General features: G+C 61.0%; 94 protein-coding genes and 1 tRNA gene (2 of these 95 cut by a window edge). 55 read left to right on the forward strand and 40 right to left on the reverse strand.

Going from position 1 to position 115,343, the window contains the following annotated elements:
* The 13 genes from QRN61_RS00260 to QRN61_RS00320 all read left to right on the forward strand — a co-directional run.
* Window positions 1-2,726, forward strand: the 3' portion of a protein-coding gene (locus tag QRN61_RS00260; RefSeq protein ID WP_103368686.1) for a bifunctional diguanylate cyclase/phosphodiesterase. It extends 1,021 nt beyond the left edge of the window; only the last 2,726 of its 3,747 coding nucleotides appear in the window; its start codon lies beyond the left edge, outside the window; the stop codon is at window positions 2,724-2,726.
* A 15-nt stretch (window positions 2,727-2,741) separates the two neighbouring features.
* Window positions 2,742-2,818 (forward strand) — tRNA-Ile (locus tag QRN61_RS00265).
* Window positions 2,819-3,020: 202 nt separating this feature from the next.
* The gene (locus QRN61_RS00270; RefSeq protein WP_285372968.1) at window positions 3,021-3,593 is read left to right on the forward strand and encodes a PBECR2 nuclease fold domain-containing protein; all 573 of its coding nucleotides are present in this window, start codon (window positions 3,021-3,023) and stop codon (window positions 3,591-3,593) included.
* Between the two features lie 288 nt (window positions 3,594-3,881).
* Window positions 3,882-4,343: an Lrp/AsnC family transcriptional regulator gene (locus QRN61_RS00275; protein ID WP_027610706.1), complete on the forward strand. Its 462-nt coding sequence runs from the start codon at window positions 3,882-3,884 to the stop codon at window positions 4,341-4,343.
* A gap of 207 nt (window positions 4,344-4,550) precedes the next feature.
* On the forward strand, window positions 4,551-6,233 hold the full coding sequence (locus QRN61_RS00280; RefSeq protein WP_285372969.1) for a flavin monoamine oxidase family protein: 1,683 nt from the start codon (window positions 4,551-4,553) through the stop codon (window positions 6,231-6,233).
* A 12-nt stretch (window positions 6,234-6,245) separates the two neighbouring features.
* A complete protein-coding gene (locus tag QRN61_RS00285; protein WP_285372970.1) occupies window positions 6,246-7,040 on the forward strand; it encodes a carbon-nitrogen hydrolase family protein in 795 nt (264 codons plus the stop codon).
* A gap of 48 nt (window positions 7,041-7,088) precedes the next feature.
* A complete protein-coding gene (gene pqqF / locus QRN61_RS00290) occupies window positions 7,089-9,506 on the forward strand; it encodes a pyrroloquinoline quinone biosynthesis protein PqqF (RefSeq protein ID WP_285372971.1) in 2,418 nt (805 codons plus the stop codon).
* Window positions 9,507-9,664: 158 nt separating this feature from the next.
* Window positions 9,665-9,739, forward strand: coding sequence for a pyrroloquinoline quinone precursor peptide PqqA (pqqA, locus tag QRN61_RS00295; RefSeq protein WP_003422658.1), 75 nt, complete (start codon window positions 9,665-9,667; stop codon window positions 9,737-9,739).
* 81 nt (window positions 9,740-9,820) lie between these two features.
* Window positions 9,821-10,732 carry a pyrroloquinoline quinone biosynthesis protein PqqB gene (gene pqqB, locus QRN61_RS00300; RefSeq protein ID WP_285372972.1) on the forward strand — a complete coding sequence of 304 codons (912 nt, stop codon included), beginning with the start codon at window positions 9,821-9,823 and terminating at the stop codon, window positions 10,730-10,732.
* Between the two features lie 142 nt (window positions 10,733-10,874).
* A complete protein-coding gene (gene pqqC / locus QRN61_RS00305; protein WP_027610701.1) occupies window positions 10,875-11,627 on the forward strand; it encodes a pyrroloquinoline-quinone synthase PqqC in 753 nt (250 codons plus the stop codon).
* On the forward strand, window positions 11,624-11,899 hold the full coding sequence (gene pqqD / locus QRN61_RS00310; RefSeq protein ID WP_003228880.1) for a pyrroloquinoline quinone biosynthesis peptide chaperone PqqD: 276 nt from the start codon (window positions 11,624-11,626) through the stop codon (window positions 11,897-11,899). Before pqqC ends, pqqD begins: the two co-directional genes overlap by 4 nt.
* Window positions 11,871-13,043, forward strand: a complete 1,173-nt coding sequence (gene pqqE / locus QRN61_RS00315; protein WP_097089108.1) for a pyrroloquinoline quinone biosynthesis protein PqqE — start codon at window positions 11,871-11,873, stop codon at window positions 13,041-13,043. The genes pqqD and pqqE overlap by 29 nt, the downstream gene beginning before the upstream one ends.
* Window positions 13,009-14,820, forward strand: a complete 1,812-nt coding sequence (locus tag QRN61_RS00320; RefSeq protein ID WP_285372973.1) for a S9 family peptidase — start codon at window positions 13,009-13,011, stop codon at window positions 14,818-14,820. The genes pqqE and QRN61_RS00320 overlap by 35 nt, the downstream gene beginning before the upstream one ends.
* A 133-nt stretch (window positions 14,821-14,953) precedes the next feature.
* Here QRN61_RS00320 and QRN61_RS00325 read toward each other — a convergent pair whose 3' ends face one another.
* Window positions 14,954-15,112, reverse strand: coding sequence for a YqaE/Pmp3 family membrane protein (locus QRN61_RS00325; RefSeq protein ID WP_003228885.1), 159 nt, complete (start codon window positions 15,110-15,112; stop codon window positions 14,954-14,956).
* Between the two features lie 196 nt (window positions 15,113-15,308).
* Window positions 15,309-16,592, reverse strand: coding sequence for an aspartate aminotransferase family protein (locus tag QRN61_RS00330; protein ID WP_285372974.1), 1,284 nt, complete (start codon window positions 16,590-16,592; stop codon window positions 15,309-15,311).
* Window positions 16,593-16,761: 169 nt separating this feature from the next.
* On the opposite strand from QRN61_RS00330, the gene QRN61_RS00335 reads away from it, so the two are divergent.
* On the forward strand, window positions 16,762-17,691 hold the full coding sequence (locus QRN61_RS00335) for a LysR family transcriptional regulator (RefSeq protein WP_027610697.1): 930 nt from the start codon (window positions 16,762-16,764) through the stop codon (window positions 17,689-17,691).
* Window positions 17,692-17,918: 227 nt separating this feature from the next.
* Here QRN61_RS00335 and QRN61_RS00340 read toward each other — a convergent pair whose 3' ends face one another.
* From QRN61_RS00340 to bioB, 9 genes are all read right to left on the reverse strand, one after another.
* Window positions 17,919-19,697: an acyl-CoA dehydrogenase C-terminal domain-containing protein gene (locus QRN61_RS00340; protein WP_027610696.1), complete on the reverse strand. Its 1,779-nt coding sequence runs from the start codon at window positions 19,695-19,697 to the stop codon at window positions 17,919-17,921.
* A 189-nt stretch (window positions 19,698-19,886) separates the two neighbouring features.
* Window positions 19,887-21,176 carry a GGDEF domain-containing protein gene (locus tag QRN61_RS00345; protein ID WP_202370965.1) on the reverse strand — a complete coding sequence of 430 codons (1,290 nt, stop codon included), beginning with the start codon at window positions 21,174-21,176 and terminating at the stop codon, window positions 19,887-19,889.
* A 193-nt stretch (window positions 21,177-21,369) separates the two neighbouring features.
* Window positions 21,370-23,175 (reverse strand): phenylacyl-CoA dehydrogenase, encoded by a 1,806-nt coding sequence (locus tag QRN61_RS00350; RefSeq protein ID WP_027610694.1) that lies wholly within the window; start codon window positions 23,173-23,175, stop codon window positions 21,370-21,372.
* Window positions 23,176-23,451: 276 nt separating this feature from the next.
* The gene (locus tag QRN61_RS00355) at window positions 23,452-23,748 is read right to left on the reverse strand and encodes a hypothetical protein (RefSeq protein WP_003228898.1); all 297 of its coding nucleotides are present in this window, start codon (window positions 23,746-23,748) and stop codon (window positions 23,452-23,454) included.
* A gap of 108 nt (window positions 23,749-23,856) precedes the next feature.
* Window positions 23,857-24,537, reverse strand: a complete 681-nt coding sequence (gene bioD / locus QRN61_RS00360) for a dethiobiotin synthase (protein ID WP_007966523.1) — start codon at window positions 24,535-24,537, stop codon at window positions 23,857-23,859.
* Entirely contained in the window at window positions 24,534-25,346 is an 813-nt protein-coding gene (gene bioC / locus QRN61_RS00365) for a malonyl-ACP O-methyltransferase BioC (RefSeq protein ID WP_285372975.1), read from the reverse strand. Before bioC ends, bioD begins: the two co-directional genes overlap by 4 nt.
* Window positions 25,339-26,070 (reverse strand): alpha/beta fold hydrolase, encoded by a 732-nt coding sequence (locus tag QRN61_RS00370; RefSeq protein WP_285372976.1) that lies wholly within the window; start codon window positions 26,068-26,070, stop codon window positions 25,339-25,341. Before QRN61_RS00370 ends, bioC begins: the two co-directional genes overlap by 8 nt.
* Window positions 26,063-27,241 carry an 8-amino-7-oxononanoate synthase gene (bioF, locus tag QRN61_RS00375; RefSeq protein ID WP_285372977.1) on the reverse strand — a complete coding sequence of 393 codons (1,179 nt, stop codon included), beginning with the start codon at window positions 27,239-27,241 and terminating at the stop codon, window positions 26,063-26,065. Before bioF ends, QRN61_RS00370 begins: the two co-directional genes overlap by 8 nt.
* Before the next feature lie 160 nt (window positions 27,242-27,401).
* Window positions 27,402-28,457, reverse strand: coding sequence for a biotin synthase BioB (gene bioB / locus QRN61_RS00380; protein WP_086793534.1), 1,056 nt, complete (start codon window positions 28,455-28,457; stop codon window positions 27,402-27,404).
* 91 nt (window positions 28,458-28,548) lie between these two features.
* Here bioB and QRN61_RS00385 point away from each other — a divergent pair, with 91 nt between their 5' ends.
* The 5 genes from QRN61_RS00385 (at window position 28,549) to rarD (ending at window position 34,429) form a co-directional block, all read left to right on the forward strand.
* Window positions 28,549-29,283 carry a ComFC family protein gene (locus QRN61_RS00385; protein ID WP_096796677.1) on the forward strand — a complete coding sequence of 245 codons (735 nt, stop codon included), beginning with the start codon at window positions 28,549-28,551 and terminating at the stop codon, window positions 29,281-29,283.
* Window positions 29,284-29,470: 187 nt separating this feature from the next.
* Window positions 29,471-30,235, forward strand: a complete 765-nt coding sequence (locus tag QRN61_RS00390) for a TOBE domain-containing protein (RefSeq protein WP_096796678.1) — start codon at window positions 29,471-29,473, stop codon at window positions 30,233-30,235.
* A gap of 70 nt (window positions 30,236-30,305) precedes the next feature.
* Complete coding sequence (locus QRN61_RS00395) at window positions 30,306-32,207, forward strand: PhoX family protein (RefSeq protein WP_097089093.1); 1,902 nt, start codon at window positions 30,306-30,308, stop codon at window positions 32,205-32,207.
* A gap of 166 nt (window positions 32,208-32,373) precedes the next feature.
* On the forward strand, window positions 32,374-33,348 hold the full coding sequence (locus tag QRN61_RS00400) for a serine/threonine protein kinase (protein ID WP_183785535.1): 975 nt from the start codon (window positions 32,374-32,376) through the stop codon (window positions 33,346-33,348).
* 193 nt (window positions 33,349-33,541) lie between these two features.
* Entirely contained in the window at window positions 33,542-34,429 is an 888-nt protein-coding gene (rarD, locus tag QRN61_RS00405) for an EamA family transporter RarD (RefSeq protein WP_095137447.1), read from the forward strand.
* 223 nt (window positions 34,430-34,652) lie between these two features.
* Here rarD and QRN61_RS00410 read toward each other — a convergent pair whose 3' ends face one another.
* Complete coding sequence (locus QRN61_RS00410) at window positions 34,653-35,171, reverse strand: glycine cleavage system transcriptional repressor (protein ID WP_285372978.1); 519 nt, start codon at window positions 35,169-35,171, stop codon at window positions 34,653-34,655.
* Between the two features lie 635 nt (window positions 35,172-35,806).
* On the opposite strand from QRN61_RS00410, the gene QRN61_RS00415 reads away from it, so the two are divergent.
* A complete protein-coding gene (locus tag QRN61_RS00415; protein ID WP_285372979.1) occupies window positions 35,807-37,984 on the forward strand; it encodes a malate synthase G in 2,178 nt (725 codons plus the stop codon).
* 198 nt (window positions 37,985-38,182) lie between these two features.
* Here QRN61_RS00415 and QRN61_RS00420 read toward each other — a convergent pair whose 3' ends face one another.
* Complete coding sequence (locus QRN61_RS00420) at window positions 38,183-38,629, reverse strand: response regulator (RefSeq protein WP_096797572.1); 447 nt, start codon at window positions 38,627-38,629, stop codon at window positions 38,183-38,185.
* Window positions 38,630-38,888: 259 nt separating this feature from the next.
* Between QRN61_RS00420 and QRN61_RS00425 the strand changes: the two genes are divergently transcribed.
* The 8 genes from QRN61_RS00425 to QRN61_RS00460 all read left to right on the forward strand — a co-directional run bounded on the left by QRN61_RS00425 (window position 38,889) and on the right by QRN61_RS00460 (window position 48,127).
* Window positions 38,889-40,823, forward strand: a complete 1,935-nt coding sequence (locus tag QRN61_RS00425; protein ID WP_342453807.1) for a putative nucleotidyltransferase substrate binding domain-containing protein — start codon at window positions 38,889-38,891, stop codon at window positions 40,821-40,823.
* A complete protein-coding gene (locus tag QRN61_RS00430) occupies window positions 40,820-41,527 on the forward strand; it encodes a 3'-5' exonuclease (protein ID WP_097089088.1) in 708 nt (235 codons plus the stop codon). Before QRN61_RS00425 ends, QRN61_RS00430 begins: the two co-directional genes overlap by 4 nt.
* 207 nt (window positions 41,528-41,734) lie before the next feature.
* The gene (locus QRN61_RS00435; protein ID WP_083369393.1) at window positions 41,735-42,253 is read left to right on the forward strand and encodes an RNA polymerase sigma factor; all 519 of its coding nucleotides are present in this window, start codon (window positions 41,735-41,737) and stop codon (window positions 42,251-42,253) included.
* Window positions 42,250-43,221, forward strand: a complete 972-nt coding sequence (locus tag QRN61_RS00440; RefSeq protein WP_027610677.1) for a FecR domain-containing protein — start codon at window positions 42,250-42,252, stop codon at window positions 43,219-43,221. The genes QRN61_RS00435 and QRN61_RS00440 overlap by 4 nt, the downstream gene beginning before the upstream one ends.
* Window positions 43,222-43,490: 269 nt before the next feature.
* Window positions 43,491-45,929, forward strand: a complete 2,439-nt coding sequence (locus tag QRN61_RS00445; RefSeq protein ID WP_285372980.1) for a TonB-dependent siderophore receptor — start codon at window positions 43,491-43,493, stop codon at window positions 45,927-45,929.
* Between the two features lie 74 nt (window positions 45,930-46,003).
* Window positions 46,004-47,128 carry a PepSY-associated TM helix domain-containing protein gene (locus QRN61_RS00450; RefSeq protein WP_150370194.1) on the forward strand — a complete coding sequence of 375 codons (1,125 nt, stop codon included), beginning with the start codon at window positions 46,004-46,006 and terminating at the stop codon, window positions 47,126-47,128.
* Complete coding sequence (locus tag QRN61_RS00455; protein ID WP_027610674.1) at window positions 47,125-47,304, forward strand: hypothetical protein; 180 nt, start codon at window positions 47,125-47,127, stop codon at window positions 47,302-47,304. Before QRN61_RS00450 ends, QRN61_RS00455 begins: the two co-directional genes overlap by 4 nt.
* A 193-nt stretch (window positions 47,305-47,497) precedes the next feature.
* A complete protein-coding gene (locus QRN61_RS00460; protein WP_285372981.1) occupies window positions 47,498-48,127 on the forward strand; it encodes a glutathione S-transferase in 630 nt (209 codons plus the stop codon).
* Between the two features lie 172 nt (window positions 48,128-48,299).
* Here the strand turns inward: QRN61_RS00460 and creD are convergent, their stop codons facing one another.
* The 4 genes from creD to rloA2 all read right to left on the reverse strand — a co-directional run bounded on the left by creD (window position 48,300) and on the right by rloA2 (window position 52,545).
* Window positions 48,300-49,670, reverse strand: a complete 1,371-nt coding sequence (gene creD / locus QRN61_RS00465; protein ID WP_285372982.1) for a cell envelope integrity protein CreD — start codon at window positions 49,668-49,670, stop codon at window positions 48,300-48,302.
* Between the two features lie 204 nt (window positions 49,671-49,874).
* A complete protein-coding gene (gene creC, locus QRN61_RS00470; RefSeq protein WP_285372983.1) occupies window positions 49,875-51,293 on the reverse strand; it encodes a two-component system sensor histidine kinase CreC in 1,419 nt (472 codons plus the stop codon).
* A complete protein-coding gene (gene creB, locus QRN61_RS00475; protein ID WP_027610670.1) occupies window positions 51,293-51,973 on the reverse strand; it encodes a two-component system response regulator CreB in 681 nt (226 codons plus the stop codon). The genes creC and creB overlap by 1 nt, the downstream gene beginning before the upstream one ends.
* Window positions 51,974-52,041: 68 nt before the next feature.
* Complete coding sequence (gene rloA2 / locus QRN61_RS00480) at window positions 52,042-52,545, reverse strand: retropepsin-like aspartic peptidase RloA2 (protein ID WP_007962587.1); 504 nt, start codon at window positions 52,543-52,545, stop codon at window positions 52,042-52,044.
* A 310-nt stretch (window positions 52,546-52,855) separates the two neighbouring features.
* Here rloA2 and yihG point away from each other — a divergent pair, with 310 nt between their 5' ends.
* Window positions 52,856-53,743 carry a 1-acylglycerol-3-phosphate O-acyltransferase, YihG family gene (yihG, locus tag QRN61_RS00485; RefSeq protein ID WP_285372984.1) on the forward strand — a complete coding sequence of 296 codons (888 nt, stop codon included), beginning with the start codon at window positions 52,856-52,858 and terminating at the stop codon, window positions 53,741-53,743.
* A gap of 1 nt (window position 53,744) precedes the next feature.
* Here yihG and QRN61_RS00490 read toward each other — a convergent pair whose 3' ends face one another.
* Entirely contained in the window at window positions 53,745-54,302 is a 558-nt protein-coding gene (locus QRN61_RS00490) for a DUF2780 domain-containing protein (RefSeq protein WP_285372985.1), read from the reverse strand.
* Window positions 54,303-54,450: 148 nt separating this feature from the next.
* On the opposite strand from QRN61_RS00490, the gene QRN61_RS00495 reads away from it, so the two are divergent.
* Window positions 54,451-55,086, forward strand: a complete 636-nt coding sequence (locus tag QRN61_RS00495) for an RNA polymerase sigma factor (protein ID WP_285372986.1) — start codon at window positions 54,451-54,453, stop codon at window positions 55,084-55,086.
* Complete coding sequence (locus tag QRN61_RS00500) at window positions 55,083-55,757, forward strand: anti-sigma factor (protein WP_285372987.1); 675 nt, start codon at window positions 55,083-55,085, stop codon at window positions 55,755-55,757. Before QRN61_RS00495 ends, QRN61_RS00500 begins: the two co-directional genes overlap by 4 nt.
* A 216-nt stretch (window positions 55,758-55,973) precedes the next feature.
* Here the strand turns inward: QRN61_RS00500 and fdhA are convergent, their stop codons facing one another.
* The 8 genes from fdhA to QRN61_RS00540 all read right to left on the reverse strand — a co-directional run bounded on the left by fdhA (window position 55,974) and on the right by QRN61_RS00540 (window position 66,110).
* Window positions 55,974-57,173 carry a formaldehyde dehydrogenase, glutathione-independent gene (gene fdhA / locus QRN61_RS00505; RefSeq protein ID WP_183785509.1) on the reverse strand — a complete coding sequence of 400 codons (1,200 nt, stop codon included), beginning with the start codon at window positions 57,171-57,173 and terminating at the stop codon, window positions 55,974-55,976.
* A 200-nt stretch (window positions 57,174-57,373) separates the two neighbouring features.
* Entirely contained in the window at window positions 57,374-58,231 is an 858-nt protein-coding gene (gene purU, locus QRN61_RS00510; RefSeq protein ID WP_003228959.1) for a formyltetrahydrofolate deformylase, read from the reverse strand.
* 221 nt (window positions 58,232-58,452) lie between these two features.
* Window positions 58,453-59,085, reverse strand: coding sequence for a sarcosine oxidase subunit gamma (locus QRN61_RS00515; protein ID WP_008086919.1), 633 nt, complete (start codon window positions 59,083-59,085; stop codon window positions 58,453-58,455).
* A gap of 159 nt (window positions 59,086-59,244) precedes the next feature.
* Window positions 59,245-62,262, reverse strand: coding sequence for a sarcosine oxidase subunit alpha (locus QRN61_RS00520; RefSeq protein ID WP_285372988.1), 3,018 nt, complete (start codon window positions 62,260-62,262; stop codon window positions 59,245-59,247).
* Window positions 62,259-62,588 (reverse strand): sarcosine oxidase subunit delta, encoded by a 330-nt coding sequence (locus QRN61_RS00525; protein WP_003228964.1) that lies wholly within the window; start codon window positions 62,586-62,588, stop codon window positions 62,259-62,261. The genes QRN61_RS00520 and QRN61_RS00525 overlap by 4 nt, the downstream gene beginning before the upstream one ends.
* 14 nt (window positions 62,589-62,602) lie before the next feature.
* On the reverse strand, window positions 62,603-63,853 hold the full coding sequence (locus tag QRN61_RS00530) for a sarcosine oxidase subunit beta (RefSeq protein ID WP_285373085.1): 1,251 nt from the start codon (window positions 63,851-63,853) through the stop codon (window positions 62,603-62,605).
* 20 nt (window positions 63,854-63,873) lie between these two features.
* Entirely contained in the window at window positions 63,874-65,127 is a 1,254-nt protein-coding gene (gene glyA / locus QRN61_RS00535; protein WP_007962601.1) for a serine hydroxymethyltransferase, read from the reverse strand.
* 272 nt (window positions 65,128-65,399) lie between these two features.
* On the reverse strand, window positions 65,400-66,110 hold the full coding sequence (locus QRN61_RS00540; protein ID WP_285372989.1) for a TraX family protein: 711 nt from the start codon (window positions 66,108-66,110) through the stop codon (window positions 65,400-65,402).
* 126 nt (window positions 66,111-66,236) lie between these two features.
* On the opposite strand from QRN61_RS00540, the gene QRN61_RS00545 reads away from it, so the two are divergent.
* Both QRN61_RS00545 and QRN61_RS00550 read left to right on the forward strand, forming a co-directional pair.
* Window positions 66,237-67,277, forward strand: a complete 1,041-nt coding sequence (locus QRN61_RS00545) for a threonine aldolase family protein (RefSeq protein ID WP_016772826.1) — start codon at window positions 66,237-66,239, stop codon at window positions 67,275-67,277.
* A gap of 208 nt (window positions 67,278-67,485) precedes the next feature.
* Complete coding sequence (locus tag QRN61_RS00550; RefSeq protein WP_285372990.1) at window positions 67,486-68,310, forward strand: SDR family oxidoreductase; 825 nt, start codon at window positions 67,486-67,488, stop codon at window positions 68,308-68,310.
* 121 nt (window positions 68,311-68,431) lie between these two features.
* Here the strand turns inward: QRN61_RS00550 and gbcB are convergent, their stop codons facing one another.
* Window positions 68,432-69,532: a glycine betaine monooxygenase reductase subunit gene (gbcB, locus tag QRN61_RS00560; RefSeq protein ID WP_095187122.1), complete on the reverse strand. Its 1,101-nt coding sequence runs from the start codon at window positions 69,530-69,532 to the stop codon at window positions 68,432-68,434.
* 281 nt (window positions 69,533-69,813) lie between these two features.
* Here gbcB and gbca point away from each other — a divergent pair, with 281 nt between their 5' ends.
* Window positions 69,814-71,109, forward strand: a complete 1,296-nt coding sequence (gene gbca / locus QRN61_RS00565; protein ID WP_285372991.1) for a glycine betaine monooxygenase oxygenase subunit — start codon at window positions 69,814-69,816, stop codon at window positions 71,107-71,109.
* A 96-nt stretch (window positions 71,110-71,205) separates the two neighbouring features.
* Here gbca and QRN61_RS00570 read toward each other — a convergent pair whose 3' ends face one another.
* The 9 genes from QRN61_RS00570 to QRN61_RS00610 all read right to left on the reverse strand — a co-directional run bounded on the left by QRN61_RS00570 (window position 71,206) and on the right by QRN61_RS00610 (window position 86,978).
* Window positions 71,206-72,450: a metallophosphoesterase family protein gene (locus tag QRN61_RS00570; RefSeq protein ID WP_285372992.1), complete on the reverse strand. Its 1,245-nt coding sequence runs from the start codon at window positions 72,448-72,450 to the stop codon at window positions 71,206-71,208.
* A 25-nt stretch (window positions 72,451-72,475) separates the two neighbouring features.
* On the reverse strand, window positions 72,476-74,344 hold the full coding sequence (locus QRN61_RS00575; RefSeq protein WP_285372994.1) for a c-type cytochrome: 1,869 nt from the start codon (window positions 74,342-74,344) through the stop codon (window positions 72,476-72,478).
* Window positions 74,345-74,542: 198 nt separating this feature from the next.
* Complete coding sequence (locus tag QRN61_RS00580) at window positions 74,543-77,995, reverse strand: GMC family oxidoreductase N-terminal domain-containing protein (RefSeq protein WP_285372995.1); 3,453 nt, start codon at window positions 77,993-77,995, stop codon at window positions 74,543-74,545.
* 1,072 nt (window positions 77,996-79,067) lie between these two features.
* Window positions 79,068-79,838 carry an electron transfer flavoprotein subunit beta gene (etfB, locus tag QRN61_RS00585; RefSeq protein ID WP_096795707.1) on the reverse strand — a complete coding sequence of 257 codons (771 nt, stop codon included), beginning with the start codon at window positions 79,836-79,838 and terminating at the stop codon, window positions 79,068-79,070.
* Window positions 79,839-79,848: 10 nt separating this feature from the next.
* The gene (etfA, locus tag QRN61_RS00590; protein WP_095137469.1) at window positions 79,849-81,069 is read right to left on the reverse strand and encodes an electron transfer flavoprotein subunit alpha; all 1,221 of its coding nucleotides are present in this window, start codon (window positions 81,067-81,069) and stop codon (window positions 79,849-79,851) included.
* Window positions 81,069-83,018: a dimethylglycine demethylation protein DgcB gene (gene dgcB / locus QRN61_RS00595; RefSeq protein WP_247839839.1), complete on the reverse strand. Its 1,950-nt coding sequence runs from the start codon at window positions 83,016-83,018 to the stop codon at window positions 81,069-81,071. Before dgcB ends, etfA begins: the two co-directional genes overlap by 1 nt.
* A gap of 161 nt (window positions 83,019-83,179) precedes the next feature.
* Window positions 83,180-85,240: a dimethylglycine demethylation protein DgcA gene (dgcA, locus tag QRN61_RS00600; RefSeq protein ID WP_285372996.1), complete on the reverse strand. Its 2,061-nt coding sequence runs from the start codon at window positions 85,238-85,240 to the stop codon at window positions 83,180-83,182.
* A gap of 15 nt (window positions 85,241-85,255) precedes the next feature.
* Window positions 85,256-85,786, reverse strand: coding sequence for a DUF5943 domain-containing protein (locus QRN61_RS00605; RefSeq protein WP_003228980.1), 531 nt, complete (start codon window positions 85,784-85,786; stop codon window positions 85,256-85,258).
* Window positions 85,787-86,000: 214 nt separating this feature from the next.
* Window positions 86,001-86,978: a dipeptidase gene (locus tag QRN61_RS00610; RefSeq protein ID WP_285372997.1), complete on the reverse strand. Its 978-nt coding sequence runs from the start codon at window positions 86,976-86,978 to the stop codon at window positions 86,001-86,003.
* A gap of 234 nt (window positions 86,979-87,212) precedes the next feature.
* Between QRN61_RS00610 and QRN61_RS00615 the strand changes: the two genes are divergently transcribed.
* From QRN61_RS00615 to QRN61_RS00630, 4 genes are all read left to right on the forward strand, one after another.
* On the forward strand, window positions 87,213-87,614 hold the full coding sequence (locus QRN61_RS00615) for a lysozyme inhibitor LprI family protein (RefSeq protein WP_097089169.1): 402 nt from the start codon (window positions 87,213-87,215) through the stop codon (window positions 87,612-87,614).
* A gap of 212 nt (window positions 87,615-87,826) precedes the next feature.
* Entirely contained in the window at window positions 87,827-88,081 is a 255-nt protein-coding gene (locus QRN61_RS00620) for a type II toxin-antitoxin system RelE family toxin (protein ID WP_096795711.1), read from the forward strand.
* Window positions 88,065-88,388, forward strand: coding sequence for a helix-turn-helix domain-containing protein (locus QRN61_RS00625; protein ID WP_096795712.1), 324 nt, complete (start codon window positions 88,065-88,067; stop codon window positions 88,386-88,388). Before QRN61_RS00620 ends, QRN61_RS00625 begins: the two co-directional genes overlap by 17 nt.
* A gap of 28 nt (window positions 88,389-88,416) precedes the next feature.
* A complete protein-coding gene (locus QRN61_RS00630; RefSeq protein WP_064589572.1) occupies window positions 88,417-88,833 on the forward strand; it encodes a DUF3010 family protein in 417 nt (138 codons plus the stop codon).
* 139 nt (window positions 88,834-88,972) lie between these two features.
* Here the strand turns inward: QRN61_RS00630 and QRN61_RS00635 are convergent, their stop codons facing one another.
* Window positions 88,973-89,917 (reverse strand): GlxA family transcriptional regulator, encoded by a 945-nt coding sequence (locus QRN61_RS00635; RefSeq protein WP_025108540.1) that lies wholly within the window; start codon window positions 89,915-89,917, stop codon window positions 88,973-88,975.
* 192 nt (window positions 89,918-90,109) lie between these two features.
* Here QRN61_RS00635 and QRN61_RS00640 point away from each other — a divergent pair, with 192 nt between their 5' ends.
* From QRN61_RS00640 to QRN61_RS00665, 6 genes are all read left to right on the forward strand, one after another.
* Window positions 90,110-91,054 carry a choline ABC transporter substrate-binding protein gene (locus tag QRN61_RS00640; RefSeq protein ID WP_247267328.1) on the forward strand — a complete coding sequence of 315 codons (945 nt, stop codon included), beginning with the start codon at window positions 90,110-90,112 and terminating at the stop codon, window positions 91,052-91,054.
* A gap of 76 nt (window positions 91,055-91,130) precedes the next feature.
* The gene (gene cdhC, locus QRN61_RS00645) at window positions 91,131-92,018 is read left to right on the forward strand and encodes a 3-dehydrocarnitine:acetyl-CoA trimethylamine transferase CdhC (protein ID WP_086793588.1); all 888 of its coding nucleotides are present in this window, start codon (window positions 91,131-91,133) and stop codon (window positions 92,016-92,018) included.
* 140 nt (window positions 92,019-92,158) lie between these two features.
* A complete protein-coding gene (locus QRN61_RS00650; RefSeq protein ID WP_096795714.1) occupies window positions 92,159-93,124 on the forward strand; it encodes an L-carnitine dehydrogenase in 966 nt (321 codons plus the stop codon).
* Between the two features lie 127 nt (window positions 93,125-93,251).
* Entirely contained in the window at window positions 93,252-93,728 is a 477-nt protein-coding gene (locus QRN61_RS00655; RefSeq protein WP_097089043.1) for a thioesterase family protein, read from the forward strand.
* A 23-nt stretch (window positions 93,729-93,751) separates the two neighbouring features.
* On the forward strand, window positions 93,752-94,915 hold the full coding sequence (locus QRN61_RS00660) for a gamma-butyrobetaine dioxygenase (protein WP_285373000.1): 1,164 nt from the start codon (window positions 93,752-93,754) through the stop codon (window positions 94,913-94,915).
* A gap of 369 nt (window positions 94,916-95,284) precedes the next feature.
* On the forward strand, window positions 95,285-95,548 hold the full coding sequence (locus tag QRN61_RS00665) for a hypothetical protein (RefSeq protein WP_007962640.1): 264 nt from the start codon (window positions 95,285-95,287) through the stop codon (window positions 95,546-95,548).
* Between the two features lie 87 nt (window positions 95,549-95,635).
* Here the strand turns inward: QRN61_RS00665 and gbdR are convergent, their stop codons facing one another.
* The gene (gbdR, locus tag QRN61_RS00670) at window positions 95,636-96,739 is read right to left on the reverse strand and encodes a choline metabolism transcriptional regulator GbdR (protein ID WP_007949927.1); all 1,104 of its coding nucleotides are present in this window, start codon (window positions 96,737-96,739) and stop codon (window positions 95,636-95,638) included.
* A 515-nt stretch (window positions 96,740-97,254) separates the two neighbouring features.
* Window positions 97,255-98,631, reverse strand: coding sequence for an L-serine ammonia-lyase (locus QRN61_RS00675; protein WP_115985992.1), 1,377 nt, complete (start codon window positions 98,629-98,631; stop codon window positions 97,255-97,257).
* A gap of 436 nt (window positions 98,632-99,067) precedes the next feature.
* Between QRN61_RS00675 and QRN61_RS00680 the strand changes: the two genes are divergently transcribed.
* The 3 genes from QRN61_RS00680 (at window position 99,068) to choV (ending at window position 102,102) form a co-directional block, all read left to right on the forward strand.
* The gene (locus tag QRN61_RS00680) at window positions 99,068-100,015 is read left to right on the forward strand and encodes a choline ABC transporter substrate-binding protein (RefSeq protein WP_027610641.1); all 948 of its coding nucleotides are present in this window, start codon (window positions 99,068-99,070) and stop codon (window positions 100,013-100,015) included.
* A gap of 66 nt (window positions 100,016-100,081) precedes the next feature.
* Entirely contained in the window at window positions 100,082-100,927 is an 846-nt protein-coding gene (gene choW / locus QRN61_RS00685) for a choline ABC transporter permease subunit (RefSeq protein WP_007962645.1), read from the forward strand.
* Entirely contained in the window at window positions 100,924-102,102 is a 1,179-nt protein-coding gene (gene choV, locus QRN61_RS00690) for a choline ABC transporter ATP-binding protein (RefSeq protein ID WP_007962646.1), read from the forward strand. Before choW ends, choV begins: the two co-directional genes overlap by 4 nt.
* A gap of 254 nt (window positions 102,103-102,356) precedes the next feature.
* On the opposite strand, the gene betT is transcribed toward choV, so the two are convergent.
* Window positions 102,357-104,354, reverse strand: a complete 1,998-nt coding sequence (gene betT, locus QRN61_RS00695; RefSeq protein WP_285373001.1) for a choline BCCT transporter BetT — start codon at window positions 104,352-104,354, stop codon at window positions 102,357-102,359.
* Window positions 104,355-104,782: 428 nt separating this feature from the next.
* On the opposite strand from betT, the gene betI reads away from it, so the two are divergent.
* The 8 genes from betI to QRN61_RS00735 all read left to right on the forward strand — a co-directional run.
* Window positions 104,783-105,403: a transcriptional regulator BetI gene (betI, locus tag QRN61_RS00700; protein ID WP_041063389.1), complete on the forward strand. Its 621-nt coding sequence runs from the start codon at window positions 104,783-104,785 to the stop codon at window positions 105,401-105,403.
* Window positions 105,404-105,465: 62 nt separating this feature from the next.
* Window positions 105,466-106,938 carry a betaine-aldehyde dehydrogenase gene (gene betB, locus QRN61_RS00705; RefSeq protein WP_285373002.1) on the forward strand — a complete coding sequence of 491 codons (1,473 nt, stop codon included), beginning with the start codon at window positions 105,466-105,468 and terminating at the stop codon, window positions 106,936-106,938.
* Between the two features lie 209 nt (window positions 106,939-107,147).
* Window positions 107,148-108,851 carry a choline dehydrogenase gene (betA, locus tag QRN61_RS00710; protein ID WP_027610638.1) on the forward strand — a complete coding sequence of 568 codons (1,704 nt, stop codon included), beginning with the start codon at window positions 107,148-107,150 and terminating at the stop codon, window positions 108,849-108,851.
* Window positions 108,852-109,108: 257 nt separating this feature from the next.
* Window positions 109,109-110,551, forward strand: a complete 1,443-nt coding sequence (locus QRN61_RS00715) for a TldD/PmbA family protein (RefSeq protein WP_285373003.1) — start codon at window positions 109,109-109,111, stop codon at window positions 110,549-110,551.
* Window positions 110,551-111,888, forward strand: a complete 1,338-nt coding sequence (locus QRN61_RS00720) for a TldD/PmbA family protein (protein WP_285373004.1) — start codon at window positions 110,551-110,553, stop codon at window positions 111,886-111,888. The genes QRN61_RS00715 and QRN61_RS00720 overlap by 1 nt, the downstream gene beginning before the upstream one ends.
* 96 nt (window positions 111,889-111,984) lie before the next feature.
* Complete coding sequence (gene mdtD, locus QRN61_RS00725; protein WP_285373086.1) at window positions 111,985-113,487, forward strand: multidrug transporter subunit MdtD; 1,503 nt, start codon at window positions 111,985-111,987, stop codon at window positions 113,485-113,487.
* Window positions 113,488-113,768: 281 nt separating this feature from the next.
* A complete protein-coding gene (dbpA, locus tag QRN61_RS00730) occupies window positions 113,769-115,154 on the forward strand; it encodes an ATP-dependent RNA helicase DbpA (protein WP_285373005.1) in 1,386 nt (461 codons plus the stop codon).
* Between the two features lie 146 nt (window positions 115,155-115,300).
* Window positions 115,301-115,343 carry the beginning of a BaiN/RdsA family NAD(P)/FAD-dependent oxidoreductase gene (locus QRN61_RS00735; protein WP_115988727.1) on the forward strand. It continues 1,136 nt past the right edge of the window, so the window shows 43 of its 1,179 coding nt (coding positions 1-43); its start codon is at window positions 115,301-115,303; its stop codon lies off the right edge, out of view.

Below are 115,343 nucleotides of genomic sequence, written 5' to 3' on the forward strand. Positions count from 1 at the left end.
ATGCCGAAGATCTGCTCGGTTATCCACAGGCGCACTGGCTGATTCCGGGCTTCTGGCGCAACATCATTCACCCCGCCGACCTGACCCGCGCCCAGGCCATTTGCGATGAGGCGGTACGCGACGGACGCGATCACACCCTCGACTATCGGGTGATCACCGCTGACGGGCGCTGCCTGTGGGTGCGTGACATTGTCAGTCTGATTGAACATGGCCACGAGCCTGTGATGCGCGGGCTGATGATCGACATCAGCGAAACCAAGCGCACTGAGGAGGCGCTGCGGCTTTCGGAGCAGAAGTTCGCGTCGGTGTTCCAGCAATGCCCGGATATCCTCGTGATCGCGCGGTTGTCCGACGGCTGTCTGCTGGAGGTCAACGAAGCCTTTGAAGAGCAGATTGGCCTGAAGGCGGAAGACGTGGTCGGCCAGACCGCCACTGAACTGAATATCTGGGGCATCCCCGGGGTCGGGCCCGGGCTGTTACAGCGCTTGCAGGCCGGCAGCATCCGCAACCTGGAGATGCCCTTTCGCCGCAACAATGGCCAGGTGTTCACCGGTCTGATCTCCGCCGAGCCCTTCGACCTCGACACCACTCCGGCGCTGGTGGTGGTCGTGCGCGACATCACCCAGCTCAAGGAAACCCAGCAGCAACTGCAAACCTCCGAAGAGAAGTTCGCCAAAGCCTTTCACGCCTCGCCGGACGGCTTGCTGCTGTCGCGTCAGAGCGATGGCTTGCTGCTGGAGGTCAACGAGGGCTTCAGCCGCATCACCGGGTTCAACAGCGCGATGTCGGTGGATCGCTCGGCGCTGGACCTGGGGATCTGGGTCAATCTCAACGAACGCAAGCAGATGCTCGACCTGCTGCACCGCGACGGCTTCGTACGCGATTTCACCTGCCATATCCGCCGCAGCGACGGGCAGATCCGACTGTGCGAAGTGTCCAGCCGTCCGCTACCGATCGGCGAAGAAGATTGCATGTTGACCATCGCCCGGGACATCACCGAGCGCCATTTGATGCAGGAAAAACTGCAGCAGGCGGCCACCGTATTCGAGAGCACCGCCGAAGGCGTGTTGATCACCGACACCCAGCAGCACATCAGCGCGGTGAACCGTGCGTTCACCGAAATCACCGGCTACAGCGAAAGCGAAGCCCTCGGCCACACCCCGCGTCTGCTCGCCTCGGGGCTGCACGACAGTGCGTTTTATGCGGCAATGTGGCACCAGTTGACTGCTGAGGGACACTGGCAGGGCGAGATTTCCAACCGGCGCAAGAACGGCGAGTTGTATCCGAGCTGGCTGACCATCAGCGCCGTACGCAACCGCGACAAGTTCATCACCCACTTCGTCGCGGTGTTCGCCGATATCTCCAGCCTCAAACACGCACAAGCCAAGCTCGATTATCAGGCGCACCACGACCCGCTCACCGGCCTGCCGAATCGCACCCTGTTCGAAAGTCGCCTGCTCACCGCGCTGAACAGTCAGCAGGAAAACGGTGGTCAGGGCGCGGTGCTGTTCCTCGATCTCGACCGCTTCAAACACATCAACGACAGCCTCGGCCACCCGGTTGGCGATCTGCTGCTCAAAGGCATTGCCGTGCGTTTGAAAGAACAACTGCGTGATATCGACACCGTCGCACGACTGGGCGGTGATGAATTCATCATTCTGCTGCCGGGTCTGCAACAAGCCAGCGATGCCGACAACATCGCATTCAAACTGCTCAACTGCTTTGGCGCACCGTTTCAGGCCGGTGAGCACGAGTTCTTCATCAGCGCCAGCATCGGCACCAGCCTCTATCCACGGGATGGCTGCGATGTCGCCACCTTGGTGAAAAACGCCGACGCGGCGATGTACCGCTCCAAGGCCAAGGGCCGCAACCGCGTCGAAAGCTACACTCGCGACCTCACTGCCCAGGCCAGCGAGCGCGTGGCACTGGAGCACGAACTGCGCCGGGCCATCGAGCGCGAAGAGTTGTTCCTCTACTACCAACCGAAAATCAGCCTCGACGACCATCGCCTGGTCGGTGCCGAAGCACTGATCCGCTGGCGTCACCCGACCTTCGGCGAAGTGCCGCCGGAGCACTTCATTCCACTGGCCGAAGAGAACGGCATGATCCTGCAGATCGGCGATTGGGTGCTCGAGACCGCCTGCCGGCAGATGTTCGAGTGGAGCCAGATCTACGACAGCCTCGGCCCGCTGTCAGTCAACCTCGCCGGTGCGCAACTACGCCAGCCGAATCTGCTCGGACGCATCGAACAACTGCTCAGGGACAACCGTCTGCAGCCGGATTTACTGCAACTGGAAATTACCGAAAACTTCATCATGAGCCAGGCCGAGGAGGCCTTGGCGGTGCTGCACCAGCTCAAACACTTGGGCGTACAACTGGCGATCGACGACTTCGGCACCGGTTATTCTTCGCTCAGCTACCTCAAACGCCTGCCGCTGGACATCCTCAAGATCGACCAGTCCTTTGTTCGCGGACTGCCCGATGACCCGCACGACGCGGCGATTGTCCGCGCGATCATCGCTCTGGGCCGGAGCATGCAATTCACCGTGATCGCCGAAGGCGTCGAGACCCAGGCCCAGCAACAATTCCTCGCCGCCGAAGGTTGCGAACAGATCCAGGGCTACATCGTCAGCCTGCCGCTGCCCCCGGAAGAATTCGCCGCAACGTTTCTTCGTGTAACCGTATCGGATTATTCGGATAGCACAGCCGCCAAACCGTCGCTATAATCCGCGGCCTACTGAGGGCCTATAGCTCAGTTGGTTAGAGCAGAGGACTCATAATCCTTTGGTCCACGGTTCAAGTCCGTGTGGGCCCACCACATTTGAAAGCCGCGCTACATGCGCGGCTTTTTCTTGGGCGATCAGTTGAGGGGACAATCTTTGCGAGCGCAATGTTCGGAAGACCTCCCCGAAGGCTGTAGGAATGTTCCGAAGTTATGTTTTCTCCCCTCCCCGCGCCTTGTTGACTGTTTCCCCAGACAAGTAATCTCCGGACGCCACTGCCCGTCCAGGATTGTTTTTATGCTTGTGAATGCTGCGCCACTGATAAAGGAAGCAGCCGATCAACAAACCTGGATCGACCTTGCTCTACCCGATCTGAGAACGTTATCGCGAGAGCTTCGGTCAGCCGCAATAGAAGAAATAAAGAGGGCTGACGACGCAGAAGGCGCCCTCAAAATCCTCTTGGATCACTTCGGATTCTTCGACGACTCCGTATTGGCGGTTACCATCCTCACGCCTATTGGAAACGTTGCAGTCATGCGAGACAAACTGGCCCATATAGTCGAGAAACGTCCAGACTCCAGAGAACGCTATGTTCGACATGCCATCGATACGCTGACGGGACCTTTCGAAGTATGGAAAGTCCTCTACGATAATGGCGGTTTCCGATTGGCATTCATCAACGCCTATGAGGCAAAAAACGACATGCTCGTCGTGGTCGATGTGCGGAACGGGCACGTCCTCTGGAATTTCATGCACGCTCCGTCAAGAGCAATGAACAAGCACCGCCATGGCGATCTTTGTACAAGCGGTACATTCTTGAAGACAAAGAAAAGGGCAGCCATTTGGCTGCCCTTGATATTTGAATCCTGATATTTGCATCCTCAGGAAATGGGATGAAGAGGTCTCACCTTACACCGATGTTGCAGCATCGCTGAGGTACCTACGTCCGCTAAAGCCCTGCAAGGCAGCAGATTTCGCGCTCTTGTTGGCATTCTTGATAAATAGGCCCGGCAAGTCAAACCAAATATTTGATGTTTGTTTTGGCGCAACAATTGCCTCCAGGCATAAGTGACGTGCTCAGTCATCGCCTGCAGCGTGTCGCAGTTAGTGCCTGTAACATGCAAACTCATCCGCCCTCAACAGTCACGGAGCCGCCCCTTGCCCGACACCCGCCCCCCCGCCTTAGACGAAATCGACCGCCAGCTGATCGCCGCCCTGCAAATCAACGCCCGCGAAAGCGTGGCCATGCTTGCCCGGCAGCTGGGCATTGCGCGGACCACCGTCACATCGCGGTTGGCGCGGCTGGAGAGGGCCAAGGTGATCACCGGTTATGGCGTACGTTTGGGGCAGCGCGTGGTCGATGGCGGGTTGCAGGCGTATGTCGGGATCAAGGTGCAGCCGCGTTCCGGCAAAGAGGTATTGCGCCGGTTGAGCGCGATGGCGCAGGTGCAGCAGTTGTGTGCGGTGAGTGGCGAATTTGATTATGTGGCGTGGTTGCGCACCGACTCGCCGGAGCAACTGGATCAATTGCTGGATCAGATCGGCAGTGTGGACGGGGTGGAGAAGACCACGACGTCGATCATTTTGAGTAGCAAGATTGATCGAGGGCAGCCGGTTTGAGTGCTGGTGAGCTTGATGGCCTCTTCGCGAGCAGGTTCATTCCTACATTTGGTCGGTGTGTAGTCAGCAAACGTCATATTGATCAATTAATTAGCAAAACGACGACACTTTGCGTCTTATTAACGTGTTCTACGCTCCCTAGAATGGCTGGCATCTTTTCCTATACTCAGACGCGCATCCTGCGTCGGGTCGCCAGCAAGGTCAGCCATGAACAAGAACAATCGCCATCCTGCAGACGGTAAGAAACCCGTCACCATTTTCGGCCCGGACTTTCCGTTCGCCTTCGACGACTGGATCGAACACCCGGCCGGTCTCGGCAGCATTCCTGAACACCATCATGGCGCTGAAGTGGCGATTGTCGGCGCGGGTATCGCGGGTCTGGTGGCCGCCTACGAACTGATGAAGCTCGGCTTGAAACCAGTGGTGTACGAGGCCTCGAAACTGGGTGGCCGCCTGCGTTCGCAAGCGTTCAACGGCACCGATGGCATCGTCGCGGAACTGGGTGGCATGCGTTTCCCGGTGTCCTCTACTGCGTTCTACCACTACGTCGATAAGCTCGGTCTCGAGACCAAACCTTTCCCGAACCCACTGACGCCGGCTTCCGGCAGCACCGTGATCGACCTCGAAGGCAAAACCCATTACGCACAAAGCCTGAAGGATCTTCCTGCACTGTTCCAGGAAGTGGCTGACGCCTGGGCGGATGCGCTGGAGGCCGGCTCGCAGTTCGCCGATATTCAGCAAGCGATCCGCGACCGCGATGTGCCACGCCTCAAAGAGCTGTGGAATAAACTCGTTCCGCTGTGGGACGACCGCACGTTCTACGACTTCGTGGCCACTTCCAAAGCCTTCGCCAAACTGTCGTTCCACCACCGCGAAGTGTTCGGTCAGGTCGGTTTTGGTACCGGCGGCTGGGACTCGGACTTCCCCAACTCGATGCTGGAAATCTTCCGCGTGGTGATGACCAACTGCGACGATCACCAGCACCTGGTGGTGGGCGGTGTGGAGCAAGTGCCGCAAGGCATCTGGCGGCATGTGCCGGAGCGCTGCGTGCACTGGCCGCAAGGCACCAGCCTGAAATCCCTGCACCGTGGCGCGCCGCGTTCCGGCGTGAAGAAAATCGCTCACGCGCCGGACGGCCGTTTCGCCGTCACCGACAACAACGGCGACACCCGCGAATACGCCGCCGTGCTGACCACCTGCCAGAGCTGGCTGCTGACCACCCAGATCGAATGCGACGAAACCCTGTTCTCGCAGAAGATGTGGATGGCGCTGGACCGCACGCGCTACATGCAGTCGTCGAAGACTTTCGTGATGGTCGACCGCCCGTTCTGGAAGGACAAGGATCCGGAAACCGGCCGCGACCTGATGAGCATGACCCTCACCGATCGCCTGACCCGCGGCACCTATCTGTTCGACAACGGTGACGATAAGCCGGGGGTGATCTGCCTGTCCTATTCGTGGATGAGCGACGCGCTGAAGATGCTGCCGCACCCGGTGGAAAAACGCGTAGAGCTGGCGTTGAACGCGCTGAAGAAGATCTACCCGAAAGTCGATATCGCCGCGCGGATCATCGGCGATCCGATCACCGTGTCATGGGAAGCCGACCCGTACTTCCTCGGCGCATTCAAAGGCGCCCTGCCCGGCCACTATCGCTACAACCAGCGCATGTACGCGCACTTCATGCAGGACGACATGCCCGCCGAGCAACGGGGGATTTTCATCGCCGGTGACGACGTGTCGTGGACGCCGGCATGGGTCGAAGGCGCGGTGCAGACTTCACTCAACGCGGTGTGGGGGATCATGAAGCATTTCGGTGGTTCGACACCTAAAGAGAACCCGGGCCCAGGTGATGTGTTCAAAGACATCGGCCCTATCGCCCTGCCCGAGTAAGAGGAATCCCCGATGCGTGTAGCCCTTTACCAATGTCCACCGCTGCCCCTGGAACCCGCCGCCAACCTGCATCGCCTGCAGCAACTGGCAATGGAGGCCAAGGGTGCCGACCTGCTGGTGCTGCCGGAGATGTTCCTGACCGGCTACAACGTCGGCGCCGAGGCAGTCAGTACGCTGGCCGAGGTCTACAACGGTGAATGGGCGCAACAGATCGGTCGAATCGCCAAAGCCGCCGGGCTGGCGATTGCTTACGGTTACCCCGAGCGCACGGCCGACGGGCAGATCTACAACGCCGTGCAGTTGATCGACGCGCACGGCGAGCGCCTGTGCAATTACCGCAAGACCCATCTGTTCGGCGATCTCGATCGATCGATGTTCAGCCCCGGCGAAGATGATTTTCCGGTGGTTGAACTCAACGGCTGGAAGCTCGGTTTTCTGATCTGCTACGACCTGGAGTTTCCGGAGAACGCACGACGTCTGGCGCTGGCCGGTGCCGAGCTGATTCTGGTGCCGACGGCAAACATGATTCCGTTCGATTTCGTCGCTGACGTTACCGTGCGTTCCCGTGCCTTCGAAAACCAGTGTTACGTGGCGTACGCCAATTATTGCGGGCAGGAAGGCGAGATCCACTATTGCGGACAAAGCAGCATCGCCGCGCCGGACGGCAGCCGTATCGCCCAGGCCGGACTCGATGAAGCATTGATCGTCGGTGAGCTGGATCGACAGTTGATGGCCGATTCCCGCGCCGCCAATCGCTACCTCAACGACCGCCGTCCCGAGCTTTACCATGCGTTGAACAAGCGCTGACCCCACCCAATCCGCTAGCATTGGCACTTCACTGTTCTGGAAGTGCCCATGCCTGCGCCGACTCACCCCCGCCCCCACACTGAAACCCTGCCAAACGGCTTGCGCGTGACCCTGCGTCAGGTGCCCGGCTTGAAGCGCAGTGCCGCTGCGTTGCGGGTGGCTGCCGGTAGCCATGACGTGCCACTCAAGTGGCCGGGGCTGGCGCATTTCCTTGAGCATCTGCTGTTTCTCGGCACTGAGCGTTTTCCTGCGAGTCAGGCGCTGATGGCCTACGTGCAAAGTCACGGTGGCCAAGTGAATGCAAGCACCCGTGAACGCACCACCGACTTCTTCTTCGAACTGCCGACCTCGGCCTACAGCGCCGGGCTCGAGCGTCTGTCAGACATGCTCGCCCAGCCGCGTATGAATCCGCACGATCAGTTGCGCGAACGCGAAGTGCTGGACGCTGAATTCGTCGCGTGGTCGCAAGATCCGACGGCTCAGCAGGAACTGGCGCTGTACGAGGGATTGCCGGCCACACATCCGCTGCGCGGGTTTCATGCGGGAAATCGCGACAGCCTGAAAGTTGAGTTACCAGCGTTTCAACAGGCGCTGAAAGATTTCCACCGGCAGTTTTATCGCACCGGACAAATGACGCTGAGCCTGGTCGGGCCGCAGAGCATCGAGGAATTGCGCGTACTGGCGCAGCAGTTCGCCGCCGTGCTGCCGGTTGGGGATAAGGTCGAGCAAGCAGCGCCGCTGCCATTGGCGGTAAAAAGTTATCAACAGGTCGGCGAGCGAAGCGGCAATCTGTTGTTCGCTTTCGAAGCGCTGCCCGACTCGTCCGCCGAAGCGCTGGCGTTTCTCTGCCATTGGCTGAACAGCGCCAAGCCCGGCGGGCTGCTCGCCCATTTGCAGCAACAACGCCTCGCGGACGGTTTGAAAGCCGTGCCGCTGTATCAGTTCGCCGGGCAAGCGCTGCTGCATCTGCAATTCACCGCCCCCGCCGAATCCCTGAGCGTCATTGGTGAACAACTGCTGGACTGGTTGAGCTTCTTTGCCGCGCAACAGGACTGGGCAGCGCTGCGCGAGGAGTACACCAGGCTGCTTGAGCGTCAGCAGCAAATCAGCGGCGCCCTGCAACTGGCGCGGCTCGACAGTGAACAACGCGAAAACGGTCTGTCGGAAATCGGCGTCGTTGCGCTCAAACATATCCTGCGCGACATCGGTGTTGTGGATAACTTCAGCGACCATTGGCACCTGCCTGCCGCCAATCCTTTTCTAGGCTCCAACGAGCCGCTGGCCAACGCCGGCCTGATTCGTGGCCAGACCAGCGCCCATCGTGGGCTGCGTACTTTCGCTCAGGATCGCTCGCGCGGTCGGCGTGAGCGTTCGCCGATGCAATTCAGCCAGGCGTTGCCGGATCATAGCGACCACGGCGCGATTTACTTGCGTTGGCAAACGCAGGCGGCGGCCGGCACAGATCTGCAAGGCAAGCTGCGACGCAGTCTGCGGGAAACGCAGGAAGATGCGCGGCAGGCCGGCGTCGAGTTGGCGTTCAGTGCCACCGGCACGCAATGGCTGCTGAAAATAACGGGCCTGCAGGAGCCGATGCCCAGTGTCCTCGAACACACGCTGAAATGTCTGACGCAAATTGACGCCGATTCAGCGAGCGCAGAGGCAGAAACACCGTTGATACCGATCCGCCAGTTGCTCAAGGCGTTGCCTGAATATTGTCTGTCATCGGCCGTCGAGTCGAACGACGTCAAACAGCTGTGGACAACTTCGCGCTGGGACGGACTGGCCCTTGGTCTCAACGCACAGACGCAATCGGCCATGGGCCTGGCCCTGAGCCGCATCCCCGGCACACCGGATAATCAATTGCCGGCAGCGACGGCGATCAACCCGCAACATCTGTGGAGCCACATCGACATCGCGTCCAGCGAGCATGCGTTGCTGCTGTTCTGCCCGAGCGCCAGCCGCGAGATCGCCGACGAAGCCGCTTGGCGCCTGCTCGCGCAGCTGTGCCAGACACCGTTCTACCAGCGCCTGCGGGTCGAATTGCAATTGGGCTACGCAGTGTTCAGCGCCTTGCGGCAGATGCATGGCCAGAGTGGATTGCTGTTCGGCGTGCAGTCGCCAGATACTGCGCCCGTTGAGCTGCTCGGCCATATCCAGCAGTTCCTCGAGGGCATTCCTGCACTGATCGAAAACCTCGATGAAGAGGACTTCAACCAGCAACGCCAATCACTCGCGGATCAGTTCGCTGAGAGTCATCTGTCCGGCAAAGACGCCGCCGAGTTGCTGTGGCAGGCCAAGCTCGCCGGCCACTCGTCGGATTATCTGGCGCAACTGCACACAGCCATGGGTCAACTGAAACGCTCAACATTGCTGGAGGCAGCGCAGCGGTTGCTCAACGCCGAGGGCGGCTGGCGCTGCCTGGCCAACGAATCGTCACCCGGCGCGCCGTGGCAAGCGACAAAATGATCATTACCAAGGCTGCAAGGAGCTTTCTCAAAGATTCACGGGCAATACCGTTGAAATTTTGAGTAACATAGCAGCCTAACTATTTGGAACATCCCTGCGCTGCTGTGGACTATAACTATGGACAGCGCTATCCCACCCACCCAATGAGGAGTCACCCTATGTCCTGGACAAAACCGGCTTACACCGACCTGCGTATCGGCTTCGAAGTCACCATGTACTTCGCCAGCCGCTGAGTTCTGCCTACGCAGACTTGCAGTGCAACGCCTCGGCTCGCCGGGGCGTTTTATTTTCAGCGTTGAAAGATGGGAGCGTTCATGTTCGTCCAGATTCTGGGTTCGGCCGCCGGTGGCGGATTTCCGCAGTGGAACTGCAACTGCGTCAATTGCGCAGGCTTTCGCGACGGCAGCCTGAATGCCAAGGCCCGTACCCAATCGTCCATCGCAATTTCCGATGATGGCGTGAACTGGGTGCTGTGCAACGCTTCGCCGGACATCCGCGCGCAACTGCAGAGCTTCGCCCCGATGCAACCGGGCCGAGCCCTGCGCGACACCGGCATCAGCGCGATCATCCTGATGGACAGCCAGATCGACCACACCACCGGCCTGCTCAGCCTGCGTGAAGGCTGCCCGCATGAGGTCTGGTGCACGGACATGGTTCACGAAGATTTGAGCACCGGTTTCCCGCTGTTCAAGATGCTCACCCACTGGAACGGCGGACTGAACTGGAATCGCATCGAGCTCGACCAGAGCTTCACTGTCGCTGCCTGCCCGAACCTGCGCTTCACCCCGCTGCCGTTGCGCAGCGCCGCGCCACCGTATTCGCCGCACCGTTTCGACCCGCACCCGGGCGACAACATCGGCCTGATCGTCGAAGACATGAACACCGGCGGCAAACTGTTCTATGCACCGGGGCTGGGCAAGGTTGATGCGCCATTGCTGGAGATCATGGCCGCCAGTGATTGCCTGCTGGTGGACGGAACGCTGTGGGATGACGATGAAATGCAGCGCCGCGGCGTCGGCACCCGCACCGGTCGCGAGATGGGCCACCTGGCGCAGAACGGCCCCGGCGGCATGCTCGAAGTGCTGGAGCAGTTGCCCGAGCAGCGCAAGGTGCTTATCCACATCAACAACACCAACCCGATTCTCGATGAAGATTCGCCGGAGCGCGCGGAGCTGGCGCGGCGTAATGTTGAAGTGGCGTTTGATGGCATGAGTATTGTGCTGTAAGCCGCAGATACCGATGCGCGGCCCTTCGCGAGCAGGCTCGCTCCCACATTTGGAATGCGATCAACCTGTGGGAGCGAGCCTGCTCGCGAAGAGGCCAGTGCAAACAGAAAAGATTTCTAGGGTTGTTCCCCGGAGAACCGCAATGACCGACACCCCGCTGTCCCCCGCCGAATTCGAAGCGGCCCTGCGCGCCAAAGGCGCCTACTACCACATCTACCACCCGTATCACGTGGCGATGTACGAAGGCCGTGCCACCCGCGAGCAGATTCAGGGCTGGGTCGCCAACCGCTTCTACTATCAGGTGAACATCCCCCTGAAAGACGCGGCGATCCTCGCCAATTGCCCGGATCGCGAGATTCGCCGGGAGTGGATTCAACGCCTGCTCGACCACGATGGCGCCCCCGGTGAAGACGGCGGCATTGAAGCCTGGCTGCGTCTCGGTCAGGCGGTCGGCCTCGACCCGGATCAACTGCGCTCCCAGGAACTGGTGCTGCCCGGCGTGCGTTTCGCCGTCGATGCCTACGTCAATTTCGCTCGCCGCGCCAGTTGGCAGGAAGCCGCCAGCAGTTCGTTGACCGAGCTGTTCGCGCCGCAGATCCACCAGTCGCGCCTCGACAGCTGGCCGCGGCATTACCCATGGATCGACCCGGCCGGTTACGAATATTTCCGCACTCGCCTCGGTCAGGCGCGGCGCGATGTCGAGCATGGTCTGGCGATCACGCTCGAGCACTACAAGACCCGCGAGGGTCAGGAGCGCATGCTGGAAATTCTCCAGTTCAAACTGGACATTCTTTGGAGCATGCTCGATGCCATGAGCATGGCTTACGAACTGAACCGCCCGCCGTATCACAGCGTCACCGAGCAGCGGGTCTGGCACAAAGGAATCACCCTATGAGTTTTGATCGCAGCAAGATCCCGACCTGGCGTCCCGGCTACCGTTTCCAGTACGAACCGGCGCAAAAAGGTCATGTGCTGCTCTACCCCGAGGGCATGATCAAGCTCAACGACAGCGCCGCGCTGATCGGCGGTTTGATCGACGGTGAACGCGATGTCGCGGCGATCATCGCCAAACTCGACGAGCAGTTTCCCGGCGTGCCCGAGCTCGGTGAAGACATCGAGCAATTCATGGAGGTTGCCCGTGCGCAGCACTGGATCGAACTTGCCTGAGGCATCGGTGCAAGTACCGCCAAAACCTGAAGTCGGCCTGCCGCTGTGGTTGCTCGCCGAGCTGACCTACCGTTGCCCGCTGCAATGCCCGTACTGCTCCAATCCGCTGGATTTCGCCGAGCAGGGCAAAGAGCTGAGCACCGAGCAGTGGATCAAGGTCTTCCGCGAAGCGCGGGAGATGGGCGCGGCGCAACTGGGCTTTTCCGGTGGCGAACCGCTGGTGCGTCAGGACCTCGCCGAACTGATCCGTGAAGCGCGACAGTTGGGTTTCTACACCAACCTGATCACTTCCGGCATCGGTCTGACCGAGCAGAAGATCAGTGACTTCAAGAAGGCCGGCCTCGATCACATCCAGATCAGTTTCCAGGCCAGCGACGAGCAAGTGAACAACCTGCTCGCCGGCTCGAAAAAAGCCTTCGCGCAGAAACTGGAAATGGCTCGCGCGGTGAAGGCCCACGGCTATCCGATGGTGCTGAACTTCGTCACCCACCGGCACAACATCGACAAGATCGACCGCATCATCGAGCTGTGCATCGCGCTCGAAGCGGACTTCGTCGAACTCGCCACCTGCCAGTTCTACGGTTGGGCGCAGCTCAATCGTGTCGGCCTGTTGCCGACCAAGGAACAACTGGTACGTGCCGAACGTATCACCAACGAATACCGCGCCAAACTGGAAGCCGAAGGGCATCCGTGCAAGTTGATTTTCGTCACTCCGGACTACTATGAAGAACGCCCGAAAGCCTGCATGAACGGCTGGGGCAGTATCTTTCTGACGGTTACTCCGGACGGAACCGCCCTGCCCTGTCATGGTGCCCGACAGCTGCCGGTACAATTTCCCAACGTGCGCGACCACAGCATGCAGCACATCTGGTACGACTCGTTCGGCTTCAACCGCTTTCGCGGTTACGACTGGATGCCCGAGCCATGCCGCTCCTGCGACGAAAAGGAACAGGACTTCGGCGGCTGCCGCTGTCAGGCGTTCATGCTCACGGGGGACGCGAGCAATGCCGACCCGGTGTGCAGCAAGTCCGACCATCACGGCGTGATTCTCAAGGCCCGCGAAGAAGCCGAGACCGCCACTCAGACCATCGAACAACTGGCCTTCCGTAATGAACGAAACTCACGCCTCATCGCCAAGGGCTGAGCCTTTCAGCGCCGCCCAGGCTGTCGCCGCCGGAATGGATTTCGCCGAACTGCAACTCGGTGCCCACGGTTTGTTCTGGAATGAATATCGCCCCGAAGATGCTGCGTGCCGGATCTGGCACTGGCGAGACGGCGCGGCGAAATGTCTGACGCCGGATGGCTTCAGTGTGCGCAGCCGGGTGTACGAATACGGCGGTGGTGCGTTTTGTCTGACGCCAAGTGGAGTGGTTTTCGTCAATGAGGCGGATCAGCAGTTGTATCGGCAGACGCTGGATGGCGCGCCCGAGGTGCTGACTTCTGGCGAGTGTCGTTATGGCGATCTGCATTTTGCTTTCGGCCAAGTGCTGGCGGTCGAGGAACTGCGCGACCAGCATCGGCTGGTAGCGATTGATCTGGCCGACGGCACCCGGCATTTGCTGGCTGAAGGTGCGGATTTTTATGCAGCACCGGTGATCAGCCCGGACGGTTCGCGATTGGCCTGGATCGAGTGGAGTCGGCCGCATCAGCCTTGGACATCCACGCGATTGATGGTGGCCGAGCGTCTGGCTGAGGGTGGCTTTGGCGCACCGTATTGCGTGGCGGGTGCTGACCTTGAAGAGTCGATCCAGCAACCCCGGTTCGATGCAAAAGGACGCTTGTTGTGCCTGACTGATCGCGGCGGTTTCTGGCAGCCGTGGGGCGAAACGTCCGACGGTTTGCAGCGACTGCCCTGCGCCGAGGCCGATCATGCGCCCGCCCCGTGGCAAATGGGTGGCTGTACCTGGTTGCCGGTGGGCGATTCGTTTCTGGCGAGCTGGAGCGAAGGCGGTTTTGGTCGCCTGGCGCTCGACGTCGAAGACTTCACCGGCGACTACAGCCGCTTCCGCCATCTGGCGCTGGATCAGCAATTTATCTATTGCATCGCCGCTTCGCCGATCAGCCCTTCTGCGGTGATCGCCATTGATCGCGCTACCCGCGAAGTGAATGTGCTGGCTGGCGGTGTGGCGCCTTTGCCGGCGGAGTGCATCAGCCGTCCGCAGACCTTGCGCTACCCGAGCGGCAGCGGTGAGGCTCACGGCTTCTTCTATCCGGCGATGAACGACGAAGCCCAGCCGCCACTGGTGGTATTCATCCACGGCGGCCCGACGTCGGCCTGCTACCCGATGCTTGACCCGCGCATTCAGTACTGGACGCAGCGTGGTTTCGCCGTCGCCGACCTCAACTATCGCGGCAGCAGCGGTTACGGTCGCAAATATCGTCAGGCGTTGCATCTGAGTTGGGGTGAGGTGGATGTCGAGGATGCTTGCGCGGTGGTGGCGTATCTGGCCGAGCAAGGTCTGATCGACGGCGAGCGCGCGTTTATCCGCGGCGGCAGCGCCGGGGGTTACACCACGTTATGCGCGTTGGCGTTTCAGCAGGTGTTCCGCGCGGGCGCCAGCCTCTATGGCGTCAGCGATCCGGTGGCATTGGCCCGGGCAACCCACAAATTCGAAGGTGATTATCTCGACTGGCTGATCGGCGATCCCGAACAGGATGCCGAGCGCTACGCCGCCCGCACGCCGTTACTGCACGCGCGCAACATCCGTGTGCCGGTGATTTTCTTCCAGGGTGAACTGGATGCGGTGGTGGTGCCGCAACAGACCCGCGACATGGTCGCGGCGCTGGAGCAAAACGGCATCCCGGTCGAGGCGCATTACTACGCCGACGAACGCCATGGTTTCCGTCGCGCCGCCAATCAGGCGCATGCGCTGGAGCAGGAGTGGCGGTTTTATCGGCGGGTGATGGGGTTGGCGGACTGATCACCGCCCCAATTCAAAATAGCGTCGTCCCATTCGCGAGCAGGCTCGCTCCCACATTGGATCTGTGTTGTGCACAAAATCCCCTGTGGGAGCGAGCCTGCTCGCGAAAGCTATCTATCAGGTGCCGCTGAACTCAGCGCTTGGCGATGATGTACACCGCATGCACGATCCCCGGGATATAGCCGCACAGCGTCAGCAGAATGTTCAGCCAGAACGCCCCGCCGAACCCGACCTGCAGAAACACACCCAGTGGCGGCAACAGAATAGCGATGATGATACGAATGAAGTCCATGGGTCAGCTCCTGAATGGGGGTTGGCTCACATGAGCCATACAAGCTAATCGACCTGCGCCGTTCTTCAGGGTTCAGTGCAAACGCCATTTGATCGCCACCATCGGGCACAAAAAAACGCCCCACGCCAAAAGAATCAGGCGTGGGGCGTGCGTTATACCGCGAGACGGTTCTTCAAATTGGGCAGCAAACTTCAGCTCAGACGGCAATCCCTTTGCGGCATTGCAGTTGCGCGGTACGCACTCGCGAGAAGGCGCGGGCCAGGCGCAGGAGCATTTCGTCGATGTTGGCCTTGCTGACGCTGAGTGCCGGGGTGAAACGCAGGCAGTTGGCTTGCGGCGCGTTGAGCAGCAGGCCTTCATGCAAGGCGGCTTTGACTACGGCATCGGCGGAATCCTCTGACAGGCTCAGTCCCCAGAACAGGCCTTGACCACGCAGTTCGCCATGCCCATAGCGGTGTGCCAATCGAGCTAGACCTTCGCGCAGGTGCTGGCCGAGGTCTTTGACCTGCTCGAGAAATACCCGATCCTGCACGCTATCAAGCACCACCAGACCGGCCGCTGTCATCAGCGCGTTGCCGTGATGGGTGCCGCCCAGTTCACCTGCGTCAAAACAGCAGGCCTTGCCACGGGCCAATAACGCCGCCAGAGGAACACCGCCGCCGAGGCCTTTGCCGAGCACAACGATATCGGCGCGCACGCCGTAGGACTGTTCGGCGAGCAATGTGCCGCAGCGCCCGATGCCGGTCTGCACTTCGTCGAGGATCAGCAAAATGCCCAATTCTCGGCACAGACGCTCGACGCCTTTGAGGTAATGCTCGGTGGCCGGAATCACCCCGGCATCGCTCTGGATCGGTTCGAGCATGATTGCCACGGTTTGCGCATCGACGGCGGCATGTAACGCAGGCAAGTCATTGAACGGCACCAGATCGAAACCCGGCAGCAACGGTGCGAAGCGGTTGTGCAGGTTGCAACTGTCCGACGCGGAAATCGTTGCCAGGCTGCGGCCATGGCAACCCTGCTTCGCAACAATGATCCGCGAGGCGCCGCCACGATGCAGTTGGCCCCATTTGCGCGCCAGTTTGATCGCCGCTTCACAGGCCTCGCTGCCGCTATTGAGCAGGTAAGCCTGATCGCTGGAAGTGCTGGCGCACAGGCGCTCGGCAAGGCTGAGCACGCCGCGGTTGTGCAGATTGAAACCGGGATTGATCAACGCCTGGGCCTGACTGGCGATGGCCTTGACCAGCGCCGAAGGGCTGTGGCCGAGGCTGTTGGCGCCGCCGGCCTGGGAGAAGTCGAGATAAGCGCGGTCGTTGCTGTCCCACAACCAGGAGCCCTGGCCGCGCACGAAGACCTGCGCCGGTCGCTCGACGCTGGGCATCAGTCGCTCGGCATTCAGGCTATCGCCTGCCTGGGGTGGACCGGCCTCGAAAGCGAGGTCATCGAGACTCGGCGCCTGACGCCGCAAACTGAACAGATTCATTGCAAAAAACCTCGCTTGAGGTTTTTTGAACCGCCTATGCAAACCCTATCGAAGCAAACGCTATTCATCGCGCTCTCTGGCCCTGTAAGCCTTGTGATTGCGGTTAGACTAGGCTCACTGACGGCTTCGGGCCATTTCGATTTACCAGCATTTTCGATAAGTATTACTTATGGATTTCAAACAACTGCGTTATTTCGTCGCGGTCTACGAAGAGGGCCATGTCGGTCGGGCCGCCGAACGCCTGTCGATTTCGCAACCGGCGCTGTCGCAGCAGATTCGTCAGCTCGAACAGAACCTCGACGTCACGCTGTTCGAACGCAGCAGCAAACGCCTGTTGCCGACCCTTGCCGCGCACACGCTGTACAACCACGCCGTGCCGCTGCTCGACGGTTTGCAGCGGGCGCGGGAAGCGCTGGGCAACTTCAAGGGGCAGGCCTTGCGCACGCTGGCGATCGGCGTACTGCAAACAGTGCACACCAGCCTCGTGCCGCAAATGCTCGAACGGGTGCGCAAGGCGCAGCCGCATCTTGTGGTGCAGATCTATGAACTGACGGGGCTGGAGATCGAGCGCCGTTTGCTCAACGGCTCACTGGACATCGGCATCAGCTACCTGCCGCCGCGCCAACCGGGGCTGCATGGCGTGATGTTGTATGAAGATGAGCTGACGCTGGTCATCCCGGCGGATCACCCGCTGCGTGAATTCAAGAAGGTCTCGATGCGGCAGGCAGCGGAATTGCCGATGTTGCTGCTGGGCGAAGAGTTTCAGATCCGGCAGATCTGGCAGGCGCAACTGACCAGCCTGGGTCGGCGCCCGCAAGTGCAGGCCGAGCTGAACAATATGCTGGGGATTCTCGACAGTCTGCCGCACACCAAGCTGGCAACGGTGCTGCCCGGGCGTTCACAGAAGGAATACGACGAGCAGGATCTGTTGTGGAAGCCGTTGAGCGAACCACGGGTGCCGCTGAAGGTTGGGCTGGTGTGCCGCGATGTGCAACGCCAGCAGGCGTCTTTGACCTTGCTGCGCACATTGCTGGAAGAAGTGATTCAGCGTGAAGACAAACCGTTGAAAGCCGCACCGCCACTGGATCCGCTGGCCTGAAAACTTTTCTTCAGGCAAAAGAAAACCCCGCCGAAGCGGGGCTTTGCAGACTGTTTCCCTGACATCCATTTCACTCCGCCACCCTGGCAGAATCCTACGTGTCCGTGTTGTTGCTTTGCGCTTCCTGCGCGACGTCCATGAGTTGTAGATTAGCTGTGGATCCAATCTACGCCTATGGGAGAACAGCAGCACGTCATGTAAGAGAATGCTTACATGACGTTACATCATCAGAACTGCTCAGCATTCAGCAGGAACAGCGACTCGCTACCCGCCTTCACCGACGCGCTCAACGAGTGGATACGCGGCAGCAGACGGGCGAAATAGAACCGTGCGGTGCCCAGCTTGCTGGCGTAGAAATCGTCCTGCGCTTCTTTGCCCAGTGCGGCTTTCGCCATCAGTGCCCACATGTAGGCATAGGCGGTGTAGCCGAACGCTTGCAAATATTCGACCGAGGCCGCGCCGATTTCGTTCGGATTGGTTTTCGCCCGATCCAGCAGCCACGCCGTCAGCTCGTCGAGGGTGCTGACGGCATCGTTCAGCGGCTTGGTGAATTCGCCGAGGTCAGCGCTGGCGGTTGCAGTGAAGTGGCGGATCTCGTCAGCGAACAGCTTGTAGAACGCGCCACCGCTGCCGACGATCTTGCGCCCGACCAGGTCCAGCGCCTGAATGCCGTTGGTACCTTCGTAGATCTGCGTGATGCGCACGTCACGCACCAGTTGCTCCTGGCCCCACTCGCGGATGTAGCCGTGGCCGCCAAAAATCTGCTGACCGTGGACGGTGGTTTCCAGGCCCAGGTCGGTGAGGAATGCCTTGGCCACCGGAGTCAACAGTGCGACCAGGTCTTCTGCGCGCTTGCGGGTGGTCGCGTCTTCGCTGAACTTGGCGGTGTCGAGTTGCATCGCCACGTACGTGGAGAAGGCGCGACCGCCCTCGTTCGAGGCTTTCATGGTCAGCAGCATGCGACGCACGTCCGGGTGAACGATGATCGGGTCGGCAACCTTGTCCTTGTTCTGCGCGCCGGTCGGCGAACGGCTCTGCAGACGATCGCGCGCATATTCGACGGCGTTCTGATAGGAACGCTCGCCGCTGGCCAGGCCTTGAATACCGACGCCCAGGCGCTCGTAGTTCATCATGGTGAACATCGCCGCCAGGCCCTTGTTCGGCTCGCCGACCAGATAGCCCACAGCTTCATCGAAGTTCATCACGCAGGTCGCGGACGCCTGGATGCCCATCTTGTGTTCGATCGAACCACAGTTCGCCGGGTTGCGCGCGCCCAGGCTGCCATCGGCATTGACCATGAACTTCGGCACCAGGAACAGCGAAATGCCTTTCGGGCCAGCAGGTGCGTCCGGCAGTTTCGCCAGCACCAGGTGGATGATGTTCTCGGTCAGGTCGTGCTCACCGCCGGTGATGAAGATCTTGGTGCCGCTGACCTTGTAGGAACCGTCGGCCTGCGGTTCGGCCTTGGTGCGGATGATGCCCAGGTCGGTGCCGGCGTGCGGCTCGGTCAGGCACATGGAACCGGCCCAGATGCCGGCGTACATGTTCGGCAGGTACGCGGCCTTCAGCTCTTCGCTGGCGTGGGCGTTGATCGACAGGCAGGCGCCGGCTGTCAGCATCGGGTATAGGCCGAACGACAGACTGGCGGAGTTGACCATCTCTTCGACCTGCGCCGAGACAGCCTTGGGCATGCCCATGCCGCCGTAGGCCGGATCGCCACCGACACCGACCCAGCCGCCTTCAGCGTAAGTCTGATAGGCCTGTGGGAAACCGGCCGGGGTGCTGACGGCACCGTCCTTCCAGTGGCAGCCTTCTTCGTCGGCCGCACGGCTCAGTGGCGCGATGCTTTTGCTGGTGACCTTGCCGGCTTCTTCGAGAATGGCTTCTACGGTTTCTGCATCGACAGTCTCGGCCAAGGCCGGCAGTTCGGCCCAGAGTTTGGCGACTTCGAATACTTCATTGAGGACGAAGCGCATATCGCGCAGCGGCGCTTTGTAGTCAGCCATGGCAAACCTCGCAAGATCTAAACAGGTGATTCGTGGAAGAGTGTTTTCGTTGAGGCCGAGTGTACCTCAACAACTTTTGCGACACATAGGGTCAACCGGTGACTGATTTGTTATTTTTGGTCACCAGCATTCAGAGATAAAAGAAAGCCCGCAATCAGCGGGCTTTTGAGTGATGACGTGTGGCTTGAGTCAGCCAGCGGCGCTGTCCATGCGCACCGCGCCGCGACGGTTCTGTCCGAACGCCATGACGCAGTTACGCCCGGCGCCCTTGGCGCTGTACAACGCCTGGTCGGCGGACTTGAGGACTTCTTCCGGCGTCCGCTGCTCGACGCGCTCGGCGACGCCGATACTGACCGTGACCGAGACACTGGAAGCACCGCTGCCGCTACGACGCTGACGACCTTGCTGATCGTCCTGCGGACGACTCTCCTGATTGCGCAACTGGATGTTGTAGGAGGCAATCGACTCGCGGATGACTTCCAGGTGCGGCATGCACTCCTCAAGGGTTTTGCCCGCAAACACCAAGGCGAATTCTTCACCCCCATAGCGATACGCCCTACCGCCACCGCTGATTTTCGACAGCTTGCTCGCGACCAGTCGCAACACTTGATCACCGACATCGTGACCGTGGGTGTCGTTGAATTTCTTGAAATGATCGACGTCGCTCATCGCCAGCACATAGTTGCGGCCCAGACGCTGCATTCGCTCATTGAGCGCGCGCCGCCCCGGCAGACCGGTGAGTTCATCGCGGAAGGCCATTTGATAGGCCTCATGCGCCACGGCAGCGGCAATCATCAGCATCACCTGACTGCACATGATGTTCAGGGTGAACGGCAGGATGAAGGTTTTCGGCAGCATCCAGAACACCCCGAGCAGGCCGACCAATTGCGCCGCGTGCAGTGGACGCGGATTGCGCCAGTATTGCCAGGCCAGCAACAGGAATGCCGAGAGGAATACCGGATAGGACATCTGGATCAGGCTCATCCAGGCGCCGTGGAGCGCCGGCCAGCGAATTTCCGATAGCCACATCAGCAACGCCTGGGGATAACTTTGTTCCAGACCCAGAGCGACGCTGCCAAAGGCCAGCAACACGGCGAAGCGCGCGACCATGTCCTGAAACAGATGCGTGCGTTCCTGCCACGCCGCGAACAGCCCGAACAGCAACGGCAGCAGTAGGCAGACCAGGTGGAACACCACGGCTGCGTCATCGCGCACCTTGCCATTGTCGCGGTAATAGTCGGTCTGGGTGTCGAGCAAAAAGTAGGCGATGTACACCGTGAGCATCAGAAACAGCTCGCGCTGACGTCGGTAAACCGCACAGTAAGCGCCGCCCAACAGCAGAACCAGGGTCGGCAACACGTTGAACAGCGAAGTGAAGAACACGTTGAGGTCTTTGACGTACGCAGCCGCCAACCCCGCGAGCAACAACAGCAGTGAAGGTAGGAAATGGCTGAAACGTACAGCGGAAGAACGCGGCAAGGGTAAAGCTCCGACCCGTCATATCAAAGAGATGGCATTGTGCCTGCAATGTGGCCAGTTAAGCACACACAATGTGATCCAGATCACACGCAGTCTCTTTAACGGCAGAAAACCCGGGTTTCTGAGCGATTCAGCAACAAAAAAACCGCTGCCCCCCGAGGGAGCAACGGTTTTCGTCAGACCGCGTTGAGGCTTAGTAGCCCAGTGCGAAGTCTTCTTCTTTCATGTCCATCAGGTTGTTGGCGCCCGACAGCATGGTGGCCACGTGGGTACGGGTACGTGGCAGGATGCGCTGGAAGTAGAAGCGCGCGGTTTGCAGCTTGGCGGTGTAGAACGCGGCGTCGCCGGTGCCTTCTGCCAGCTTCTCGGCTGCCAGACGTGCCATGTCGGCCCAGAAGTAGGCCAGACAGGCGTAACCGGAGTACATCAGGTAGTCCACGGAGGCCGCGCCGACTTCTTCACGGTCTTTCATGGCTGCCATACCGACCTTCATGGTCAGCTCGCCCCATTCCTTGTTCAGTGCAGCCAGCGGTGCAACGAACTCTTTGACGGCTTCGTTGCCTTCGTTGTTCTGGCAGAACTTGTGGACGATCTTGGTGAAGCCCTTCAGGGCCTCGCCTTGAGTCATCAGCACTTTACGGCCCAGCAGGTCGAGTGCCTGGATGCCGGTGGTGCCTTCGTACAGCATCGAAATGCGGCTGTCGCGAACGTTCTGCTCCATGCCCCACTCGGCGATGAAGCCGTGGCCACCGTAGATCTGCACGCCGTGGTTGGCGGCTTCGAAACCGACTTCGGTCATGAACGCCTTGGCGATCGGCGTCATGAACGCCAGCAGTGCGTCGGCCTTCTTCTTCTCTTCTTCGTCGACGCCGTATTTGACGATGTCGACCTGTTTGGCGGTGAAGTACACCATCGCACGGTTGCCTTCGGCGAAGGCCTTCATGGTCAGCAGCATGCGACGTACGTCAGGGTGCACGATGATCGGGTCAGCGGCCTTGTCCGGCGCTTTCGGGCCAGTCAGGGAGCGCATTTGCAGACGATCGCGAGCGTATTTCAGGCCACCCTGGAAGCCGATCTCTGCGTGGGCCAGACCTTGCAGCGCGGTACCCAGACGTGCGGTGTTCATGAAGGTGAACATGCAGTTCAGGCCTTTGTTCGCCGGGCCGATCAGGAAACCGGTGGCGCCGTCGAAGTTCATCACGCAAGTGGCGTTGCCGTGGATGCCCATCTTGTGTTCCAGCGAACCGCAGCTCACTGCGTTGCGCGCACCGAGGGTGCCATCGGCGTTCGGCAGGAACTTTGGAACGATGAACAGGGAAATGCCTTTGGTGCCAGCCGGAGCGTCCGGCAGGCGGGCCAGTACGATGTGGACGATGTTGTCGGCCATGTCGTGTTCACCGGCCGAGATGAAAATCTTGGTCCCGGAAACCTTGTAGGAGCCATCAGCCTGAGGTTCGGCCTTGGTGCGCAGCATGCCCAGGTCGGTGCCGCAGTGCGGTTCGGTCAGGCACATGGTGCCGGTCCATTCGCCGGAAACCAGTTTGGTCAGATAGGCTTCTTGCTGCTCAGGGGTACCGTGCTCGGAGATAGTGTTCATCGCGCCGTGCGACAGGCCTGGGTACATGCCCCACGACCAGTTGGCTTCACCGACCATTTCGCTCACAGCCAGACCCAACGACTCTGGAAGGCCTTGACCGCCGTGCTCGACGTCGTGCGCCAGACTTGGCCAGCCGCCTTCGACGAATTGCTTGTAGGCCTCTTTAAAGCCAGTCGGGGTTTTCACACCGGACTCGCTCCAGGTGCAGCCTTCGAGGTCGCCCACGCGGTTCAGCGGTGCCAGTACCTGCTCACAAAACTTGGCGCCTTCTTCAAGAATGGCGTCAACCATGTCCGGCGTTGCTTCGGAGCAAGCTGGAAGGCTCTGATAGTGCGCTTCGTAGCCGAGCAGTTCGTCACGAACGAAGCGAATATCACGCAAGGGGGCCTTGTAGTCAGGCATAGCGATAAACCTCTGCTGATGTAACCGGGAATGAACGACCGCGTTGATTTGTTGTGACGGTCAAACAGTTGTTTGAAACATACGTTTACGCCGAAATCTTGTCAAGCGTCGATCTTTTGCCGTTCGTCATGACTTTTTTCAAATGCCGGACACGGCAAACCGCCATGGACTGCAAAGCGCCACGGGCAATGAAAAAAGATTAGTTGAGGGAGAAGGACTTACAACGAAAAACGCCGCGACGAGGCGCGGCGCTCAGCAGGCAGGAGACACGAAAAATCAGGCAAATGTATCGATGATCGTCCCGAGCATTTCATCGGAAGCCTTGGCGACCTTGGTGCCTAGCTCCACCTGAAACTTGCCTTGAGCCATCTCGGCCATCGCGCTGCCCGGATCCATTTGCTGACTGCGGTCGATACCGCGCAGACGATCGACCTGCGCCTCGGAAGACTGGCTGGTGACCGAACGCTCGATGGTGTTGTTGGCGATCTGGCTGGCCGCCTGATCGACACGGTTCTGACCGGTCTGAATCGTGCTCAAACCCGCATAAAAAGCTGTGTTACCGGAGATTTCCATGGGAGCTCTCATCCTTGGGAAGGATCAATGGTTGCCATTGAAGCAGAGGCGTCAGAAAAACACCCGTCAAAAATACTGATGGCACAGTGCCCTGTCATAGCAAAAGCATTAGTCCAGCAGATCGAGTTGCAAGTGGGCAGCCACTGCTTCGGCACTGAGTGCCTTGAGTTTCGGCACACGCCCCAGACACGGCGCGGGAAGCCGCTCGGCCAGCGTCGCCAGATTCTCTTCCAGCCGCGAGGTCTTCGGATCGATGATATTCGCCACCCAACCGGCCAGTTGCAGGCCATCGCGGGCAATTGCCTCGGCTGTCAGCAAGGCATGACTGATACAGCCCAGGCGCACGCCCACCACCAGAATCACCGGCAGCTTCAACGCGATGGCCAGATCCGACAGATTGTCCTGATCGGCCAACGGCACCCGCCAGCCACCCGCCCCTTCGATCAATGTGAAATCGGCATTCAGCGCCAGAATTTCGCGCATCGGCGCCAGCAACGATTGCACAGTCAGCGCGACGCCGGCCTCACGCGCTGCCAGATGCGGCGCGATGGCCGGCTCGAATGCCACCGGATTGACCTGTTGATAAGTCAACGGCACCGAACACTCCGCCAGCAGCGCCAGCGCATCGGCATTGCGCAAACCCTTGGGGGTGACCTCGCAACCCGAAGCCACCGGTTTCCCCGCCGCCGTACTCAGCCCTGCCGAGCGCGCAGCATGCAGCAACCCGGCAGCCACGGTGGTCTTGCCGACATCGGTGTCAGTCCCGGTGATGAAATAGGCTGCGCTCATAAGGGTTTCTCCAACACGGCGTAGACCACCTGGTAAGTCGCCGGCAATCCCTGTGCCTGACGGAACTGCTCGTAAGCCTCGATCAAGCCGAGAATCCGCGCGCGTCCGGTCAAGCCACCCGGCCGACCGGGGTTCAGATTGTGCGCGCCGAGTGCCTTGAGTTCGTGAGTCAGGCTGCGCACATCCGGGTAGTGCAACACATGCGCCTGATTCTGCAGACTCACCGTACGCAAGCCACTTTCGGCACACAACTGCTCATACCGGGCGAATTCGCGGAAGCGGTTGACGTGCACCAGACCATCGACCTGCCGCCAACTGTCGCGCAACTCGTACAAGGTCCCTACACAAAGACTAGCAAACGCGAAAATCCCGCCCGGCTTGAGCACACGAAAGGCTTCGCTGAGCACCGATTCGAAGTCCGCACACCACTGCACCGCAAGGCTGGAAAAGATCAGCTCACAGGTTGAATCCTGCAACGGCAGACGTTCCGCATCACCCGCGATGAAGTGCTGCGCGCCGCCCAATGGTCGTGCGTGATTGAGCATGCCCTCGGCGATATCCAGCGCCAGCCCCTGACCTTCGACATATCGCTCGGCCAATGCGCGAGTGAAATAGCCGGTGCCGCAGCCCAGATCCAGCCAGCGTGCCGGCACAAAACCCGCTGGCAAGCGCGCGAGCAACTGCGAACCGACGTCGCGCTGCAACTCGGCAACGCTGTCGTAGCTGGCCGCCGCACGGGAGAAAGAGGCCGCGACCTGGCGCTTGTCGGGCAAGCCGCCGGGCAGCGCAACAAGAGACAAATCAGTCATCACCGCACTCGTGTAGAAAAGCCTGGATCGCTCCCGCCACGCCATGGGGGTCTTCCAGAAGAAATGCATGACTGGCCTGTTCGATCAGACCAATTTCGATATCCGGCAACAGCGCAAACAACGCTCCCGCCGCTTCTGCCGGCACCAGGCCGTCCTGACCGGCGAACAAGTGCAACTGCGGGCCGCGAAACGCCTGCAACGCTTCGCGCGTGTCGATCTGCGCCAGCAGTTCAAGCCCGGCCATCAACGCTTGCGGCGAAGTGGCCGGCGCGCCACCCAGCAGCAGCCGCGACATGCCGCGCGGGTCCTGCGCGCCCTGAGCACACAACAACGAGAACCGTTTGAGGGTCATCCGCGGGTCGGTCTGGCAGCCGGCGAGAAACGCATCGAACGTCTCGCCCGGCATCGCACTCGGCCAATGCTCATGGGCGACAAATGAAGGATTGCTCGCCAGCGTCAGCAGACCGCAGCAACGCTCGCCGCGCCGTGCTGCCAGTTCAGAGGCAAGCATGCCGCCCAGCGACCAACCGCCCAGCCACACGTCTTGAGGAATACATTCATCGAGTTCGTCGAGCCAGTCCTGCAGGTCGCTGGAATCCAGCTCCGGCAACGGCTCGATCTCGACATGCAGATGCTCGTCAAGCCCTTGCAAAGCGGCGGCCAGAGGCTCCAGCGGCGAAACACCGAGGCCCCAGCCGGGCAGCAGAATCAGGCGATCACGCATGGCTTGGCTCCGGCGGCAGTTGGGCAAAGCAATCGGCCAGTCCTTCCAACAATAGCTGCACCTGCGCCTCGCTGTGAGCGGCGGTCAGGGTCACGCGCAGGCGTGCACTTCCTGCCGGGACGGTAGGCGGACGGATTGCCGTGACCATCAAGCCGCGTTCGCGCAGCAGCTGCGACAGGCGCACGGCGCGACCGGCATCGCCGATCAGGATCGGCTGGATCGGGGTGAAGCTGTCCATCAGCTGCAGACCGATCTGCTCGGCCCCTCGACGAAATTGGCGGATCAGCAGGTTAAGGTGCTCACGTCGCCAATGCTCGCTGCGCAGTAATTCCAGACTTTTCAGCGTCGCACAGGCCAACGCCGGTGGCTGGCTGGTGGTGTAGATGTAGGGCCGGGCGAACTGGATCAGGCTTTCGATCAGCTCTTCACTGCCGGCGACAAACGCACCGGCGGTGCCGAACGCCTTGCCGAGGGTGCCGACCAGCACCGGCACATCGTCCTGACTCAAGCCGAAATGCTCGACGATCCCGCCGCCATTGGCACCGAGCGGGCCGAAGCCATGGGCATCATCAACCATCAGCCACGCGCCTTTGGCCTTGGCCTCGCGCGCCAGCGCTGGCAGATCGGCGAGATCGCCGTCCATGCTGAACACGCCGTCGGTGACCACCAGCGTGTTGCCGGTGGCTTTCTCCAGGCGCTTGGCCAGGCTGTCGGCGTCATTGTGCAGATAACGATTGAAACGCGCGCCGGACAACAGACCAGCATCGAGCAACGACGCGTGGTTAAGGCGATCTTCCAGCACCGTATCGCCCTGCCCGACCAGTGCCGTGACCGCACCGAGGTTGGCCATGTAGCCAGTGGTGAACAGCAACGCACGCGGCCGGCCGGTGAGGTCAGCCAGTGCTTCTTCCAGTGCGTGATGCGGGACGCTGTGGCCGATCACCAGATGCGAAGCTCCGCCACCGACGCCCCAGCGCTCGGCACCGGCGCGCCAGGCTTCGATCACCTGCGGGTGATTGGCCAGACCGAGGTAGTCGTTGTTACAGAACGCCAGCAACGGCTGACCGTCGACCACCACTTCAGGCCCTTGCGGGGACTCGAGCAACGGACGCTGGCGGTAGAGATTTTCGGCACGGCGGGCAGCAAGGCGTGCGGCGAGATCGAAAGACATGCAGGCCTCGACAGTCAGATCAGATGAATCAAGACGGACACAGACCCTGTGGGAGCTGGCTTGCCAGCGATGACGGTGGCACATTCAACATAGATGTCGACAGCCAGTCCGCTATCGCTGGCAAGCCAGCTCCCACAGTGTTTTGCATCGCATCAAAAACTTAGATGGCAGCGTTATAGAACTGCTCGCTGCTCTTCTGCTCCACCAGCGCCTGCTCGATCGCGGCCTGATGCACTTCATCGGCATGCTCTTCGCGCGCTTCCGGTTGAATGCCCAGACGCGCGAACAGTTGCATGTCCTTGTCGGCCTGCGGGTTGGCAGTGGTCAGCAGTTTGTCGCCGTAGAAAATCGAGTTGGCACCGGCGAAGAACGCCAACGCCTGCATCTGCTCGTTCATCGCTTCGCGGCCGGCGGACAGGCGCACATGGGATTGCGGCATGAGGATGCGCGCCACGGCGAGCATGCGGATGAAGTCGAACGGATCGACGTCATCGGCGTTTTCCAGCGGCGTGCCGGCGACTTTCACCAGCATGTTGATCGGCACCGATTCCGGATGCTCCGGCAGGTTGGCCAACTGGATCAGCAGGTTGGCGCGGTCGTCCAGCGACTCGCCCATGCCAAGAATGCCGCCGGAGCAGATCTTCATTCCCGACTCACGCACGTAGGCCAGCGTCTGCAAGCGTTCGCTGTAGGTGCGGGTGGTGATGATGCTGCCGTAGAACTCCGGCGAGGTGTCGAGGTTGTGGTTGTAGTAATCGAGGCCAGCCTTGGCCAGCGCTTCGGTTTGTTCCTGATCGAGACGACCGAGAGTCATGCAGGTTTCCAGGCCCATGGCCTTCACGCCTTCAACCATCTTCAGCACATACGGCATGTCTTTGGCCGACGGGTGCTTCCACGCGGCCCCCATGCAGAAACGGGTCGAGCCGATGGCCTTGGCGCGGGCAGCCTCTTCGAGGACTTTCTGCACTTCCATCAGCTTTTCTTTTTCCAGGCCGGTGTTGTAGTGACCGGACTGCGGGCAGTACTTGCAGTCTTCCGGGCAGGCACCGGTCTTGATCGACAGCAGCGTGGAAACCTGCACGCGGTTGGCGTTGAAATGTGCGCGGTGCACCGTCTGCGCCTGGAACAGCAAGTCGTTGAATGGCTGTACGAAGAGCGCTTTGACTTCGGCTAAAGACCAGTCGTGACGCAGGGTGGCAGAGGTGCTGGCGCTCATGGGCAGTTCCTTGGTTATGCTTGGCTGGCGGCTGCGGGAACGGAATACCCACAGGCGCGACACGGATGTTCGGCATATTTAAGGAAGAGTCATGCGCTGTCAACCACGAGACGAAGCACAGGTTTACATCTGTTTAAAAAACGTACAAAGCTGTTTGTTGTGCGATGAACCCGCAGAAGCAGAAGTGCCAATCTGCGTCGCCTGCGAAACCGATCTGCCCTGGCTCGGCGACCATTGCCAGACCTGCGCCCTACCGCTGCCCGGCGCTGGACTGACTTGCGGCGGGTGCCTGCTAGAGCCGCCGGCGTTCGAACAGGTGGTCGTGCCGTGGCGCTATGACTTCCCGGTGGACAGTTTGATTACGCGTTTTAAACACAACGCGAAATGGCCGTTTGGTCACTTGCTCGCCGATGTTGCCGGACAATACCTGCAACATCGCTTCGATGAAGGATTGCCAAGGCCTGATGCGTTGTTGCCGGTGCCACTGGCGGGGAAACGCCTGCGTCAACGTGGGTTCAATCAAGCGGCAATGCTCGGGCGATGGTTGAGCCAACAGCTGGATCTGCCTTTTGAGGAACATGCTCTACGGCGGGTCCACGACACCAGCGCCCAACAGGATCTCGACGCTAAGGCGCGCAAGCGCAATTTGCGTCACGCCTTCGCTCTGGCCCCTGACGCAAAGGTGAAAGGTCGGCACTTCGCGTTGATTGATGATGTGCTGACCACCGGCGCCACGGCCCAGGCACTGGCGCGATTGTTGAGGGATGCGGGCGCTGCAAGAGTCGACGTCTATTGTCTGGCCCGCACGCCAAAACCCGGAAACTGAAACCGACACAATCCCTTGTAGGAGTGAGCCTGCTCGCGATAGCGCAATTACTGCCAACATTGATGCTGACTGTTCCACCGCCATCGCGAGCAGGCTCACTCCTACAAGAGCACTGTGTTTGGCTTGACTGATGCGTCGCAAGCCGCCAACTTCACTCTCCACCGCCACTGTGAAAAAGCACCCACCAATGTCCCTGCCCACCCTGCTCTCCCAGCACATCGTCCGCCGTCCGCAGCGCATCGCCCTGCTGCAACACATTGCCGAACAGGGCTCGATCACCCGCGCCGCAAAAAGCGCCGGTTTGAGTTACAAAGCGGCATGGGATGCGATTGATGAGCTGAACAACCTGGCGCAGAAACCGCTGGTGGAGCGTGCGGTCGGCGGCAAGGGCGGCGGCGGCGCCAGATTGTCCAGCGAAGGCGAACGGGTGTTGCGTCTGTACCAAAAGCTGCAAGCTTTACAGGCGCAGGTGCTGGAGGCCGCTGAGGACGCCAGCGATCTGGATCTGCTTGGGCGATTGATGCTCAGAACCAGCGCGCGCAACCAGCTGCACGGCAAAGTCGTGGCCATCGAAGGTCAGGGTCGCAATGACCTGATCCGCCTCGAACTGGCCGAAGGCCTGTGGATCAACGCGCAGATCACCCACGACAGCACCGTGCACCTGGAACTGCAACCGGGCACCGAAGTGGTGGCCTTGATCAAGGCTGGCTGGCTTGAACTACTGCCCCCGGAGCAAGTTGCAACATCTGGACACAATCTTCTGAGCGGCACTATCGAAGCCATTCTCGATGCCGAAGACGGCCCCAGCGAAGTTCGCATCGCCCTGCCCAACGGCCAGACGCTTTGCGCTCTCGCTGAGCCGCTGCAGCTTCGCACCCGCAATTTGAGTGTCGAGCAACCGGTGCAGGTGCAGTTCTCGCCGTCCAATGTGCTGATCGGCACACCACTCTAATCAGGCGCTGCAACGAAAGCGTAATCGACGCTCATTAAGGTGGCTGCCAAAACCAAGCAGGGAGCCTGATGTGAGCCTATTAGAAGAAAACCAATCGACTGACCTGGAAAAGATGGTCGGCCTCAGCCGTCGCGGCTTCATCAGCGCCGGCGCGCTGTGCGGTGCCGCCATGTTCCTCGGCGGCAACCTGCTCAGCCGCAGCGCGCTGGCCACCGGCATCAGCGCCGGCAACAGCCGCCTGCTCGGCTTCGAGAGCATTCCCGCCGCGACCACCGACGTCATCAGCCTGCCCAAGGGCTACAAGTCTTCGGTGCTGATCAGCTGGGGTCAGCCATTGCACAAGAACGGCCCGGCGTTCGACCCGAGCGGCAATGGCACCGCCGCCGCTCAGGAAGTGCAGTTCGGCGACAACAACGACGGCATGAGCCTGTTCGAATTCCCCGACGACCGAAACCGCGCGTTGATGGCGATCAACAACGAATACACCAACTACCGCTACCTCTACCCGCACGGCGGCATGCCGCAATCGGCCGAAGACGTGCGCAAGGCGCTGGCCTGCGAAGGTGTGTCAGTGATTGAAGTGCAGCGCAGGAACGGCCAGTGGCAGTTCGTCCAGGGCTCGCGTTACAACCGCCGGATTCACGGCAACTCGCCGCTGCGCATCAGCGGCCCGGCGGCTGGTCACGAGCTGATGAAGACGGCCGCCGACAAGCACGGCAAGAGAGTCCTCGGCACCTTCCAGAACTGCGCCAACGGCAAGACACCGTGGGGCACCTATCTGACCTGCGAAGAAAACTTCACCGATTGCTTTGGCAGCAGCAACGCCCAGCAGCAGTTCGATCCGGCGCAAAAGCGCTACGGTGTCTCTGCCGCCAGCCGCGAGATCAACTGGCACCCGTTCGACCCGCGCTTCGACATGGCCAAAAATCCCAACGAACTCAACCGTCACGGCTGGGTGGTCGAGATCGATCCGTTCGATCCGCAATCGACCCCGGTCAAGCGCACCGCCCTCGGCCGCTTCAAGCACGAAAACGCCGCACTGGCCGAGACCGATGACGGTCGCGCCGTGGTGTACATGGGCGACGACGAGCGTGGCGAGTTCATCTACAAGTTTGTCAGTCGCGACCGCATCAACCATCGCAATGCGAAAGCCAACCGCGACATCCTCGACCACGGCACGCTGTATGTGGCCAAGTTCGACGCCGGTGACGGCAACCCCGATCACCCGAAAGGCCAGGGCCAGTGGATCGAACTGACCCACGGCAAGAACGGCATCGACGCCAGCAGCGGTTTCGCCGATCAGGCCGAAGTGCTGATCCACGCCCGCCTCGCCGCCAGTGTGGTCGGCGCCACGCGCATGGACCGCCCGGAGTGGATCGTCGTCAGTCCGAAGGACGGCCAGGTTTATTGCACCCTGACCAACAACGCCAAGCGCGGCGAAGACGGGCAGCCGGTGGGTGGGCCGAACCCGCGCGAGAAGAACGTCTACGGGCAGATCCTCCGCTGGCGCACCGACCGCGATGATCACGCTTCGAAAACCTTCGCCTGGGACCTGTTCGTGGTTGCCGGCAACCCGGGCGTGCACGCCGGCACGCCGAAGGGTGGTTCGTCGAACATCACCCCGCAGAACATGTTCAACAGCCCGGATGGACTGGGCTTCGACAAGGCCGGGCGTTTGTGGATTCTCACCGATGGCGATTCGAGCAACGCCGGGGACTTTGCCGGGATGGGCAACAACCAGATGCTCTGTGCCGACCCGAAGACCGGCGAGATTCGCCGGTTCATGGTCGGGCCGATTGGTTGCGAAGTCACCGGGATCAGCTTCTCGCCGGATCAGAAAACCCTGTTTGTCGGGATTCAACATCCAGGCGAAAACGGTGGTTCGACCTTCCCTGAGCATCTGCCCAATGGCAAGCCGCGGTCTTCGGTGATGGCGATTACCCGTGAGGATGGCGGAATAGTCGGCGCCTGATAAATCGCTTTCGCGAGCAGGCTCACTCCTACAAGGAAATGCGTTCCAACTGTAGGAGTGAGCCTGCTCGCGATGGCGTCAGCACAGACACCAACCAACTCTCCCGCTGCCATCTGCGCTACCATGCTGGGCCGGACGCGGCAGCCTGCTGCGCGCAGGAGTCAGCATGGCCCACCCGTTTGAAACCCTCACACCCGATCTCGTACTCGATGCCGTCGAAAGCATCGGGTTTCTCAGTGACGCACGCATTCTGGCGCTCAACAGCTATGAAAACCGCGTCTATCAGGTCGGTATCGAAGACTCCGAACCGCTGATCGCCAAGTTCTACCGCCCGCAGCGCTGGACCAACGCAGCCATCCTCGAAGAACACCAGTTCACCTTCGAACTGGCCGACGTCGAAATCCCGGTGGTGGCGCCGCTGATCCACAACGGCCAGACCCTGCACGAACACGCCGGTTTCCGTTTCACCCTGTTTCCGCGTCGCGGCGGCCGTGCGCCGGAGCCGGGCAATCTCGATCAGTTGTATCGTCTCGGCCAGTTGCTCGGGCGGATTCATGCGGTCGGCGCGACCAAGCCGTTCGAACACCGTGAAGCACTGGGCGTACAGAACTTCGGCCATGCCTCGCTGGCGACGTTGCTTGAAGGCAATTTCATCCCCAAGAGCCTGCTGCCGGCCTACGAGTCAGTGGCCCGCGACCTGCTCAAGCGGGTCGAAGACGTCTACGCCGCCACGCCGCACCAGAACATCCGCATGCATGGCGACTGTCACCCCGGCAACATGATGTGCCGCGATGAAATGTTCCACATCGTCGACCTCGACGACTGCCGCATGGGCCCGGCGGTGCAGGACATCTGGATGATGCTCGCCGGCGACCGTCAGGAATGCCTCGGGCAACTGTCGGAACTGATGGACGGCTACAACGAATTCCACGACTTCGATCCCCGTGAACTGGCGCTGATCGAACCGCTGCGCGCCCTGCGCCTGATGCACTACAGCGCCTGGCTGGCGCGGCGCTGGGACGACCCGGCGTTTCCGCACAGCTTTCCGTGGTTTGGTACGGAACGGTATTGGGGTGATCAGGTGCTGGCGCTGCGTGAACAGCTGTCGGCGCTGAATGAAGAGCCACTGAAACTCTTCTGATTCACCACAAACCTTTGTGGGAGGGGGCTTGCTCCCGAAGGCGGTGTGTCAGGCAATTATTCTGCTGCTGATACACCGCATTCGCGAGCAAGCCCGCTCCCACATTTGGCCAGTATTCACAAATTCAAAACTCATTTGCCAACAAATCTCCTTACAATCCCTGCTTTGTCAGCTGCCTAAGCAAGGATTCTGCATGCAAGCCGCCAACCCGCGTCGCGGGTACATTCTGGGCCTGAGTGCCTACATCATCTGGGGCCTGTTCCCGATCTACTTCAAAGCCATCGCCGAAGTCCCCGCTGTCGAGATCATCATTCACCGCGTGTTGTGGTCGGCACTGTTCGGCGCTTTGCTGCTGATGGTGTGGAAGCATCCGGGCTGGTTGCGCGAGTTGCTCGACAACCCCAAGCGTCTGGCGATCCTCGCCCTGAGCGGCACCCTGATCGCGGCCAACTGGCTGACCTACGTATGGTCGGTGAACAACGGGCGCATGCTCGAAGCGAGCCTCGGTTACTACATCAACCCCCTGGTCAACGTGCTGCTGGGGATGCTGATTCTCGGCGAACGCCTGCGGCGCATGCAGTGGATTGCGGTGGGGCTGGCAGCCGTCGGCGTGGCGCAGCAGGTGTGGCAGGTCGGCAGTCTGCCGTGGGTATCGCTGGTGCTGGCGCTGACCTTCGGCTTCTACGGTTTGATCCGCAAACAGGCGCCGGTCAAGGCCTTGCCGGGGCTGGTGGTGGAAACCTGGATGCTGGTGCCAATTGCCGTGGCCTGGCTGCTGTTCAACCAGACCGCCACCAGCGCACAACCCGAGTTCTGGACCACCTCGCAAGCCTGGTGGCTGGTGGCGGCGGGTCCGGTGACGCTCATCCCGCTGGTGTGTTTCAACGCTGCCACCCGTCATCTGCCCTACACCACCATCGGTTTCCTCCAGTACACCGCGCCAACCCTGGTGCTGCTGCAGGCGGTGCTGCTGTTTGGTGAGCATTTGTCGTCGAGCACGCTGATCGCGTTCATCTTCATCTGGGCCGGTCTGGCCGTTTACAGCGTCGATGCAGTGATCAGTTTGCGCCGGCGCAGCTGATCAAAAAACGCACAAAGCTTCGCAGGCCACGGTTCTCGTGGCCTGCAACGTTCCTTCCCAAGGTTATCCACAGCGTGATCCCCGCCGTTTGTGCGCAAGTCACTGAATGCTGGCGGTTTTTTGATCAGCATGCTGCAAGCCACGGCCGACGTGGCGTTGCGCCCGGTCTCTACAGGTTATCCACAGGCAGGTGCATGTAAAAACTGGATAACCCGGGCAGCGATTAAACTTCTGTGCGTAACACCAGTTCGACCATCAGATCATCGGCCAGGGTTTCCAGACGCGATTGCAGCACATCCAGCGACAAGGTCAGCGGCACTGCCAGAATCGCTTCGGCGTGAAACAACGGCTCGCTGCTCATCGGCGCCGGTCGCACTTCAGTCACCAACCGCTCAAGGTTCACCCCCTGCTCGCTGAGCAAGCGGGTGATGTCGCGCACGATGCCCGGCCGATCATTACCCACCAGTTCCATGGCGATCGGTTTCCAGGTGCAGGACTGCTCGATACCACTCTCCGCGATCAGCACGCGAATGCCCTGCGTCGACAGCGCTTGTAGGGAATCGACTAATTCGTCGTAAGCCTCCGCCGGTACACCCACCCGCAGAATCCCGGCGAACTGCCCGGCCATCCGTGACATGCGGCTTTCCAGCCAGTTGCCGCCGTGCTCGGCGATGCATTGGGCGATGCGCTCGACCTGCCCCGGCTTGTCCGGAGCAAACACAGTGAGTACGAGATGGTCCATGGCGCCGCCCTCTTGTCATGACTTTTGTTATAGAAAGGCAAGTATAGGCAAGGGTTTGATTCAGCCCAGGCAGCAAACCTGTGTCTTGGTTTTGGATGCAACCTGTGGCGAGGGGATTTATCCCCGATCGGTTGCGCAGCAGCCGTAAACCCTGTCAGCTCGGTCTACCTGTCAGCGCGCAGGGGGCGGCTTCGCCACCCATCCGGGATAAATCCCCTCGCCACAGAGTGTGCACCGCAGGGGGATGCCATAGCAGGCAGAAAGGATTTATGTGTACAACTTTTATATTTAGCTGGAACAATCCGATGGTTTTTTGAGAACATCCCGTTCCGCGACGTGACCGCAATGCGTCATGAGGTCGCAGAACGACGTTATTAGTCTGATTTTCACAAGCGCAACGCATCATGTAGTATGCCTCGGCGCGCACTACATAACGCTGGATCGATGTCTGCCCAAGGCATGTTCGCAACCCTGAAAGCCCCGTCAGCAAGGCCCCCAAGCCGTTGATTGGTCCCAGCCCAGCCGCCAGCAATGGCATGTACTGGTCGGAAGGTTTGTGGTTTAAATGGCCAGAGGCTTCATTGTCAAAATTGAAGAGCTGAAAAGCGAAATAGCTGAGCAGAGTGAGGCAAGCAATGACTGAACACGTTCAAGTCGGTGGCCTGCAGGTCGCCAAAGTCCTGTTCGACTTCGTGAACAACGAAGCCATTCCCGGTACCGGCCTCACCGCCGAAAAATTCTGGGAAGGTGCCGACAAGGTCATTCATGACCTGGCGCCGAAGAACAAAGCCCTACTCGCCAAACGCGATGACTTCCAGGCTCGCCTTGATGCCTGGCACCAGGAACATGCCGGCCAGGCACACGACGCCGTGGCTTACAAAGCCTTCCTGCAAGAAATCGGTTATCTGCTGCCAGAAGCGGCTGATTTCCAGGCAACGACGCAAAATGTCGATGATGAAATCGCCCGTACCGCCGGCCCGCAACTCGTGGTGCCGGTGATGAACGCCCGCTTCGCCCTCAATGCCTCGAACGCCCGCTGGGGTTCGCTATACGACGCCCTCTACGGCACCGACGCGATCAGCGAAGACGGTGGCGCGGAAAAAGGCAAAGGCTACAACAAGGTGCGTGGCGACAAAGTCATCGCCTTCGCCCGTGCGTTCCTCGACGAAGCGGCGCCCCTGGCCGCTGGCTCCCACGTCGATTCGACGGCTTACAAGATCGTTGACGGCAAACTGCTGGTCACCCTCAAGGGCGGCAGCAACACCGGCCTGCGTGACGATGCTCAACTGATCGGCTTCCAGGGCCCGGCAGACGCGCCGGTCGCGATCCTGCTGAAGAACCACGGCCTGCATTTCGAAATCCAGATCGACGCCAGCACCCCGGTCGGCCAGACCGATGCCGCCGGCGTCAAAGACATCCTGATGGAAGCGGCACTGACCACCATCATGGACTGCGAAGACTCCGTGGCTGCCGTCGATGCCGACGACAAAGTGGTGATCTACCGCAACTGGCTCGGCCTGATGAAGGGCGACCTGTCCGAAGAAGTCGCCAAGGGCGGCCAGACTTTCACCCGCACCATGAACCCGGATCGCACCTACACCAAGGTCGATGGCAGTGAACTGACCCTGCACGGTCGCTCGCTGCTGTTCGTGCGTAACGTCGGTCACCTGATGACCATCGACGCGATCCTCGACAAACACGGCAATGAAGTGCCGGAAGGCATTCTCGACGGTCTGGTGACGTGCCTCGCGGCGATGCACAACCTCAACGGCAACACCTCGCGCAAGAACACCCGCACCGGCTCGGTCTACATCGTCAAACCGAAGATGCACGGCCCGGAAGAAGCGGCGTTCACCAACGAGTTGTTCGGTCGCATCGAAGATGTGCTGGGCCTCAAGCGCAACACCCTGAAAGTCGGGATCATGGACGAGGAGCGCCGCACCACGGTCAACCTCAAAGCCTGCATCAAGGCTGCCAGCGAGCGCGTGGTGTTCATCAACACCGGTTTCCTCGACCGTACCGGCGACGAAATCCACACCTCCATGGAAGCTGGCCCGATGGTGCGCAAGGCCGACATGAAGGCCGAAAAGTGGATCGGCGCCTACGAGAACTGGAACGTCGATATCGGTCTGAGCACCGGCCTGCAAGGTCGTGCACAAATCGGTAAAGGCATGTGGGCGATGCCCGACCTGATGGCGGCGATGCTCGAACAGAAAATCGCGCACCCGCTGGCCGGTGCCAACACCGCCTGGGTACCGTCGCCGACCGCCGCTGCGCTGCACGCGCTGCACTACCACAAGGTCGACGTGTTCGCCCGTCAGGCCGAACTGGCCAAGCGTGCCCGTGCTTCGGTAGACGACATCCTGACCATTCCGCTGGCGGTCAACCCGAGCTGGACCCCGGAGCAGATCAAGAACGAACTGGACAACAACGCCCAGGGCATTCTCGGTTACGTGGTGCGCTGGATCGACCAGGGCGTGGGTTGCTCGAAGGTGCCGGACATCAATGACGTCGGCCTGATGGAAGACCGTGCAACGCTGCGCATCTCCAGCCAGCACATCGCCAACTGGCTGCGCCACGGTATCGTCACCGAAGCGCAAGTGATGGAAAGCCTCAAGCGCATGGCGCCAGTGGTTGACCGGCAGAACGCCAACGACCCGCTGTACCGTCCGCTGGCACCGAACTTCGACAGCAACATCGCCTTCCAGGCGGCAGTCGAACTGGTGATCGAAGGCACCAAACAGCCGAACGGCTACACCGAGCCGGTGCTGCACCGTCGTCGTCGCGAGTTCAAGAAGGCCAACGGCCTGTAAGTTTGCGCTGATGTGAAAAAGCCCTGATCGAGAGATCAGGGCTTTTTTGTTGGCCGATAAAAATCTCCGGACCACTGGAAATCCCTTGTGGGAGCGGGCTTGCTCGCGAAGACGGACTCACATTCAACATTAATTTCGACAGAAAGGACGCATTCGCGAGCAAGCCCGCTCCCACAGGGGGGCAGTGTTGCCTGAGAGTCAGGGCTCGATGCCTAACTCGTGTTTGACCAGGCCCAGCAACTTCACCGTATCAATCGGCTTGAGCAGAAAGTCCACCACGCTCAGGTGCATCGCGGCGATGGCGTCTTTCACATCGGCATCGCCCGAAACAATGATGATCGGCAACGCCGCCCGCTCCGACTCACGCACTTGCCGAATCAAATCCAGCCCACCGACATTGCCCATACGCAAATCAGTGATCACCAGCCCGATCGAAGGTTTTTCGTCGAGCATCTTCAGCGCGGTTTCACCGCTGGCCGCGGTCATGCAACGAATGCCATCCAACGCGAGTATCTCCGACAACAGCTCCCGGGCGTCCTTGTCGTCATCGACGATCAGTACACGCTGCGGCGGCAAGTCGGGTTCGAGCATTACTGCGCTGAGCGCTTCACGCTCAGCGTCGCTCAAAATATCGTGGTCGGACATGGCATTCTCTAAGTTTTCAAATCAATCACCTGGCACAGTCGTCAGACATCGCTAAGCAGAGCTTCAATGTGCACTTCGTCGGATTTTTTTCCAAGTGGCTGGCGGGGGAATTTCCGACTGTTTTTGTAGGGCACTTCCCAAATGTGCCCAACGGCAGCTCAAACCTAGACTTACGTCCAATGGGCACCCCGCGCGCAGGGGCCGACCATGGCTGCAACGATCCGACAACAACAATTCAAAAAAGACTGCGGTAATGGTTATGAGTAAAGCGGACGCCTTCACCCAGGCAGGGAAAACCGCGGTGTTGCAGAACATTCAGGGCACCCTGCAATTCCTCCAGCGCTTCCCGCCCTTCAATCAGATGGAACACGCCCACCTGGCTTTTCTGGTGGAACAATGTCAGCTGCGCTTCTATGGCCAGGGCGAAAGCATCATCAAGCCCGCCGACGGGCCGGTCGAATATTTCTACATCGTCAAACAGGGCCGAGTGGTCGGCGAACGCCAGCACATCACCCGGCCCGGCACCGAAACCACCTTCGAGATCACCACCGGCGAATGCTTCCCGTTGGCTGCGCTGATTGGCGAACGGGCGACCCGCACTGAGCATCTGGCCAGCGAAGACACCTTCTGCCTGCAACTGAACAAACCGGCGTTCATCAAGCTGTTCGCTCTGTCCAACAGCTTCCGCGATTTCGCTTTGCGCGGGGTCAGCAGCCTGCTCGATCAGGTCAACCAGCAAGTCCAGCAGAAAGCCGTGGAAACCCTCGGCACCCAGTACTCGCTGAACACCCGCCTCGGCGAATTGGCGATGCGCCATCCGGTGACTTGCAGCCCCGACACGCCACTGCGTGAAGCGGTGAAGCTGATGCACGAGCAACAGGTCGGCAGCATCGTCGCGGTGGATGAACACAAGGCGCCGCTGGGGATTTTCACCCTGCGTGACCTGCGCGAAGTGGTCGCCAATGGCAGCGGTGATTTCAGCGAAACCATTGAGCGGCACATGACCTGTTCGCCGTTCTTTCTGTCGCCCGATCACAGCGCCTTCGACGCGGCGATTGCCATGACCGAACGGCACATCGCCCACGTCTGTCTGGTCAAGGATCAGCGCCTGTGCGGCGTGGTTTCCGAGCGCGATCTGTTCTCGCTGCAACGGGTCGATCTGGTGCACCTGGCCCGCACCATCCGCAGTGCCCAGCGCCTCGAACAACTGGTGAGCCTGCGCGGCGAGATCGGCCAACTGGTCGAACGCATGCTCGCTCACGGTGCGTCTTCGACGCAGATCACCCACATCATCACCCTGCTCAACGACCACACCGTGTGCCGGGTGATCGAGCTGACCCTCGCCGAAAAAGGCGACCCCGGCGTACCGTTCAGCTGGCTGTGTTTCGGCAGCGAGGGCCGGCGCGAACAGACGCTGCACACCGATCAGGACAACGGCATTCTGTTCGAAGCGCGGGACGCGGCGCACGCGGCGGAGATTCGCGGCAAGCTGCTGCCACTGGCCCAGCAGATCAACCAGAGCCTGGCGCAGTGCGGCTTCAGCCTGTGCAAGGGCAACATCATGGCCGGCAACCCGGAGCTGTGCCTGTCGCGGGCGGAATGGGCGCGGCGCTTTGCGGCGTTCATTCGCGAGGCGACGCCGGAGAACCTGCTGGGATCGAGCATTTATTTCGATCTGCGGGTGGTCTGGGGCGACGAGAAAGGCTGCGCGCAACTGCGCCGGGGGATTCTCGATCAGGTCGGCGACAACCGTTTGTTCCAGCGCATGCTGGCCGAGAACGCGCTGCGCAATCGTCCGCCCGTGGGGCGTTTCCGCGAATTTGTGCTGGCGCGCAAGAACGGCGAGAAAGCCACCCTTGATCTCAAAGTCCAGGGCCTGACGCCCTTCGTCGACGGCGCACGCCTGTTGGCGCTGGCGCATGGCATCGAAACCAACAACACTCTGGAGCGCTTGCGTCAGCTGGTCGAAAAAGAAGTCATCGAACGGCTCGATGGCGCGGCGTATGAAGAGGCGTATCACTTCATCCAGCAGACGCGCATGCAGCAGCACCAGATCCAGACCCGTGAGAATCTGCCCTGGTCGAACCGGGTCGATCCCGACAGCCTCAATCATCTGGATCGGCGCATCCTGCGTGAATCCCTGCGCCAGGCCCAGCGCCTGCAAAGCAGCCTGGCCTTGCGGTATCAGCTATGAGCCTGTTCTCGTGGCTGCGGCCGGCCAGCCCTCTGCTGTCGGCAGACCTGCAACAACGTCTGGCAAAACTGCCGGCGATCAGCGAACTGAAAGAATGCAGCCTGCGTGAACAGCGCTGGGTGGTGCTCGATCTGGAAACCACCGGGCTGAACCTGAACAAGGATCGCGTGCTGTCGATCGGCGCGGTGGTGATCGAAGACGGCGCGATCGACTTCAGCCAGCAGTTCGAGCGCACCCTGCAATGTCGGGAGCTGAAGCTCAGCCCGAGCGTGTTGATCCATGGCCTGGGGCCGAACGCGATTGCCGCCGGCAGCGACCCGGCCGAGGCGTTGCTGGAGTTCATGGAGTTCATCGGCGACAGCCCGGTGCTGGCGTTTCATGCGCCCTTCGATCAACACATGCTCGGACGCGCATTGAAGGAACACCTGGGTTACAGGCTGCAGAATGTGTTTCTGGATGTCGCGCACATGGCGCCATTGTTGTGCCCACAGGCGAACATTCGCGAGGCCGGCCTGGATGAATGGATCGACTGGTTCAAGCTTGAGGTGTTCGAGCGGCACAACGCGAGTGCCGATGCGCTGGCCACGGCGGAACTGGCGTTGATCCTGTTCAGCCGGGCGCGGCAGCAGCAGATTCATAGTCCGTTGAACCTGCAACAGCGCTTGAGTCAGTGGAAACGCCGTCAGCAAGCGCCTTCCTTCTAGATCTTCGGTGCCGGTACTGGCCTCTTCGCGAGCAAGCCCGCTCCCACACTGGCATGCATTCCCCCTGTGGGAGCGGGCTTGCTCGCGAAGAACGATGATGCGGTCTTACTGATACCACCCGACCAGTGGCCAATTGCTAACCATTCCCACCTCTGCGAGAATCGCGAACAATTCTCGTTGGTTAACACTTCCCAATCGGTGCGTCTGGTGTCGTCAGTCCCAAGCCCTCACAGTGAACTCGTCGGTGCGTTGTATCGCGACCATCGCGGTTGGCTGCTGAGCTGGTTGCGGCGCAACGTGGCGTGCCCGCAGCGGGCCGAAGACCTGAGCCAGGACACCTTCGTACGGCTGCTCGGTCGCGATGAATTGCTGACGCCGCGCGAACCGCGGGCGTTTCTGGTGGCGATCGCCAAGGGCCTGCTGTTCGACTACTTCCGCCGCGCCGCGCTGGAACAGGCATACCTCACTGAATTGATGCTGATCCCCGAAGGCGAACAACCTTCGGTGGAAGAACAGCAACTGATCCTCGAAGACCTCAAGGCCATCGACCGCCTGCTCGGCAAACTGTCGACCAAGGCCCGCGCCGCTTTCCTGTATAACCGCCTCGACGGCCTCGGCCACGCCGAAATCGCCGAGAAGCTTGGCGTCTCGGTGCCGCGTGTGCGGCAGTACCTCGCGCAAGGCATTCGCCAGTGCTACATCGCCCTGTACGGTGAGCCGACATGAACCCGGCCAGTTCCAAACCGGTCTCGGCTCAGGTGCTGGACGCGGCGATTGCCTGGCAGTTGTCGCTGGATTCCGGCAGTCCGCTGGAGCGCGAAGAGTTCGCCAAGTGGCACGCGGCCCATGAAGAACACGCCCGCGCCTGGCGCCAGCTGGGCATGCTCGATCAGCGCTTCAGCGTCGCCAACGGCCCGGCCCGCGCGGCCTTGCTGCAATCGCGCGAAGGCATTCGACGCCGTGTGCGCAAGCTCGGCAGCGGATTGGCCAGCGTGGTGGCGCTCGTCGGTCTGGCGTTGTTTGCCGGTGATCGCTACTTGCCGCTGGATTACTGGCTCGCCGATCAACGCACCGCCACCGGCGAGCAGCGTACGGTGCGCCTGGCCGATGGCACCGTGCTCAACCTCAACACCCACAGCGCGGTGGATGTGCGTTTCGATGCCAGGCAGCGGCTGATCGTGTTGCAGGCAGGCGAGATCATGGTCGAGACCGGTCACGGCGATGCGCGGCCGTTCATCGTCGAGACCCGCGAAGGCAGCATGCGCGCGTTGGGCACACGGTTTCTGGTCAAGCGTGAAGACCAAGGCACGCGTCTCAGCGTCCTGCAATCGGCGGTGGCGGCGCATCCGCAAAGTCATCCTGAAGAGCAGATCCTGCGCGAAGGCCAGCAAGTGCTGATCCGCAATGACGGCCTCGACACGGTCGCCGCGCTCACGCCCGGCGCCGATGCCTGGACCCGCGGCATGCTGGTGGTGGACAACGCGCGACTGGAAGACCTGGTGCATGAACTGGGTCGTTATCGCCGAGGGCATCTGGGCGTCGCGCCGGAAGTCGCTGACCTGCGCATCACCGGAAGTTTCCCGCTGCACGACACCGACAAGGCCTTGAGTGCGCTGCTGCCGACCCTGCCGGTGCAGATCGAGCGGCATACGCCGTATTGGGTCACGGTGGCCAAAGCAGATACAAAGCCCTGATTTATCTGGTGCCCGAGCGGCCGCCATCGCTGGCAAGCCAGCTCCCACAGAGATCGATGGTGAATACCAATTCTGTGAGCTGCGCTGAACCTGTGGGAGCTGGCTTGCCAGCGATGGAGCCGCCCGCAACTGCACAAAACCAACGTTGCCACGCGAATCGGCTGCCCCACTCCCAGTTAATCGAAATTATTTTCAACCAGCCCTATCACTTTTCAATTCTCGTCCGGCACTCAGGCAATTGAGAAATATTTCCATTCAGGAGCCTTCGCATGTCCCGTTCGCTAGACACCTTGTTGCGCCCCAGTCTGTTGGCCATCGCCATTGCCCTCAGCGCGCCGCTGCTCAGCAGCCCGTTGCTCGCTGCTGAACAGGCCTCCAGCGTGCGTGCCTACAACCTGCCAGCGGCGCCGCTGTCGACCACGCTGAACCAGATCGCCAGCCAGGGCGGCCTCGCGTTGTCGCTGAATCCGTCGCTGGCCGCCGGCAAGACCTCTGCGCCGGTCAGCGGTCAGTACGACGCCGCCGGTGCTCTGCGCGCGGCGCTGCAAGGCACCGGTCTGCAACTGGAACAAAGCAGTACCGGCACCTACACCCTGGTTGCCGTGCCGGAAGGGACATTGGCGCTGCCGGAAACCGCAGTGATCGGCGTGGAAAATCTGGAAACCGCCTGGGGCCCGGTCGAAGGCTACACCGCCACCCGCACCGCCGCCGGCACCAAGACCGACACCGCGCTGGTCGAAGCACCGCGCTCGATCTCCGTCGCCACGCGTCAGCAAATGGACGATCGCAGCGTGCACAGTCTCGATGACGCCGTGCGCTATATGCCGGGCATCACCGCCAGCAGCTACGGCAGCGACACCCGTATCGACTGGCTGCGGGTGCGCGGTTTCGAGCCGACTCAGTTCCTCGACGGCCTGCCGCTGCCCAAGGGCGTATACGCCAACCCAAAGCCTGAAACCTGGAACCTCGACCGCCTCGCGCTGCTGCGCGGCCCGGCCTCTTCCGTCTACGGCCGGACGCCGCCGGGCGGTCTGCTGGACATGGTCAGCCGGCGCCCGAGCGCGGAAGCCAGCAGCGAAATCCAGTTGCAGTACGGCAGCGACAACCATCGTCAGATCAACTTCGCCAGCACCGGCAAGATCGACGACGCCGGGCAGTTTCTCTACGGCATCAGCGGTGTAGTGCGCGACAGCGACACGCAGATCGATCACATCGAGAACAAGCGCTACAACATCGCGCCGAGCCTGACCTGGAACATCGATGACGACACCAAATTCACCCTGCTGACCCAGTTCACCCGCGACGATACCGGTGTCACCAGCCAGTTCTACCCGATTCAGGGCACCAAGATCGACATGCCGTTCGGCAAGATTTCCCATCACAAGAACCTCGGTGACCCGGACTACGACTTCTACGACCGCACCTACTACGCGCTCGGTTATGCCTTCGAGCATCGCCTCAACGATGTGTGGCAGTTCAAGCAGAACCTGCGCTACACCAAGTCGGATCTGTCGTTCCAGACCGTGACCGTCAACAGCTACAACCCATCGTTCGCCGGCTTCACCGTGGATGCTCAGGGCAATGTCGGTCGCGGCACCACCAACGTCGATGAAGACATCAGCCAGTTCGCCGTGGACAACAACTTCCAGGCCGACTTCGCCACTGGCGACATCCGCCATACGCTGTTGCTCGGTCTGGATCACCAGCGCAGCAACACCAACTACACGTCGATCTTCGGCACCGCGCCGGACATTAACGTCAACAACCCGATCTACGGTCAGCCGATCACCCGTCCAGCACGTTCTTCGGCGTTCTATGACTATGACCAGAAGACCTACCAGACCGGCCTGTACGTACAGGACCAGATGGCCCTCGACCAGTGGCGCCTGACCCTCGGCGGGCGTGAAGACTGGGTGCACACCGGCACACAGTTCATCAACAAGGGCGACGCCACCAACACCCAGCGCGACAAGGCGTTCAGTGGCAACGCGGCGCTCAGCTACGTGTTCGACTCGGGCTTCGTGCCGTACCTGTCGTACGCCGAATCCTTCCAGCCAACCAGCGGCGCCGATGCCACTTCCACCGGCTCGCTCAAGCCGACCGAAGGCAAGCAATGGGAACTGGGCATCAAGTACCAGCCGCCGGGCAGCAAGACTCTGCTGAGCGCTGCGGTGTATGACCTGACCCAGAAGAACGTCGCCGTCAACAGCATCGTCAACAACGTGACCATCACCAGCCAGACCGGTGAAGTGAAGGTCAAAGGCCTGGAGCTGGAAGCGGTTTCCGACGTCACCGATAACCTGAAAGTCATCGCCGCCTACACCCTGGCCAAGTCCGAAGTGCAGAAAGGCGTGGACAAGGGCAATCGCCTGCAACTGATGCCTAACCAGCAAGCTTCGCTGTGGACCGACTACACCTGGCACAGCGGCGTACTCGACGGTTTCGGCATCGGCGGTGGCGTGCGTTACACCGGCAACACTTACGGCGACAAGGCCAACACCTGGCTGGGCAAGGCGGACGCCTACACCGTGTTCGACGCCTCGGTGCATTACGACCTCGGTCGCCTGGACAACAGCCTCAAAGGTGCGTCGCTGGCAATTAACGCCACCAACCTGTTCGACAAGGACTACATCTCCACCTGCGACGGCTACTACTGCTACTACGGTGACCAGCGCAGCGTCATCGCCAGCGCCACTTACAAGTGGTAAGCGCGTGAGCTGAACCAGGTTCTGTCACCAGGCCGTCCCCCGTGGACGGCTTCGGTGTTTTTGAAGGTCATGAAATGAAAAGTAAAACAATTCGCCGCTGGTCGTTCATCCACACCTGGACCAGCCTGATCTGCACCGTGTTTCTGCTGCTGTTGGCATTGACCGGTCTGCCGCTGATCTTTCATCACGAAATCGAGCACCTGCTCGGCGATGCCCCGCAAGTGCGCGAAATGCCCGCCGACACGCCGCGCCTGAACCTGGCGCAACTGGTCGAGGCCGCAGAAAAACATCGCCCAGGTGAAGTGGTGCAGTACTTCGGTTTCGAAGACGACGAACCGAACGCCGTGCTGACGATCATGGCGAAAACCGCCGGCACCGAACCGAACTCGTCGCACACCTTCATGCTCGATGCGCGCACCGGTGAAGCGCTGGAAACCCCATCGGCCAACGGTGGCCTGATGTTGTTCATCCTGCGCCTGCACGTCGACATGTTTGCCGGGCTGCCGGGCAAGTTGCTGCTGGCGTTCATGGGGCTGCTGTTCGTGGTCGCGATCATCTCGGGTACGGTGCTGTACCTGCCGTTCATGCGCCGCTTGCAGTTCGGCACCGTGCGTCAGGACAAGTCCACCCGCCTGCGCTGGCTCGACCTGCACAACCTGATTGGCGTCGTTACCCTGACCTGGGCCTTGGTGGTCGGCGTCACTGGAGTGATCAGCGCCTGCGCCGACCTGCTCATCGCCGCGTGGCGCAATGACACGCTGACCGCCATGGTCGCGCCCTATCGCGATGTCCCGCCGCTGACCCGCCTGGCCCCGGCCACCCGCCTGCTCGACATCGCCCGCGACGTGGCGCCGGGGATGAACCCGGACTTCATCGCCTTCCCTGGCACGCGGTTTTCCAGTGAGCATCACTACGCAGTGTTCATGAAGGGCGGCACGCATCTGACCTCGCACCTGCTGACGCCGGTGCTGATCGACGCCAGCACCCTGCAAGTCACCGCTGTGGCCGAGCGCCCGTGGTACATGGACGCCATGGGCATGTCGCAGCCGCTGCACTTCGGCGACTACGGCGGCATGCCGATGAAGATCCTCTGGGCGACCCTCGACGTGCTGACCATCATTGTCCTCGGCAGCGGCGTGTACCTGTGGGTGGTACGGCGTAAAGCGGCAAAACCGTTGCCGCTGGAGGCTGCTGCATGAAGCCGCGTCAGAGCAATTTCTGGAAGGTCTTCAGCACACCGCTGGTGATTGCGCTGCTGAGTGCGGCGGGATTGTTTTCGGCGCTGTTGGGGGACGGGATCTGGGATGCGTTGAGCTGGGTCGGGCTGGGTGTTCCGGCATTTCTGGCGATCAAGGGATTGCTGCGACGCGGGTGATTTCCGTGTCGCCTGACAAGGCCTCTTCGCGAGCAAGCCCGCTCCCACAGGGGATTTGTGAACGAAACAGATCCAGTGTGGGAGCGGGCTTGCTCGCGAAGGCGGCCTGATGAACACCACCAAATCCCTCGCCAGCCGCTCTGTATCTGACTAGGCTAATCTCCTGCTCTTCGATGACCACCGAGGTTTGCCAATGTCCGCCCCCAGCATGACCCTGTTCCACAACACGCTTTCCCCGTTCGTGCGCAAAGTGATGGTGCTGTTGCACGAGACCGGCCAGCAGGATCGCGTCGCCCTGCAAGACTGCGTGCTCAGCCCTGTCAGCCCGGACGCTGCGCTCAATGCCGACAACCCGCTGGGCAAGATCCCGGCCCTGCGCCTGGCCGACGGCAGCGTGATCCATGACAGCCGCGTGATCCTCGAATACCTCGACCAGCAACACGTCGGCAATCCGCTGATCCCCCGCGAAGGAGCGGCCCGTTGGCGGCGCCTGACCCTGGCCTCGCTGGCCGACGGGATCATGGACGCCTCGGTGATGGTGCGTTACGAACTGGTGCTGCGCGCCCCGGAAAAACACTGGGACGAATGGCTCGATGCCCAGCGCGAGAAGATCCGGCGCGCCCTGGCCTATCTGGAAAGTGACGCCATCGCCGAGCTGACCAGCCATTTCGACGTGGCGGCGATCAGCGTCGCTTGTGCACTGGGTTACATCGATCTGCGTCATCCGGATCTGGACTGGCGCAGCGCCAATCCGCAACTGGCCAACTGGTATTTCGACGTAAGCCAGCGACCGTCCATGGTTGCCACGATGCCCAAGCCTTAAGGCTGCGGCGCCTGATCCGGCCCCTTCGCGAGCAGGCTCACTCCTACAGTTGACCGCATTCCCCTGTAGGAGTGAGCCTGCTCGCGATGGCACCACCTGGGTTCCGGCGGCAGTGCTGCAACAATCAGCGTCAGCAAAACCTCGACCTGCCGCTGGTCCTCTCGCAACCCGCTCATTGCATCGCCTCCACATCAAACGCCAGCGGCTTGGCCGGTTTCTGCCCGATCCCGTACCAGTCGAGTTTGCGCGTCAGCACCATGAACACCCCGAGCAGGCCGAACAACAGCAGCGAACCCATCAGCAACGCGTAATCCTCGGCGCTCAGCAGGCCATACAGCAGGCCATACAACGCCGCCAATCCCGCAGAAAAACTCAGGCCGTGGCGCACGCTGTGCAGCACGTGGCAAACATAAAACCCGATCAACAGCACACAGCCACTGGCCGACAGCAGATACGCCAGGGCAAAGCCGATGTGCTCCGACAACGACAACAGCAACAGGTAGAAGAACGCCAGCGCCACCCCGACCAACGCGTATTGCACCGGGTGCACCGCCAGACTCTTGAGCACCTCGAACAGGAAGAAACCGGCGAACGTCAGGACGATGAACAACAGCGCATATTTGATCGCCCGATCACTCTTCAGGTACTGATCCACCGGATCGATGAAGCTCACTCCAAAGCTGCGCCCGTTGAACGCCTCGCAGTCATTGCCCATCACGCAACGGCTCATGGCTTCTTGCAGGTTGGTGGAGAAAAACGTGGTCTGCCAATCGGCGCTGAAACCCTGGTCGCTGATCTCGCGTTTGCCCGGCAGGAAGTTGCCAACAAAACTGGGGTGCGGCCAGTTGGCGGCAAGGCTGACGTGACTGCTTTTGCCCACCGGCAACACCAGCAGCGAACCGGTGCCTTGCAGGCGCAGGTCGAAACCGAAAGTCAGTTCCGTGGCGTTGCGAGTGTCCAGCGCCGGCAACGTCACCCGCACGCCTTCGCCGAGCCAGCCGACCTGGGTGCCGGGTACGAAGTCCAGGCGTTGACCGTCGAGTTCCAGTTTCAGGGCGTTTTCAATACCGCGGATGTCACTGATGCCCACCGCCAGAAACGGCGCATCGAACTGGTAATCGGCAAAGTCTTCCTTGATCCCCAATTGCGCCGGCAACGAGAAATGCCCATTGATGCGATTGTCGGCATGGAACAGTCGCGCTTCGTAGATACCGCGATTGCGCAGTTCGGTTTGCACCTGGCCGTCGAGCTCGAAACGCTCCGGCAGAAAATACAGACGACCGCGTTCTTCACTTGGCTCGTCGTAGCGCTGGTTGGTTTTGTCGTTGAGCTTCCAGTTGTGAATCACTTTGCGATACGGCACTACCATCACCGGCCCGCTCAGTTGCTGGCTGTAGCTGGAGCTGCGAGCGATGTCTTCAAGCACACCATCGCGCAGTTGCTGACGGTCATCGATGATGCCGTCGATCATCAGCAGCGGTATCAGCAACAGCAGGATCAGCAGGGCAATCGCCCCAAGCTTTATGGTCAGATTCTTGTTCATGGGACTCTCCCTGTTTGGATGGGCAGAGTCTGCTGTTGATGTATGAGGGGAATGTGGGGGGAATATGGAGATTGTGTGGAGACTGCACCGGCCCCTTCGCGAGCAAGCCCGCTCCCACAGTTGATCTTTGGTGTGACCGAGACCTGTGTTTCAACACCCCCCCCCTGTGGGAGCGGGCTTGCTCGCGAAGGCAGCGACTCGGTTTCAGGACAAGCGCAATGTCACTTCCACACCGCTCTCGACGTTGCGGATATGCATCGACCCACCATGCAACTTCACCACTTCCTCAACAAAGTTCAGCCCCAGTCCAGTGCTCTTGCGCCCAGTGTCCGGGCGCGGCAGCGAGTAAAACCGTTCACTCAAGCGCGTCAGGGCGTACTCGGGAATCGCCGTCGCTTCGTTGAACAAGCGCAACTCGACCTGCTCCCCGACACGCTCGGCACTGAAGCGCAGCAGCCCGGCGACCGGGGTGAAATCCAGCGCATTCTCCAGCAGATTGCCCAACGCCTGACGCAACAGAAACGGCTCGCCGATCAGCAGCAGATCTGGCGCAATCGTCTGCTCGACCGTGAGCCGCCGGCCTTCGATGCGCGCTGCCTGCGCCCGCAGCAAATCATCAACCAATGCCGCCAGAGGTACCGCCACGCGCTCGTCCAGTCCCTGACGCTGCTCGACTTGCGCCAGATTCAACAGCCGCTCGATCAACTGCTGCATCCGTGCGCTTTCGCTGTCGATGTTGCCGACAAAGCGCAGGCGCTGAATCGCTGGCATCTCATCCTGCAGCAATTCCGCAGCACCGCGAATCGCCGCCAGCGGACTCTTCAATTCATGGGTCAGGGTGTGCACGTAGCGTTCGACGTAAGCCTTGCCTTCGAGCTGGGTGCGCATCTGCTCCACCGCTGTGGCCAGTTGCTTCAGTTCGCCGCCACGGTAATGCGGTACTTCCACTCGCCGGCCTTCGCTCACCGCCTGCGCATACCCGGTCAAACGGTGCAGCGCGCGGCTCAGCCACCACGACAGCAAAGCGCCGAACAGCAGACCGAGGCCGATCAGCCCGGCACCGTAAAACAGCAAGCGCCGCTCGGTACGATCAACATAAGGCTGCAATGAGCTGTTGGGTTTGGCCACGGTAACCACGCCGATGATCCGGCCGTTGTCGCGGATCGGCGCACCGACGTGCATCACCGAGGAGTTCGCATCATTCGGATCGCTGCGGCTCGAACGAGCGCCGTACTCACCACGCAAAGTCAGGTACACGTCGTTCCAGCGCGAGTAATCCTGACCGACCGCCACGCCGCTGGAATCCAGCACCACGATGCCTTTGGCGTCGGTGACGTAGATGCGGTGGTTGACCTGGTTTTTCGGCAAACCCCAAATCGTCGCCTGTGGTTGGCGCTCGCCGTAGGCCCGCAACAATTCGGGCCAGCGGTTCTCGCTGAGCGTGCCGGCCTTGAAATCATCACGGAGAATTTCCGCCATCAGGTTGGCGGTGTCGACCAGGGTTTCTTCGGTGGACTGGCGCACGCCCGGGCGGATTTCTTCCATCACCGTGTTGAGCACGAAGTAACCGGTCAGGCCGATAAACAGCACATACACCAGAAAAATCCGCAGCCCCAACGACATCAGCTGTGCCCCGGGCTGTAGCTGTAACCGAGGCCGCGGTGGGTCTGGATCGGCTCGGCATCGGCCCGCACCAGGCGCAATTTGGCGCGCACGCTTTTGATGTGGCTGTCGATGCTGCGCTCGTAGCCGGCGTCCGCCGCCACGCCCAGCGCATCGAGCAATTGCTCGCGGCTGAACACCCGCTGCGGTTGTTCGAGCAGGCATTGCAACAGACGAAACTCATGACGGGTCAGGCTCAACGGCTGTCCCCGATAGACGATCTGCACACGCTCGGCATCGATGCGAAACAGCGTCGAGGACGCTTCAACCGCAGGACGCGGCGCCATGCGCTTGAGAATCGCCCGTACCCGCGCCGCAACCTCACGCGGGCTGAACGGCTTGACCACGTAATCGTCGGCGCCGATCTCCAGCCCCACCACCCGATCGATCTCGGCGTCCCGGGCACTGAGAAACAGCACCGGCACTTCACTGAAGCGCCGCAGCTGTTTGCAGGTTTCGAAACCGCTGATGTCCGGCAGGCCGATATCGAGAATGATCAAGTCAGCCGGGGTCTGCCGTTGAAACTCCAGCGCCGCCGCGCCGAGGCTCAGCCACGTGGTGGCGAACCCCTCGCCCTGCAGGGCAAAAATCAGCGTGTCGGCAATCGCCGCTTCGTCTTCGACAATCAGGATATGAGGCATGGCGTCCGAGCCCATGGGTTAAGTGCGCGAACGGTGCCCCAAGCCTGACGTTACGTCAATGAGACCACTTAGCAGTCCGGCTTGTCGGCGGTGAAACGCCGCGCCGGGTTCACTGCCGCGCCGAACTCGCGCAGGGCCTTGGCACCGATCAGCAGCGGGTAGTTGAAGTTGCTGCGGTCGGTCAGGTTGACCTCAACGGTGCGCTTGACGTTGCCCAGGCACAATTCCAGATCAACCACCGGGCGCTTGGCGACTTCGGTGCTGTCGCCCTCGTCCTCTTCATCCGAGCGGCTCTTGATCTTGCTGATCCGCGCGACCTTGTGTTCGTAGACCTTGTTGCTGGCATCCTTGGTGCCGAGGCGGAAACGCACCCAGTTTTCGCCATCGCGGGTGAAGGTCTCGATGTCCTTGGCCGACAGCGAGGCGGTCAGCGCGCCGGTGTCCATCTTGGCCTTGAGCACCTCACCACCGATTTCCGGCAGCGCGATGTATTCGTAACGCCCGTACAGGGTCGGCTCGGCGGCCATGACCGGCAGGGCGACGAGGGCAAACAGTGCAAGGAGGGATTTCACGTAGAGGGCTTCCTTGGAAAATGAGGGCGTCAGACGCGAGATTTTAGACAGCGGACGGGCAATTGGTTCGCCTCAAGTCCGCCTTCGCGAGCAGGCTCGCTCCCACAGGGGATCCGGGATCTGTTGGAGATGGCATGCACACTGAAGATCCACTGTGGGAGCGGGCTTGCTCGCGAAGAGGCCAGCCCTGCCAACACGTTAATCAGCTCCAGCATAGCCAGCCAAAAGTGAAACATTCGTCACCATCGATTTGGCCTGTCACCCGAAGCCACTTATCATGGCGCGCCCATCCGCCTTCATAGAGTTGCTTATGCGCCGCCTGCTCACCGGCTGTTTCGTCACCCTGCTGCTGTTGCTCAACACCCTGATCCTGATCGGGCCGTTGCTGGTCTTTGCCCTGCTCAAGCTGATCGCGCCGGGGCGCTGGCGCGATTACGCCTCGTGGGCGGTGATGTGGATTGCCGAGACCTGGGCCGAAATCGACAAGCTGATCTTTCGCCTGTGCATCCCCACCCAATGGGACATCCGCGGCGGCGCAGACCTGCGCGGTGACACTTCGTATCTGGTCATCAGCAACCACCAGTCGTGGGTCGACATTCCGGCGCTGATCCAGACCCTCAACCGGCGCACGCCGTTCTTCAAGTTCTTCCTCAAGAAAGAACTGATCTGGGTGCCGTTCCTCGGTCTGGCGTGGTGGGCGCTGGATTACCCGTTCATGAAGCGCTACAGCAAAGCGTTCCTGGCCAAACATCCGGAGTTGGCGGGCAAGGATCTGGAAATCACCAAGCAGGCCTGCGAGCTGTTCAAACGCCAGCCGGTGACGGTGGTGAATTATCTGGAAGGCACCCGCTACACCGCGGCGAAAAGCGCGCAGCAGCAGTCACCGTTCAAGCATCTGCTCAAACCCAAGGCGGGTGGTGTGGCGTTTGTTCTGGCGGCGATGGGGGAACAGCTGGATGCGCTGCTCGACGTGACCGTGGTTTATCCACAGCAGAAGATTCCGGGATTCTGGGACCTGATCAGCGGCAGCGTGCCGCGAGTGATCATCGACATCCAGACCCGCGAACTCGACCCGGCACTGTCGCAGGGCGATTACGAGAACGATCCGCAGTTTCGCCAGCAGGTCCAGAACTGGGTCAACCAGCTCTGGACCGAGAAGGATCAGCGCATCAGCGAACTGCGCGGCGAGCGCGGCTGAATCAGCTGCCGGTGCCGGCGCCCCAGATGCTGCCTAAGCTTTGCAGCAGCGGGCCGCCGACGCCCTGATCACCCAGATACTTGAGCAGCACCGGGGCAAACTGGCCGACCATCCCGCTGTCCATGCCCAGTGCACCGAAGGCGTTGTTCAAATCATTGGTGTCCTTGACGTTGCCCAGCGCATTTTCCAACCCGGCTGACTTGCCCGACGAGCCCAGCAACCCGCTCAATGCCGCCAGATTGCCGCTACCGCCCGACAGTTTGTCGATGCCCGGCACTTCTTTGGCCAACTGCGAATAATCGGTGCTGCTCAATTGGTTCTTGGCCAGGCCCAGCATCGCACTGGTTCCCCCTACAGCTTGCTGGGGCGTGACGTTCAGCGCACTCAAGGCACTCAGCAATCCAGCGGTTTCCGAAGTCGGTGCAGCGGCGGCAGCCTTGTCCCCCCCTTGCATACCCGAGACTGCACCGGCGACATCGTTCAAGCTGAAACCGGCAAACACCGGGCTCGCTGCAAGGGTCATCAGTGAAGCCAAGGCCATACCGCGTGAAATCTTCATTCAGACATCCTCTTGCGCTGTGGTAACCGCCCGTCTATGAGCGGCAAAACTGCCGGTTTGACCGGGTTTCAGCCAGCATGTTCCTCGCCGACGCATCCATTTTCAGCATAGCCACGTATATAAAACGTGAAACCGCGGATAACCCGAGATGAATGGCACAAGCGCCGTCGCTGAACTAGCCTGTGAACAGCCCGAGCAGCGCCCTCGTCGCCCGCCCATTGCCTGGAGAGCCGTCATTTCCATCGCCGACCCCGATCAGTTGCGCCAGCTGTTGGCCCAGTGCTCACTGGGCGACCGCGGTGCATTCGAAACGCTCTATCGCAGCGTTGGCCCACGCCTGCACGGCGTGGCCCTGCGCTTCATGGGCCGGGCGGATCTGGCCGAGGAAGTGCTGCAGGAAAGCTTCGTGCGCATCTGGAATAACGCCTCGCGCTACGAAGCCCACTTGTCGACGCCGCTGACCTGGATGATCAACATCACTCGCAATCAGGCCATCGACCAATTACGCAAGCAGCGCGAACGGCCGCTGACCGACTTCGAACAGGACACCCTGCCGGACGATGGCCCTTCAGCCCACGACCTGTTGAACAGCAGCCGCGAAGCCAGCGCGCTGCATCGCTGCCTGGACACCCTCGACGGCATGCAGCGCCAGTCGATCAGCGTCGCCTACTTCCAGGGCCTTTCCTGCTCGGAACTGGCCGAACACCTGGCGGCACCGCTGGGCTCGGTGAAGTCGTGGATTCGTCGCGGCATGGAGCGTCTGCGCAGGTGCCTTGAATCATGAATTACCAGACCCCCGCCTTGCGCCGCGCCCTCGCTGCCGATTACGCCATTGGCCTGATGTCGTCGGCGGCGCGTCGGCGCTTTGAACAATTGCTGCTGGATGACGCGGCACTGCGAACCGAGTTGGCGCAGTGGCAGGAGAGCCTCGCCAGCCTTACCGAAACGCTGCCGGAGCAACCGGTGCCGGATCGGGTGTGGCAATGCATCACCGCACGGATCGAACCGCAAGTGCTGCACGTCCCGGAAAAACGTCCGTTCTGGAACTGGCTGCGCGTCAGCGTCGCTGCCTGTTCGATCGTGGTGCTGGTGTTCCTCGGCTCCCTGTACAACCGCGACGACGCCCGCTACCACGCCACCTTGCTGAGCGCCGACACGCAGCCGGCACTGAAGGTCGAGGCGCATGCGGATTATCTGCAAGTCGAACCGCTGACTTTGGCGGCAGTCGGGCCGGATCGCAGCCTGGAACTGTGGGCGATACCGGCGGACGGCAAGCCGATTTCGCTGGGGGTGATTCCTGCAGGCGGCAAAGGCAAGGTTGAACTGAGCGCGGCGCAGAAAGTCTTGATCGGCCAGCCGATTGCGCTGGCGGTCAGTCTGGAGCCGAAGGGCGGCTCGCCGACCGGGCAGCCGACGGGGCCGGTGCTGTACCAAGGCGCGTTAGCGGCTCTCTGACTCTGGCACCACAAACCTTTTGTGGCGAGGGAGCTTGCTCCCGCTGGGCTGCGAAGCGGCCCAAATCTTGTGTGGGTAATTTTCCTGAGACGCCGCATGTGTGGATTTTACGACGGCTTCGCCGCCGAGCGGGAGCAAGCTCCCTCGCCACAGGTTTCGTGCTCATCCCCATAAAAAACGGCGACCTTGAGGTCGCCGTTTTGCATTGCCTGAAACTTACGCCGCACTGAACAACCGATGCGGATCGATCACAAACTTCTTCGGTACGCCGGCATCGAACTCGCCGTAACCTTCCGGCGCCTGGTCGAGGCTGATGACCTGCACGCCGACCACTTCGGCGATGTTGATGCGGTCCCACATGATCGCCTGCATCAGTTGGCGGTTGTACTTCATCACCGGGGTCTGGCCGGTGTGGAAGCTGTGGGATTTGGCCCAGCCCAGACCGAAGCGGATGCTCAGGCTGCCCATTTTCGCGGCGGCATCGACCGCGCCCGGATCTTCGGTCACGTACAGGCCCGGAATACCGATCTTGCCGGCCACACGCACCACGCCCATCAGCGAGTTGAGCACAGTGGCCGGTGCTTCGGCTTTCACCCCGTCATGCCCGTGGCCGCGTGCTTCGAAGCCCACGCAATCCACCGCGCAATCGACTTCCGGCTCGCCCAGCAGCGCGGCGATCTGTTCGTGCAGCGGCGTGTCCTTGGACAGGTCGACCACTTCAAAACCCTGAGCCTTGGCGTGCGCCAGGCGGATGGTGTTGACGTCGCCGATGATCACCACCGCCGCCCCCAGCAGACGCGCCGAAGCTGCAGCGGCCAGACCGACCGGGCCGGCGCCGGCGATGTAAACGGTGCTGCCCGGGCCAACGCCCGCCGTGACTGCACCGTGATAACCGGTCGGGAGGATGTCGGAGAGGCAGGTCAGGTCGCGGATTTTCTCCATGGCCTTGTCGCGATCCGGCAGTTTCAGCAGGTTGAAGTCGGCATACGGTACCAGCACGTATTCGGCCTGGCCGCCGGTCCAGTCGCCCATGTCGACATAACCGTAGGCACCGCCGGCACGGGCCGGGTTGACGGTCAGACAGACGCCGGTGTGTTGCTCCTTGCAGGAACGGCAGCGCCCGCAAGCCACGTTGAACGGTACGGAGACCAGGTCGCCGAGTTTCAGATTCTCGACGTCGGAACCCTTTTCGATCACTTCGCCGGTAATTTCGTGGCCCAGCACCAGACCGGTCTGCGCCGTGGTACGGCCGCGCACCATGTGCTGGTCGGAGCCACAAATGTTGGTGGACACCACACGCAGGATCACCCCGTGCTCGATCTTCCTGCCACGCGGGTCCTGCATTTTCGGATAGTCGATTTTCTGTACTTCGACCTTGCCAGCGCCGAGATACACCACACCACGATTGCCAGACATGCTTTCACCTCGCTGTTGTTTTTATGGAACTGCGTTGCCCAGGCAGGCAGCGCGTTAAGTGCTCGGGTACAGATGCTGATTGTTGTGTTGCCTGTTATGGCCTCATCGCTGGCAAGCCAGCTCCCACAGGTTTCGGGTGGAACTCAAAAATTGTGTACGACACAAATCCCTGTGGGAGCTGGCTTGCCAGCGATGGCGATCTAAAGAACAACGGTTCTGTTGGCGTTCAAAAACACCCTTCTTTCGATGTGATAACCCACGGCCCGGGCCAGGGTCAGGCCCTCGATATCCCGCCCCTTGGCAATCAGATCCTCCGGGTAATGACTGTGATCCACCGCCTCGACGCCCTGGGCGATGATCGGCCCTTCATCGAGGTCGTTGTTGATGTAATGCGCCGTCGCGCCGACCAGCTTCACGCCCTTGTTGTAGGCCTGGTGATACGGCTTGGCACCCTTGAACCCCGGCAGCAGCGAGTGGTGAATGTTGATCGCCTTGCCATCGAGCTTGCGGCACAGCTCCGGTGACAGCACCTGCATGTAGCGGGCGAGGATCACCAGTTCGGCGCCGGACTCTTCGATCACTTGCCACACCTGACGCTCCTGCGCCGGTTTGTCGTTGGGGTCGAGGGGGAAATGGTAGTAGGGAATCTGGTGCCAGTCGGCCAGCGGCTTGAGGTCCGGATGGTTGGACACCACCGCCGCCACGTCCATCGACAACTGGCCGATGCGCTGGCGGTAGAGCAAATCGTTGAGGCAGTGATCGGCCTTGGAGACCATGATCACCACTTTTGGCCGGTAGTTCGGCGCGGTCAGCTCGAAGACCATGCCGAACGCCTGACCGCGCTCGGCAAGGCCGGCGCGGAAGGATTGTTCGTCGAAACCGTCAGGCTGACGGAATTCCACGCGAATGAAGAAACGACCCGAGAGCCGGTCATCGAACGAATGGTGCTCGGTGACGTAGCAACCCTGCTCGAACAGAAAACGCGTCACCGCGTCCACCGTGCCGAGCACGCTGGGGCAGTCGGCGGTCAGAATCCATGTGTCTGGGGCGCGGCTCATGGTGCGGTGACTCCTGTTTCAACATCTGTGAGCAGAGTGAACTCTGTGGCGAATGAGTTCTGTGGCGAGGGAGCTTGCTCCCGCTGGGTTGCGAAGCGACCCTAAAATCATCAACCGCGTTCTTCCAGAAAGAATGCGCTCGCACGCTTTTGCGACTGCTTCGCAGCCGAGCGGGAGCAAGCTCCCTCGCCACAAGAAGCAATCGCGGCAACCACTTAGTATTACGCCTGAACGCTGAGGCCGTACTCGGCCGACGCATCCTGCAACCACAACCACCAGTAGTCCGAGAAGCTGCGGCGGATCAGCAATTCCCAGGTGTCTTCGGCGGTATGGCGGATCATCAGCTGCGACTTGGCGAACACCGTGCCCACCGCTTTGCCGACCGGGAAGTTGTTCGGGTGCACGTCATAGCTGGTGGATTTCATCAGCACCTGACGCACGTTCGGCCCGCTCAGTTCGAGCACCTGCTGGCCGCCGCTGACGTTGACGATCGCGATGTGCAGGTCGCCCAGCGCCTCGCGCAGTTTCTGCTCGGCGGCGAACTCTTCACCGCTTGGCACGATCAGCAGCCACTCGTCCGGGCCCATCCATTGCAGGCTGGTTTCGCCTTTGACGATCACGCTCAGGGCGCCCGGCAACTCAATGCCGAGGGCCTTGTGCACGCCAGCGGCGAAGGCTGCATCGTGGCCATCGCCACGAATGGTCAGGTGACCGAGGAGTTTCTTTTCACGCACGATCACGCCGGCGTTCTTGCGACCCTTGCCGACCAGGCTGGCGAGGTCGGCATGGTGCAGCGACGACTCGGCCTTGGCCCCGGTGGTCGGGCGTTGTTGGTACACGTTGGCTGTGGTCATAAAGCACCTTCCTGAATTCTGACTTGAACCCTTTGCAAGCAGGTCTACCGCTATCGCGAGCAGGCTCACTCCTACAAGGGGTACGCGATCACCTGTAGGAGTGAGCCTGCTCGCGATGAAGTCAACGCGGTGCGACTGCACTCCACAGGAGCCGAACCATCAAATGTTCTGCCGATCACCCTTCGGATCGAAGAACACCGAAGACACAATCTCCGCCTCGATCACGCTGCCATCGGCCAGCGGCGCGAACACCCGCTCACCCATGCGCTTCAGACCGCCCTTGACCACGCCCATGGCAAACGAATAGCCGAGGGAGTTGTGCGCGTAGCTGGAGGTCACGTGGCCGACCATGGTCATCGGGATCGCCTGCTTGGTGTTGAACACCAGTTGCGCACCTTCCGGCAGCCAGACGTTCGGGTCGATCGGCTTCAGGCCCACCAGTTGCTTACGCTGATCCTTCACACAGTCTTCACGGTTCATGCCGCGCTGGCCGATCCACGAGAACGGTTTGGTGCGACCGACGCACCAGCCCATGTTCAGGTCGTCCGGGGTCATCGAGCCGTCAGTGTCCTGGCCGACGATGATGAAACCTTTCTCGGCGCGCAGGACGTGCATGGTTTCAGTGCCGTACGGCGTCAGGTTGTACTGCTTGCCAGCCTCGACGATTTTCTCCAGCACGCCCATCGCGTAGTCGGCCTGCACGTTGACTTCGTACGACAGCTCACCGGTGAACGAGATGCGGAACACCCGCGCCGGCACGCCGCCGACCAGACCTTCTTTCCAGGTCATGAACGGGAACGCTTCGTTGCTCAGATCAATGTCGGTCACGGCGCTGAGCAGCTTGCGGCTGTTCGGCCCGGACAGGGTCATCGTCGCCCAGTGGTCGGTGACCGAGGTGAAGTACACCTTCATATCTGGCCATTCGGTCTGGTGGTACAGCTCCAGCCATTGCAGCACGCGAGCCGCGCCGCCCGTGGTGGTGGTCATGACGAAATGGTTGTCGGCCAGACACGCCGTCACCCCGTCGTCGAAAACCATGCCGTCTTCTTTGCACATCAGGCCGTAACGCGCCTTGCCCACGTCGAGCTTGGTCCAGGCGTTGGTGTACACGCGGTTGAGGAACTCGCGGGCATCCGGGCCTTGAATGTCGATCTTGCCCAGGGTCGAGGCGTCGAGCAGGCCGACGCTGTCGCGCACGGCTTTGCATTCGCGCTTCACTGCGGCGTGCATGTCTTCACCGTTTTTCGGGAAGTACCATGGACGTTTCCACTGGCCGACGTCTTCAAACTCGGCGCCGTTTTTCAGGTGCCATTGATGCAGCGCGGTGTAGCGCACCGGCTCGAAGATGTGCCCACAGTGACGGCCGGCCACGGCGCCGAACGTTACCGGCGTGTAGTTGGGGCGGAACATCGTGGTGCCCATCTGCGGGATGGTCACGTTCAGCGAACGCGCGGCGATGGCCAGACCGTTGACGTTGCCGAGCTTGCCCTGATCGGTGCCGAAGCCCAGCGCGGTGTAGCGTTTGACGTGCTCGACCGACTCGAAACCTTCGCGGGTCGCCAGTTCGATAGCAGCGGCGGTGACGTCGTTCTGCAGGTCGACGAATTGTTTCGGCGCACGCGAGGTGCCCTTCTCGTGCGGCACCTGGAACAGCGCCAGGGTCGCTTCTTCGAGACGGCTCAGCGCTTTTGGCAGCGTGCCTTCGACCACCGCGAAACCGGCTTCACTGGCAGCGCGTGCGCCACCTTCGAAACCATCGGCCAGCGAATCTCCGAGGCCGTAAACGCCGTTGATGCCGCCGACGCACACACGCTTCTGCGGTGCTTCGCCCGGTACGAAACCGAGGATGTCTTCACGCCAGATCGGCTTGCCACCGAGGTGCGAAGCCAGGTGCACGACAGGGCTGTAACCGCCGGAACTGGCGATCACGTCGCAGTCGAGCCATTCGCCCGGGCTGGTCACGGTGTGCGCTTTGACGTCAATCGCGGCGATGCGGGCAGCGGTGACGCGCTTGCTGCCACGAGCTTCGATCACAGCGCTGCCGGTGAGGATGCGAATGCCTTTGGCGCGGGCTTCTTCCACCAGCGCACCACGCGGATTGCTCCGTGCATCGGCGATGGCCACCACTTGCAGGCTGGCGTCGAGCCAATCCAGCGCCACGCGATAGGCGTGATCGTTGTTGGTGGTCAGCACCAGCTTCTTGCCCGGTGCCACACCGTAACGGCGCACGTAAGTCGAGACCGCACCGGCGAGCATGTTGCCCGGCACGTCGTTGTTGCCGTAGACCAGCGGACGCTCGTGGGCGCCGGTCGCCAGCACGACACGCTTGGCGCGGACACGGTGGATGCGCTGACGCACCTGACCAATTGGCGCACGGTCACCGAGGTGATCGGTGAGGCGTTCGTGAATGGTCAGGAAGTTGTGGTCGTGGTAGCCATTGACCGTGGCGCGCGGCAACAGCAGCACGTCCGGAGTGTTCTTCAGTTCAGCGATGACGCTGGCCACCCACTCGATCGCCGGTTTGCCATCGAGGCTTTCGCGCGAATCAAGCAGGCTGCCGCCGAACTCTTCCTGCTCATCGGCGAGGATTACCCGCGCACCGCTGCGCGCAGCCGCCAGGGCCGCCGCAAGACCGGCAGGGCCGGCGCCGACGATCAGCACGTCGCAGTGCTGGTTCATGTAGTCGTAGGTGTCCGGATCGACTTCGGTCGGCGAACGGCCAAGCCCTGCAGCCTTGCGAATGTACTTCTCGTAGGTCATCCAGAACGATTGCGGGTACATGAAGGTTTTGTAGTAGAAACCCGGCGGCATCAGCTTGCCGCCGACCTTGCCGAGAATCCCCATCATGTCGTTGTTGACGCTCGGCCAGCCGTTGGTGCTGGTGGCGACCAGGCCTTGGTACAGCGCCTGTTGCGTGGCGCGCACGTTGGGAATCTGCGTGGCTTCGGTGGCACCGATCTGCAGCACGGCGTTCGGCTCTTCGGCACCGGCGGCGAAGATCCCGCGTGGACGCGAATACTTGAAGCTGCGGCCGATGATGTCGACGCCGTTGGCGATCAGTGCCGAGGCCAGCGAGTCGCCCTCGAAGCCTTTGTAGCTCTGACCGTTGAAGGTGAAGCTCAGCACTTTGTTGCGGTCGATCCGTCCACCGTTGGACAGGCGATTGGTCTGGCTCATACCTTCTCTCCCAGCGCCGTCGTGGCTGTTTTCGCCGTATCAGCCTTGTCGGTGAATTGCGGCTTGGTGCCGATCTTGTAGGTTTCGAGAATCTCGTAGGTCACGGTGTCGCGGGTGACGTTGAAGTACTGGCGGCAACCGGCGACGTGATCCCACAGCTCGTGGTGCAGACCACGCGGGTTGTCGCGGAAGAACATGTAATCGCCCCACTCTTCATCGGTGCAGGCGTTCGGATCCAGCGGACGCGGGATGTGCGCCTGACCGGATGCATGGAATTCCTCTTCGGAGCGCAGTTCGCCGCAGTGAGGACAGAAGATATGCAACATGGGGATTTCTCCTGTTAGTGGGCAACCGCAGCAGCGCCGTGTTCATCGATCAACGCACCGTTGTGGAAACGGTCGATGGAGAAAGGTGCGGCCAATGGGTGCATTTCACCCTTGGCCAGACTCGCGGCAAACACGTTGCCCGAGCCAGGAGTCGCCTTGAAGCCACCAGTGCCCCAACCGCAGTTGAAGAACATGTTCGGTACCGGGGTTTTCGAAATGATCGGGCAAGCGTCCGGGGTGGTGTCGACGATGCCGCCCCACTGGCGGTTCATGCGCACCCGCGACAGCACCGGGAACATCTCGACGATGGCCTGGATGGTGTGCTCGATCACCGGATACGAACCGCGCTGGCCGTAACCGTTGTAACCGTCGATACCGGCACCGATCACCAGGTCGCCCTTGTCCGACTGGCTGATGTAACCGTGCACGGCGTTGGACATGATCACGCTGTCGATAATCGGTTTGATCGGCTCGGACACCAGCGCTTGCAGCGGGTGGGATTCGATCGGCAGACGGAAACCGGCGAGCTTGGCCATGTGCCCGGAGTTACCGGCGGTGACCACACCGACACGCTTGGCGCCGATGAAACCCTTGTTGGTCTCAACGCCGATGCACACGCCGTTTTCCTTGCGGAAACCGATCACTTCGGTCTGCTGGATCAGATCCACGCCCAAGGCGTCGGCGGCACGGGCAAAACCCCAGGCCACGGCGTCGTGACGAGCGACGCCACCACGACGCTGAACGGTCGCGCCCATCACCGGGTAGCGGGTGTTTTTCGAGCAGTCGAGGTATGGGATCTCTTCGGCCACTTGCTTGGCATTAAGCAGTTCGCCATCGACGCCGTTGAGGCGGTTGGCGCTGACCCGACGCTCGGAATCTCGGATGTCCTGCAGGGTGTGGCACAGGTTGTAGACGCCGCGCTGGGAGAACATCACGTTGTAGTTCAGGTCCTGCGACAGGCCCTCCCACAGTTTCATCGCGTGTTCGTACAGGTGCGCCGACTCGTCCCACAGGTAGTTGGAGCGCACGATGGTGGTGTTGCGCGCGGTGTTACCGCCGCCCAGCCAGCCCTTCTCGACCACGGCGACGTTGGTGATGCCGTGCTCTTTCGCCAGGTAGTAGGCGGTCGCCAGACCGTGCCCGCCGCCGCCGACGATGACCACGTCGTAGACCTTCTTCGGCGTCGGCGTGCGCCACATGCGCTGCCAGTTCTCGTGGTGGCTGAGGGAGTGTTTGAAGAGGCCGAAGCCCGAATAGCGTTGCATAGTCATTTACTCCAAACCGCTCAGCGATAAACCGGGTAGTCGGCGCACAGTGCCGCGACGTTCTTGGCCACATTCGCTTCAACGTCGGCGTCACCGAGGTTGTCGAGGATGTCGCAGATCCAGCCGGCCAGCACTTCGCACTGGGCGACCTTGAAGCCGCGCGTGGTGACGGCCGGGGTGCCGATACGCAGGCCCGAGGTCACGAACGGCGACTGCGGGTCGTTCGGCACGGCGTTCTTGTTGACGGTGATGTGCGCGCGGCCAAGGGCAGCGTCAGCATCTTTGCCGGTCAGGCCCTGACGGATCAGGCTGACCAGGAACAGGTGGTTGTCGGTGCCGCCGGACACTACATCGTAGCCACGTTTGATAAACACGCTGGCCATCGCCTGAGCGTTGTCGATCACTTGTTGCTGATAGGCCTTGAAGCCAGGCTCCAGCGCTTCCTTGAAGCACACCGCTTTACCGGCGATGACATGCATCAGCGGGCCGCCCTGGGCACCGGGGAATACCGCGGCGTTGAGTTTCTTCTCGATCTCTTCGTTGGACTTGGCGAGGATCAGCCCGCCACGCGGACCGCGCAGGGTCTTGTGGGTGGTGGTGGTGACCACGTCGGCGTACGGCAGCGGGTTCGGGTACAGGCCAGCAGCGACCAGACCGGCGACGTGGGCCATGTCGACGAACAGCAACGCGCCAACCTTGTCGGCGATCTGGCGGAAGCGCGGGAAGTCCAGCGTCTTCGAATAAGCAGAGAAACCGGCGACGATCATCTTCGGCTTGCACTCGACGGCGAGACGCTCGACTTCGTCGTAATCGATCAGCCCGGTGTCGGTGTTGATCCCGTACTGCACCGCGTTGTACAGCTTGCCCGAGGACGACACTTTCGCGCCGTGGGTCAGGTGACCGCCGTGGGCCAGGCTCATGCCGAGAATGGTGTCGCCCGGCTGGATCAGCGCCAGGTACACGGCGCTGTTGGCCGAGGAACCGGAGTGCGGCTGGACGTTGGCGTAATCGGCGCCGAACAGTTGCTTGGCGCGTTCGATCGCCAATGCTTCGACTTTATCCACATGCTCGCAGCCACCGTAGTAGCGCTTGCCCGGATAACCTTCGGCGTATTTGTTGGTCAGGCCGCTGCCTTGCGCTTGCATGACGCGCTTGCTGGTGTAGTTCTCCGACGCGATCAGCTCGATGTGATCTTCCTGACGTTGCTCCTCGGCATTCATCGCCGCCAGCAGTGCATCGTCGTAACCCTGGATCTGGTCTTGCTTGCTGAACATCGCGTCTCTCCCAGCGGCATCTGTGCGCCATTCGTCTCGGTAAGGCACTGGCAATCAAGGCAGTGCCCTTTGATGCGATGGTATGACCGGTGCAGACAGCTCAAATGCCTGCGGACGCCACGCAAAGGTGCGTTTACGACATGGCCTGAAATGACCGATTGAATTCGTGGAGATCCCCTGTGGGAGCGAGCCTGCTCGCGAAGAGGCCGGCACATCCGACATGGAAGTTGGCTGACAGACCGCCTTCGCGAGCAGGCTCGCTCCCACAGGGGTCAGGTGTATGCCGCACGGATGGCGAGCAGCAGGAGGAAATGCAGGGGATAGAGCGCATACGCCCAGCGGCGCATGGGCAATGGATGAAGGGATCCGGCATGTCGCAACAAGACTATCCCGAGCAGTGGCGCAATCAGACACGCCGCGATGCCAAACACCGCCACGTAGTTACCGAACTCCGCCGCCTCATACAGCACCCGCCACTGATTGCCCGCCAGACACACTAGCCCCGGCAGCAGGCCGAAGTACCAGGGACGACGGATCACCCACAGCAGCGCCAGCGGCAACAGCACGCCAAATATGCCGAACATCAGCCACTGCGAAAACAACGCCGCCAGCAGCAAGGCGCCCGCGCCCAAAAGTCGCGACAACAACGTACGATCCTGCCAGCCCCGCGCCACCAGCAACCCCAGCGCCAGCGTAGGCATCACGTTCAAGGTGTCGGGATCAGGAATGTACAAGCGGTAGGGAATCTCGCTGACCAGGCTGAACAGCAACAACCAGCCCAGATAGCGCCACTCGGTCTTCTGCGCACCGGCCCTGGCAAGATTCGTCGCCATCGCCAGGCAGAACCACGGGAACGCCAGTCGCCCCGGCACATACAGCCAATCGGCGCTGATCCCGACATATCGCAGGTGATCGAGCAGCATGCTCAGCAACGCCAGCCACTTGAGCAGATCCAGCGCGCCGTCGCGTTTAGTCACGTGCATAATCGGGTAACAAACTGGTAATTTTCTGACAGCGACATCCCGTGTGCTCCCCGGAAGATCTTCGGTAAAGTGCGCACCCTCATTGACCACGAGCCTTCACAAGAGTCTCGACCACGGAAGCCGGCCATGACCGACAAGAGCCAACAATTCGCCAGCGACAACTACTCCGGTATCTGCCCTGAAGCCTGGGCCGCCATGGAACAGGCCAACCACGGCCACCAGCGCGCTTATGGCGACGATGAATGGACCGCACGTGCGGCCGACCATTTCCGCAAGCTGTTCGAAACCGACTGCGAAGTGTTTTTCGCCTTCAACGGCACCGCCGCCAACTCGCTGGCGCTGTCGTCGCTGTGCCAGAGTTACCACAGCGTGATCTGCTCGGAAACCGCCCACGTCGAAACCGACGAATGCGGCGCCCCGGAATTTTTCTCCAACGGCTCGAAACTGCTGATCGCCGGCACCGAAAACGGCAAGATCACCCCGCAGTCGATCCGCGAGGTCGCGCTCAAGCGCCAGGACATCCACTACCCGAAACCACGCGTCGTGACCCTGACTCAGGCCACTGAAGTCGGCAGCGTCTACACCCCGGAAGAAGTCCGCGCCATCAGCGCCACCTGCAAAGAGCTGGGCCTGCACCTGCACATGGACGGCGCGCGTTTCTCCAACGCCTGCGCATTCCTCGGCTGCTCGCCGGCCGACCTGACCTGGAAGGCCGGCGTCGATGTACTGTGCTTCGGCGGCACCAAGAACGGTATGGCGGTGGGTGAAGCGATCCTGTTCTTCAACCACAAACTGGCCGAAGACTTCGATTACCGCTGCAAGCAGGCCGGGCAACTGGCGTCGAAAATGCGCTTCCTCTCGGCACCGTGGGTCGGCATCCTCGAAAACGACGCCTGGCTCAAATACGCCCGCCACGCCAACCACTGCGCGCAACTGCTGGCCGAGCTGGTCAGCGACATTCCGGGCGTGGAACTGATGTTCCCGGTGCAGGCCAACGGGGTGTTCCTGCAACTCTCGGAACCGGCCATCGCCGCGCTGACCGCGAAAAACTGGCGCTTCTACACCTTCATCGGCAAGGGCGGCGCACGTTTCATGTGCTCGTGGGACACCGAAGAAGAACGCGTACGCGAATTGGCCCGTGACATCCGCGAAGTGATGTCCGCCTGATAGCTCCCCTGCCCTGCGGGAGCGAGCCTGCTCGCGAAGAGGCCGGCACATCCGACGTAGAAGTCGGCTGACAGACCGCTTTCGCGAGCAGGCTCGCTCCCACAAAAGCTCACCCAATCCAATCGCCCCTCCTCGTTCGCACCTGAAGACATCGTCTACATTGTCTGTCGAGCCCTCCGCCCACATAACAAGAAGCAGGAGCATCGGCATGTCGCTACAAGGCAAAACCCTGTTCATCACCGGCGCCAGCCGTGGCATCGGGCGTGAGATTGCGCTGCGTGCCGCGAAAGACGGGGCCAATATCGTGATTGCGGCCAAAAGCGCCGAAGCCCACCCCAAACTGCCCGGCACCATCCACAGCGTAGCCAAGGAAGTCGAAGCCGCTGGCGGCAAGGCATTGGCCCTGCAAGTCGATGTGCGTGATGAAGACGCGGTGCGCAATGCGCTGGCCCAGGCCAACGAGCATTTCGGCGGCATCGATGCGCTGGTCAATAACGCCGGGGCGATCAAGTTGACTGGCGTGCAGCACATCGAACTCAAGCGTTTCGACCTGATGCACCAGATCAACACCCGCGCGGTACTGCTGTGCAGCCAGGCCGCCCTGCCCTATCTGAAGAAATCCGCCGGACACATTCTCAACTTGTCGCCACCGCTGAACATGGCGAACAAGTGGTTTGCCCAGTTCAGCCCCTACACCGTGACCAAATACGGCATGAGCATGCTGACGATCGGGATGAGCGAGGAGTTCGCCAGTTACGGCATCAGCGTCAATTCACTGTGGCCGCAGACGATGATTGCCACCGCCGCCATCGAATTCCAGCTGGGCAACCGTGAGTCGTTCAAGCATGCGCGCCTGCCTTCGATCATGGCGGATGCGGCGCACGTGATCCTGAGTAGCAGCCGGCGGCAGATCACTGGACGACTGCTGATCGACGAAGAAATTTTGCGAGAGCACGGCGTGACTGAGTTCGATCATTACCGATTCGAACCGGACAGCGACGCCGCACTGATGCCCGACCTGTTTATCGACTGAAATACATTCCCCCTGTGGGAGCGGGCTTGCTCGCGAAAGCGGTGTGTCATTCAACACGTATGCCGACTGATCCGACGCCTTCGCGAGCAAGCCCGCTCCCACAGGGGATTTGCATCGATCCTTAGAATTCGATGCGCACGTCGCCCTTCGGCACGCTGCAGCACGACAAGATAAACCCTTCCGCCTCGTCGTCCTCGGTAATCCCGCCGTTGTGCTCCATCTCTACTTCGCCGCCCAGTTTCATCACCTTGCACGTGCCGCAGATCCCCATGCCGCAAGCTTTCGGGATCATCAGGCCAAGCTTGGCCGCCGCCGCGTGCACGGTTTCGCCCGGTGCCACGCGAATGCTCTTGCCGGAGGCGGTGAACTCGACCTGATGCAGATCCGCCGCATCGATTTCCGGTGCATCGGCTGCCTGCTCGGCCTGTTCCACCGCATCGGCACGAGCTTCCGGTGGCGTGGCGCCGAAGGATTCCTCGTGATAACGCGACATGTCGTAACCGGCCACTTCCAGCAGGCGCTTGACCGCGTTCATGTACGGCGTCGGGCCGCAGCAGAACACTTCGCGCTCAAGGAAGTCCGGCACCATCAGTTCGAGCATCTTGTGATTGAGGTAGCCGCGATAACCGGCCCACGGCTCGCCCAGCCCGTGTTTCTCGCAGATCAGGTGCAGGCTGAAGTTGTCGATCCGCGACGCCATGTGCTCCAGCTCGCGGTGATAAATGATGTCTTTCGGCGAGCGCGCGCTGTGGATAAAGGTCATGTCGACGTTGGCGTTGGTGTCGTAGAACCAGCGCGCCATCGACATGCACGGAGTGATCCCCACGCCGCCGCTGAGATACAGCACTTTCGGGCTCGGGAAGTCGATGGCGTTGAACAGCCCGACCGGCCCGTGCACCGCCAGCTCCTGGCCTTCATGCAGGGTGTCGTGCAGCCAGTTGGAGACCTTGCCCCCCGGCACACGCTTGATGGTCACCGAGAAGCTGTACGGCACCGACGGCGAACTGGAAATGGTGTACGAGCGCATGATCGGCTGGCCGTCGATTTCCAGCTCCAGGGTCACGAACTGCCCGGGCTTGAAGAAGAACAGGATCGGCTGGTCGGCCATGAAACAGAAGGTGCGCACGTCCCAGGTTTCCTGGATGACTTTGACGCAACGGACGATGTGTCGGCCATTCGCCCAGGTCTGGGTGGTGACCGGATTCAGGAAGCTGTTGGACATGCTGTTCTCCACGGCCGACTGTCGGCCTTCATGTGGCGATTCTGCGTATAGCGTGAACCGTCCGTTTACCTATCCGCGACATCGGCATACTTATCGCGACCAGCCCCCAACCGCCGGGGGTTGCGCGTCGGGAACAGATTGCACCATGTCGCCCATGGATAAGGTTCCGGCCAGCGCCGGCCCCACACTCGCCCCACACCAAGACGAATTCTTTACACCTTGCGTAGCAACCCTGATCAGCCACTTTCGCGGCCACGCAGATGGCCTTGAGGAATACATCGATGGACGTCACCGCAAAAATCAGCCTGGGCGATCCGCTGGAACCCGCACGCAAGGCCACCGCACAGATGCTGCAGGAGCGCGAACGCACTTTCTCGCTGCCGCAGCCGTTCTACAGCGACGAACGCCTGTTCGATATCGACATGCAGGAGATCTTCCAGAAAGAGTGGTTGATCGCCGGCATGACCTGCGAGATCCCGGCCAAGGGCAACTACCTGACCCTGCAGGTCGGCAAGAACCCGATCATCGTCATTCGTGGCGCCGACGGCGTAGTCCACGCCTTCCATAACGTCTGCCGCCACCGTGGTTCGCGTCTGTGCACCAGCGACAAGGGCAAGGTCGCCAAACTGGTCTGCCACTACCACCAGTGGACCTACGAACTGGACGGGCGCCTGCTGTTCGCCGGCACCGAGATGGGCGCCGACTTCGACATGAAGCAGTACGGCCTCAAACCGGTGAACGTGAAGACTGCCGGCGGCTACATCTTCATCAGCCTGGCGGAAAACCCGCCGGCCATCGATGACTTCCTGTCGACGCTGAACCACTACATGGAACCGTACGACATGGAGAACACCAAGGTGGCGATCACCACCACCTTGATGGAAAAGGCCAACTGGAAACTGGTGCTGGAAAACAACCGCGAGTGCTACCACTGCAACGCGTCGCACCCGGAACTGCTGAAAACCCTGCTGGAATGGGACGACGTCACCGACCCGCGCGCCGATCAGGCCTTCAAGGATCACGTCGCCGCCTCCGCCGCTGCGTGGGAAGCCGAGAAAATCCCTTACGCCCACGCCAGTTTCGGCCTGCGCAACCGCATCGTGCGCATGCCGCTGCTCAAGGGCACCGTGTCGATGACCCTGGACGGCAAACAGGGCTGCGCCAAACTGATGGGCCGGATCAAGAACCCCGACCTCGGCTCGATGCGCATCCTGCACCTGCCGCACTCGTGGAACCACTGCATGGGCGACCACATCATCGTCTTCACCGTGTGGCCGATCAGCGCCCAGGAAACCATGGTCACCACCAAGTGGCTGGTGCACAAGGACGCGGTCGAAGGCGTGGATTACGACGTCGAGCGCATGCGCCAGGTGTGGGACGCGACCAACGATCAAGACCGGCGTCTGGCCGAAGAAAACCAGCGCGGGATCAACTCCACGGCTTATCAGCCGGGGCCGTACTCGAAGACCTATGAGTTTGGTGTGGTCAACTTTGTCGACTGGTACAGCGAGCGGATGCTGAGCAACCTTGGGGCCGAGCCTGCGCCGTACCTCAAAGGCGTCCCGGTTCAGGGCTAAAAGCAAAAGCATCGCGAGCAGGCTCACTCCTACAGGGGAACGCATTCCAACTGTAGGAGTGAGCCTGCTCGCGATGGCGTCAGAACAGCCACCTCATTACTTGGATGACCACCTCACCGATCCATCCTCCCCAATAAACTCCTCAAAAATATCCTCCCCCACCAGCCTGATTTTCGCGTAGCCATTCAACACCCGCAGCGGATACGCCGGGTCGTTGGCATCCTGCGTCTCCGACCACAACACCCGCGAATGCCCGTTCAGCTCGCTGGCATTGCCATAGGGAATCGCCCCGTGCCCGGCGCAACGCGCATGCAGGCTGCCCTGTTGCGCGTAGACGATGCCGTTGTGCAGATGCCCCCAGTACCAATAATCCGGCTCGCGCCCCAGGGCATCGCATACCGGTTGATACAGCGCGGTCTGGTGGTGTCCGGAAATATCGAAGCCCTGGTGATGACTGAGCACCATGATCTTTTTGCGTTTCGGCAGGGCTTTCATCCAGGTGATCTGCGGCTCGTTGAGTGTGCCGTCCATGTACAGGTTCATCGCGTCCGAGGCATACGCCGAATCCAGCCCGACCACCAGCCAGTCGTCGTTGATCAAGGCGAAATAACTGGTGCCCTGCTGCCCCGGAAAGCGCTTGGCCAGTTCCTTGAAATAGCCGTGGGCGCCGCTGTACATCTCGTGATTGGAGTTGAGGGTGAACGAGCCGTGGCTGCCCATCGGCCAACCGGCCATGTCGACGTCTTCCTGCGAATGGCTGCCGGCGTAGTAGACGTCGCCCAGATGGATGGTGAAATCGGCCTGGGCCAGTTGCATCTGGTTGGCGACTGAAACCGCCGGCGCATGACTGTCGAAGGGGCCGGTGCCCCAGTCGCCGGCAATCGCCAAAGTCACGTCGCGCTCCATCTGCACCACCGCCGGGTCAGTGCCGAAGGTCGCGTGATGGCGCAGGTTTTCAATCCACTTGAGCAATGCCTCGCTCCACAGCAGATCAAGCAATTCCCACTTGCGACAGCCGAGCAGGCTGCCGTCCTGCAACACCCGGGTTGCCAGTTGATCCGGCGATTGCGGCAGCGGCGTGGCATTGCCGATACGCAGGATCGACAACCCGTGGGACAACTCCCACGGCACCGCCGGCTCATCGGTTGGCAACTCGCCGTTTTTCAGCACGTACTGCGCCTGATCGTGACCGCGCTGCAGCAGCTTGATGATCGCCTGAAACTCCTGCGGTTCCAGCTCGCTGATGAGCTTCATCCAGGCCATTTCCATGCGCGTGAACAAACCGTGAATGCGCAGTTTGACCTTGTCGTACTCGTGTTCCCAATGACTGACCAGTGACATGGCGTAATCCTCTATCCGTAAGGGCTCACAGGGTTTTCATGAATTCGATCAACGCACGTTTGTCGTCGTCCGACAGCGTGGTGCCATACAGGTGACCGCTGTTGTGGTTGCCCTCCAGTCGGGTGTCGTATTTGAAATCCGCCGAGGCTTTGGCCTGAGCGCCCGTGGTGACAAAACCGACGTTGACCGGGTCGTAGACGTCGGAGCCGGTGATGAACACCACCGGACGTTTTTCCGGCGGTTGCAGCAGGTCCCACAGGGTCGGCACCGAACCGTTGTGCAGGTACGGCGCACGCAGCCAGATGCCGTCAGTCGGCGTGTTGCTGTAGCTCTGGGTCTTGCGATAGGCACCGAAGTCGAACGGCGGTTTCTTGAAGGTGTGGAACGCCGTCACCAGACCGGTGGTGAACGAGTCCAGCCGATGTGGATCGGTGCCCAGTTGATCGATATTGGTGGTGACCTGCCCGGTGTCGGCGCGACCGAAGTCGTGGCACGCGGCGCAATTGGCATCCCAGATCGGTTTGCCCTGCGCGACTTTCGCCTGATCCAGCGCCCATGGCCACGCCGGCGCCTTGTGCCCGAGCAGCCAGTTGGTCACGCGGTTGAAGCTTGGCGGTAACACCGACTCCGGCGTTGCGCCCACGGCCATCGCGGCGGCGTAGTTGCGTTCGTGGATCTTGTTGTTATTGCCGTCCCAATGCAGGTACATCGATTCCCGCGGCTTCTGGTTCCACACTTGCGGCAGGTCGACGGTGCCGATGGTCGAGTCATCCGGGAAGCCGAACACCACCATTTTCGTCGGGTTGAAGGTGTCGGTGCGGCCCGGGCCCTGTTGCGGACGCAGCTTCTGCCAGGCGTAGGCCTGCTTCTGCTTGAGCAAGGCGCTTTTCGCCATCGGGATGATCAGATAGCGGTTGTAGAGCTTCTCGAAAAAGCCCAGCTGGAATTTGCCGTTGATCGCCGCCATCACCGCGTCGGTGGTGAATTTCGGGTCGCTGGCACAATCGTAGGCGAACCACTGGAAGGCCTGCAGTTGCAGGGTGTTGGCCGGCGCGCTCGGCACGTTGACCGCGACGTCGCTGGCATTGGCCCGGTAGGAGCCGGTGTGGCACAGCGCGCAGTTCGGTTCCACAGTCGGGTAACCGATCTGCCGCTTGGCCATGCCGATCGGCAGGTCCTTGCCGTTCTCATAAAGAAAGCCGAAGACTTCCCAGCCGCCGGGTTTGGGCAGTTTTTCCGGGCACATCTGCGGCAGCACGGCGAACAGGTAATACGGGATCCGCGCTTCGATGCCCAGGCCGATGGCCGCGTATTTGTAGTGATCTTCGTCGGAGGCGTACTCCTGCTCCGGCACCACGCGCAGCATCTGGTACCAGGTCTGGTAACCGATGAAACCGAGCAGCGCCAGTACGACCAAGGTACCGACCTTGAAGGTATGGCTCTGCCATTGCCGCGCCCAGGCCGCGCGCCACTCGCGCCAGCCATCGCAGAGCAGCGCCCATGGCCGGTTCGCGGGCGTGGTGCCGAGGTACAGCAGAATTCCGAGGATCAGGAAGAAGCTCAGATCGCCCATCAGCATCGGCACGAACACCGAGCCTTGAATGCTCGTATTGATCAGGTAAATCCAGAACACCACGGCGATCAGCCGCGTCAGCACGCACAGCCAGGAATGCACCACATAGCGCGGCGCATTGAAGCCCGACGGCATGTAAAACACGCTGATGCCCACCAGCAGCATCCCGGCGTTTTCCAGCCACGGGTCGGAGAGTTGCGGCGGCAGACCGACCACCGATGTCAGCAATCCCGGCGCGAACAGCGCCGGGATCGCGAACACCGTGTTCATCGCAATGCCGATCCAGATGAAGCGTTGAAACCAGCGGATGTAGGTATCCATGTCATCCATTTCCTTGTGCAGACCTTAGGAGAGTCCCTCTGTGTGATGAGCTTTTGTGGCGAGGGAGCTTGCTCCCGCTCGGCGGCGAAGCCGTCGTAAACCCGGCAGATGCGGTGGTTCAGGAAAACCGCACTCTCAGGTTTTGGGGCCGCTTCGCAGCCCAGCGGGAGCAAGCTCCCTCGCCACAGGAAAACCTCATCAGCCGAGGGCCGTTTTCTCCAGGTGTTCAAGGATGATCGGATACACATCCACCACCGCGTTCTTGCCGAACATGCAGTCGATGTGGCCGTAGCCCGGCACTACGTGCCGGCTGTAGCGCTCCGGCCCGTGGACTTCGCAGACTCGCTGGTAGGTCTTGAGCGTGCTTTCCGGCAGATAGCACTGGTTCTCCGCGCCGCTGATAAAACAGATCGGCATCGTCAGCCGCTCGAAGTGCGGCATGTACACATCGTTGCCCTTGAAATCCACCAAGTGCCCTTTGCGCACGATCAGCGCCAGGTGCTCGAAGGTCTCGATATTCGACTCGCCGAACAGCTCGTGCAGGTTGTCGTGCAGGGTTTCGTTGAGCGTGTCGTGGCGGTACAGCGAGGCGTACATGAAGGTGATGCGGTGGCACACCGGGTTGGTGCAATAGCCCTGCGCCTCGATCCGCGCGTAGCCGTTGAGGGCTTTGTCATAGAGCCGGTTGAACCAGTTCTCCTTGCTGTCGGCGTAAGCCGTCATCGACTTGATGCCGATGGCGTCGAGCATGCCCGGCAAGTGCAGACCAGCCTTCAGTCCGGTGGCAGTGGCGACCACAGTGTCAGCCGCAATCTGCGAGCAGACCACCGAGCGCACACCCTGCAGCCCTGCCAGCAACGACATGAAGAACGTGGTCGCGCCGTAGCAATGCACCACGCACTGCACGTCTTTGGCCTGGGTCTCTTGTTGAATCTGCGCGATGGCAGCCTTGAAGTCGTACTGGGCGATCTGGTCGCCATTCCACTCTTTCTTGCTCGCCGGCAGCAGAATGCTCACCCGGAAATCCAGCAGCCACACGTCATAGTCGTGCTTGCACAGGTACTCCAGCAGGTTGGTCTGGATGGTGTCGGTGGAAAAGATATTCGAGCCGACGCCCAGGCCGTGCACCAGCATCACCGGGCCTTTGCTGCCGGCCTGGTATCGGGTCAGGCGCAGCTCGACGCCGTCTTCGGTGGGGAAGAAATGCACCGCCGGGATCGGCGCATCCAGTGGCCGTTTCAGGCGTGGCGGCGCGTCGGGGTTGAAGTAGATATCGCCAGCGAAGACCCCGCCGTAACTCTCCCAGAGAATTCCGGCGAAGAACTTGCCGAAGCGCGCCAGGCCTTCGATGCGCTCGCGCTCGTTGCGCGCGTTGAGCACTTTCATGGTGGTCATCTGTTTGGCGAAATCGGTCGGATGAATGTGCATCACCCCGGAGCCGATCACCTCGCCCGACTTGTCCGGTCCGCGATACAGCGTTACGTACAGAGTGCTGGTGTCGTGCCAGATGTTGAGCACGCCGTTGTCTTCCGGCACGGTTTTGAAGGCGCTGAAGAAATAGTCGTTGCCGTCCTCGGCGGTCAGTTTCATGTCGTATTTCATGTGCCGTGTGTCGACCTGCTGCTCGAATTGTTCGAACAGATTGAACACGCCGTTGCTGGCGGTCAGCGGTTGCGGCGACAGCGCCGGGGCATTGACCGTACCGACAATGGTCGCGGCGTGCTCCGGTTCCTTGATCATCCGGTTGAGGTCGTTGGCGGTGATGGTCAGGGTGAAGTCGATTGGCGAGTTGTCCGCCTCACCGCGTTTGGCCGCCGCCTCGTAGACTTTCAGATCAGTGCTTTGCGCGGCAGTGAATGCCCGGGAGAAATAGCCCTTCATGGTTTCGGTGAACTGCACGCCGAGAGTCGGTGGTGCCACCTGTTTGCGCGGTGCCGACGGCAACGTGTAGTCGATCTGCCAACCACGGTCAGCGGCGAGCAGGCCCATGTTGCGTTCACTCACAGCGGAGATGGTCAGCAGCGGATTGACCGCCAGCGAGGTCGGGATCACCGCGCCGTCGGTCACGTACAGACTGGCGTAAACATCGGTGCCGGCCGCGCCGCTGAACACCTGGCCCTTGTGATTGACCACGCCTTGCGTCGCGTCTTCGCCCATCACGCAACCGCCCAGCGGATGCACAGAAACGATGCTGTGCTTGAGCAGCCTGGTCCAGATCGGATTCTCGACCCAGACCCCGCCCAACGCCTTGGTGCTCTGGTACAGACGCTCATTGCCGAGCTTGAAGTTTTGCTGCTCGCCGACACCCGGCCAGTCGATGCGCAACTGGTCTTTGCTGTCGAGAATCATCCGGCCCTGGCCGCTGTCGTGGCTCATGATCAGGTAGGTCTGCATATTGTGCAGCGCGCCGTAATAGGGGCCGCGCAGGAAGCTTTCGGCCTCGCGCTCCTTGTAGCCGAGCTTGCCGCTGAAACTGTCGTCCGTGGCCTTGCCGATCATCTCGGCAAACCCGGCCATCGCCGGCACCATCGGCCGGCCGAGGGCGCCGGGGATCGAGCCTTCCTCGATGACCATGCGGCTGCGCCAGTCACCTTCGGTGCGCATGTCGATGATCGAGGTGATGCACGGGCCGACCGGGTGCAGCTCCTTGGCCGAATGCGCGCCGAAGCCGATGCCGTTGATGGTCTGCTCGCAGTTGTGGCCGAAGCCGAGAATGTCACCGTTGCCGCTCATGTTCTCGCCGAGCTGGCCGGACATCACCAGGCCCTTGTCCCGTGAGCGCAGCAGAATTTCGGTAGAGCCGAGGGTGCCGGCGGAGACCACGACGATATCGGCCTTCACGAACAGCGTCGGCGCGTCGAATTTCTCGCGCCCGCTGTCGAGGTACTGGAAGTGCACGATCCAGCCATCGCCGTCGCGCTCCAGATGCCGCACCTCAGCCTGGCAGAAAATCTCCGCGCCATGGTTCCAGGCATCCGGCAGATAGTTCATCAGCGTGGTGTTCTTGGCCTTGTTGTTACAGCCCGAGACGCAGTCGCCGCACTGGTTGCACGGCAGTTGTTCGACGCCGACGTGGTTGAGGTTGTTCGGCAGCTTGTCGAAGGTCACGTTGATCGGTGGCTTGTAGAAATGCGCGCCTTGCTTGAGGTAGTCCGCAGACTTTTTGTTGGCGTCGAGCTTGGGCAGGTTCGGCGCGCTGTTCGGATACGGATTGGGCTTGAGCATTTCCCGGGCGCGGGCGTAACCGTCCTTGAGCAGCGTATCGCGATGATCGCGTACCGCCTGCGGCCAGCGTGGATCCTCGAACACCCCGGGTTCCGGCTCCAGGGCAACGTTGGCGTTGATCAGCGATGTACCGCCGAGGCCGCAGCCGACCACCACGTTCTGCTGGGCATTCACATGCAGGTCGAACAGTCCGGTGCGCGAGCCAATGTGGCCGTCCGGGTCATGCACCTGCAGCTCTTCAGTCGCGGCGATCATGGTGTTGGGGTATTCACCGGGCTGGATTTCCCGCCCGCGTTCGAGCAGGCACACCTGCTTGCCGGCCCGGGACAGGCGCGACGCAGCAATGCCGCCGCCATAACCGGAGCCGATGACGATCACGTCGTAGTGTTCCTTGATCTCGCTGATGGGCGTTGCGATGCGTGTCATGAGGGTGTTCCTCTCTCAGGCAGATGGGGCAACTCTGCGGTTGCCTGCAATCAATGGGCGAACGGGCACCTGGCCTCCGGGTCGAGCCCGGCGACAGCACAGCGGTTAAAGCAGGAGGTCGCTACAGACGAGCGCGTTGATTGGCCGCACGACGTAACGTGCGCTTGCGTGGCGAGGGGGGATGGCGGTGTGGGCGGCTATCCATCATGCGTTCTCCCAGAACCTGATGTGGATAAGTGACGGCTGTCCTTGTGCCATTGCAGTGAAGACAGCGCAGGAATCGAAGTCAAGGCAACGCTTTAGAACTGTATGAAATCTGATCAATTGCGGTTTGGACTATACCGGGCGGGCCTTGCAGGGTTTGGCAAACAAGTTATCCACATAACCGCCCACAGCAATTGGGGGTAACTGTGGATGACTGGAAAAATAACTCGCTGATTTGTGAAGAAAAATCGTGACTTATCCAGAATGATGGTTTGCCAGACACATTGGCTATTTTTTGATCAGATCTTTGTAAGCCACGGTTTTCATGGCTTGTAGAGGATGGCGAACACGTTATCCACAGAAGCGCCAACAGAGTTCGGGGGTAACTTCGCGGTAGCTGTGGAAAAGCGCAGAGGGCTGTGTGAAATCGCGGTTTACACGGGGATTATCAGCTTTAAAAGCTTAATCGATCAATTATTGATCAATCCTATACAGGCCACGTTTTATATGGCTTGCAGCGGACAGCGAACATCTTGTCCACAGAAGCGCCAACAGAGATTGGGGGCAACTCTTGAAGTTATTCAGGAGAAAAAGCCCGGTAAAACCGTGACTTAGGCTGGTTGTTTTTTGAGCTGGAGCCTGGAAGGCTTGATTGGCGTGGGGTACAGGGATGGGCGAACACGTTATCCACAGATCCGCCAACAGGGATTGTGGGTAAACATATTCAGTCAGGTACACATGGATTCCAATGTGGGAGCGAGCCTGCTCGCGAAAGCTTCGGATCAGTCGACATATGTATCAACTGACAATCCGCTTTCGCGAGCAGGCTCGCTCCCACAGGGGGTTCAGAGTCTGGAAGAAGGTGTCGCTAGCGAACGACGCCTTCTTCGATCAGTAGTTTGAGGATCGCTTCCGCCCCGGCCTGCGCGGTTACGCCCTTGAGCACTTGTCCACCGCCGCCACTGGCTTTGGCGGTGGCAGCTTTCATACGGTCCGCACCGCTCTTGGCCTTGATCACCTTCAAACGTTTCGGCCGTGGCTTGGCCGGTTGCAACGTGGCAACCGCCAGCAGTTCATCGTCGAGCACCTCCACGTCTTCGGCATTCAACACCCCGCGTCGCGCCGGGCCGTAGGCACTTTGTCGAGGTTTGGGCGCGGCGTTATCCACAGTCGCCAGAAACGGCAGCTTCACCTTCAACCGCCGCCGCTGCCCACGGGGCAAGGCTTGCAGCACCAGCGCCGAACCATCATTGATCGACTCGACCTGCGCCAGCCCGACCACCAGCGGCCAGCCCAGCCCTTCGGCGAGCAAGAACGGCAACATGCCCGAGCCTTCGCCGGTTTCCGCCTGACTGCCGGTCAGCACTACCTGGGCGCCGGCATCACGCAGATACGCGGTCAGCGCCGGCAAGGCGTCGGCGCCAGCGGGTTGCTCCAGCACATGCAGCTGTTCCAGGCCCATGCCCAGATAGGCGCGCAGCGCCGGTTCCGCGACATCTCCGGCGTGCAGCACCTGCAGGTTATCCCCAGCCAGTTGCAGGCCCAGTTCCACGGCGCGGGCGTCCTGTTCGGCGCGGCGTGGCCGGCCCGAGGTCGGGTGGGCACCGATGGAAACCAGACTGATGATCTTTGTGCTCATAACCCGTTCCTTAAGCCGCATCGCGCTTGGCTTCGTTGCGGTAAGCCGCTACCGCCGCGATCAAGGCCTGAAGAATTTCCGCGCTCTCGCCAATCACCGACAGGTCGGCGCGTTTGATCATGTCGCAACCGGGGTCGAGGTTGATCGCCACCACCTTGTCGCAGGCACCGATGCCCTGCAGGTGCTGGATCGCCCCGGAGATACCCACAGCCACGTAAACCCGCGCGGTGACCCAAGTGCCGGACGCGCCGACCTGCCGATCACGGGCCATGAAGCCGTCGTCCACCGCCACCCGCGAGGCGCCTTCGGTGGCACCGAGCGCCGCAGCGGTCTGGTGGAACAGCGCCCAGTCCTTGACCCCGTTGCCGCCGGAGAAAATGAATTCGGCCTCGGCCATCGGAATCGCCGCCGGGTCCACCGCGACCGCGCCAAGATCCTCGATCCGCGACAGGCTGCGCGCCACCGTTGTGGATAACTCCACCGGCAGCGCCTCATGACGGGTTTCGCTGACCGGTTCCGCGCATTCGGCTGCGGCCAGAATCAAACGTGCGACCGGTCGCGCCAGGTCTTGCAGGCCTGCGCCAGCGCGACCGATGCATTCCTGATCCTTGACCTGCCACACCCGCGTTGCCGGACGTTCGCCCAGTGCCGCGGCAAAACGCCGACCGAGTTCACCACCACCGCTGCGACTGTCCGGCAGCAGCCAGTGGCGTGGATTGAACTGGTTATCCACAGCCCGCAGGCCCTGCACCCGTTGCTCCGGTGCATAACCACTGAATTGGTCACCCTCCAGTACCAGCAAGCGATCGACGCCGGCCGTGGCGAAGGCGCTCTCTTTGTGATCTCCAAACACCACCGCCAGCACCGCACCGTCGTTGCCGGCCAGTTGATGAGCCAGGCCCAACAGGTCACGGTCGTGGCTGCTCAGGCGGCCGCCGACCATGTCCGGCACCACGCTGATGTAGAACGCCGGGGCCGGTACCTGATGCAGCGGCAACTGCACTTCAACCGTGGCCGAGCGTTTGACCGCCCCGCCCTGTTGCGCGCCGCTGCGGTCGATACGCTTGATGCCGTTGGGGCCGATGAATCCGATGCCGTGCAGGTTCTTGCGGATGACACCATTGGGGCCCATCCAGCTGTGTTGCGCCGGTTGCATCGCCGCGTGCAACGGGTGCAGACGGTTACGCGCAATCCATTCGGCGCGCGGGTCGCGGCGGATAATGTCGCTCATCAGTGGGCCTCCGCAGGTTCACGTTTGGCCGGTGCAGTCGGCTTGTTCGGCGCGGCATCTTCGAGCAGCGCATCGGCCACCAGTTCGGCGATGTCCTTGATCAACGGACGCGGTTCGACCACGCCCTCGAGCATCGCCGTGCACTGTGGACAACCTACGGCTACCAGCTCGGCGCCAGTCTCGCGGATGTCGTCCATGCGCATGTCGGGAATCCGTTGCTTGCCGGGAATGTCGGTGATCGGCGCACCGCCACCGCCGCCGCAGCAGCGCGAACGGAAGCCGGAACGTTGCATCTCCTTGACCTCGATGCCGAGGGCGCGCAGCACTTCGCGCGGTGCCTCGTACTCGCCGTTGTAGCGACCGAGGTAGCACGGGTCGTGGTAGGTCACGCTGTTGCCTTTGTGCTGACCGAGGTTCAGCGCACCGGCCTGGATGATTTCCGCCATGTAGGTGCTGTGGTGCTGCACCAGGTAGTTGCCGTCGAACGCGCCGTACTCGTTTTTCAGCACATGGAAGCTATGCGGATCGCAGGTGACGATGCGGTTGAAGCTGTATTTGGCCAGGGTCTGGATATTGCGTTTGGCGAGCAGCTGGAAGGTCGCTTCGTCGCCTAAACGCCGGGCCACATCACCGCTGTCACGTTCTTCGAGGCCGAGCACCGCAAAGTCGACCTTCGCGGCTTTCAGAACTTTGACGAACGCACGCAAGGTGCGCTGGTTGCGCATGTCGAAGGCGCCGTCGCCGACCCAGAACAGTACGTCGGTAGACTTTTTTTCGCTGAGCAGAGTGAGGTTCAGATCCGCCGCCCAGTTCATCCGCCCGCCCGGAGCGAAACCGCCGGGGTTGTCAGTGGCGATGAGGTTTTCCAGGACCTCGGCACCCTTGTTCGGGGTCGCGCCTTTTTCCAGCGTCAGGTGGCGGCGCATGTCGACGATGGCGTCGACGTGCTCGATCATCATCGGGCATTCCTCGACGCAGGCGCGGCAAGTGGTGCACGACCACAGGGTTTCGGCATCGACCAGACCATTGACGATAGGTTGATGCGGATTGCCGCTGTGCTCACCGATTGGCTTGCCCGGATAAGGACTACCGGCAAACTTCGCGTCAGTGCCGCCAGCCAGGCCGACGACCATGTCCTGAATCAGCTTTTTCGGGTTCAGCGGCTGGCCGGCAGCGAAGGCCGGGCACGCCGCTTCGCACTTGCCGCACTGCACGCAGGCGTCAAAACCGAGCAACTGGTTCCAAGTGAAATCCTTGGGTTTTTCCACGCCGAGCGGCGCGCTTGGATCATTCAGATCCAGCGGTTTCAAACCGGTGGAACGACCGCCGCCAAAGCGCTCGGCGCGGCGGTGCCAAGCCAGGTGCAGGGCGCCGGCGAAGGCGTGCTTCATCGGCCCGCCCCAGGTCATGCCGAAGAACAACTCCGACACGCCCCACAAAACACCGAGCCCGAGAATCGCCGCCAGCAGCCAGCCGCCGAAGTTCTCCGGAAGGATTCCGGCCACCGGCAGGGTCACCAGGAAGAACGAGGCGGAGAAAGCCAGCAGGCTTTTCGGCAGGCGCATCCACGGGCCTTTCGACAACCGTGCCGGCGGATTGAGCCGGCGCCGATAAACGAAGAGCGCACCGACGAACATCACCGCCGTCATCAACAGCAGCGCATAGCCGAGGATGCGGTTATGCAGGCCGAAACCGTGCACCAGAATCGCCAGCACGATCGACGCCACCGCACCACCGGCCGTGGCGACGTGAGTGTTGGCGATGTATTTATCCCGCGCCACCACGTGGTGCAAGTCGACCATGTAACGCTTGGGCATGGCCAACAGGCCGCCGATCAGATCGACCTTCGAGGCCCGGCCCCGACGCCACATGGCCACCCGCCGCAACGCCCCCAGAACCGCAAGGGCCAGGGCTGCGAACAACAGGATTGGAAGAAGGGTGTTCAACATAGGTGTTGCTCCCAGAGACCTCGGGTCTTGCAGGTCGAGATGCCTTACTCGGTCACTGTGGGAGCGGGCTTGCCCGCGAATGCATTCTGTCAGTCACATTTTTATCGACTGACCCACCGCTATCGCGGGCAAGCCCGCTCCCACAGGTCGTGTGCAAGCTTTTAAAAATCCTTGCAGAGCCGCAACGCGTCATAGATCGCAGCATGGGTATTACGCTGCGCCACGCAGTCACCGATGCGGAACAGCAAGTAACCGTCGCCATTGCTGCTCAACGAAGGTTGCGGCTGGATCGCGAACAACGCTTCGACGTCGATCTGACCCTTGTTGCGCGAATCCTCTTTGAGCGCGTAGTAGATTTCCTCGTCCGGACGCACGCCGTTCTCCACCACCACCTGATCGACCACCCGCTCCTCTTTGGCGCCGGTGTATTCGTTCTCCAGCACCGCCACCAGCTTGTCGCCTTCGCGGTAGACCTTTTCCAGCATCATGTCGCCGGTCATGATCACTTCTTTCGGGTACATGCTGCGGTAGTAAGTCGGGAACGATGTACCGCCGATGGCCACGCCCGGTTTGATGTCGTCGGTGACGATCTCGACCTGGCTGCCCTTGTCGGCGAGGAAGTCGGCCACCGACATCCCGGTGAACTCGCAAATGGTGTCGTAGACCAGCACGTTCTTGCCCGGCGCGACCTTGCCGTCGAGCACGTCCCAGCTGCTGACTACCAACCCTTCGGCGGCGCCCCAGTGTTCGTTCTGCTCAAGGAATGGATGCCCACCGACTGCCAGCACCACCACGTCCGGACGCAAGTCCATGATGGTGTCGGCATCTGCAGCAGTGCCCAGACGCAGGTCGACTTTCAGCCGCGCCAGTTCCAGCTGGAACCAGCGGGTGATGCCGGCGATCTGGTCACGTTGCGGTGCTTTCGACGCGGTAGTGATCTGCCCGCCGATGAATTCTTTCTTCTCGAACAGGGTCACGTCGTGGCCACGCTCGGCAGAGACGCGTGCTGCTTCCATCCCGGCCGGGCCGGCACCAACGATCACCACTTTGCGTTTGACGCCTGTGGACTTTTCGATGATGTGCGGCACGCCCATGTATTCACGGGACGTCGCGGCGTTCTGGATGCACAGCACGTCCAGACCTTGATACTGACGATCGATGCAGTAGTTGGCGCCGACGCACTGTTTGATCTGGTCGATCTGGCCCATCTTGATCTTGGCGATCAGGTGCGGGTCGGCGATGTGCGCGCGGGTCATGCCGACCATGTCGACGTAACCGCCTTCAAGGATGCGCGTGGCCTGGTTCGGGTCTTTGATGTTCTGTGCGTGCAGCACCGGCACCTTGACCACTTCCTTGATTCCGGCCGCCAGGTGCAGGAACGGCTCCGGCGGATAACTCATGTTCGGAATCACGTTGGCCAGGGTGTTGTGGGTGTCGCAACCCGAGCCGACGACGCCGATGAAATCGAGCATGCCGGTGTCGTCGTAATACTTGGCGATCTGCTTCATGTCCTCGTGGGACAGACCGTCCGGGTGGAACTCGTCACCGCAGATACGCATGCCCACGCAGAAGTCGTCACCGACCTCGGCACGCACGGCTTTCAGTACTTCCAGGCCAAACTTCATCCGGCCTTCGAAGCTGCCACCCCATTCGTCGGTACGCTTGTTGACGCGCGGGCTCCAGAACTGGTCGATCATGTGCTGGTGCACGGCCGACAGCTCGACGCCGTCCAGGCCACCGGCCTTGGCGCGGCGCGCCGCCTGGGCGTAGTTGCCGATCACCCGCCAGATCTCTTCCGGCTCGATGGTCTTGCAGGTCGCACGGTGCACGGGTTCACGGATACCCGACGGCGACATCAGGGTCGGCCAGTGGAAACCATCCCAACGCGAGCGTCGGCCCATGTGGGTAATCTGGATCATGATCTTGGCGCCATGCTTGTGCATGGCGTCGGCCAGGTTCTGGAAGTGCGGGATGATCCGGTCGGTGGACAGGTTGACCGAACTCCACCATTGCTGCGGACTGTCGATGGCGACTACCGACGAACCGCCGCAGATCGCCAGGCCAATGCCGCCCTTGGCTTTCTCTTCGTAGTATTTGACGTAGCGCTCGGTGGTCATGCCACCGTCAGTCGCGTAGACCTCGGCGTGCGCGGTGCTGAGCACGCGGTTACGGATGGTCAGTTTGCCGATCTGGATCGGCTGGAACATTGCTTCGAAAGCCATGGCGGGTTCCTCGACTTACAACGGCTTGACGGTGAACAGGCCGTCGTCGTGGCCTTCTTCGGAGCCACCGTAGACTTGCTCGGCAACCGTACGAATCTTGCTGCCGCGAGCGGCGAGGATCTGGTCCATGGCGCCGGCAAACCAGCCGGTGAACATGTAGTCAACCTTGCGCCCAACCTTGCCGTAGACGTAGACGAACGCGGAGTGTTCGAGCTTGACGCTGGCGGTGCCTTTGTCGAGATCGATGTCCTGAATCTTGAACAGGCCCCAGCCGCGTTGCGACAGACGCTTCATGTAGTGCTCGAACACCGCGACGCCTTCCAGGCCGTGACATTCGGCTTCTTTTTCGCACCAGTGCCAGGCGGACTTGTAGCCGGCCTTGTAGAGGATTTCGGCATAGGCTTCAGCGCCCAGCACTTCCTCGATGCCCATGTGGTTGTTGACGAAGAAGTGACGCGGCACGTAGAGCATCGGCAGGGCGTCGGAGGTCCAGACACCGGTCTCGCTGTCGACTTCGATTGGCAATTGCGGGGCGATCTTGGCCATGGAAACTTAACTCCAGAAAAATTCGTGGTTGGTGCCGAGCGAAGCTTTTGCTTTGCTCTTATAAACAAGCCGTATGAATGACTTTGGAGCCGTAGCGAGCACGTCGAGAGCAAGGAAGGACCGGAGCGACAAGCGAGACAGTACGGGACGTACGGCGAGTTTGGCGCGAGGACCTGACGCAGCTATCGGCGAGCGGAGTAGGCTCCAGAGTTATTCATTCGCCCCAGACGTCTTTGAGGACGTTCACCCAGTTCTCGCCCATGATCTTGCGCACCACACGCTCGGAGTGGCCGCGCTTGAGCAGGGTTTCGGTCAGGTTCGGGAACTCGCCGACAGTGCGGATGCCCAGCGGGTTGATGATCTTGCCGAAGCTGGTCAGACGACGGGCGTAGCCCTTGTCGTGGGTCAGGTATTCGAAGAAGTCCTGGCCGTGACCCTGGGTGAAGTCGGTGCCGATGCCGATGGCGTCTTCGCCGACGATGTTCATGGTGTATTCGATGGCTTCGGCGTAATCGTCGATGGTCGAATCGATGCCCTTGGCGAGGAATGGCGCGAACATGGTCACGCCAACAAAACCGCCGTGGTCAGCAATGAACTTCAGTTCAGCATCGGACTTGTTGCGTGGGTGCTCTTTCAGACCCGACGGCAGGCAGTGGGAATAGCAGACCGGTTTTTTCGATTCGAGGATGACTTCTTCGGAAGTCTTGGAGCCAACGTGGGACAGGTCGCACATGACGCCGACGCGGTTCATCTCGGCGACGATTTCGCGACCGAAGCCCGACAGGCCGCCGTCACGCTCGTAGCAGCCGGTGCCGACCAGGTTCTGGGTGTTGTAGCACATCTGCACGATGCCGACGCCGAGCTGCTTGAACACCTCGACATAGCCGATCTGGTCTTCGAACGCGTGGGCGTTCTGGAAGCCGAAAAGGATGCCGGTCTTGCCCTGCTCCTTGGCGCGGCGGATGTCGGCGGTGGTGCGCACCGGCATCACCAGGTCGCTGTTTTCGCGGATCAGCTTCAGGCTGGCGGCAATATTGTTCACGGTCGCCTGAAAGCCTTCCCACACCGACACAGTGCAGTTGGCCGCCGTCAGACCGCCCTTGCGCATGTCTTCGAACAGCTCGCGGTTCCATTTGGCAATGATCAGACCGTCGATAACGATGCTGTCGGCGTGTAATTCGGCTGGGCTCATCAGGCGTCCCCTTATTGGCGATTCATGCGCCGAATCGTCTGCCGGCGCTTTGGGGCCAGCATATGCCTCGGTGCCGGGGCGACCGGGTGCAAAAACGACAGGGGAATTGCCGAAAGCGTCAATCCGCGACAAAGGGTCGCCAGGCGTCCCGATCAGCTACCTGTTCAAGCCCGCCAGCTTGAGCCAGAATCTGGCGCATCTTGGATACACCACTGGATTAGAGCGGCGACAACCATGAAATCGATCTTCCTGGCTTTGGCACTGATGGCGACCGGCGTACACGCCGCCGAAGAGACCGACAACAACCCGTGCGACGCGGTGGAAAACGACGTCCAGACCCTGGAGTGCTCGACCTACAGCCGCAGCACCGCCGAAGACCTGCTCAAGGACAACTACGCCAGCCTCAACGAGCGCATGCAGACCACCTATGGCAAAAACGCCGCGCAACTGGCCGACATCACCGCCAAACTGAAGACGGCTCAGCAGCAGTGGCTGAAGACGCGGGATGCGGATTGCGCGGTGGAAGCATTCCCGGCCACCGAAGGCAGCAAGGCGTTCAAGATTGCGCAGAATGACTGCGTGGCACGGATGAGTGACGAACGGTCGGAGTTTTTGGAGTCGATTGGGCAGGAATAGTCCTCAAAATTTGAAGGAAAATTGGAACCACTTTCTGCATTCGCCTCGTGAATCTCTTCTTCTTACGGCACATGCCGACTTCGCCTACACGTATTGCGTGAAAGCTCCGATCTACGGGCCTTTCACGCAATATGCTGACAACAGTTCTTGATTGGTCACATTGGAAATATAAGTAAAGATTCGCGAATCTTATAAAAGACTTATATTCTTCCATGAACAGCATCCACTGGACACGAAAGGCCGTTAAGCAACTCTTGAAATTGCACTCTGTGCATCAGGTAAAGGTTCGAGATGCCGTTACGTCGCTCGCCGACATGCCTGATGTGGGCAATGTCAAAGCACTGATTGGCCATGACTACGCCTACCGCCTGCGCGTCGGCAATTATCGAGTCATGTTTGACTGGGATGGCGCAATCAAAGTGATCAGTATTCAAGAGGTCAAGAAACGCGATGAACGCACCTACTGACATCCAAATCATCAACGACGCTGAAGGCAACCCAGCCTTCGTCGTCATCCCTTACGCGCAGTACATTGCGCAGAAAAAGCAGCCCGACCTGATTCCCCATGAAGTCGTCAGTCGGATGGTCGACGGGGCGACACCGATCCGTGCCTGGCGTGAATATCTCAACTTGACTCAGGAAGAAGTCGCCAAACGCATGGGTATTTCACAACCGGCGTTTGCTCAGCAGGAAACAGTCGCCAAGCCTCGCAAGGCCACACGCGAGAAAATTGCCGCAGCGTTCGGCATCACCGCCAATCAGCTTGAGTTGTAGGCTGCCCTCTTTATTCAAAGGAATTCCCATGAACATCTGCGGCATCGAAATCAAAGGCAGCGAAGCGATCATCGCCGTGGCCTCCCTTGACGGGGCAACGCTGAGCCATGTGGCGCTCAACACCAAGAAAATCGCCCTCGACGATGATGACGAGGCGGCTAACGTCAAACGCTTCGCGGCGCAGGTTGCTTCGTTTGTGCGCGAGCATTCGATTGACCGGATTGCGATCAAGAAGCGCAGCAAGAAGGGTGAGTTTGCCGGTGGTCCGACCACGTTCAAGATCGAGGGTGTGTTTCAGTTGCTGGACGGGTGTGAGGTGACGTTGTTGTCGCCGCAGACGATCAATGCCCAGGCCAAGAAGCACAATTTCGAGCTGCCGGGGACGCTGAACAAGTATCAGCATGAGGCTTATAAAGCGGCGTGTTCGGCGTTGGTGAAGAAGTAACCTTTTCTTCAGACACTGAAGATCAAAAATGTGGGAGCGGGCTTGCTCGCGAATGCGGTGGATCAGTCAACTCATGTTTCGACTGACACTCCGCTTTCGCGAGCAAGCCCGCTCCCACATTGGTTTTGTGTGCATCCATTCAAGCTTGGGCGGTACGGCGGTCTTCGCGGGGGCAGCGGGCGAATTTTGCTCGATAGCTGCGGGTGAAATACGACGGCGATTCAAAGCCGCAGGCGATGCTGACTTCGAGCACGCTCATATCGGTCTGACGCAACAGCTGCCGGGCTTTTTCCAATCGCAACCGCAGATAGAAATTGCTCGGCGTGTCGTTCAGATGCAGCCGAAACAGGCGCTCCAACTGTCGCCGTGTCACCTTGATCGATTCCGCCAGTTGCAGCGTGGTCAGCGGTGGTTCGCTGTGTTGTTCCATCTCGCCAATCACCTGCACCAGCTTCTTGTTGCTGATGCCGTAGCGCGTGGCGACTTCCATGCGCTGGTGGTCCTTGCGCGGACGTATCCGTCCCAGCACGAACTGCTCGCTGACCTGAATCGCCAGTTGCGGGCCATGGGCCTGGGCGATCAGATCAAGCATCAGATCGATAGACGCCGTGCCGCCCGCCGAGGTGATGCGCCGGCGGTCGATCTCGAACAGTTCCTGGGTGACGCTGAGCTGTGGATAAGATTCCTTGAACGCATCGATGGCCTCCCAGTGCAAGGTCAGGCGATGGCCGTCGAGCAGGCCGGCTTCGGCGAGGACGAAACTGCCGGTGTCGATGGCACCGAGGGTCACGCCTTCGTTGTCCAGGCGGCGCAGCCAGTGCTCAAGGGTTGGCGTGGCGAACTTCAGCGGTTCGAATCCGGCCACCACTAACAGCGTCGCACCTTTCTTCAGCGGCTCCAGCGCCGCGTCGGCGTTGACCGACATGCCGTTGCTCGCCAGCACCGCCCCGCCATCGGCGCTGAGCACGTGCCAGCGGTACAGCTCGCCACGAAAACGGTTGGCTACCCGCAGCGGTTCGATCGCGGAGATAAAGCCGATGGCGGAAAACCCCGGCATCAGCAGAAAGTAGAAATCCTGGGACATGTGCGCACTCGGTTAGCGGGTAGCGTGGATCGTTGATACGCCGATTGTCGTCAGCGTTCAAGCGCACAGGTCGCTACAGTGCAAATGCCAGTCGCCGCAGTGCGCTTTCACGGGGCCGTTGCTGCGTAACTTGGCATCACCGGCACGCCAGATGCCGGAACTCACAATAAACGACCTGCCGAGGAACCCGACATGAAACGACTGATCAGCAGCTGTGTTCTTGCACTCAGCGGTACCGCTTTCTTGAGCGCCAGCGTCATGGCAGCCGAACCCGCCTCGTGCCAGAACGTGCGCATGGGCGTCGTCAACTGGACCGACGTGATCGCCACCAGTGCCATGACCCAGGTCCTGCTCGACGGCCTCGGCTACAGCACCAAACAAACCAGCGCGTCCCAGCAAATCATCTTCGCCGGGATCCGCGATCAGCGTCTGGACCTGTTCCTCGGTTACTGGAACCCGCTGATGACCCAGACCATCACCCCGTTCGTCGACGCCAACCAGGTCAAAGTCCTGGAAGCACCGAACCTGAAGGATGCCCGCGCGACCCTCGCCGTGCCGACCTATCTGGCCGACAAGGGTCTGAAGACTTTTGCCGACATTGCCAAGTTCGAAAAGGAACTGGGCGGCAAGATCTACGGGATCGAACCGGGTTCGGGCGCCAACACGCAGATCAAGGCGATGATCGCCAAGAACCAGTTCGGCCTCGGCAAATTCCAGCTGGTCGAGTCCAGCGAAGCCGGGATGCTCGCCGCCGTCGACCGCGCCGTGCGCCGCAAAGAGGCCGTGGTGTTCTTCGGCTGGGCGCCGCACCCGATGAACGTCAACGTCAAGATGACTTACCTCACTGGCAGCGAAGACGCCCTCGGCCCGAACGAAGGCATGGCCACGGTGTGGACTGTCACCGCGCCGAAATACGCCGAACAGTGCCCGAACATCGGTCGCCTGCTGAGCAACCTGACGTTCACCGCCGAAGACGAGAGCCGGATGATGCAGCCACTGCTCGATCACAAGGACGCCTTCGAATCGGCCAAGCAATGGCTCAAGGATCACCCCGAAGACAAGCAGCGCTGGCTGGAAGGTGTAACCACCTTCGACGGCAAACCGGCCGCTGAAAATCTGCAACTGACCAGCAAATAACCCAAGCCCGAACACACGCTTCGCAGCCCGAGAAAGGGCTGCGAACAAACCCATCACGCCTGAAGGAAACCGCACCATGAACCACGACGTCATCATCACCTGCGCACTCACCGGTGCTGGCGACACGACCGCCAAGAGCCCCCACGTGCCGGTCACCCCGAAACAGATTGCAGCGGCTGCCGTGGAAGCGGCCAAGGCCGGCGCCACCGTCGTCCACTGCCACGTGCGCGACCCGCAGACCGGCAAGTTCAGCCGTGACGTGGCGCTGTACCGCGAAGTGATGGAGCGCATCCGTGAGGCCGACGTCGACATCATCGTCAACCTCACCGCCGGCATGGGCGGCGACCTGGAGATCGGTGCCGGCGAGCACCCGATGGAGTTCGGCCCGAACACCGATCTGGTCGGCCCGCTGACCCGTCTGGCTCACGTTGAAGAACTGCTGCCGGAAATCTGCACCCTCGATTGCGGCACGCTGAACTTCGGCGACGGCGACACCATTTACGTCTCGACCCCGGCGCAACTGCGCGCCGGCGCCAAGCGCATCACCGAGCTGGGGGTGAAGGCCGAACTGGAAATTTTCGACACCGGCCATCTATGGTTCGCCAAGCAGATGATCAAGGAAGGCTTGCTCGACAACCCGCTGTTCCAGCTGTGCCTGGGCATCCCGTGGGGTGCGCCGGCCGACACCACCACCATGAAAGCCATGGTCGACAACCTGCCCGCCGATGCGGTGTGGGCCGGGTTCGGCATCGGCCGCATGCAGATGCCAATGGCCGCGCAAGCGGTGCTGCTCGGCGGCAACGTGCGGGTTGGTCTGGAAGACAACCTGTGGCTGGACAAGGGCGTGCTGGCGACCAACGGCCAACTGGTCGAACGCGCCAGCGAGATCCTCAGCCGCCTCGGCGCCCGCGTGCTGACCCCGGCTGAGGGCCGCAAGAAGATGGGCCTGACCCAGCGCGGCTGACCCAGCACTCATTTCCCCCTATGGGAGCGGGCTTGCTCGCGAAGGCGCTGGCTCTGCCCATAAAGATGCGTCGGATGTACCGGCCTCTTCGCGAGCAAGCCCGCTCCCACAGTTTTTTGTGCCAAATTCAGGAAATCACCATGAGCTTTATCACCGACATCAAAACCTTCGCCGCCCTCGGCAGCGGTGTCATCGGCAGCGGCTGGGTCGCGCGTGCCCTCGCCCATGGCCTCGACGTGGTGGCCTGGGACCCGGCGCCCGGCGCTGAAGCTGCGCTGCGCAAACGCGTGGCGAATGCCTGGGGTGCGCTGGAGAAAAACGGTCTGGCGCCCGGTGCTTCGCAGGATCGTCTGCGTTTTGTCGCGACCATCGAAGAATGCGTGCGCGATGCCGATTTCATTCAGGAAAGTGCCCCGGAACGCCTCGAGCTGAAACTCGATCTGCACAGCAAAATCAGCGCAGCGGCCAAGCCTGATGCCTTGATCGGATCGAGCACTTCCGGCCTGTTGCCGAGCGAGTTCTACGAGAGCTCGACCCACCCTGAACGCTGCGTGGTCGGGCACCCGTTCAACCCGGTTTACCTGCTGCCGCTGGTGGAAGTGGTCGGCGGCAAGAACACCGCGCCCGAGGCCGTGCAAGCGGCGATGAAAGTCTACGAATCCCTCGGCATGCGCCCGCTGCATGTGCGCAAGGAAGTGCCGGGATTCATCGCTGACCGTCTGCTCGAAGCGCTGTGGCGCGAGGCGCTGCACCTGGTCAACGACGGGGTGGCGACCACTGGCGAGATCGACGACGCGATCCGTTTTGGCGCCGGGCTGCGCTGGTCGTTCATGGGCACGTTCCTGACCTATACGCTGGCCGGCGGTGACGCGGGGATGCGTCACTTCATGTCGCAGTTCGGCCCCGCGTTGCAGTTGCCGTGGACTTATCTGCCGGCACCGGAACTGACCGACAAGCTGATCGACGATGTGGTCGATGGCACCAGCGACCAGCTCGGCCGCCACAGCATTTCGGCGCTGGAGCGCTATCGTGATGACTGCCTGCTGGCGGTGCTGGAGGCGGTGAAGACCACCAAAGAAAAGCATGGAATGAGTTTCAGCGAGTAATCCTTGCTCAGCAATTCCGGCCCCTTCGCGAGCAAGCCCGCTCCCACAGGTGACCGCATTCCAATGTGGGAGCGGGCTTGCTCGCGAAGACGGCAGCCCAGTCACTAATAATGTTGGATCTGACACCATGCCCACTCTCACCACCTACCAAACCACCATCATCCCCGACTGGGTCGACTACAACGGCCATCTGCGCGACGCCTTCTATCTGCTGATTTTCAGCTACGCCACCGACGCGCTCATGGACCGTCTCGGCATGGACAGCAACAACCGCGAAGCCAGCGGCCACTCGCTGTTTACCCTTGAACTGCACCTGAATTACCTGCACGAAGTGAAGCTCGGCGCCGAGGTCGAGGTGCGCACGCAAATCATCGGCCACGACAGCAAACGCCTGCACCTCTATCACAGCCTGCACCTGGCCGGCGACGACAAGGAACTGGCCGGTAACGAGCAGATGCTGTTGCACGTCGATCTCGCCGGCCCACGTTCCGCGCCGTTCACCCCGGACACCTTGAGCCGCCTGCAAGCCATCGCCGCCGAGCAAGTCGATCTGCCCGCCCCGGCTTACATCGGCCGTGTCATCGCTCTGCCACCCGCCCGTTAATCCCTCCCACGCAAGGAGCCGCCATGCACACCGCTGCCGCTGTTGCCGATTTCCGTACTTATCCGTTGATCAGCGCGCTGAGCGGCGTGCAGAACCTGGCGGATCGCGTGTCGATTGCCTGGGCCGACGGCCGCGTCAGCCCGTTCCATCACGTCTGGTTGCGAGATAACTGCCCGTGCGAGCAGTGCGTCTACACCGTCACCCGTGAGCAGGTATTCGAGATCGTCGATGCCGCGCCGGATCTCGTCCCCGCCAACGCGCACATCGACAGCGACGGCTGTCTGCAGATCGACTGGCAGGACGGCCATCGCAGTCGCTTCGATCCGGGCTGGCTGCGTGCGCACGCCTATGACGACGAGTCCCGCGCCGAACGTCTGGCCGCCAAACCCAAGGCTTACCTGTGGCGCAGCGATTTGCAGCTACCGGTATTCGAATATTCAGCGCTGATAAACGACAACGGCGCGCTGCTGCAATGGTTGATCGCGGTACGCGACATCGGCCTGACTCAGGTGCGCGGCGTGCCCACCGAACCGGGTTCGCTGAAGCTGATCGCCCAGCGCATTTCGTTCATCCGCGAGAGCAACTTCGGCGTGCTGTTCAACGTGCAGTCCAAGGCCGATGCCGACAGCAACGCCTACACCGCTTTCAACCTGCCGTTGCACACCGACTTGCCGACTCGCGAGCTGCAACCGGGTCTGCAATTTCTGCATTGCCTGGTGAATGATGCCGAGGGTGGCGAGAGTATTTTCGTCGATGGTTTTGCGATTGCCGACGCGTTGCGTCAGGAAGCACCGGAGCTGTTCCAGGCGCTGTGCGAAATCCCCGTGGAGTTTCGCAACAAGGACCGCCACAGCGACTATCGTTGCCTGGCGCCGATCATTGCGCTGGATGCGCTGGGCCGGGTCGCGGAGATTCGCATGGCGAACTTTTTGCGCGGCGCATTCGATACATCGGTGGAGCAGATGCCGCTGCTGTACCGGGCCTATCGGCGCTTGATTGCGATGACCCGCGAGCCACGATTTCGGCTGATGCAGCGACTCAATCCGGGGGAGCTGTGGTGCTTCGATAACCGCCGCACGCTGCATGCGCGCAATGCGTTTGATCCAGCGACCGGGGCGCGGCATTTCCAGGGTTGCTACATCGATCGGGATGAGTTGTTGTCGCGGATTCTGGTGTTGCAACGGTAAACCGCGTCATCGTTCTTCGCGAGCAGGCTCGCTCCCACACTGGAATGCATTTCAAATGTGGGAGCGAGCCTGCTCGCGAAGGCGTCAGAGCCAACCACACACCGCTCCCGGATTCACGGGCAAAAAAAGCCCCGATACAAGCCGTGACAGGATCGGGGCAGAGGGTACTGTTGAGGAGCTGCCAGTCGAGGGTGACCAAACCGTCTGTAGCGAGCTGAGGTCAGTGTGCCGACTCCCCTTGGCACTGAGTTAGCCGAAAACGACCTGTTCATAGCCGTCGCGGCCACTGCGACAAATCGCCCTTGCCGTGCCTCCACATGCCCACCAGAATCGAGTCACGACCTCCGTTGCCGAAGAAGGAAGCGCGCCATGATGTATGCCGATTTGATCGATCAGGAAGACTTGTTGGGCCAGCTCAAGGCATTGGGTTTTCAAGTGCCGAGCGGTTCGACCGCCGAGCAGGCCTGTGAGTGTGCGGTGCGTGGTCTGGACAATGTTCGCGCGTTTGAATTGCGCAAGATGGTCAAGGACATGTACACCAGCGGCGCCAGTATCCAGCCTGCGGTGCGCCAGGCGATCGACAAACAGTTGTTGCCGGCGTTGGCGGATTACCAGCAAAGCCATAGCGCCTGATAAATCCATTCGCGAGCAGGCTCGCTCCCACATTTGAAATGCATTCCAGGTGGGAGCGAGCCTGCTCGCGAAGAACGATGACTCGGTCTACAGCCTTACGCTGGCAAACGTCGACTCATTACGCGCCTGACTCAACGCCGACATCGGTCCCGACAGCGGCGACATCACGATCGCCTGCGGCAGCGGCAGCATCGCCACTTGCTGGGTGGTGTTGGAGCCTACGCGTTCGTCACGCGGCGGAATGCCGAAGTATTCGCGGTAGCACTTGGAGAAGTGCGGCGTCGAGACGAAACCACACACCGACGCCACTTCGATGATCGACATCGGCGTTTGCTTGAGCAACTGCCGCGCGCGGATCAGGCGCAGCTTCAAGTAGTAGCGCGACGGCGAGCAGTGCAGGTATTTCTGGAACAGCCGCTCCAGCTGTCGACGCGACACGGCGACGTACACCGCCAGTTCGTCGAGGTCGATCGGCTCTTCCAGATTGGCTTCCATCAGCGCAACGATTTCCTGCAGTTTCGGCTGGTTGGTGCCGAGCATGTGCTTGAGCGGCACGCGCTGATGATCCTGCTCGTTGCGGATGCGTTCGTAGACGAACATTTCCGAGATCGCGGCGGACAGCTCACGCCCATGATCGCGGCTGATCAGGTGCAGCATCATGTCCAATGGCGCGGTGCCGCCGGAGCTGGTGAAACGGTTACGGTCGAGGGTGAACAGGCGAGTGCTCATCGCCACACGCGGGAAAGCTTCCTGCATCGCCGCCAGACATTCCCAGTGCACGCTGCAATCGAAGCCGTCGAGCAGACCGGCGCAAGCCAAAGCCCAGCTGCCGGTGCACACCGCGCCCAGACGCTTGGACTGACGCGCCTGGCTTTGCAGCCACGAGACGTGTTCACGGGTCACGGTGCGTTGAATGCCGATCCCGCCGCAGACGATCACGGTGTCCAGGGGCGGAGCTTTGTGCATGGAGGCATCGGGGGTGATTTGCAGACCGTCACTGGCCCACACCTGACCGCCATCGACGGTCAGGGTGCTCCAGCGATACAGCTCACGACCGGACAATTGGTTGGCCATTCGCAGGGGCTCGACTGCGGAGGCCAGAGAAATCAGCGTGAAATTGTCCAGCAGCAGAAAGCCGATGGATTGAGGCGCACGGTTCTGGGGTTGGGCCCCGGAGTTGAACGACGTCATCGCGGTATCTCCTCACACAAAGCGGGTGATGGCCTCAGGCGGAGGCTCTTGTTATTGCCGGCGTTCTCGCGTGGGAGACGGGCTTTGTTATGACAGAGCAATTGCCATGCCTAAAATTGAATGGCTGTTCAATAACTCCTGAAAACGACGTCGCGACGTGTCTATTCAAGACGTCGGACACACGGTGTTTCGAAGTGCCATCAGCGGCGCCGAGAGCCCTGCCCCGCTGCCCGTGAGCAGATCGGTAGCACTTGTGGGAACGGGCTTGCGCGCAGTTGTTTCAGAGTGTCACCGCAAGCACGGGTGACGGACGGCAGGGAGTGCGAATGGCGCACTGCGAGTGGGAAAAGCTCTTATCTGATTGCGACGCGCTAAAAGGTGGCGTGATTGTTTTGTTGTGTTCACTTAGCGCGCAGTTTTGATTGGTCTGGCGCTATCGCGAGCAGGCTCACTCCTACAGGGGAACGCATTCCAAGTGTAGGAGTGAGCCTGCTCGCGATGGGAGCGACACGGTCTCAGCACTCAACCGCGCTGACCGCCAAACCACCCCGCGAGGTCTCTTTATATTTGTCATGCATATCGGCGCCGGTATCACGCATGGTGCGGATCACCCGGTCCAGCGAGATGAAGTGCTGACCATCGCCACGCAGGGCCATCTGCGCTGCGTTGATCGCCTTCACAGCGGCAATTGCGTTGCGCTCGATACACGGCACCTGCACCAGGCCGCCGACCGGATCACAGGTCAGGCCGAGGTTGTGTTCCAGGCCGATTTCCGCCGCGTTGCACAGTTGCTCCGGCGTCGCGCCGAGAATCTCCGCCAACCCCGCCGCCGCCATCGCGCAGGCCGAACCGACCTCGCCCTGGCAGCCGACTTCGGCACCGGAGATCGAGGCGTTCTTCTTGCACAGAATCCCCACCGCCGCCGCGCCCAGGAAGTAATCGACGACGTTGGCGTCGGTGACCGCTTCGCTGAACTTCATAAAGTAGTGCAACACCGCCGGAATGATCCCCGCCGCGCCATTGGTCGGCGCCGTGACCATACGCCCGCCCGCGGCGTTTTCTTCGTTGACCGCCAAGGCGAACAGGTTGACCCATTCCATCGCGCTCAACGTCGAACCGATCACGTTGGGCTTGTTCAACTCCTGCAGGCTGCGATGCAACTTGGCCGCGCGCCGGCGCACATTGAGACCGCCGGGAAGGATGCCTTCGTGCTTGAGGCCCTGCTCGACGCAATCCTGCATCGCCCGCCACAGCTTCATCAGTCCGGCGCGGATTTCCTCTTCGCTGCGCCAGACCTTTTCGTTGGCCATCATCAGTTCGGCGACGCGCAGGTTGTTCTTTTGGCACAGCTGCAGCAGTTCCACCGCGCTGGAAAAGTCATAAGGCAATTCGGTGCGATCCAGATCGACCACACCGCTGGATGCCTGCGCCTGATCCACGACAAAACCGCCACCGACCGAATAGTAGGTGTCGCGATGAATTTCGCCGTGATCGCCTTCGGCAACCAGAGTCATGGCGTTGGGGTGGAACGGCAGGTTTTCGTCGATCAGGCGCATGTCGCGAGCCCAGACAAACGGCACCGACAGACGACCATCCAATAACAGCGTGTGAGTTTCGCGCAGCGCCTGAATACGCGGGCCGATCTGCGACGGGTCGATTGCGTCCGGCCACTCGCCCATCAAGCCCATGATCACTGCATTGTCGCTGCCGTGGCCGATACCGGTAGCCGACAGTGAGCCGAACAGTTGCACTTCTATACGCCGTACCTGCTCGAGCAGGTGCCGGTCGCGCAGCGATTCGACAAACAGGGCGGCGGCGCGCATCGGGCCGACGGTGTGGGAACTGGACGGGCCGATGCCGATTTTGAACAGGTCGAAAACGCTGATAGCCATTGCTGCAGAGCTCCTGAGGATGCCGGTCCGGGGCGTTAAGCGCCCGCTGGCGGAGCTGCTACGCTCAAGCTGCGATCCGCCGGAATGCCCGCATCATCAGGCTTTTGTCAGGTCGCTCGGCGTCTGACACCGACGCACTCATGCCCACCAACGCCGTGCCGGTTTCCTCCCGTGTTTTCGCCGTTTTTATGCGGTTCAGATGGCCAAACGGGGCGGAAAAAAGCTGTAAACGACGTCACTGACACTGGATGCGACCATCCCTGTACTGGATACGACCCACCCTGTAGGCGTCAGATTTTCACTGGTACATGATCGTTATGACTCGATTGCAAGGCGCCGTGGTAGAGCTGTCTCCAGAACGCCATCCAACCGCAACCTATAAGTGCGGTGGTCCACAGTCGGAACACTGCCAAAAAAAACACCAAGGAGTCCATCCATGAAAGGTTCCCCGTCGTTGTTGTTGGCCGCCATGCTGAGTCTGCCGTTACTGGCTCAAGCCGCAGAACCGGCGCAGTGCAGTACCGTGAACTTCTCCGATGTCGGCTGGACCGACATCACCGCCACCACCGCCACCACCTCGGTGGTGCTCGACGCCCTCGGCTACAAAACCAAGACCACCATGATCTCCGTGCCCGTGACCTACAAGTCGCTGGCCGACGGCAAGAACATGGATGTGTTCCTCGGTAACTGGATGCCGACCATGGAAAACGACATCAAGGCCTACCGCGATGCCGGCACCGTCGAAGTGGTGCGCACCAACCTCAAGGGTGCCAAGTACACCCTCGCCGTACCGCAAGCCCTGTACGACAAGGGCCTGCATGACTTCGCCGACATCGCCAAATTCAAGAAAGAGCTCGATGGCAAGATTTACGGCATCGAGCCTGGCAACGACGGCAACCGCCTGATCCAGAGCATGATCGACAAGGACGCTTTCGGTTTGAAAACCGCCGGCTTCAAGGTCGTCGAATCGTCCGAAGCGGGCATGCTCTCGCAGGTCGACCGCGCGCAGAAACGCGACACCGCCGTGGTCTTCCTCGGCTGGGCGCCGCACCCGATGAACAAGCGCTTCAAGATTCAATACCTGACCGGCGGCGATGACTTCTTCGGCCCCGATTTCGGTGCTGCCACCGTGGCGACCAACACCCGCAAGGGCTACACCACCGAATGCAGCAACGTCGGTCAGTTGCTGAAGAACCTGGAGTTCACCGTCGACATGGAAAGTACCCTGATGGGCAACATCCTCGACGACAAGATGAAGCCTGAAGCGGCCGCCAAGGCCTGGCTGAAAAAGAACCCACAGGTGCTCGATACCTGGCTCGCTGGCGTGACCACCATTGACGGTAAACCAGGCCTGGAGGCCGTGAAAGCCAAGCTCGCACAGTAATTGCCTTACGCCGGGCGAGTTCGCTCGCCCGGGCTGTTTATTCCTTGCATGCGGACGTTCACTACCATGCTGATTGATCAGAAAATCCCTTTAGGCCAGTACATCGCGGGCTTCGTTGAATGGTTGACGCAACACGGCGCCAGCACCTTCGACGCAATCGCCGTGACACTGGAAACGATGATCCACGGCGTGACGTTTGCGCTGACCTGGTTCAATCCCTTCGTCTTGATCGGCCTCATCGCCCTGCTCGCGCATTTCATCCAGCGCAAATGGGGGCTGACTGTTTTTGTGATTGCCTCGTTCCTGCTGATCCTCAACCTGGGGTACTGGCAGGAAACCATGGAAACCCTCGCCCAGGTCATGTTCGCGACCCTGGTCTGCGTGGTCATCGGCGTACCGCTGGGCATCGTCGCTGCGCACAAGCCGATGTTCTACACTTTAATGCGTCCGGTACTCGATCTGATGCAGACCGTACCGACCTTCGTTTACCTCATTCCTACCCTGACCCTCTTCGGGCTGGGTGTGGTGCCGGGCCTGATCTCCACGGTGGTGTTCGCCATCGCTGCGCCGATCCGCCTGACCTACCTGGGCATCCGCGATGTCCCGCAAGAACTGATGGACGCCGGCAAGGCCTTCGGCTGCTCGCGTCGCCAATTGCTCTCACGGATCGAACTGCCTCACGCCATGCCGAGCATCGCTGCCGGCATCACCCAGTGCATCATGCTGTCGCTGTCGATGGTGGTGATCGCGGCACTGGTAGGCGCCGACGGACTCGGCAAACCGGTGGTCAACGCACTGAACACTGCTGATATCGCCCTGGGCTTCGAAGCGGGCCTGGCGATCGTACTGCTGGCGATCATGCTCGACCGTATCTGCAAACAACCCGACGCCAAAGTAGGGGGTGACGCATGAGCATAATTCGCTTCGATAACGTTGACGTGATCTTCACCAAGGATCCGCGCGAAGCACTGAAACTTCTCGATCAAGGCTTGACCCGCAGCGAGATCCTGAAAAAGACCGGGCAGATCGTCGGCGTGGAAAAGGCCAGTCTGGACATCAACAAGGGCGAGATCTGCGTACTGATGGGCCTGTCCGGCTCCGGCAAGTCGAGCCTGCTGCGCTGCATCAACGGCCTCAACACCGTGAGTCGCGGCAAGCTGTTCGTCGAGCACGAAGGCAAGCAGATCGACATCGCTTCCTGCACCCCGGCCGAACTGAAAATGATGCGCACCAAACGCATCGCCATGGTGTTCCAGAAGTTCGCCCTGATGCCGTGGCTGACGGTGCGCGAGAACATCAGTTTCGGTCTGGAAATGCAGGGCCGACCGGAAAAGGAACGGCGCAAGCTGGTCGACGACAAGCTCGAACTGGTCGGCCTGACCCAATGGCGCAACAAGAAGCCCGATGAACTCTCCGGCGGCATGCAGCAGCGTGTCGGCCTGGCCCGGGCACTGGCGATGGACGCCGACATTCTGCTGATGGACGAACCGTTCTCGGCACTCGACCCGCTGATCCGTCAGGGCCTGCAGGATGAACTGCTGGAACTGCAACGCAAGCTGAGCAAGACCATCGTGTTTGTGAGTCACGATCTCGACGAAGCACTGAAACTGGGTAGCCGCATCGCGATCATGAAGGACGGCCGGATCATCCAGTACAGCGTGCCGGAAGAGATCGTACTGAACCCGGCGGACGACTATGTGCGCACCTTCGTAGCCCACACCAACCCGCTCAACGTCCTGTGTGGCCGCAGCCTGATGCGCACGCTGGACAACTGCAAACGCATCAACGGTTCGGTGTGCCTCGACCCGGGTGGCGATTCGTGGCTGGACCTGGCCGAAGGCAACACGATCAAGGGTGCGCGGCAGAACGGTTCGGTGCTGAACCTGCAGAACTGGGCACCGGGGCAAGCAGTGGAAGCCCTTGAGCGCAAGCCGACACTGGTGGACTCGAACATCGGCATGCGCGACGCGCTGCAGATTCGCTACCAGACCGGCAACAAACTGGTGCTGCACGACAACAACCATGTGGTGGGGATTCTGGGCGACAGCGAGCTGTATCACGCGTTGCTGGGCAAGAACCTGGGGTAAGAACCCCGGACACAAAAACGCCGCGAGAGGATCGCGGCGTTTTTGTTGGTACAGGTTATTCAGTTGCAAACAGAGAACCTGTGGTGAGGGGATTTATCCCCGATGAGCTGCGGAGCAGTCCTGAAACCTGTGACAGCGATTTATCTGAACTACCGCAATTGCCGGCTTGGGGCCGCTTCGCGACCCATCGAGGATAAATCCCCTCACCACAATGGTTTAACGGTGCAGCTGACCGCACCGCAAAACTTCAGGGGTTAGCTATACACCCGGCCAAGGAGCTGCCGATGGCTTTCAAACTGATCGAGCACATCGCGTGTGATCTGATCCTGCGTGAAGCCCATCAGGTCGTAGTCCTGGCTGCCGTTGTGCAAATACACCTCGGCGCGGTAGTAACGCTGGCGCGCTTCATCGGACTGGGCCGATTCGGTCGGGGTCGCCAGATAGCCGTCCAGGCTCACTTCGTAGACGAAAGGGTTGCCCTCTTCCATCTCGACGCGCACGCCCATGCAGCGTTTGGATTTGCCCAGCAGCGTCTGCACTTCCAGACCCTGTGCACGCAGTTGTGCAGCAGCGTCGTCAAGTGCCGGGGTCACGTGTTTGTCCATGAAGCGCTGCACCACCGATTGGCTCGGTTGCAGATCCAGCTGCGTCAGACGCTCGCTGAAACCACGACGACCGCGCTCAGCCAGTTGCGCCTGCTCCTGTTCGATCTGCACGTCCTGGCGCATGGCCTTGTGCAAGCCGAACATGAAGAACACCAGCACCACCGAGAACGGCAGACCGGCCAGCACCACCATGGTTTGCATGGCTTCGAAGTTACCGGCGAACAGCAGACCGATGGTCACCAGCGTGATCACCACCGACCAGAAGATCCGCAGCCAGTGCGGCGCATCTTCATCAACGTTGCCGCCCTTGCAGGAAAGATTCGCCATCATCACCGCGCCGGAGTCGGCCGGGGTCAGGAACAGCACGAAACCGACGAAGATCGACACACCGATAACGACTTTCGACGCCGGGTAGTGTTCCAGCAACTGGTAGATCGCCATCGACGGTTGTTCCAGCGCCGTCTTGCCAAGTTCGACCGCCCCCTGGTTCATCACCAGATCCAGTGCCGAGTTACCGAAGATCGACAGCCACGCCAGGGTGAAACCCAACGGGATCAGCAGTACACCAGCGACCAGCTCACGCACGGTACGACCACGGGAAATACGCGCGATGAACATGCCTACGAATGGTGCCCAGGAAATCCACCACGCCCAGTAGAACAGGGTCCACAGGCCCAGCCAGCGGTCGGACTTGGCGCTGTCGCCTTCATAGACGTACAGGTCGAAGGTCTTCAGCACCACGCTGTTGAGGTAGTCGCCGATGTTCTGCACGAAGCCGTTGAGCAGGTGCAGGGTCGGGCCGAACAGCAGGACAAAAATCAGCAGGCCGCTGAACAGCACGATGTTCAGGTTGGACAGACGACGAATGCCGTTTTCCACACCGGACACGGCAGCGATGGTCGCCACGGTGCTCATCACGATGATCACGATCAGCAGGTTGGTGTTGCTGTGTTCCATGCCGAACAGGTTTTCCAGCCCCGAGGACACTTGCAGCGAGCCGATCCCCAGGTTGGTCACCAGACCCAGCAGGGTCACGAACATGCCGAAGCCGTCCACCGCGTGACCGGCCGCGCCTTTGACCCAACGCTCGCCGACCAGCGGATACAGCGCCGAACGCAGGGCCAATGGCTGGTTATGACGGTAAGCGAAGTACGCCACGGCCAGACCGACCAGCGCATAGATCGCCCAGCCGTGCAGGCCCCAGTGCAGGAAGGTCAGTTGCACCGCCTGACGCGCGGCCAGGTTGGTGGCCGCTGCGCCTTCCGGCGGATTGAAGTAATGGTCCAGCGGCTCGGACGCGCCGAAGTACAGCAGCGAAATACCGATACCCGACGAGAACAGCATCCCCGCCCAGGCGCCGTAACTAAAATCCGGGGTGTCGTCCTTGCTGCCCAGTTTGAGTTTGCCGTAGGAGGAAAACGCCAGGCCCACCACAAACACCAGGTACGCGGCGATCACCACCATGTAGTACCAGCCGAAGCTGCGCGACAACCAGGCCTGAGCGATACCCAACAATCTGCCGGCCTCTTGCGGGGCGATGATCAGAATGGCGGTCAACAACAGAATCAACGCGGTAGAGGTGTAAAACACCCAACCGTTGACCGTCACCTTCTCGGGCGGGGTCTTTATAAGAGAGGCAGAACTCATGGCACAAATGCTCCAGGCAGTGCGAGAGAAGAACACAAGGCAACACGGAACCCGACCAATCGGTTAGTTGGCAGCCGACCGGCGGGTGATATAAAGACACCCCGAAAAAAGCCCGAACCTGCCGAAATGGCGTTGCGAATCGCTTTCGTGGCCAAAGCTGTGCGGACGTTCATCCGAAACCTGGCCCCGAGCGTCTTGCCCATTCAACACGTCCATCGAATAGCGAACCGCGCCATGCCCCACGCAGGTTTCAAGCATTTTCGGATGTCGTTTTATCGCCATTTACAAGCAGAAAAAATCTGTAGGCAGCGACGATTTGTCGCAGATCTTATTCTTTGTTGATTGAACGTTCAATCAAAACAAAATAGACTGGCCCTCAATCCGATAGGCGTTTATCGCCCTTCGGAAGGCCTAAGGAGATGTGCAAGATGCCCAAGGTCGGTATGCAACCCATCCGCCGCCAACAACTGATCGAAGCCACGTTGCAGGCGGTCGATCAGGTCGGTATGGGGGACGCCAGCATTGCGCTGATCGCCCGTTTGGCCGGTGTCTCGAATGGCATCATCAGTCACTATTTTCAGGACAAGAACGGCCTGATTGCCGCCACGATGCGGTATCTGATGAATGTCCTCAGCGAGAACGTCACCGCGCGCCGACAGGCGCTGGCAGACAGCAGCCCACGGGCGCATCTGCAGGTGATCATCGAAGGCAACTTCGACGCCAGCCAGGTCAATGGCCCGGCAATGAAAACCTGGCTGGCCTTCTGGGCCACCAGCATGCACCAGCCGTCTTTGCACAGGTTGCAGCGGATCAACGATCACCGTCTGTATTCCAACCTGTGCTGCGAGTTCCGCCGTGTGTTGCCGCTCGAAGATGCGCGCAGCGCCGCGCGTGGACTGGCAGCGTTGATCGACGGCTTGTGGTTGCGCGGCGCGCTGTCGGGAGACGCTTTCGACACGGCGCAGGCGCAACAGATCGCGTACGAATACATGGATTTCCAATTGGCCAAGCAGGTGAGCCAGAGCACACAGAAAACGCTCGGTACCTGAACCGCCACCGCAGTTTCAGCGCGGTGGTCGACGCCAACCACTAATGCACTTGCGAGGACACTATGGCCCGTTTCGAACTGCAAAAACTCTACATCGATGGCGCGTACTCCGACGCTGGCAGCGATGCCACTTTCGAAGCCATCAACCCGGCGAACGGTGAAGTCCTCGCCCAAGTGCAACGTGCGACCAAGGAAGACGTCGAGCGTGCTGTGGTCAGCGCTGAAAAGGGCCAGAAAATCTGGGCCGCGATGACCGCCATGGAGCGTTCGCGCATCCTGCGTCGCGCCGTCGACATCCTGCGCGAGCGCAACGATGAGCTGGCTGCTCTGGAAACCCTGGACACCGGTAAAGCCTTCTCCGAAACCAAATACGTCGACATCGTCACCGGCGCCGACGTGCTGGAATACTACGCAGGCCTGGTGCCGGCGATCGAAGGCGAGCAGATTCCGCTGCGCGACACTGCCTTCGTCTACACCCGTCGCGAGCCACTGGGCGTGGTCGCCGGTATCGGCGCGTGGAACTACCCGATCCAGATCGCTTTGTGGAAATCCGCACCAGCCCTGGCCGCCGGTAACGCAATGATCTTCAAGCCAAGCGAAGTCACCTCGCTGACCACCCTGAAACTGGCCGAGATCTACACCGAAGCCGGCCTGCCAAACGGCGTGTTCAACGTGCTGACCGGCAGCGGCCGTGAAGTCGGCACCTGGCTGACCGAGCACCCGCGCATCGAGAAAGTCTCCTTCACCGGCGGCACCGACACCGGCAAGAAAGTCATGGCCAGCGCTTCGGCTTCGTCGCTGAAAGACGTGACCATGGAACTGGGCGGCAAGTCGCCGCTGATCATCTGCGACGACGCCGACCTCGATCGCGCCGCCGACACCGCGATGATGGCCAACTTCTACAGCTCCGGTCAGGTCTGCACCAACGGTACTCGCGTATTCGTACCGAGCCACCTGAAAGCCGCTTTCGAAGCCAAGATCGTCGAGCGCGTCGCGCGCATCCGCATCGGCAACCCGGAAGACGAAAACACCAACTTCGGCCCGCTGGTCAGCTTCGCCCACATGGAAAGCGTGCTGGGCTACATCGCCAAGGGTAAAGAAGAAGGTGCCCGCGTGCTGTGCGGCGGTGAGCGTCTGACCGACGGCGAATTCGCCAAAGGTGCCTTCGTTGCACCGACCGTGTTCACCGACTGCACCGACGAGATGACCATCGTCCGTGAAGAAATCTTTGGCCCGGTGATGGCGATCCTCTCCTACGAGACCGAAGAAGAAGTGATCCGCCGCGCCAACGACACCGACTTCGGCCTGGCCGCCGGTATCGTCACCAAAGACCTGAACCGCGCACACCGCGTGATTCATCAACTGGAAGCCGGTATTTGCTGGATCAACGCTTGGGGCGAGTCCGACGCGAAGATGCCGGTTGGCGGTTACAAGCAGTCGGGCGTGGGCCGTGAAAACGGCATCAGCTCGCTGACCAACTACACACGCATCAAATCGGTACAGGTCGAGCTGGGCGATTACGTCTCGGTGTTCTGATCTGACGCAACTCTGAAGTTGGGGCCCTTGTGGCGAGGGAGCTTGCTCCCGCTGGGCTGCGCAGCGGCCCCAACTGCAGACACCGCGCTCATCCAGACAGAGCTCGGTCGCAGGTTCTGCGACTGCTTCGCAGTCGAGCGGGAGCAAGCTCCCTCGCCACAGAAAGTGGCCACTCGGCAGCCTGACCACATCTAAAGAGGGTGCATTCAATGTCCCAAGAATTCGATTACATCATCATCGGTGCCGGCTCGGCCGGTAACACCCTGGCGACCCGTCTGACTGAAGACGAAGGCGTCACCGTGCTGCTGCTCGAAGCAGGCGGCCCGGACTACCGTTTCGACTTCCGCACGCAAATGCCGGCTGCATTGGCATTCCCGCTGCAAGGTCGTCGCTACAACTGGGCGTATGAAACCGATCCGGAGCCACACATGGACGGTCGTCGGATGGAGTGCGGTCGCGGCAAAGGCCTCGGCGGCTCCTCGCTGATCAACGGCATGTGCTACATCCGTGGCAACGCGATGGACTACGACGGCTGGGCGAAGCTGCCAGGCCTGGAAGACTGGACCTACCTCGACTGCCTGCCGTACTTCCGTAAAGCGGAAACCCGCGACATCGGCCCGAACGACTACCACGGTGGCGACGGCCCGGTCAGCGTGACCACGCCGAAGGCGGGCAACAACCCGCTGTTCCACGCCATGGTTGAAGCCGGCGTGCAGGCCGGTTACCCGCGCACCGAAGACTTGAACGGCTACCAGCAGGAAGGCTTCGGCCCGATGGATCGCACCGTGACGCCGAACGGCCGTCGTGCTTCCACCGCCCGTGGCTACCTCGACGTCGCGAAAAAGCGCTCGACCCTGACCATCGTCACCCACGCCCTGACCGACAAGATTCTGTTCGAAGGCAAGCGTGCGGTCGGCGTGCGTTACCTGGTCGGTTCGGCGGAAGAACGTGTTGAAGCCAAGGCACGCAAGGAAGTCCTGCTGTGCTCCGGCGCCATCGCTTCGCCGCAGATTCTGCAGCGCTCCGGTGTCGGCCCGGCAAAACTGCTGGAAAGCCTCGACATCCCGGTGGTCCACGACCTGCCGGGCGTCGGTGAAAACCTGCAGGATCACCTTGAGCTGTACCTGCAATACGCCTGCACCCAACCGGTCTCGCTGTACCCATCGCTGCTCTGGTACAACCAGCCGGCCATCGGTGCCGAGTGGCTGTTCAACGGCACCGGCATCGGCGCCAGCAACCAGTTCGAAGCCGGCGGTTTCATCCGTTCGCGTCCGGAATTCGAGTGGCCGAACATCCAGTACCACTTCCTGCCGGTAGCGATTAACTACAACGGCAGCAACGGTGTGAAAGAGCACGGCTTCCAGGCACACATGGGTTCCATGCGTTCGCCGAGCCGTGGCCGCATCCAGTTGAAGTCCAAGGATCCGCGTCAGCACCCGAGCATCCTGTTCAACTACATGGCCACCGAGCAGGACTGGCAGGAATTCCGTGACGGCATCCGCCTGACCCGCGAAATCATGCAACAGCCTGCGCTGGACGCCTTCCGTGGCCGCGAAATCAGCCCGGGCATCGACGTGCAAACCGATGAGCAGCTGGACAAGTTCATCCGCGAGCACGCCGAAACCGCGTTCCACCCGTCCTGCTCGTGCAAGATGGGCACCGACGAGATGGCCGTAGTGGATGGCGAAGGTCGCGTGCACGGCATGCAGAGCCTGCGTGTGGTCGATGCCTCGATCATGCCGATCATCACCACCGGTAACCTCAACGCGCCGACGATCATGATCGCCGAGAAAATCGCCGACAAGATCCGTGGCCGCAAGCCACTGCCGCGTAGCAATGCTGCCTACTACGTGGCTGGCGGTGCGCCAGTGAAGGGCAAGCCGATGCGTGATATCACGCCTGTTGCTCAGTAAGGCGTAATACCGAGGCGCTACCTTCGCGAGCAGGCTCGCTCCCACATTGGAATGCATTTCAAATGTGGGAGCGAGCCTGCTCGCGAAGGGGCCCTCACCTCCAGCACAAATTCCCCTGCTGCACAGTAAATCCTCCTACACCCCCTCTTCACTTGATCCTACCCCCACGCAGGCCTACTCTAGACCTCGCGCAATCGTTTCACCCCTCCCCCGCCGAATCGCTTCACCCCGCAACTCCATAACAAGGAGGTTCCCGAATGTTCGATTTCCACCCCCAGCTCAAGCAGCGCTTCGCTGCCTTGCGCACGGGCGCCGAGTTTTTTTCCCTGCGGTATGTACGCGAGTCCGGCCAGTACCTGTCGGTGCGCAAGAACGTCGCCGAGCCGCCAAGCCTGAGCCGCGACGAAGGCGCGATGCTCACTGTGCGCGTCAACGGCGTCGAGGCTTACGCGGCGACCAACGACCTGTCGCAGCAAGGCCTGCAAGCCGCCCTTGAGCGCGCCGAACAGCAGGCCCGGCGACTGAAGCCGCACGCCTTGCTCGACCTGCGCAACCAGCCGGTGTCGAGCGATCGCGCTGATTACTTTTCGCCCAATCTTGAGCAACCCTTCCCGTCCCTGAGCGAATGCTTCGAGCTGCTCGGCGCGGAATCCGCCTCGGTGCCAAAGGATGAGCGCCTGGTGAATTGGGAAGCGAGCATCGGCATCACCTACGTCGAGCAGATCTACCTGAGCAGCGCCGGCGCCGAATTGCGCCAGGCCCAGCGCTTCGTCTATCCAGGCCTCGACGTCACCGCCTACGACGGCCACGACAGCCAGACCCGTTCCCTCGGCCGCGAGAACTTCGGCCAGCAGGGTGGCGCGGACGTGATCAGCCGTTGCGGCCTGGTCGGCGCCGGCCCGAAGGTGGCCGATCAGGCCCTGCAACTGCTGCTCGCGCCGAACACCCCGCAAGGCCCGCGCGATCTATTGCTGATGCCGGACCAGATGATGCTGCAGATTCACGAGTCCATCGGTCACCCGCTGGAACTCGACCGCATCCTCGGTGACGAGCGCAATTACGCCGGCACCAGCTTCGTCAAAACCAGCGACTTCGGCAGCCTGCAATACGGCTCGAAGCTGCTCAACGTGACCTTCGATCCGGACATTCCCGAAGAGCTGGCCAGCTACGGCCACGATGACGACGGCAGCAAAGCCAGCAAACAATTCCTGATTCGCGAAGGCTTGCTGTTGCGGCCATTGGGCGGCGCGCTTTCGCAGTTCCGTGCCGGTCTCGACGGGGTTGCCAACAGCCGCGCCTGCGGCTGGAACCGGCCGCCGATCGACCGCATGGCCAACCTCAACATCGAGCCGGGCGATCAGTCGCTGACGCAACTGATCAGCGGCATCGAGCACGGCATTCTGATGAGCACCAACCGTTCGTGGTCGATTGACGATGCGCGCAACAAATTCCAGTTTGGTTGCGAGTGGGGTCAGTTGATCGAGAACGGTGAACTCAAGGGTGTGGTGAAAAATCCGAACTACCGGGGCATTTCCGCGCACTTCTGGAAGAGTCTGCGCGCGGTCGGCAATGCCGGCACCCGAATGGTGCTGGGCACGCCAAACTGCGGCAAGGGCGAGCCGAACCAGGTGATCCGCGTCGGCCACGCTTCACCGGCCTGCGTATTCAGCAACGTTGATGTGTTTGGGGGAGACGCCTGATGAGCATTTCGAAGAGTCAGTCCGACGCCTTCAAGGTCATGGTCAATTGGCTGCGCGACAGCGTGCGCGAGCCGGAACAATTCACCCTCAGTTACGCCGCCGAATCCTCGGCGTTCGTGCGTTTCAATCACGCCAAGGTGCGTCAGGCCGGTCAGGTGCAGCAAGCCGACGTCGGGCTGAAGCTGATTAACGACGGCCGTCACGCCGATCTGCACATCACCCTGTCCGGTGATCAGGAAGCCGATCTGCAACGCCTCGCCGAAGGCCTGCAACAATTGCGCGAAACCCTGCCGTTGCTGCCACAGGATCCGTACCTGCTGCTCAACCACAACGGCTGGCAGAGCAACAACGTGCAGGAACATCCGCTGCCGGACACCGAGCAGGTGGTCGAGGAAATCTGCACCGCTGCTGAAGGTCTGGATCTGGTCGGCTTCTATGCTGCCGGCCCGATCAGCCGTGGTTTCGCCAGCTCCTCGGGAGCGTTTGGCTGGCATCAGGCCAACAGCTTCAACTTCGACTTCAGCCTGTTCCACGACAATGGCGAAGCGGTGAAAGCCAGCTACGCCGGGCACGAGTGGAGCAGCGAAGGCTTCACCCGCCGCTTCCAGCAGGCCCGCGAGCAACTGGCGTTCCTCGGTCGACCGTTACGCACCCTCGCACCGGGGCAATACCGCGCCTACCTGGCACCGGCCGCGCTGGAAGAAATCATGGGCATGCTCAGCTGGGGCGGTTTCTCGGCGCAGTCGATTGCCAGCAAGAGCAGCCCGCTGCAGAAGCTGTATGTCGGCGATCAGGCGTTCAGTCCGCTGGTCTCGCTGGATGAGCAAGTCAGCGGTTCGTTGAGCCCGGCGTTCTCCGGCGAGGGTTATCCGCGCAGTGATCTGCGGCTGATCGTCGAAGGCAAGGCTGGCGATCAACTGGTCGGTTCGCGCAGTGCCGCCGAATACGGCCTGACCGCCAACGGCGCCGGCGGCGGTGAAATGCCAAGTGCACTGAACATGGCCGCCGGTGATCTGTCACAGGCAGAGATCCTCAAGCAGTTGGGCACCGGGCTGTACATCAGCAATCTGTGGTACCTGAACTACTCGGATCAACCAGCGGCGCGCCTGACCGGCATGACTCGCTTCGCAACTTTCTGGGTCGAGAACGGCGAGATTCAGGCGCCGGTCAGCACCATGCGTTTCGACGACAGCGCTTACAGTCTGCTGGGTTCGCAGCTGGAAGCATTGACCGCCGAGCGTGAGTTGCTGCTGTCGGCGAGCACGTATAGCCAGCGCAATACCTCGTCGGCGTTGCTGCCGGGGGCGCTGGTGAGCCGACTGACCTTGACCCTGTAATACCAGGATCTCCAAAACACTGGAGATCTACTGTGGGAGCGGGCTTGCTCGCGAAAGCGTCGTGTCAGTCACTAACAACATCGACTGATTCACCGCATTCGCGAGCAAGCCCGCTCCCACCAAAAGCCTGCGCATCAACGCCCAACCACAAGAGGTTCCATGCCCACTCGCCCGCCTCTCGACGCCATCACCGCCCGCTGGTTGCCGTGGGTCGTCGCCATTGCATTCTTCATGCAGTCCCTCGACGGGACCATTCTCAACACCGCCCTGCCGGCCATGGCCCGGGATCTGGCCGAAGACCCGTTGCGCATGCAAGGTGTGGTCATCGCCTACATGCTCACCGTGGCCTTGCTGATTCCGGCCTCGGGCTGGATCGCCGACCGCTTCGGCACCAAGAAGATTTTCTTCGGCGCGATCCTGCTGTTCAGTTTCGGCTCGCTGCTCTGCGCGTTATCCAGCAGCCTGAGCATGCTGGTCGGCGCGCGGGTGATCCAGGGTCTGGGCGGCGCATTGATGCTGCCGGTCGGACGGCTGGTGGTGCTGCGCGCCTACCCGCGTTCGGAACTGGTGCGGATCATGGGCTTCATCACCATTCCCGGCCTGCTCGGCCCGCTGATCGGCCCAACCATGGGCGGATGGATGGTGCAGTACCTGACGTGGCACTGGATCTTTTTGATCAACCTGCCGGTCGGTGTTCTCGGCTGCTACGCGGTGTGGAAATTCATCCCCGACCTGCGCGGTACTGAACGCACGCGCTTCGATAGCCTCGGTTTCCTGCTGTTTGGCGCGGCGATGATCCTGATCACCATCGCCATGGAAGGTCTGGGCGAATTGCACTTGCCGCATCTGCGGGTGATGTTGCTGCTGTTCGGCGGTCTGGCCTGTCTGGCGGCGTACTGGCTGCGCGCCGGGCGCGTCGAAAATCCGCTTTTCGCCCCGTCGTTGTTCAAGACGCGAACCTTCGCGGTCGGAATCATCGGCAACCTGTTCGCCCGTCTGGGCAGCGGCGCCCTGCCGTTTCTGGTGCCGTTGTTGCTGCAAGTCGCGCTGGGTTACTCGCCATCGCAAGCCGGAATGAGCATGTTGCCGCTGGCTGCAGCGGCGATGCTTGCCAAGTGGATGGCGCGGCCGCTGATCGAACGCCTCGGCTATCGCATCGTGCTCACCGGCAACACCCTGGCACTGGGGATCATGCTGGCGAGCATGGGCCTGGTCAGCGAGCAGACGCCATACTGGCTGCTGCTGTGCCTGCTGGCGGTTCTTGGCGCGATCAACTCGCTGCAATTCACCGCGATGAACACCGTAACGCTGATCGACCTCGACGACGCCAGCGCCAGCAGCGGCAACAGTTTGCTGTCGGTGGTGGCGCAATTGTCGCTGAGTCTGGGCGTGGCCTGTGCCGGTGCGTTGCTTGGTGGCTTCACGGCGGAGATCGGCAACGATGGCGTCGAGACCGTGCTGGGCGCGTTCCAGCTGACGTTTGTCACGGTCGGAATCATGGCGATGCTGGCAGCGACGATCTTCTCGCAACTGTCGAAAGAGGACGGTCGCCGGGTCAAACGCCCGGATGAACATCCGGATGAGCACATCGAACACTAGGCAGTGTCATGTCTGGTGGAGGCTTTTGTAGTGAGGGGATTTATCCCCGATGGCTGCGCAGCAGCCCCAAAATCTGCCACCTCAGTACATCAGGCTGATCGCATTCAACCTTTTCAGGGGGTGCTGCGCACCCCATCGGGGATAAATCCCCTCGCCACAGGTTTATCTTCATTCAAGAAAAGCTTGGGCGAATGAATTCAGGCACTGTTCGTCCAGAACTTTCGAGGAAAGTGGCACGGGGCTGCTACACTGCGCGACATTTTGTTTTGCAGGCCAGTCCCGTGACCACCATCGCCACCGCTTTTAATACTCTGCCGCTGTCCGCCGCCATGCTGGCTAACCTCGAATCCCTCGGTTATGCCCAGATGACGCCGATCCAGGCGCAGAGCTTGCCGGTGATCCTCAAGGGGATGGACCTGATCGCCCAGGCCAAGACCGGCAGCGGCAAGACCGCCGCGTTCGGCATCGGCCTACTCAACCCGATCAACCCGCGTTACTTCGGTTGCCAGGCGCTGGTGATCTGCCCGACCCGTGAGCTGGCCGACCAGGTCGCTAAGGAAGTCCGGCGTCTGGCCCGTGCCGAAGACAACATCAAGGTCCTGACCCTATGCGGCGGCGTGTCGTTCGGCCCGCAGATCGCTTCGCTGGAGCACGGCGCGCACATCATCGTCGGCACCCCGGGGCGTATCCAGCAGCACCTGCGCAAGGGTTCGCTGGTGCTCGACGGTCTGAACACGCTGATCCTCGACGAAGCCGACCGCATGCTCGACATGGGCTTTTACGACGCCATCGAAGACATCATCGAAAAGACCCCGGCACGCCGTCAGACCCTGCTGTTCTCCGCCACATACCCGGTGGGCATCAAGCAACTGGCGTCGAAATTCATGCGCGATCCGCAAACGGTGAAAGCCGAGGCGTTCCACGACGACACGCAGATCGAGCAGCGTTTCTACGAGATTTCCCCGGAAGAGCGCATGAGCGCAGTGACCAAAGTCCTGCACCACTTCCGCCCGGCTTCCTGCGTGGCGTTCTGCTTCACCAAGCAGCAAGTGCAGGAAACCGTTGACCACCTGACCTCCAAAGGCATTTCCGCCGTCGGCCTGCACGGCGATCTGGAACAGCGTGACCGCGATCAGGTACTGGCGATGTTCGCCAACCGCAGTACGTCGGTCCTGGTCGCCACCGACGTCGCCGCCCGTGGTCTGGACATCGATGCGCTGGACATGGTGATCAACGTCGAGCTGGCCCGCGATTCGGAAATCCACATTCACCGCGTTGGCCGTACGGGTCGTGCCGGCGAGAAAGGCATTGCGGTCAGCCTCGTTGCGCCGTCCGAAGCGCATCGCGCGCAAGCCATCGAACAGCTGCAGAAAGCTCCGCTGAACTGGGATCAGGTAGACAATCTCAAGTCCCAGGGCGGCGCCCCGCTGCAGCCACCGATGAGCACGCTGTGCATCGCCGGCGGGCGTAAAGACAAAGTGCGTCCGGGCGACATCCTCGGCGCACTGACTGGTGACGCCGGCATCCCCGGCACTCAGGTCGGCAAGATCGCGATCTTCGACTTCCAGTCGTATGTGGCGGTTGAACGCACCGTGGTCATGCAGGCACTGCAGCGCTTGAACAACGGCAAGATCAAGGGCCGTTCGCTGCGCGTACGGGTCCTTTAAGAACAACGCACATCTCTGTGGGAGCGAGCCTGCTCGCGAATGCAATCTGTCAGTTGATATCTTTGTGACTGACACACTGCTATCGCGAGCAGGCTCGCTCCCACATTGGTTTCCGGTGAATTTGAATTTTGTGTGAGGACACCGTTTTGCGCTCTACCGAAGTCGTGATCATTGGCGCTGGCGCCGCAG

The organism is Pseudomonas sp. lyk4-TYG-107 (assembly GCF_030209055.1).
GTDB lineage: Bacteria > Pseudomonadota > Gammaproteobacteria > Pseudomonadales > Pseudomonadaceae > Aquipseudomonas > Aquipseudomonas putida_A.

What these genes read in the sequence shown, in the direction of transcription:
- choW (WP_007962645.1), top strand. Translation starts at nt 100,082, where the DNA reads ATGCTGATTGATCAGAAAATCCCTTTAGGCCAGTACATCGCGGGCTTC.
- QRN61_RS00660 (WP_285373000.1), top strand. Translation starts at nt 93,752, where the DNA reads ATGCACACCGCTGCCGCTGTTGCCGATTTCCGTACTTATCCGTTGATC.
- QRN61_RS00430 (WP_097089088.1), top strand. Translation starts at nt 40,820, where the DNA reads ATGAGCCTGTTCTCGTGGCTGCGGCCGGCCAGCCCTCTGCTGTCGGCA.
- purU (WP_003228959.1), bottom strand. Translation starts at nt 58,231, where the DNA reads ATGAGCCGCGCCCCAGACACATGGATTCTGACCGCCGACTGCCCCAGC.
- QRN61_RS00680 (WP_027610641.1), top strand. Translation starts at nt 99,068, where the DNA reads ATGAAAGGTTCCCCGTCGTTGTTGTTGGCCGCCATGCTGAGTCTGCCG.
- QRN61_RS00540 (WP_285372989.1), bottom strand. Translation starts at nt 66,110, where the DNA reads ATGCACGTGACTAAACGCGACGGCGCGCTGGATCTGCTCAAGTGGCTG.
- bioB (WP_086793534.1), bottom strand. Translation starts at nt 28,457, where the DNA reads ATGAGCGCCAGCACCTCTGCCACCCTGCGTCACGACTGGTCTTTAGCC.
- QRN61_RS00570 (WP_285372992.1), bottom strand. Translation starts at nt 72,450, where the DNA reads ATGTCACTGGTCAGTCATTGGGAACACGAGTACGACAAGGTCAAACTG.
- QRN61_RS00335 (WP_027610697.1), top strand. Translation starts at nt 16,762, where the DNA reads ATGGATTTCAAACAACTGCGTTATTTCGTCGCGGTCTACGAAGAGGGC.
- QRN61_RS00580 (WP_285372995.1), bottom strand. Translation starts at nt 77,995, where the DNA reads ATGACACGCATCGCAACGCCCATCAGCGAGATCAAGGAACACTACGAC.
- bioF (WP_285372977.1), bottom strand. Translation starts at nt 27,241, where the DNA reads ATGTCTTTCGATCTCGCCGCACGCCTTGCTGCCCGCCGTGCCGAAAAT.
- dgcB (WP_247839839.1), bottom strand. Translation starts at nt 83,018, where the DNA reads ATGTTGAACACCCTTCTTCCAATCCTGTTGTTCGCAGCCCTGGCCCTT.
- QRN61_RS00720 (WP_285373004.1), top strand. Translation starts at nt 110,551, where the DNA reads ATGAGCATTTCGAAGAGTCAGTCCGACGCCTTCAAGGTCATGGTCAAT.
- QRN61_RS00425 (WP_342453807.1), top strand. Translation starts at nt 38,889, where the DNA reads ATGAGTAAAGCGGACGCCTTCACCCAGGCAGGGAAAACCGCGGTGTTG.
- QRN61_RS00340 (WP_027610696.1), bottom strand. Translation starts at nt 19,697, where the DNA reads ATGGCTGACTACAAAGCGCCGCTGCGCGATATGCGCTTCGTCCTCAAT.
- yihG (WP_285372984.1), top strand. Translation starts at nt 52,856, where the DNA reads ATGCGCCGCCTGCTCACCGGCTGTTTCGTCACCCTGCTGCTGTTGCTC.
- QRN61_RS00605 (WP_003228980.1), bottom strand. Translation starts at nt 85,786, where the DNA reads ATGGCCAAGATCGCCCCGCAATTGCCAATCGAAGTCGACAGCGAGACC.
- QRN61_RS00665 (WP_007962640.1), top strand. Translation starts at nt 95,285, where the DNA reads ATGATGTATGCCGATTTGATCGATCAGGAAGACTTGTTGGGCCAGCTC.
- QRN61_RS00320 (WP_285372973.1), top strand. Translation starts at nt 13,009, where the DNA reads ATGAACGAAACTCACGCCTCATCGCCAAGGGCTGAGCCTTTCAGCGCC.
- betB (WP_285373002.1), top strand. Translation starts at nt 105,466, where the DNA reads ATGGCCCGTTTCGAACTGCAAAAACTCTACATCGATGGCGCGTACTCC.
- gbca (WP_285372991.1), top strand. Translation starts at nt 69,814, where the DNA reads ATGGACGTCACCGCAAAAATCAGCCTGGGCGATCCGCTGGAACCCGCA.
- bioD (WP_007966523.1), bottom strand. Translation starts at nt 24,537, where the DNA reads ATGAGCGCAGCCTATTTCATCACCGGGACTGACACCGATGTCGGCAAG.
- QRN61_RS00715 (WP_285373003.1), top strand. Translation starts at nt 109,109, where the DNA reads ATGTTCGATTTCCACCCCCAGCTCAAGCAGCGCTTCGCTGCCTTGCGC.
- cdhC (WP_086793588.1), top strand. Translation starts at nt 91,131, where the DNA reads ATGAACCACGACGTCATCATCACCTGCGCACTCACCGGTGCTGGCGAC.
- QRN61_RS00445 (WP_285372980.1), top strand. Translation starts at nt 43,491, where the DNA reads ATGTCCCGTTCGCTAGACACCTTGTTGCGCCCCAGTCTGTTGGCCATC.
- QRN61_RS00420 (WP_096797572.1), bottom strand. Translation starts at nt 38,629, where the DNA reads ATGTCCGACCACGATATTTTGAGCGACGCTGAGCGTGAAGCGCTCAGC.
- QRN61_RS00460 (WP_285372981.1), top strand. Translation starts at nt 47,498, where the DNA reads ATGTCCGCCCCCAGCATGACCCTGTTCCACAACACGCTTTCCCCGTTC.
- betA (WP_027610638.1), top strand. Translation starts at nt 107,148, where the DNA reads ATGTCCCAAGAATTCGATTACATCATCATCGGTGCCGGCTCGGCCGGT.
- QRN61_RS00455 (WP_027610674.1), top strand. Translation starts at nt 47,125, where the DNA reads ATGAAGCCGCGTCAGAGCAATTTCTGGAAGGTCTTCAGCACACCGCTG.
- creB (WP_027610670.1), bottom strand. Translation starts at nt 51,973, where the DNA reads ATGCCTCATATCCTGATTGTCGAAGACGAAGCGGCGATTGCCGACACG.
- creD (WP_285372982.1), bottom strand. Translation starts at nt 49,670, where the DNA reads ATGAACAAGAATCTGACCATAAAGCTTGGGGCGATTGCCCTGCTGATC.
- etfA (WP_095137469.1), bottom strand. Translation starts at nt 81,069, where the DNA reads ATGAGCGACATTATCCGCCGCGACCCGCGCGCCGAATGGATTGCGCGT.
- QRN61_RS00410 (WP_285372978.1), bottom strand. Translation starts at nt 35,171, where the DNA reads ATGGACCATCTCGTACTCACTGTGTTTGCTCCGGACAAGCCGGGGCAG.
- QRN61_RS00575 (WP_285372994.1), bottom strand. Translation starts at nt 74,344, where the DNA reads ATGGATACCTACATCCGCTGGTTTCAACGCTTCATCTGGATCGGCATT.
- QRN61_RS00625 (WP_096795712.1), top strand. Translation starts at nt 88,065, where the DNA reads ATGAACGCACCTACTGACATCCAAATCATCAACGACGCTGAAGGCAAC.
- QRN61_RS00650 (WP_096795714.1), top strand. Translation starts at nt 92,159, where the DNA reads ATGAGCTTTATCACCGACATCAAAACCTTCGCCGCCCTCGGCAGCGGT.
- QRN61_RS00550 (WP_285372990.1), top strand. Translation starts at nt 67,486, where the DNA reads ATGTCGCTACAAGGCAAAACCCTGTTCATCACCGGCGCCAGCCGTGGC.
- pqqD (WP_003228880.1), top strand. Translation starts at nt 11,624, where the DNA reads ATGAGTTTTGATCGCAGCAAGATCCCGACCTGGCGTCCCGGCTACCGT.
- QRN61_RS00635 (WP_025108540.1), bottom strand. Translation starts at nt 89,917, where the DNA reads ATGTCCCAGGATTTCTACTTTCTGCTGATGCCGGGGTTTTCCGCCATC.
- QRN61_RS00350 (WP_027610694.1), bottom strand. Translation starts at nt 23,175, where the DNA reads ATGCCTGACTACAAGGCCCCCTTGCGTGATATTCGCTTCGTTCGTGAC.
- QRN61_RS00490 (WP_285372985.1), bottom strand. Translation starts at nt 54,302, where the DNA reads ATGAAGATTTCACGCGGTATGGCCTTGGCTTCACTGATGACCCTTGCA.
- QRN61_RS00370 (WP_285372976.1), bottom strand. Translation starts at nt 26,070, where the DNA reads ATGCGTGATCGCCTGATTCTGCTGCCCGGCTGGGGCCTCGGTGTTTCG.
- QRN61_RS00675 (WP_115985992.1), bottom strand. Translation starts at nt 98,631, where the DNA reads ATGGCTATCAGCGTTTTCGACCTGTTCAAAATCGGCATCGGCCCGTCC.
- QRN61_RS00325 (WP_003228885.1), bottom strand. Translation starts at nt 15,112, where the DNA reads ATGGACTTCATTCGTATCATCATCGCTATTCTGTTGCCGCCACTGGGT.
- QRN61_RS00610 (WP_285372997.1), bottom strand. Translation starts at nt 86,978, where the DNA reads ATGAGCCCAGCCGAATTACACGCCGACAGCATCGTTATCGACGGTCTG.
- QRN61_RS00385 (WP_096796677.1), top strand. Translation starts at nt 28,549, where the DNA reads ATGCGCTGTCAACCACGAGACGAAGCACAGGTTTACATCTGTTTAAAA.
- gbdR (WP_007949927.1), bottom strand. Translation starts at nt 96,739, where the DNA reads ATGACGTCGTTCAACTCCGGGGCCCAACCCCAGAACCGTGCGCCTCAA.
- fdhA (WP_183785509.1), bottom strand. Translation starts at nt 57,173, where the DNA reads ATGTCTGGCAATCGTGGTGTGGTGTATCTCGGCGCTGGCAAGGTCGAA.
- creC (WP_285372983.1), bottom strand. Translation starts at nt 51,293, where the DNA reads ATGTCGTTGGGGCTGCGGATTTTTCTGGTGTATGTGCTGTTTATCGGC.
- QRN61_RS00440 (WP_027610677.1), top strand. Translation starts at nt 42,250, where the DNA reads ATGAACCCGGCCAGTTCCAAACCGGTCTCGGCTCAGGTGCTGGACGCG.
- glyA (WP_007962601.1), bottom strand. Translation starts at nt 65,127, where the DNA reads ATGTTCAGCAAGCAAGACCAGATCCAGGGTTACGACGATGCACTGCTG.
- QRN61_RS00400 (WP_183785535.1), top strand. Translation starts at nt 32,374, where the DNA reads ATGGCCCACCCGTTTGAAACCCTCACACCCGATCTCGTACTCGATGCC.
- dgcA (WP_285372996.1), bottom strand. Translation starts at nt 85,240, where the DNA reads ATGGCTTTCGAAGCAATGTTCCAGCCGATCCAGATCGGCAAACTGACC.
- QRN61_RS00500 (WP_285372987.1), top strand. Translation starts at nt 55,083, where the DNA reads ATGAATTACCAGACCCCCGCCTTGCGCCGCGCCCTCGCTGCCGATTAC.
- betT (WP_285373001.1), bottom strand. Translation starts at nt 104,354, where the DNA reads ATGAGTTCTGCCTCTCTTATAAAGACCCCGCCCGAGAAGGTGACGGTC.
- gbcB (WP_095187122.1), bottom strand. Translation starts at nt 69,532, where the DNA reads ATGTCCAACAGCTTCCTGAATCCGGTCACCACCCAGACCTGGGCGAAT.
- QRN61_RS00390 (WP_096796678.1), top strand. Translation starts at nt 29,471, where the DNA reads ATGTCCCTGCCCACCCTGCTCTCCCAGCACATCGTCCGCCGTCCGCAG.
- QRN61_RS00545 (WP_016772826.1), top strand. Translation starts at nt 66,237, where the DNA reads ATGACCGACAAGAGCCAACAATTCGCCAGCGACAACTACTCCGGTATC.
- pqqB (WP_285372972.1), top strand. Translation starts at nt 9,821, where the DNA reads ATGTTCGTCCAGATTCTGGGTTCGGCCGCCGGTGGCGGATTTCCGCAG.
- QRN61_RS00415 (WP_285372979.1), top strand. Translation starts at nt 35,807, where the DNA reads ATGACTGAACACGTTCAAGTCGGTGGCCTGCAGGTCGCCAAAGTCCTG.
- QRN61_RS00270 (WP_285372968.1), top strand. Translation starts at nt 3,021, where the DNA reads ATGCTTGTGAATGCTGCGCCACTGATAAAGGAAGCAGCCGATCAACAA.
- QRN61_RS00450 (WP_150370194.1), top strand. Translation starts at nt 46,004, where the DNA reads ATGAAAAGTAAAACAATTCGCCGCTGGTCGTTCATCCACACCTGGACC.
- QRN61_RS00615 (WP_097089169.1), top strand. Translation starts at nt 87,213, where the DNA reads ATGAAATCGATCTTCCTGGCTTTGGCACTGATGGCGACCGGCGTACAC.
- rarD (WP_095137447.1), top strand. Translation starts at nt 33,542, where the DNA reads ATGCAAGCCGCCAACCCGCGTCGCGGGTACATTCTGGGCCTGAGTGCC.
- QRN61_RS00280 (WP_285372969.1), top strand. Translation starts at nt 4,551, where the DNA reads ATGAACAAGAACAATCGCCATCCTGCAGACGGTAAGAAACCCGTCACC.
- QRN61_RS00630 (WP_064589572.1), top strand. Translation starts at nt 88,417, where the DNA reads ATGAACATCTGCGGCATCGAAATCAAAGGCAGCGAAGCGATCATCGCC.
- QRN61_RS00525 (WP_003228964.1), bottom strand. Translation starts at nt 62,588, where the DNA reads ATGTTGCATATCTTCTGTCCTCACTGCGGCGAACTGCGCTCCGAAGAG.
- choV (WP_007962646.1), top strand. Translation starts at nt 100,924, where the DNA reads ATGAGCATAATTCGCTTCGATAACGTTGACGTGATCTTCACCAAGGAT.
- QRN61_RS00355 (WP_003228898.1), bottom strand. Translation starts at nt 23,748, where the DNA reads ATGGAAATCTCCGGTAACACAGCTTTTTATGCGGGTTTGAGCACGATT.
- QRN61_RS00655 (WP_097089043.1), top strand. Translation starts at nt 93,252, where the DNA reads ATGCCCACTCTCACCACCTACCAAACCACCATCATCCCCGACTGGGTC.
- QRN61_RS00620 (WP_096795711.1), top strand. Translation starts at nt 87,827, where the DNA reads ATGAACAGCATCCACTGGACACGAAAGGCCGTTAAGCAACTCTTGAAA.
- QRN61_RS00530 (WP_285373085.1), bottom strand. Translation starts at nt 63,853, where the DNA reads ATGCAACGCTATTCGGGCTTCGGCCTCTTCAAACACTCCCTCAGCCAC.
- betI (WP_041063389.1), top strand. Translation starts at nt 104,783, where the DNA reads ATGCCCAAGGTCGGTATGCAACCCATCCGCCGCCAACAACTGATCGAA.
- QRN61_RS00515 (WP_008086919.1), bottom strand. Translation starts at nt 59,085, where the DNA reads ATGACCACAGCCAACGTGTACCAACAACGCCCGACCACCGGGGCCAAG.
- QRN61_RS00330 (WP_285372974.1), bottom strand. Translation starts at nt 16,592, where the DNA reads ATGAATCTGTTCAGTTTGCGGCGTCAGGCGCCGAGTCTCGATGACCTC.
- pqqC (WP_027610701.1), top strand. Translation starts at nt 10,875, where the DNA reads ATGACCGACACCCCGCTGTCCCCCGCCGAATTCGAAGCGGCCCTGCGC.
- QRN61_RS00285 (WP_285372970.1), top strand. Translation starts at nt 6,246, where the DNA reads ATGCGTGTAGCCCTTTACCAATGTCCACCGCTGCCCCTGGAACCCGCC.
- bioC (WP_285372975.1), bottom strand. Translation starts at nt 25,346, where the DNA reads ATGACTGATTTGTCTCTTGTTGCGCTGCCCGGCGGCTTGCCCGACAAG.
- etfB (WP_096795707.1), bottom strand. Translation starts at nt 79,838, where the DNA reads ATGAGCACAAAGATCATCAGTCTGGTTTCCATCGGTGCCCACCCGACC.
- QRN61_RS00520 (WP_285372988.1), bottom strand. Translation starts at nt 62,262, where the DNA reads ATGAGCCAGACCAATCGCCTGTCCAACGGTGGACGGATCGACCGCAAC.
- QRN61_RS00640 (WP_247267328.1), top strand. Translation starts at nt 90,110, where the DNA reads ATGAAACGACTGATCAGCAGCTGTGTTCTTGCACTCAGCGGTACCGCT.
- QRN61_RS00495 (WP_285372986.1), top strand. Translation starts at nt 54,451, where the DNA reads ATGAATGGCACAAGCGCCGTCGCTGAACTAGCCTGTGAACAGCCCGAG.
- pqqF (WP_285372971.1), top strand. Translation starts at nt 7,089, where the DNA reads ATGCCTGCGCCGACTCACCCCCGCCCCCACACTGAAACCCTGCCAAAC.